This window comes from Streptomyces sp. NPDC096132 (assembly GCF_044763345.1).
Classification (GTDB): Bacteria; Actinomycetota; Actinomycetes; order Streptomycetales; family Streptomycetaceae; genus Streptomyces.
Map to the genome: position 1 here is coordinate 83531 of NZ_JBIWGA010000010.1, position 113962 is coordinate 197492.

The 113962-nt window shown below is 70.3% G+C and carries 103 protein-coding genes and 2 pseudogenes (2 of these 105 cut by a window edge); 40 read left to right on the forward strand and 65 right to left on the reverse strand.

Annotated features, from left to right (window positions below):
- The 3 genes in view from ACIRF9_RS23975 to ACIRF9_RS23985 are tightly spaced (each overlapping or abutting the next) and all read right to left on the reverse strand, a layout consistent with a single transcriptional unit that may run on beyond the window.
- Nucleotides 1-723, reverse strand: partial view of a DUF2637 domain-containing protein gene (locus ACIRF9_RS23975; protein WP_403825708.1) — the 5' portion only. The gene continues 156 nt to the left of window position 1, outside the view; 723 of the gene's 879 nt are visible here — the first part of the coding sequence; its start codon is at nt 721-723; the stop codon falls past the left edge of the window.
- Complete coding sequence (locus tag ACIRF9_RS23980; protein ID WP_403825711.1) at nt 720-1049, reverse strand: hypothetical protein; 330 nt, start codon at nt 1047-1049, stop codon at nt 720-722. Before ACIRF9_RS23980 ends, ACIRF9_RS23975 begins: the two co-directional genes overlap by 4 nt.
- On the reverse strand, nt 1046-1309 hold the full coding sequence (locus ACIRF9_RS23985) for a DUF6284 family protein (protein WP_403825714.1): 264 nt from the start codon (nt 1307-1309) through the stop codon (nt 1046-1048). The genes ACIRF9_RS23980 and ACIRF9_RS23985 overlap by 4 nt, the downstream gene beginning before the upstream one ends.
- A gap of 742 nt (nt 1310-2051) precedes the next feature.
- Here ACIRF9_RS23985 and ACIRF9_RS23990 point away from each other — a divergent pair.
- Both ACIRF9_RS23990 and ACIRF9_RS23995 read left to right on the forward strand, forming a co-directional pair.
- The gene (locus tag ACIRF9_RS23990; protein WP_403825717.1) at nt 2052-2855 is read left to right on the forward strand and encodes a GntR family transcriptional regulator; all 804 of its coding nucleotides are present in this window, start codon (nt 2052-2054) and stop codon (nt 2853-2855) included.
- The gene (locus ACIRF9_RS23995) at nt 2852-3508 is read left to right on the forward strand and encodes a YdcF family protein (RefSeq protein ID WP_403825720.1); all 657 of its coding nucleotides are present in this window, start codon (nt 2852-2854) and stop codon (nt 3506-3508) included. Before ACIRF9_RS23990 ends, ACIRF9_RS23995 begins: the two co-directional genes overlap by 4 nt.
- Before the next feature lie 1209 nt (nt 3509-4717).
- Here ACIRF9_RS23995 and ACIRF9_RS24000 read toward each other — a convergent pair.
- Complete coding sequence (locus tag ACIRF9_RS24000) at nt 4718-5539, reverse strand: adenylate/guanylate cyclase domain-containing protein (RefSeq protein WP_403825723.1); 822 nt, start codon at nt 5537-5539, stop codon at nt 4718-4720.
- A gap of 1272 nt (nt 5540-6811) precedes the next feature.
- On the opposite strand from ACIRF9_RS24000, the gene ACIRF9_RS24005 reads away from it, so the two are divergent.
- Complete coding sequence (locus tag ACIRF9_RS24005; RefSeq protein WP_403825726.1) at nt 6812-8998, forward strand: hypothetical protein; 2187 nt, start codon at nt 6812-6814, stop codon at nt 8996-8998.
- A 10-nt stretch (nt 8999-9008) separates the two neighbouring features.
- A complete protein-coding gene (locus tag ACIRF9_RS24010; protein WP_403825729.1) occupies nt 9009-9140 on the forward strand; it encodes a hypothetical protein in 132 nt (43 codons plus the stop codon).
- 478 nt (nt 9141-9618) lie between these two features.
- Here the strand turns inward: ACIRF9_RS24010 and ACIRF9_RS24015 are convergent, their stop codons facing one another.
- Nucleotides 9619-11124, reverse strand: coding sequence for a DNA sulfur modification protein DndB (locus ACIRF9_RS24015; RefSeq protein ID WP_403825732.1), 1506 nt, complete (start codon nt 11122-11124; stop codon nt 9619-9621).
- Nucleotides 11121-11576: a hypothetical protein gene (locus ACIRF9_RS24020; RefSeq protein ID WP_403825735.1), complete on the reverse strand. Its 456-nt coding sequence runs from the start codon at nt 11574-11576 to the stop codon at nt 11121-11123. Before ACIRF9_RS24020 ends, ACIRF9_RS24015 begins: the two co-directional genes overlap by 4 nt.
- A gap of 814 nt (nt 11577-12390) precedes the next feature.
- On the opposite strand from ACIRF9_RS24020, the gene ACIRF9_RS24025 reads away from it, so the two are divergent.
- Both ACIRF9_RS24025 and ACIRF9_RS24030 read left to right on the forward strand, forming a co-directional pair.
- Nucleotides 12391-12981, forward strand: coding sequence for a GNAT family N-acetyltransferase (locus ACIRF9_RS24025; protein WP_403825738.1), 591 nt, complete (start codon nt 12391-12393; stop codon nt 12979-12981).
- A gap of 603 nt (nt 12982-13584) precedes the next feature.
- Entirely contained in the window at nt 13585-13749 is a 165-nt protein-coding gene (locus ACIRF9_RS24030; protein ID WP_403825741.1) for a hypothetical protein, read from the forward strand.
- A gap of 10 nt (nt 13750-13759) precedes the next feature.
- Here the strand turns inward: ACIRF9_RS24030 and ACIRF9_RS24035 are convergent.
- Nucleotides 13760-13858 (reverse strand): annotated as a pseudogene (locus tag ACIRF9_RS24035) (transcriptional regulator); the annotation flags it as partial.
- On the opposite strand from ACIRF9_RS24035, the pseudogene ACIRF9_RS24040 reads away from it, so the two are divergent.
- Nucleotides 13857-14672: pseudogene (locus ACIRF9_RS24040) on the forward strand (NADP-dependent oxidoreductase); the annotation flags it as partial. The pseudogenes ACIRF9_RS24035 and ACIRF9_RS24040 overlap by 2 nt on opposite strands.
- A 98-nt stretch (nt 14673-14770) precedes the next feature.
- Here ACIRF9_RS24040 and ACIRF9_RS24045 read toward each other — a convergent pair.
- Complete coding sequence (locus ACIRF9_RS24045; RefSeq protein WP_403825744.1) at nt 14771-17350, reverse strand: hypothetical protein; 2580 nt, start codon at nt 17348-17350, stop codon at nt 14771-14773.
- 310 nt (nt 17351-17660) lie between these two features.
- Entirely contained in the window at nt 17661-17996 is a 336-nt protein-coding gene (locus ACIRF9_RS24050; protein ID WP_403825747.1) for a hypothetical protein, read from the reverse strand.
- Between the two features lie 394 nt (nt 17997-18390).
- Between ACIRF9_RS24050 and ACIRF9_RS24055 the strand changes: the two genes are divergently transcribed.
- From ACIRF9_RS24055 to ACIRF9_RS24070, 4 genes are all read left to right on the forward strand, one after another.
- Nucleotides 18391-20115, forward strand: a complete 1725-nt coding sequence (locus tag ACIRF9_RS24055; RefSeq protein ID WP_403825750.1) for a protein kinase — start codon at nt 18391-18393, stop codon at nt 20113-20115.
- 142 nt (nt 20116-20257) lie between these two features.
- Entirely contained in the window at nt 20258-21382 is a 1125-nt protein-coding gene (locus ACIRF9_RS24060) for a sugar ABC transporter substrate-binding protein (RefSeq protein ID WP_403825753.1), read from the forward strand.
- Between the two features lie 112 nt (nt 21383-21494).
- Complete coding sequence (locus ACIRF9_RS24065; protein WP_403825756.1) at nt 21495-22274, forward strand: ATP-binding cassette domain-containing protein; 780 nt, start codon at nt 21495-21497, stop codon at nt 22272-22274.
- Nucleotides 22265-23662 (forward strand): sugar ABC transporter permease, encoded by a 1398-nt coding sequence (locus tag ACIRF9_RS24070; RefSeq protein ID WP_403825759.1) that lies wholly within the window; start codon nt 22265-22267, stop codon nt 23660-23662. The genes ACIRF9_RS24065 and ACIRF9_RS24070 overlap by 10 nt, the downstream gene beginning before the upstream one ends.
- A gap of 374 nt (nt 23663-24036) precedes the next feature.
- On the opposite strand, the gene ACIRF9_RS24075 is transcribed toward ACIRF9_RS24070, so the two are convergent.
- A complete protein-coding gene (locus ACIRF9_RS24075; RefSeq protein WP_403825762.1) occupies nt 24037-24426 on the reverse strand; it encodes a luciferase family protein in 390 nt (129 codons plus the stop codon).
- Between the two features lie 172 nt (nt 24427-24598).
- Here ACIRF9_RS24075 and ACIRF9_RS24080 point away from each other — a divergent pair, with 172 nt between their 5' ends.
- The 3 genes from ACIRF9_RS24080 to ACIRF9_RS24090 all read left to right on the forward strand — a co-directional run bounded on the left by ACIRF9_RS24080 (nt 24599) and on the right by ACIRF9_RS24090 (nt 26022).
- The gene (locus ACIRF9_RS24080; protein WP_403825765.1) at nt 24599-25051 is read left to right on the forward strand and encodes a hypothetical protein; all 453 of its coding nucleotides are present in this window, start codon (nt 24599-24601) and stop codon (nt 25049-25051) included.
- Nucleotides 25052-25186: 135 nt separating this feature from the next.
- Nucleotides 25187-25684 carry a DUF6232 family protein gene (locus ACIRF9_RS24085; protein ID WP_403825768.1) on the forward strand — a complete coding sequence of 166 codons (498 nt, stop codon included), beginning with the start codon at nt 25187-25189 and terminating at the stop codon, nt 25682-25684.
- Nucleotides 25681-26022 carry a hypothetical protein gene (locus ACIRF9_RS24090; RefSeq protein WP_403825771.1) on the forward strand — a complete coding sequence of 114 codons (342 nt, stop codon included), beginning with the start codon at nt 25681-25683 and terminating at the stop codon, nt 26020-26022. The genes ACIRF9_RS24085 and ACIRF9_RS24090 overlap by 4 nt, the downstream gene beginning before the upstream one ends.
- Before the next feature lie 8 nt (nt 26023-26030).
- On the opposite strand, the gene ACIRF9_RS24095 is transcribed toward ACIRF9_RS24090, so the two are convergent.
- Together ACIRF9_RS24095 and ACIRF9_RS24100 are read right to left on the reverse strand one after the other, a co-directional pair.
- Nucleotides 26031-26804: a TIGR03943 family putative permease subunit gene (locus tag ACIRF9_RS24095; protein ID WP_403825774.1), complete on the reverse strand. Its 774-nt coding sequence runs from the start codon at nt 26802-26804 to the stop codon at nt 26031-26033.
- Nucleotides 26801-27823, reverse strand: a complete 1023-nt coding sequence (locus tag ACIRF9_RS24100; RefSeq protein WP_403825777.1) for a permease — start codon at nt 27821-27823, stop codon at nt 26801-26803. Before ACIRF9_RS24100 ends, ACIRF9_RS24095 begins: the two co-directional genes overlap by 4 nt.
- Before the next feature lie 188 nt (nt 27824-28011).
- Here ACIRF9_RS24100 and ACIRF9_RS24105 point away from each other — a divergent pair, with 188 nt between their 5' ends.
- Nucleotides 28012-29910, forward strand: a complete 1899-nt coding sequence (locus ACIRF9_RS24105) for an NAD-binding protein (protein ID WP_403826419.1) — start codon at nt 28012-28014, stop codon at nt 29908-29910.
- A gap of 289 nt (nt 29911-30199) precedes the next feature.
- On the opposite strand, the gene ACIRF9_RS24110 is transcribed toward ACIRF9_RS24105, so the two are convergent.
- A complete protein-coding gene (locus tag ACIRF9_RS24110) occupies nt 30200-32014 on the reverse strand; it encodes a prolyl oligopeptidase family serine peptidase (protein ID WP_403825780.1) in 1815 nt (604 codons plus the stop codon).
- A gap of 195 nt (nt 32015-32209) precedes the next feature.
- Between ACIRF9_RS24110 and ACIRF9_RS24115 the strand changes: the two genes are divergently transcribed.
- Nucleotides 32210-33028, forward strand: coding sequence for an SURF1 family protein (locus ACIRF9_RS24115; protein ID WP_403825783.1), 819 nt, complete (start codon nt 32210-32212; stop codon nt 33026-33028).
- Here ACIRF9_RS24115 and ACIRF9_RS24120 read toward each other — a convergent pair.
- The 4 genes from ACIRF9_RS24120 to ACIRF9_RS24135 form a co-directional block, all read right to left on the reverse strand.
- Nucleotides 32998-34026, reverse strand: a complete 1029-nt coding sequence (locus ACIRF9_RS24120; RefSeq protein WP_403825786.1) for a hypothetical protein — start codon at nt 34024-34026, stop codon at nt 32998-33000. The two genes, ACIRF9_RS24115 and ACIRF9_RS24120, sit on opposite strands and share 31 nt — an antisense overlap.
- A gap of 113 nt (nt 34027-34139) precedes the next feature.
- The gene (locus ACIRF9_RS24125; RefSeq protein ID WP_403825789.1) at nt 34140-34754 is read right to left on the reverse strand and encodes a SigE family RNA polymerase sigma factor; all 615 of its coding nucleotides are present in this window, start codon (nt 34752-34754) and stop codon (nt 34140-34142) included.
- Between the two features lie 452 nt (nt 34755-35206).
- Nucleotides 35207-36277 carry an aspartate-semialdehyde dehydrogenase gene (locus ACIRF9_RS24130; protein ID WP_403825792.1) on the reverse strand — a complete coding sequence of 357 codons (1071 nt, stop codon included), beginning with the start codon at nt 36275-36277 and terminating at the stop codon, nt 35207-35209.
- Nucleotides 36277-37548, reverse strand: a complete 1272-nt coding sequence (locus tag ACIRF9_RS24135; protein WP_403825795.1) for an aspartate kinase — start codon at nt 37546-37548, stop codon at nt 36277-36279. Before ACIRF9_RS24135 ends, ACIRF9_RS24130 begins: the two co-directional genes overlap by 1 nt.
- Nucleotides 37549-37744: 196 nt before the next feature.
- Between ACIRF9_RS24135 and ACIRF9_RS24140 the strand changes: the two genes are divergently transcribed.
- Both ACIRF9_RS24140 and ACIRF9_RS24145 read left to right on the forward strand, forming a co-directional pair.
- Nucleotides 37745-38434: a response regulator transcription factor gene (locus tag ACIRF9_RS24140; protein WP_403825798.1), complete on the forward strand. Its 690-nt coding sequence runs from the start codon at nt 37745-37747 to the stop codon at nt 38432-38434.
- Nucleotides 38431-39783 (forward strand): sensor histidine kinase, encoded by a 1353-nt coding sequence (locus ACIRF9_RS24145; protein WP_403825801.1) that lies wholly within the window; start codon nt 38431-38433, stop codon nt 39781-39783. The genes ACIRF9_RS24140 and ACIRF9_RS24145 overlap by 4 nt, the downstream gene beginning before the upstream one ends.
- Here the strand turns inward: ACIRF9_RS24145 and ACIRF9_RS24150 are convergent, their stop codons facing one another.
- Nucleotides 39784-40281: an SgcJ/EcaC family oxidoreductase gene (locus ACIRF9_RS24150; protein ID WP_403825804.1), complete on the reverse strand. Its 498-nt coding sequence runs from the start codon at nt 40279-40281 to the stop codon at nt 39784-39786.
- 122 nt (nt 40282-40403) lie between these two features.
- A complete protein-coding gene (locus tag ACIRF9_RS24155) occupies nt 40404-40586 on the reverse strand; it encodes a hypothetical protein (protein WP_403825807.1) in 183 nt (60 codons plus the stop codon).
- A gap of 120 nt (nt 40587-40706) precedes the next feature.
- Here ACIRF9_RS24155 and ACIRF9_RS24160 point away from each other — a divergent pair, with 120 nt between their 5' ends.
- Nucleotides 40707-41420, forward strand: a complete 714-nt coding sequence (locus ACIRF9_RS24160; RefSeq protein WP_403825810.1) for a TSUP family transporter — start codon at nt 40707-40709, stop codon at nt 41418-41420.
- Here ACIRF9_RS24160 and ACIRF9_RS24165 read toward each other — a convergent pair whose 3' ends face one another.
- The 6 genes from ACIRF9_RS24165 to ACIRF9_RS24190 form a co-directional block, all read right to left on the reverse strand.
- On the reverse strand, nt 41421-41999 hold the full coding sequence (locus tag ACIRF9_RS24165; RefSeq protein WP_403825813.1) for a Uma2 family endonuclease: 579 nt from the start codon (nt 41997-41999) through the stop codon (nt 41421-41423).
- A gap of 50 nt (nt 42000-42049) precedes the next feature.
- Nucleotides 42050-43012 carry a hypothetical protein gene (locus ACIRF9_RS24170; protein ID WP_403825816.1) on the reverse strand — a complete coding sequence of 321 codons (963 nt, stop codon included), beginning with the start codon at nt 43010-43012 and terminating at the stop codon, nt 42050-42052.
- A gap of 670 nt (nt 43013-43682) precedes the next feature.
- Complete coding sequence (locus ACIRF9_RS24175) at nt 43683-45950, reverse strand: tetratricopeptide repeat protein (RefSeq protein WP_403825819.1); 2268 nt, start codon at nt 45948-45950, stop codon at nt 43683-43685.
- Nucleotides 45951-46039: 89 nt separating this feature from the next.
- A complete protein-coding gene (locus ACIRF9_RS24180) occupies nt 46040-46699 on the reverse strand; it encodes a DUF5063 domain-containing protein (RefSeq protein WP_403825822.1) in 660 nt (219 codons plus the stop codon).
- Nucleotides 46692-47291, reverse strand: coding sequence for a recombination mediator RecR (gene recR, locus ACIRF9_RS24185; RefSeq protein ID WP_390659285.1), 600 nt, complete (start codon nt 47289-47291; stop codon nt 46692-46694). The genes ACIRF9_RS24180 and recR overlap by 8 nt, the downstream gene beginning before the upstream one ends.
- Before the next feature lie 60 nt (nt 47292-47351).
- Nucleotides 47352-47696: a YbaB/EbfC family nucleoid-associated protein gene (locus ACIRF9_RS24190; RefSeq protein ID WP_403826422.1), complete on the reverse strand. Its 345-nt coding sequence runs from the start codon at nt 47694-47696 to the stop codon at nt 47352-47354.
- Between the two features lie 232 nt (nt 47697-47928).
- On the opposite strand from ACIRF9_RS24190, the gene ACIRF9_RS24195 reads away from it, so the two are divergent.
- Nucleotides 47929-48678: an SLATT domain-containing protein gene (locus ACIRF9_RS24195; RefSeq protein WP_403825825.1), complete on the forward strand. Its 750-nt coding sequence runs from the start codon at nt 47929-47931 to the stop codon at nt 48676-48678.
- Nucleotides 48679-48877: 199 nt separating this feature from the next.
- Here ACIRF9_RS24195 and ACIRF9_RS24200 read toward each other — a convergent pair whose 3' ends face one another.
- The 4 genes from ACIRF9_RS24200 to ACIRF9_RS24215 all read right to left on the reverse strand — a co-directional run bounded on the left by ACIRF9_RS24200 (nt 48878) and on the right by ACIRF9_RS24215 (nt 53537).
- Nucleotides 48878-50413, reverse strand: a complete 1536-nt coding sequence (locus ACIRF9_RS24200) for a substrate-binding domain-containing protein (protein WP_403825828.1) — start codon at nt 50411-50413, stop codon at nt 48878-48880.
- Nucleotides 50414-50511: 98 nt separating this feature from the next.
- Nucleotides 50512-52374 (reverse strand): protein kinase, encoded by a 1863-nt coding sequence (locus ACIRF9_RS24205; protein WP_403825831.1) that lies wholly within the window; start codon nt 52372-52374, stop codon nt 50512-50514.
- Between the two features lie 78 nt (nt 52375-52452).
- A complete protein-coding gene (locus ACIRF9_RS24210) occupies nt 52453-52929 on the reverse strand; it encodes a MarR family winged helix-turn-helix transcriptional regulator (protein WP_403825834.1) in 477 nt (158 codons plus the stop codon).
- On the reverse strand, nt 52926-53537 hold the full coding sequence (locus ACIRF9_RS24215) for a type 1 glutamine amidotransferase family protein (protein ID WP_403825837.1): 612 nt from the start codon (nt 53535-53537) through the stop codon (nt 52926-52928). Before ACIRF9_RS24215 ends, ACIRF9_RS24210 begins: the two co-directional genes overlap by 4 nt.
- Before the next feature lie 181 nt (nt 53538-53718).
- Here ACIRF9_RS24215 and ACIRF9_RS24220 point away from each other — a divergent pair, with 181 nt between their 5' ends.
- The 4 genes from ACIRF9_RS24220 (at nt 53719) to ACIRF9_RS24235 (ending at nt 58976) form a co-directional block, all read left to right on the forward strand.
- On the forward strand, nt 53719-55074 hold the full coding sequence (locus tag ACIRF9_RS24220; protein WP_403825840.1) for an aspartate aminotransferase family protein: 1356 nt from the start codon (nt 53719-53721) through the stop codon (nt 55072-55074).
- Between the two features lie 135 nt (nt 55075-55209).
- Nucleotides 55210-55914 (forward strand): GntR family transcriptional regulator, encoded by a 705-nt coding sequence (locus ACIRF9_RS24225; protein WP_403825843.1) that lies wholly within the window; start codon nt 55210-55212, stop codon nt 55912-55914.
- The gene (locus tag ACIRF9_RS24230; RefSeq protein WP_403825846.1) at nt 55911-58307 is read left to right on the forward strand and encodes a dolichyl-phosphate beta-glucosyltransferase; all 2397 of its coding nucleotides are present in this window, start codon (nt 55911-55913) and stop codon (nt 58305-58307) included. The genes ACIRF9_RS24225 and ACIRF9_RS24230 overlap by 4 nt, the downstream gene beginning before the upstream one ends.
- Nucleotides 58308-58325: 18 nt before the next feature.
- Nucleotides 58326-58976, forward strand: coding sequence for a hypothetical protein (locus tag ACIRF9_RS24235; RefSeq protein ID WP_403825849.1), 651 nt, complete (start codon nt 58326-58328; stop codon nt 58974-58976).
- A gap of 10 nt (nt 58977-58986) precedes the next feature.
- On the opposite strand, the gene ACIRF9_RS24240 is transcribed toward ACIRF9_RS24235, so the two are convergent.
- The 4 genes from ACIRF9_RS24240 to ACIRF9_RS24255 all read right to left on the reverse strand — a co-directional run bounded on the left by ACIRF9_RS24240 (nt 58987) and on the right by ACIRF9_RS24255 (nt 62190).
- On the reverse strand, nt 58987-59280 hold the full coding sequence (locus tag ACIRF9_RS24240) for a hypothetical protein (RefSeq protein ID WP_403825852.1): 294 nt from the start codon (nt 59278-59280) through the stop codon (nt 58987-58989).
- 101 nt (nt 59281-59381) lie between these two features.
- Nucleotides 59382-59795: a hypothetical protein gene (locus tag ACIRF9_RS24245; RefSeq protein ID WP_403825855.1), complete on the reverse strand. Its 414-nt coding sequence runs from the start codon at nt 59793-59795 to the stop codon at nt 59382-59384.
- The gene (locus ACIRF9_RS24250) at nt 59792-60376 is read right to left on the reverse strand and encodes a hypothetical protein (protein ID WP_403825858.1); all 585 of its coding nucleotides are present in this window, start codon (nt 60374-60376) and stop codon (nt 59792-59794) included. Before ACIRF9_RS24250 ends, ACIRF9_RS24245 begins: the two co-directional genes overlap by 4 nt.
- Nucleotides 60377-60477: 101 nt before the next feature.
- Entirely contained in the window at nt 60478-62190 is a 1713-nt protein-coding gene (locus ACIRF9_RS24255) for an SGNH/GDSL hydrolase family protein (RefSeq protein WP_403825861.1), read from the reverse strand.
- 238 nt (nt 62191-62428) lie between these two features.
- Here ACIRF9_RS24255 and ACIRF9_RS24260 point away from each other — a divergent pair, with 238 nt between their 5' ends.
- On the forward strand, nt 62429-62728 hold the full coding sequence (locus ACIRF9_RS24260; protein ID WP_403825864.1) for an SCO4225 family membrane protein: 300 nt from the start codon (nt 62429-62431) through the stop codon (nt 62726-62728).
- Here ACIRF9_RS24260 and ACIRF9_RS24265 read toward each other — a convergent pair.
- Nucleotides 62725-64536 (reverse strand): bifunctional metallophosphatase/5'-nucleotidase, encoded by a 1812-nt coding sequence (locus ACIRF9_RS24265; RefSeq protein WP_403825866.1) that lies wholly within the window; start codon nt 64534-64536, stop codon nt 62725-62727. The genes ACIRF9_RS24260 and ACIRF9_RS24265 overlap by 4 nt on opposite strands.
- 146 nt (nt 64537-64682) lie before the next feature.
- On the reverse strand, nt 64683-65966 hold the full coding sequence (locus tag ACIRF9_RS24270) for an adenylosuccinate synthase (protein ID WP_403825869.1): 1284 nt from the start codon (nt 65964-65966) through the stop codon (nt 64683-64685).
- Nucleotides 65967-66211: 245 nt separating this feature from the next.
- On the opposite strand from ACIRF9_RS24270, the gene ACIRF9_RS24275 reads away from it, so the two are divergent.
- Nucleotides 66212-67054, forward strand: coding sequence for a diacylglycerol kinase family protein (locus ACIRF9_RS24275; RefSeq protein WP_403825872.1), 843 nt, complete (start codon nt 66212-66214; stop codon nt 67052-67054).
- Nucleotides 67055-67138: 84 nt separating this feature from the next.
- On the opposite strand, the gene eutC is transcribed toward ACIRF9_RS24275, so the two are convergent.
- Complete coding sequence (eutC, locus tag ACIRF9_RS24280) at nt 67139-67996, reverse strand: ethanolamine ammonia-lyase subunit EutC (protein WP_403825875.1); 858 nt, start codon at nt 67994-67996, stop codon at nt 67139-67141.
- Entirely contained in the window at nt 67993-69387 is a 1395-nt protein-coding gene (locus ACIRF9_RS24285; protein ID WP_403825878.1) for an ethanolamine ammonia-lyase subunit EutB, read from the reverse strand. Before ACIRF9_RS24285 ends, eutC begins: the two co-directional genes overlap by 4 nt.
- Nucleotides 69388-69537: 150 nt before the next feature.
- Between ACIRF9_RS24285 and ACIRF9_RS24290 the strand changes: the two genes are divergently transcribed.
- Nucleotides 69538-71046 (forward strand): APC family permease, encoded by a 1509-nt coding sequence (locus ACIRF9_RS24290; protein WP_403825881.1) that lies wholly within the window; start codon nt 69538-69540, stop codon nt 71044-71046.
- A gap of 13 nt (nt 71047-71059) precedes the next feature.
- On the opposite strand, the gene ACIRF9_RS24295 is transcribed toward ACIRF9_RS24290, so the two are convergent.
- Nucleotides 71060-71557: a GbsR/MarR family transcriptional regulator gene (locus tag ACIRF9_RS24295; RefSeq protein WP_403825884.1), complete on the reverse strand. Its 498-nt coding sequence runs from the start codon at nt 71555-71557 to the stop codon at nt 71060-71062.
- A gap of 73 nt (nt 71558-71630) precedes the next feature.
- Between ACIRF9_RS24295 and ACIRF9_RS24300 the strand changes: the two genes are divergently transcribed.
- From ACIRF9_RS24300 to ACIRF9_RS24310, 3 genes are all read left to right on the forward strand, one after another.
- Nucleotides 71631-72572: an ATP-binding cassette domain-containing protein gene (locus tag ACIRF9_RS24300; RefSeq protein WP_403825887.1), complete on the forward strand. Its 942-nt coding sequence runs from the start codon at nt 71631-71633 to the stop codon at nt 72570-72572.
- Complete coding sequence (locus ACIRF9_RS24305; protein WP_403825890.1) at nt 72569-74137, forward strand: ABC transporter permease; 1569 nt, start codon at nt 72569-72571, stop codon at nt 74135-74137. Before ACIRF9_RS24300 ends, ACIRF9_RS24305 begins: the two co-directional genes overlap by 4 nt.
- Nucleotides 74138-74400: 263 nt before the next feature.
- On the forward strand, nt 74401-74625 hold the full coding sequence (locus ACIRF9_RS24310) for a hypothetical protein (protein ID WP_403825893.1): 225 nt from the start codon (nt 74401-74403) through the stop codon (nt 74623-74625).
- Here ACIRF9_RS24310 and ACIRF9_RS24315 read toward each other — a convergent pair.
- The 21 genes from ACIRF9_RS24315 to ACIRF9_RS24415 form a co-directional block, all read right to left on the reverse strand.
- The gene (locus ACIRF9_RS24315) at nt 74609-75826 is read right to left on the reverse strand and encodes a cytochrome P450 (protein WP_403825896.1); all 1218 of its coding nucleotides are present in this window, start codon (nt 75824-75826) and stop codon (nt 74609-74611) included. The genes ACIRF9_RS24310 and ACIRF9_RS24315 overlap by 17 nt on opposite strands.
- 82 nt (nt 75827-75908) lie before the next feature.
- Entirely contained in the window at nt 75909-76631 is a 723-nt protein-coding gene (locus tag ACIRF9_RS24320; protein WP_403825899.1) for a leucine-rich repeat domain-containing protein, read from the reverse strand.
- A 57-nt stretch (nt 76632-76688) separates the two neighbouring features.
- On the reverse strand, nt 76689-77354 hold the full coding sequence (locus ACIRF9_RS24325) for a response regulator (protein ID WP_403825902.1): 666 nt from the start codon (nt 77352-77354) through the stop codon (nt 76689-76691).
- Nucleotides 77351-78706, reverse strand: coding sequence for a histidine kinase (locus tag ACIRF9_RS24330; protein WP_403825904.1), 1356 nt, complete (start codon nt 78704-78706; stop codon nt 77351-77353). The genes ACIRF9_RS24325 and ACIRF9_RS24330 overlap by 4 nt, the downstream gene beginning before the upstream one ends.
- A 102-nt stretch (nt 78707-78808) precedes the next feature.
- Nucleotides 78809-79486, reverse strand: coding sequence for a response regulator (locus tag ACIRF9_RS24335; protein WP_403825907.1), 678 nt, complete (start codon nt 79484-79486; stop codon nt 78809-78811).
- Nucleotides 79483-80943: a sensor histidine kinase gene (locus ACIRF9_RS24340; RefSeq protein WP_403826425.1), complete on the reverse strand. Its 1461-nt coding sequence runs from the start codon at nt 80941-80943 to the stop codon at nt 79483-79485. The genes ACIRF9_RS24335 and ACIRF9_RS24340 overlap by 4 nt, the downstream gene beginning before the upstream one ends.
- A 1-nt stretch (nt 80944) precedes the next feature.
- A complete protein-coding gene (locus tag ACIRF9_RS24345; RefSeq protein ID WP_403825910.1) occupies nt 80945-82189 on the reverse strand; it encodes an acyltransferase in 1245 nt (414 codons plus the stop codon).
- Nucleotides 82182-83216 (reverse strand): alpha/beta hydrolase, encoded by a 1035-nt coding sequence (locus ACIRF9_RS24350; protein ID WP_403825913.1) that lies wholly within the window; start codon nt 83214-83216, stop codon nt 82182-82184. The genes ACIRF9_RS24345 and ACIRF9_RS24350 overlap by 8 nt, the downstream gene beginning before the upstream one ends.
- Nucleotides 83217-83377: 161 nt before the next feature.
- On the reverse strand, nt 83378-84262 hold the full coding sequence (locus ACIRF9_RS24355; protein ID WP_403825915.1) for an alpha/beta hydrolase: 885 nt from the start codon (nt 84260-84262) through the stop codon (nt 83378-83380).
- 244 nt (nt 84263-84506) lie between these two features.
- Nucleotides 84507-85742, reverse strand: a complete 1236-nt coding sequence (gene kynU / locus ACIRF9_RS24360) for a kynureninase (protein WP_403825918.1) — start codon at nt 85740-85742, stop codon at nt 84507-84509.
- On the reverse strand, nt 85735-86574 hold the full coding sequence (locus ACIRF9_RS24365) for a tryptophan 2,3-dioxygenase family protein (RefSeq protein WP_403825921.1): 840 nt from the start codon (nt 86572-86574) through the stop codon (nt 85735-85737). The genes kynU and ACIRF9_RS24365 overlap by 8 nt, the downstream gene beginning before the upstream one ends.
- A 148-nt stretch (nt 86575-86722) precedes the next feature.
- Complete coding sequence (locus tag ACIRF9_RS24370) at nt 86723-87136, reverse strand: DUF3151 domain-containing protein (RefSeq protein ID WP_403825923.1); 414 nt, start codon at nt 87134-87136, stop codon at nt 86723-86725.
- A 327-nt stretch (nt 87137-87463) separates the two neighbouring features.
- The gene (locus ACIRF9_RS24375) at nt 87464-88933 is read right to left on the reverse strand and encodes an MFS transporter (RefSeq protein WP_403825925.1); all 1470 of its coding nucleotides are present in this window, start codon (nt 88931-88933) and stop codon (nt 87464-87466) included.
- Nucleotides 88934-88992: 59 nt separating this feature from the next.
- Nucleotides 88993-90015 carry a class II fructose-bisphosphate aldolase gene (gene fbaA / locus ACIRF9_RS24380; protein WP_403825927.1) on the reverse strand — a complete coding sequence of 341 codons (1023 nt, stop codon included), beginning with the start codon at nt 90013-90015 and terminating at the stop codon, nt 88993-88995.
- 185 nt (nt 90016-90200) lie between these two features.
- Nucleotides 90201-90749, reverse strand: a complete 549-nt coding sequence (gene pyrE / locus ACIRF9_RS24385; RefSeq protein WP_403825929.1) for an orotate phosphoribosyltransferase — start codon at nt 90747-90749, stop codon at nt 90201-90203.
- Nucleotides 90750-90759: 10 nt separating this feature from the next.
- Nucleotides 90760-91557, reverse strand: a complete 798-nt coding sequence (locus tag ACIRF9_RS24390) for an aldose 1-epimerase (RefSeq protein ID WP_403825932.1) — start codon at nt 91555-91557, stop codon at nt 90760-90762.
- Nucleotides 91558-92028: 471 nt separating this feature from the next.
- Nucleotides 92029-92874 carry an SRPBCC domain-containing protein gene (locus tag ACIRF9_RS24395; RefSeq protein WP_403825934.1) on the reverse strand — a complete coding sequence of 282 codons (846 nt, stop codon included), beginning with the start codon at nt 92872-92874 and terminating at the stop codon, nt 92029-92031.
- Between the two features lie 107 nt (nt 92875-92981).
- Nucleotides 92982-94586, reverse strand: coding sequence for a polyamine aminopropyltransferase (locus tag ACIRF9_RS24400; protein ID WP_403825937.1), 1605 nt, complete (start codon nt 94584-94586; stop codon nt 92982-92984).
- Between the two features lie 92 nt (nt 94587-94678).
- Nucleotides 94679-95209 (reverse strand): DUF2617 family protein, encoded by a 531-nt coding sequence (locus tag ACIRF9_RS24405; RefSeq protein WP_403825940.1) that lies wholly within the window; start codon nt 95207-95209, stop codon nt 94679-94681.
- Nucleotides 95210-95629: 420 nt separating this feature from the next.
- Nucleotides 95630-96073: a hypothetical protein gene (locus tag ACIRF9_RS24410; protein ID WP_403825943.1), complete on the reverse strand. Its 444-nt coding sequence runs from the start codon at nt 96071-96073 to the stop codon at nt 95630-95632.
- A 681-nt stretch (nt 96074-96754) separates the two neighbouring features.
- Entirely contained in the window at nt 96755-97156 is a 402-nt protein-coding gene (locus ACIRF9_RS24415) for a hypothetical protein (RefSeq protein WP_403825946.1), read from the reverse strand.
- A 379-nt stretch (nt 97157-97535) separates the two neighbouring features.
- On the opposite strand from ACIRF9_RS24415, the gene ACIRF9_RS24420 reads away from it, so the two are divergent.
- A complete protein-coding gene (locus ACIRF9_RS24420; RefSeq protein WP_403825948.1) occupies nt 97536-98732 on the forward strand; it encodes a pyridoxal phosphate-dependent aminotransferase in 1197 nt (398 codons plus the stop codon).
- Between the two features lie 71 nt (nt 98733-98803).
- On the opposite strand, the gene ACIRF9_RS24425 is transcribed toward ACIRF9_RS24420, so the two are convergent.
- Together ACIRF9_RS24425 and clpB are read right to left on the reverse strand one after the other, a co-directional pair.
- The gene (locus ACIRF9_RS24425) at nt 98804-99340 is read right to left on the reverse strand and encodes a YbjN domain-containing protein (protein WP_403825950.1); all 537 of its coding nucleotides are present in this window, start codon (nt 99338-99340) and stop codon (nt 98804-98806) included.
- Between the two features lie 125 nt (nt 99341-99465).
- Complete coding sequence (gene clpB / locus ACIRF9_RS24430; RefSeq protein WP_403825953.1) at nt 99466-102117, reverse strand: ATP-dependent chaperone ClpB; 2652 nt, start codon at nt 102115-102117, stop codon at nt 99466-99468.
- A gap of 129 nt (nt 102118-102246) precedes the next feature.
- On the opposite strand from clpB, the gene ACIRF9_RS24435 reads away from it, so the two are divergent.
- Entirely contained in the window at nt 102247-102651 is a 405-nt protein-coding gene (locus ACIRF9_RS24435) for a pyridoxamine 5'-phosphate oxidase family protein (RefSeq protein ID WP_403825956.1), read from the forward strand.
- 167 nt (nt 102652-102818) lie between these two features.
- Here ACIRF9_RS24435 and ACIRF9_RS24440 read toward each other — a convergent pair whose 3' ends face one another.
- Both ACIRF9_RS24440 and ACIRF9_RS24445 read right to left on the reverse strand, forming a co-directional pair.
- Nucleotides 102819-103157: a hypothetical protein gene (locus ACIRF9_RS24440; protein ID WP_403825958.1), complete on the reverse strand. Its 339-nt coding sequence runs from the start codon at nt 103155-103157 to the stop codon at nt 102819-102821.
- Between the two features lie 6 nt (nt 103158-103163).
- Nucleotides 103164-103349, reverse strand: coding sequence for a hypothetical protein (locus tag ACIRF9_RS24445; RefSeq protein ID WP_403825961.1), 186 nt, complete (start codon nt 103347-103349; stop codon nt 103164-103166).
- Nucleotides 103350-103453: 104 nt separating this feature from the next.
- Here ACIRF9_RS24445 and ACIRF9_RS24450 point away from each other — a divergent pair, with 104 nt between their 5' ends.
- Genes ACIRF9_RS24450 through ACIRF9_RS24460 form a run of 3 tightly spaced genes read left to right on the forward strand, consistent with a single transcriptional unit; the run spans nt 103454 to nt 106551 of the window.
- Nucleotides 103454-104470 (forward strand): helix-turn-helix transcriptional regulator, encoded by a 1017-nt coding sequence (locus ACIRF9_RS24450; protein ID WP_403825963.1) that lies wholly within the window; start codon nt 103454-103456, stop codon nt 104468-104470.
- A gap of 27 nt (nt 104471-104497) precedes the next feature.
- The gene (locus ACIRF9_RS24455) at nt 104498-105493 is read left to right on the forward strand and encodes a helix-turn-helix transcriptional regulator (protein ID WP_403825966.1); all 996 of its coding nucleotides are present in this window, start codon (nt 104498-104500) and stop codon (nt 105491-105493) included.
- Entirely contained in the window at nt 105490-106551 is a 1062-nt protein-coding gene (locus tag ACIRF9_RS24460; RefSeq protein WP_403825969.1) for a LuxR C-terminal-related transcriptional regulator, read from the forward strand. Before ACIRF9_RS24455 ends, ACIRF9_RS24460 begins: the two co-directional genes overlap by 4 nt.
- On the opposite strand, the gene ACIRF9_RS24465 is transcribed toward ACIRF9_RS24460, so the two are convergent.
- A complete protein-coding gene (locus ACIRF9_RS24465) occupies nt 106442-107545 on the reverse strand; it encodes a LuxR C-terminal-related transcriptional regulator (protein ID WP_403825972.1) in 1104 nt (367 codons plus the stop codon). The two genes, ACIRF9_RS24460 and ACIRF9_RS24465, sit on opposite strands and share 110 nt — an antisense overlap.
- A gap of 353 nt (nt 107546-107898) precedes the next feature.
- Between ACIRF9_RS24465 and ACIRF9_RS24470 the strand changes: the two genes are divergently transcribed.
- Genes ACIRF9_RS24470 through ACIRF9_RS24485 form a run of 4 tightly spaced genes read left to right on the forward strand, consistent with a single transcriptional unit; the run spans nt 107899 to nt 111824 of the window.
- Nucleotides 107899-109446, forward strand: a complete 1548-nt coding sequence (locus tag ACIRF9_RS24470) for a circularly permuted type 2 ATP-grasp protein (protein ID WP_403825975.1) — start codon at nt 107899-107901, stop codon at nt 109444-109446.
- A complete protein-coding gene (locus ACIRF9_RS24475) occupies nt 109443-110375 on the forward strand; it encodes an alpha-E domain-containing protein (protein WP_403825978.1) in 933 nt (310 codons plus the stop codon). The genes ACIRF9_RS24470 and ACIRF9_RS24475 overlap by 4 nt, the downstream gene beginning before the upstream one ends.
- A 5-nt stretch (nt 110376-110380) precedes the next feature.
- Complete coding sequence (locus ACIRF9_RS24480) at nt 110381-111223, forward strand: transglutaminase N-terminal domain-containing protein (protein WP_403825980.1); 843 nt, start codon at nt 110381-110383, stop codon at nt 111221-111223.
- Between the two features lie 43 nt (nt 111224-111266).
- The gene (locus tag ACIRF9_RS24485) at nt 111267-111824 is read left to right on the forward strand and encodes a hypothetical protein (RefSeq protein WP_403825982.1); all 558 of its coding nucleotides are present in this window, start codon (nt 111267-111269) and stop codon (nt 111822-111824) included.
- Nucleotides 111825-111826: 2 nt separating this feature from the next.
- Here the strand turns inward: ACIRF9_RS24485 and ACIRF9_RS24490 are convergent, their stop codons facing one another.
- On the reverse strand, nt 111827-112936 hold the full coding sequence (locus ACIRF9_RS24490) for a sugar ABC transporter substrate-binding protein (protein WP_403825985.1): 1110 nt from the start codon (nt 112934-112936) through the stop codon (nt 111827-111829).
- A gap of 319 nt (nt 112937-113255) precedes the next feature.
- Between ACIRF9_RS24490 and ACIRF9_RS24495 the strand changes: the two genes are divergently transcribed.
- Nucleotides 113256-113962, forward strand: partial view of a PA14 domain-containing protein gene (locus ACIRF9_RS24495; protein ID WP_403825987.1) — the start only. It continues 997 nt past the right edge of the window; the window shows 707 of its 1704 coding nt (coding positions 1-707); it begins with the start codon at nt 113256-113258; the stop codon falls past the right edge of the window.

The following is a 113962-nucleotide window of genomic DNA, read 5'->3' on the forward strand; positions in this document are numbered from 1 at the left end:
CGTACGGCGGGCGTCCTGCCGCACACGCTCCAACTCCGCATCCTCGAACTGAGCCTGCCGTGCGGCTTCCTCCTCCGCACTCAGCTCCACCGTGCGGGCGGTGTGCGGGGCGTGCGGATCGTCGGCCCGCACGGCATCCGCACGCTTCCCTACCTGCGCTGATACGGCCGAAGCAGCATCCGGACGGGTGTCGGCGGGGGCGTTGCCGGGGAGAGCGTGCGGGGTGTCTGCGGGAGTGTGCGGAAGGTGTGCGGGCTCATCCGCACGCTCCCCGTCCGGGGCACGCACGACGTCGATGGGCTGGTGGTGCAGCACCTTGGCCACCAGGTCGGAACCGAAGTAGATCGACCCGACGGGGAGGGAGGTGGCCAGCAGCACCAGGGCCCAGTTCGCGGGGTCCCAGTCGGCCAGCCTCCCCCAGTCGACCGCGCGGCCGTGCAGCTCGGGCACAAGTCCGTGGACGTAGTTGAGGACCAGTGAGGCCAGGGTGTAGACGGCCAGCACCCGCAGCGCGAAGTCACGTGCCTTGCCGGTCAGGACCAGTGCGGCGACCAGGGCGAGCGCCATCAGACCGTCGACCACGAACGGGTACAGCGTCGCGGCCGTGTCATCCGCGCCGATCACGCGAGCCACGTCCCGCAGAGCGTTCCACGACACCCGAAACGCCATGAGGACCACCGCGACCAGGGCCAGCACCAGCAGCTTCTTGCCGGTCCGGTTCATGCCACACCCCCGACCAGTTCGGGGGCCCGCACGTCGCCGTAGCCGGTCAGCTCCACCGTGGCACCCGCGTAGTCGACGGTCGCCTTCAACACCCGCGTCCGGCCGTCGCTCTGCTCGCAGTACGCCACGGCGTCCGGGGCGATGCCCAACGCTTCTCGCCACGTCTCGAAGTCCGGCAGGCCGCGGTGGAACGACAGCTCCAGCCGCTCCGAGAAGATCGGGGACACGTGGACCTCCGGCGCCGGCAGGTGCCCGAAGTCCACGGCCAGCAGACGCAGCACCCGCAGCGGGACGGCCAGGTCGTCCAGGGTCAGGGACTCGCTCACGCGGCCACGTCCGTTCCGGCCACAGCCTTGTTGGTCAGGTCACGGCGGACGGCGAGCACCTTGCGCCGGGCCCGCCGCAGACGGCGACCGTCCAGCACTGTGACCGGCTGGTCCAGCAGGCTGATCTGCACGTCCAGCAATTCCACTTCCGCCTCGATCAGCGGGAGCTCCCGCTCGATCGCGTCCAGCTCAGCGGCCGTCGGCCCGCCGTCGTACTCGTCGCGGGTAACGGCCGCCTGAACAGCACCGATGTGCTTCATGGGTCGTGGTTCCTCTCAGGGTGATACGGCCCGAACAGTGGCCCCGGTGTTCGAGCACCGGGGCCACGCGCCGCTTGAAGTCGGACGTTCCGGCTCCCCGCACTCCCGTCCGTACGACCAGCACGTCAAGCGCGGTCGGACGGGCGGGAGAGGCAGCCGGCCAGGGCGCCCGAAGCGCCGTGAACCAGAGCGGACCGAACTACCGCGTGGCGCCGTCGGCCGGTCCGTACCGGCGGCGCTGGATATGTCGTCGGTGCACACCGACCTCCCGCAGATCGCAGGGACACGGCTTTCGCCGGTCCGCCGTTGCCACGGCGGACCGGCCCCGAGCCGAATCGGGCGCGTCATCGTCACTGCTCTGACGCCAGCAGGGCGGCGCGTACCAGGTGGCGCACCCAGGGCTGACCTCCCGTGAGGAAGGGATGATCCCGAGGAACGTTCTCCAGGGCTGACACGCGGGGAAAGTGGCCGCCGACGAACGTCACCCGGTCGCCACGGGGACGGGGACTCACACCCCGTCGATCTAGACACCCTGTTGAGTTCTCAACGAACAACCAGCTCAGGGCCCCACCTGCACGAGCGATCCCGAACCGACAAGCCATGGAGGCAACCCAAAGAGGACCCCTCCAACTCGCTGTCCTAGGACTACGAGCGACCTAAGATGAGAATGCACCGCAGTCCTAGGACTGTCAACAGTCCTAGGACTGTGTGCTTCACTGGGACATGTCGAGAGGAGTTCTGCGTGGCACCCAAGGCACCGAAGTGGCGGGAACTGGCGGACCGGTACGCCGAGCAGATCAGGAGCGGCAAACTCAAGCCTGACCAGCAACTTCCGCAGATCCGGGAACTCGTGGAGGCGGGTGAAGGCTCGAAGGAGACCGTCCACCGGGCGTACAAGGCGCTCGAAGCCGAGGGCTTGGTGAGCATGGCCCGTGGCCACGGCACCACCGTGCGTCCGAAGGCTCCGCTCAAGCGTCTCGGTATCGCCCGGTACGACAAGGCAAAGTGGCGGGACGGCGACGAAGTCGCGTTCATCGCGGACCGCGTGGCGTCGGGTCGCACCTACAGCCGGAACGAGCAGACCCAGAGCGTCAGCCGAGTGAAGGCGCCGGCGGCCGTAGCTGTAGCCCACGGACTCCCCGAGGGCGCGGATGTCTACGCGCGCGCACGGCTCGTGAAGGAAGGCACCCAACCCACCCACACCCTGACCAGCTACTACCGCCCCGAGCACGTGGAAGGTACGCGCATCGTCGACCCGACCCCTGGCCCGGCCGGTCGCGGCGGCGGCTTCCGTGTCCTCTATGACGCCGGGTACGAGATCGACCACATGCGCGAGGAACTGTTCGCGCGCGTGCCCACCGCTGAAGAGGCCCAGCTACTCCAGCTCTCGCCAGGTGAGTGGGTGGTAGAACTGCACCGCACCACGTACACAGCGGACGGGACGGTCGTAGAGTTCGCCGTCGGAGTCCACGCGGCAACGCGCTTCGCGTGGTCGTACGACTTCAAGGTCCCCGACTCGGCAGCAAGGGAGGGCGAGAGCGAGTGATCTCGGCTCAGGCATGGGCGGACGCTCAGCGGCTCTGGGACTTCCAGCAAATGGGCCATGAGCCACGCCCATGCTCGGTGGCCATCGGACTCGGCAGCCATGACCTCGGGGTGGCCGACGCCACCGCAGATCTCTTCCACCGGGGCATGGCGCCGGTCGTTCTCTTTACCGGAGCGACCAGCCGGACCACCCGTGAACGGATGCCGCGTGGTGAAGCCGAGCACTACCGTGACCGCGCGGTCGAACTGGGGGTCCCCGCGAGCGTCATCCTCGTCGAGCCGAACGCCCGGAACACGGGCGAGAACATCCGCTTCTCTCGAACGCTTCTCGAAGAGCGACGGGTTCCAGTTTCCACGGCGCTGCTGGTTAGCAAGCCGTATGAGGAGCGTCGAGCGTACGCAACAGCGCGGAAGCACTGGCCCGAAATCGAGTGGGTCAGTGCTTCCGCGCCCATGTCACTTGCCGGGTATGTCGATTCGATTCAGGACACGCGACTTGTTATCGATATGCTGGTCGGTGCTCAGCAGCGACTCATGGTCTATCCCCGTCAAGGGTTCATGATTGAGCAAGACGTCCCTGACGATGTTGCGAGAGCGTTTGAGCGTCTTTGTAAGCACGGCTACACAAGTCGACTCGTGCGGGAAGTACTCTGAGCTACCCTCGCGCTCATGGACACGGGGGTAGAATCATTGCTATTTAAACCAAGTCAATGAGCCAACCCAGAGCAGGAAAAATCCAGTAGCGGTTGCGGACCAGTTGAGTGCTGACGTGAAGTTGCGATGCTTCTCCATGGCTATAGTGGCGAGTGTTTTTGCTTGCACCCATGCCTCGCGACGTGACGTGGAGGGTGGCAACTGCACGAGCCCCTCTATTGATGCGCTTTCCAACCAAGGCCATGAGTAGCGCGTCGCCTCACTCCCTGGTTGAGTTCTAGGGATGAGCACGCTCTTCATGTTGTATGCAGATTTCACCAAGGAAATTAGAGTGACTGCGAGGAGTCCGGCTTTGATCGCGTCACCGGGAAATTCTGACCAGTTTGCTACATGGGCTCTGTCAAATTTAGCTGTGATAGCTGCGACAAGCACCGCTAGGGCTGCACCGAGCAGACCAGTCTTTGCGTCTGCTGCACGAATCCACTCACCTGTTTGTTCGAGAGTGAATCTTACGTCTTCGCCGGGATCATGGTCCGCGACCTCAGGAACCGGTGGATTCTGAGTCGATGGCGTCCTTCTCCGATTAAGCAGCATTCCGCCCATAACCCTCTGTTGGCCACACGCCGCTCACTCGCCATTCGGTATAAGCGGCGAGCCAGTGTGCTGCCCACGCTGTTGCCGTGGCAGTGGTATGAACCTCGGAATTCCAATCGTCCGCCGCCGCGACGCAAAGAGCTCCCGAGTCGTAGAGGTGAGGCGACCTGCGCCAACGCCTGCCCTCTTGACGGCCCAGCTTGAACTTGCTGACCAAACGTATGGTTGGTAGCGACCTGTTCGTTTGGGGCAGGACTGCGATCAAGAACTTCCCGCGCCCTGTATCGATCGTGCCCCCGTACCAGAAATCATCGTCTTCCTCGAACAGGATGAACCCGGGGAAGGCTTTGCTCATTGCCTCGATGTCGCGCTGACGGGCTGAGGCGTCGACTTTCCACCAGGCGTTGTCGTGTTTCCCGCGCGCCGGGGCGGGATCTGGCCCTGCATGGAATCTATGCGGCTCTACCCGAGTCGCGGCCCTTACTGCCGCTCCTGCGGCCGGACTTGATGGGGTGTCGAATATCACCCTTCCGTTAACAGTGATGTATCGAGGCACGTCGATGCCTACGTGCCTCAGCAGAGAATGAATGGACATTTTGATGAATCCTGCTTTCTTTAGAGAATGATTGAACCTACCGGATCTCCGGATAGATCCTCACGCACCCTGTTCAGGTGCGCGAGATAGCCCGACCACTTAACCTGGTGATAGTGGTAACGGCGTGTTTTGTAGTCCTGCTGGTAGATCTTGGGCGATCCTTCATGCTCTTCGTAATGGCCGTCCGGAAGCAGATCGGCCAGCCCTTCCCCGATGACGACTTCCCATGACTTAGCAAACTTCTCGCACTTGGCGGCGAAGTTCGCGGAGAATCCGACTACATTTACTTCGCTGGCTTCGTGGCTACCGATTCTTACGAAATCGAGTCGTCCATAGTCGGCGCCGGCGCGGATCTGAACTGGTCGCATTCCAGATTGCTCCAGCAGTTGGTTCAGAGCGTTCCTGACGGCATCCAAGGCGAATGAGCATGCGAGCATTGAAAAGGCGGCTGGGATCTTAGGGTTCTGAACGTTGTTGTCCCCGAAGCAAGCGAATACCCCATCGCCCCTGAGCCCCAGGATGTAACCGCCACAGCTTTGTACGACCTCGGCCACCTGTGACATTACGGCCGTGTTCAGTCGGAGGACTGATTCTGGGCTTTCCCAGAAAGTTCTGGATGTGAAAGCGACAAGATCAATGAAGACAGTCACCCCATAGCAATGACCGCTCTCGCCGAGCCCTAGGTGAGCAAAGTGGGGGTGGCCGGTCGATGGCATCGCGGCGGCGTGGGCAAATTCTTCTGACCGAGCTGATTTCTCCAGCAGGCCCGAGGCTGAAGAGAGCCGTCGGTATCGGCTCAGGACGTCGCGAGCAAACTGGTCCTGGTTGAGCTTGTTCGACACTTCACCCTCCATGCGGCGTGCGGCATGGCGGGTGCCGTCACTTCTTCACAGTGTACGGGGAGCCACTGACAATCAGGGTTCGCGTCGCTCTGACGATAATGTGTTATCGGCGGCACTGTGTGACGCTCTCAGGGCATTGCGTGTCATCGGTTAGGTAAGGCTTGCAAATCAAAGTAGCCCGTCGCGCCGACGGCAGCGGCCAGTGGCCCCTCTGTGAGGGGGACGATGAATCGATCTTGCTTTCGGATTCATATAGAGCCTCGACGGCCGGGCGCCTGTGGGTGCCGTCCAGTGGCTGACCCTAGGGTTTGGCAAGCGTGTTTTATGGCAGAGCCTGACGGCAATGCCGGCGTTCGCAGCTGTTGCGGGCGGATGGGAGAGCGCTACATCCTGGCCTGCGCCCCGATGGGAAGCTCTAAGCGAGGTACGGCTCACGTATAGCCGGGGAGGGCACCTGGGGAAGGGTGCGGCCCGCAGGCCACGGACCGTACGCCCGCGCCGCCTCGCGTTTGCAGCCTGAGATGCTCCCCGAGACCTCTGCGGCCATCCTCTGGCCAACACGGTCGTCTCGGTAGGGCGCAAGGCCTTGTATGCGCAGGTCAAGGCCCAGTTGGCCGCGCGGAATCCGATGGTCTTGAAAACCGCTGCGACCACAACGCTGCCAGCGCTGTGGTCGCAACATCTAGGAGTAAGTACGGCGCAGGCCCCCCGCTAGCGGGGCGGGCGTGTGCAACGCAAGCCGCTGGCACTGGTCGCTACAGGGTGTCTCCAGCGAAAGCACGGTGGCACTGCCAAGCGATGCAGAGCAGGCCGTGGAACGGCCAGTGCTACAACTTGCCTCAAGCGGCAGTCGCTGCCGTCACTGCTTGCACGACCGCAGCTATCAAGGCCAACGTGGTCGCGAACGCGGCTCCCGCCGTGATGAGTGCCGTCGGGTACGAGGCTTCGCCCCGACGTGCCAGATAGCACGCTGTCGCCCCCACCAGTGCCGCGATCAACACCGCGATAACGCAGCCCATCACGACCAGAACAGCCTTGTCCGACACGGCCTACCATCCTTTCAACCAGCGCAGCGGAAGTCGCTGCCGAACCGAAAGTGGCGGACGCGGTGTTCGCCGATGTTCACCGTGAACGACGACGAACAAAGATGAACGACAGCACCGGAAAACGGAGCCGGACCTCATGGACGACCAACGCCACCCCGAGGCGCAGTCAGCGATCACGGCTGAGGGGGCACTCGCAGAGTTGCGCCGCCTCCTCAAAGTGGGTCGTTTGAAGAAGCACCTGACCATGGACCAAGTGAGGGCTCGTAGCGGTCTTGGGCGCACCGTAGTAAGCCAGGCCTTCAGCTCCTCCGCACCTCCGCCGAGCGGCGCAACCATCAGTGCACTTGCCAGTGCCTTGGCTCTCGACACCGACCAACTGCTGCATCTACTCGATGTAGCAACTCAGGCTCGCAGCACACCCCCCACGCCTGCGGCCGGCGTGGGGGAAGATGACGTAACCGGAGTGGATGAACTGGGGCGGCCGATTACGGATTGGGATCCGCACGACCTGGAGGTCCATCCCGCTGCTGATGCCCCTGCCCCCGGCAGTGGAGGCGGGCGCCGCTGGTCGGCGAGACTGCCTGCATACGTGCGTCGTCCTCACGACGATGAGCTAGCTGCTTTAGTCTCCGAAGTCGGCATGGGACACAGTCGGATGGCTGTGCTAGTTGGTTCCTCATCGACAGGCAAGACACGGGCCTGTTGGGAAGCCGTTCAGCCACTGGCTACGCAAAGGTGGCGGTTGTGGCACCCTTTCGATCCCACACGTGCTGAGGCGGCGCTCGCTGACATCGAGCGTGCCGGGCGTCGCACGGTGGTGTGGCTCAATGAAGCTCAGCACTACTTCGGTGCCAGCGGCGGTCTGGGGGAACGTATCGCCTCGGCGATCCACAGTCTCTTGACCGACCCGAAGCGCGGACCTGTCCTTGTTCTGGGTACCTTGTGGCCGGAGTACGCCAACACTTATACCGCCCTCCCGGAACCCGGGCGGACCGATCCGTATACGCATGCCCGTGCGCTGCTCTCCGGACGGCTGGTCGTACTCCCCGACAGCTTCGATAGCACTGCGATCAAGGATGCGCAGGCCGTCGCGGCGGCCGGTGATCACCAACTTTCCCATGCGCTACAACATGTACGCGACGGAAAGATGACGCAATTCTTGGCCGGAGCTCCCGACCTACTACGCCGCTACCAGTCAGCCTTGCCACCGGCCCGGGCGCTACTGCGCGCGGCCATGGATGCTCGCCGCCTCGGTGTCGGCCCCCAAATACCGGTCTGCTTCTTGGAGCAGGCTGCAGAGGGTTACCTCAGCGACGATGAGTACGATTGCCTTAGCGATAACTGGCTCGAGCAAGCCCTCGTGGACAACACGCAACCCGTACACGGCAATCTAGCTCCCTTGCGGCGCAATCGTCATCGCTACCGAGGGACTGTCACGCCTCAAATCCATACGAACCCTTCCTCACCGACTTACCGTCTCGCCGACTACCTCGAACAGCACGGGCGCTATGAGCGCCGGCATCTATGCCCCCCTGAATCGTTCTGGCAGGCAGCCCACGACCACCTCGGACCCGAGGATTTGGTCAACGCAGCTAACGGTGCCCATCATCGCTATCGCACCCGCTGGGCTTATCAATTACTCCAACGAGCCGTCGAATCAAACTACGTTCCTGCTATCACGGAACTCGCCTGGCTCCTGGAGGTACGTGAACCGGAGTGCTCCGCCCGCTTGTACGAGCAAGCCATAGAGGCGGGCGACACGCGTGCCATGTGCTTCGTGGCCCACGCTCGCGACATGGATATGGACATTGAGGGCGCCGACGAGATGTATTGGCGAGCCGCTGACGCGGGCGACGGGGAAGCCATTGCTGTTTTGTCTGAGCGTTTGGACGCATACGGGGCTGCGGAGGGGATCGCGCGAGTCTATCAAAAGAGCGTCGACCTGGGCGACACGCGATGCATGAAACACCTGATCGAATGGAAAAAGGAAGCCGAGCGCCTAGCCGACGTCGACTGGTCATCTCCCCAGTATCAGGATGGGGGACGCAGTGAGGTGCTTGTGTTGCTGGCGCGGTGGCGGGCAGAGGTTGGCGACAGTAAGGAAGCAGAGCGGCTCAATCAAGAAGTTGCCGATGCGCGCAGCAGCACCAAGAAGGTAGCTCCACGCGTCGAACAAGATATTTTTTCGGCCATTAGTGAAGGTCAGCCCGAGCTTCGGAAATGGCTGAACGAGTTGCGCGAACGGGGCGTACACCATGCCGGTGCCGAGCAAATAATGCTGAATGTGGTTGATTCGGGCAATGTTGAGGCGCTGCATTGGCTGCACGACGATATAGGTGATCGATGGCCGCATTTCATAGATCTCTGGCCCCATGGCCTGGAGCCGGATGGCAGCCCATCCTCACCGTGGTAACCGTCAATCCGTGCTTGGGATCTCTCCCGCCGAACCGGTCGACCAGATCACATCCCAACTCCTCGCGATGATCCCGACCGAGCAATACCGGGCCATCGTCGTCGAACTTGTCCAGCTTCCGCAGTTGTTCATCGCCGTCTAGAAGCACGACAGGCCGGGGCCCGCCCGAACCAGGCCCCGGCCACCTCCCCAGTCTCACCCCAGCCCCTGATCTGACTAGCACTGATAAGGCAGAGGAGCCAGACGTGGCGACCTCACCGAACCGGTCACGGACTGTTATGGACAGTGCCGAAGCCGAACGAGCGGGTCGGATGTCCTGAACCAAGGTCACCAGGGTCGGAATCGCATTGGGGCAAAGAGGTCACCAGGTCGAGCTGGTGTCATCACGCGAGGGTGTTGACGCCCGACAGCAGATGGGCCCTCTGTTGCGAAAAGTCTGCAACTGAGGGCCCATCTCTGCCGGATTGCGGGGTTCTCCGCGGCCCCAGAGGCGTGAGGCTTCCTGGCGGGTTCCACCAGGCGACCCAAAGCGGGATCCGCGGCGGCGGCCCTCAGGTACAGCAAGGCTGCGGGTTAAGGGCCGACGGCCAATAGGTCAGCGCTGACCGGGGCGTGGGTGTCTAGTTGGTGGGCTCGGATTCGCCACTAGTGAGGTCGGTCCACTTATCGGACAGAATTTTGTTCTCGACCTGGCTGATGTGCGCCGGGGTGTTCGAGGCTGCCGCTGCGACGACGGTCTCCCCAGTTCCCTTGAGCTTCACCGTCTTCTTGGTGCCGTTTTTCTCCTGCAGGCAACCTGTAATCCGAATCCAGTGCCGGCGGTCACGCCGCCAGTCGATGGCTGCCAGACGCTGCTTGAACTCGTCAAAGGACACCACCGGAGTAGGAACCGACTGTTCCGCGATGATCTCGGTGAACCTTTTCACCAACTGCTCAGTCGTGTCGTCTCCGGTTGCAGTCTCCTTCTGCATCGCGTCCATGATCGGCCCGAGTTTGTCGCGCCGCACCTGGTTGTAGGCCAATGCGAGGGCCTTGAGAGCGAATGCCCATCCATGGACGTACAGCCGTCGGTAGGTGTCGGCCTGCTTGGTGTCGCTCCAGGCGCTGCCGAATTGACCTTCCAACGTTTGCAGGAACTCGCGGCAGTACGGCAGCACCGCCTCGATGTGGTGGTGCTTGATGTGCTCGCGCTTGCGGTTGCCGTGGGAGATCACGTTGAGCAGCATCTGCTCGAGCGTCGATGCGTCGACGATATTTTGTACCGCTGTGAGCGTGGCTCCCGTACTGCGGCCATCGGCGACGCGGTTTTCGAAGATGGTGCCCTTGACTGCCTGGTTGCGCAGCTTGGCCAGGGCGGACGAGGTGTCGAAGGTCGCCACCAGGTTGGTGTTCTTCTTCGTACCGCGTCCATTGCGATCTGCGAAGCTCTGGGCCGCCGCGTCGACGTCAACCTTTAGTTCGACCTCAAGGGTCACGAAGAAGGTGTCAAGTGCACCGTTCTGGAGAGCGAGACGATTCTGCGCTGCCTCGAAGAGGGCGGCGGTCTGGGTCTGTCCGTCGGCCTGCATGATGGGCCGTTTGGGCAGGTAGATCTCGCCGTAGAGGGCCGCCGGGTTCGCTTCATCGAATGCGACGAAAATGGGCTGAGGGTCCTCCTCGAACTCCTCGACCGACTGCCATCCGGTGACGGTAGGCAGGTATGCGACCCGCTCACCGCGGACTGCCTCCAAGATGTATCGACTGAAGTCACCACGGTTGGCGGCCTTCGCGCCCTTGAAGTCGCTCTGTGTCTTGAGGTGGGCGGCCTTCATGCCGTTGGCCTCGTAGTCGACAGCGCGTGGCGGATCGGAAGGGTTATACCTTACGAGGTCCGTAAACTGCCGCAGGCTGGGATGCACTGTGACGCAGATGCGGTACCCGTCCTCCGCACCTTTTAGGCACAAAGTGCCGCGGATAGCGTGCCGCTTCTCACTCTCATGCTGGAAGCGGTAGCGATGCTGCTCGAAGTTGGCTCGTGCCTCCTCGTCTGAGCTCACACGCAGGATGCGCAGGCCCCCGTACCTCTCGTCCTCGGGGATGTCGTCGGTGTTGATCAGCTTCTGCTGACTGATGAACGGTGTACTCATGGCGTCTCCTGCTGGTAGGGCTCGGCTCCCGTCGAGGCGAGCAGCCCGGACTGGCGGGGAATCTCGGGAAGCGATGTGGGTTCTGCACAGGTCGGGATGCCGCCTGCGTGGGCGAGGAGGGGCGGCAGAGTGACTAGCTCGATCGAAAGGTTCAACCTTTCAACGGTGTAGCGGATCTCGGGTTGAAAATTGAACGCTGCGATGACGCCACGGATTAAACAGTCGCTGCCGGCGGCTTCCTCAGCCCGGCGTGCCATGGCCACGTAGACCAGGATCTGCCCAAGCGCCTCGTAACTCGCACTGATCTTGAACTCCCACAGGCGAGTGACGTTGCTCCGATCGATCGTGCGCATATCCGCGCGGACAGCCGTGCCGTCGTAACTGTTCTCCCTGGCGATAAGCAGCTCGCCTGGACGGTGCTGGGCCAGTTCCGAGGCGTAGTAGTCCCGCACTCTGCACTCGCGCTCATGCAGCACTACTCGATCTCGCGTCATTGCATCCAACTCTCGCCGTCATCAACCCTCGCCTCAGAGACATTAGTTGATGTCTCGTCAGACTTCAAATGCATCTCGGAGATTCAGGCGCGCACCGTCGAGACGACTGCATGCGCGCGGCTCGACACATGCCGGCAGCCTGCGTGATGTGCTGCGCCCGGCTCCGCCTTCCGCAGAGCCCGCGGGCCTCAGTTCTGTCCCGTGGCGACAGGACTCATCAGAGCCTGGAGGGTGTCGGTACCTATCGCGTCTGAGGAGATGCGACGGCCTCACGCCGGTGAAAGGCTGGGGCTGTGTGCAGTCGACGTCCCGCCACCCTGGCTGACTGTCGTCAACTGAGGTTCTGGCAGGGCATGTCGAAGGTCCCGGCCCTCAGTTGAGTGGGCTCAAGTTGGGTGGGGAGCTCCCAGAACGGGTCACGACAAGGGGAGTTGGACTGCTTCACGGAGGGCGCCTACCGCTTCCATGGAGAAATCCTGGAGATGATCTTGAGGTTGGGGCCCCGGAGCGCCAACGGAGACCGATGCATCCCGACGCTCTGACCTGCCACTTTGACCTGGATCTCTGGTCGGCGATCTTCCAGGGCCTAATTCGGGACGAAGAGGTCGTGGGTTCAAATCCCGCCACCCCGACATCGGTCAGAGGCCCATTCACGTGATCGTGAATGGGCCTCTGTCGTGCGTACAGCAGCGGAGTACAGTAACCGCCATGGCTCTTGCCGGCCGTCCTTGTTCGACAGCACGCAACCTTGCGAGGAGAGGGCCCTGTGAGGATGCGGCATCCAGAGCGTCACACCGAACGTCTATGGCTTCGTCAGTGGCGAGAGGAAGACCTGGACGCTCTTGCGGAGATGGACGCGGATCCGGAAGTCATGCGGTACATCGGTGACGGCTCGCCCAGTACCCGTGAGCGCACCACCGCAGCGCTGGCCCGTGCTCGCGCAGCCTGGGACGAGCGCGGCTACGGCCTGTTCGCCGCCGAAGAACCCGCGACCGGCGAGCTGATCGGCTGGGTGGGTCTGGCCGTTCCGACCTTCCTCCCCGAGATCATGCCGACGGTGGAAATCGGATGGCGGCTGCGACGCCGCTCCTGGGGTCGAGGCTATGCCACCGAAGCGGCCCGAGAGGTCTTGGCGTTCGCATTCGACGAGGTGGCGCTGGATCACGTCGTCAGCATCTGCCATGTCGACAACCACGCCTCGACGCGCGTCATGGCCAAACTCGGTATGACGTTCGACCGCACCACTCGCGTCCCCGCTCATGGGCAGCCGGTTCAGGTCATGTCGCTGACGCGAGAAGCATTCCGCGCCTCGGCCGATGGCGTTCTTCCGCGCCCGCCCGCCCGCAGGCCGGCACGGTCGTAAGGACAGCGACCGCCGGCCTACCCGGACTACGCGGCCCTCCTGACACCCAGGTCTGGCATCACCAACGCGTCGCGCCGAGTGTCCTGAGCGCTGCTCGACCCATCGCTGCAGGCGGGCGCAGGCCACCAGTGTGCTGCCGTCTCCGCTGAGGTAGATCAGGAAGGTCCATTTCTGATCGGCGGAATCGATCAGCCCTCCGCGCACCGGCCGGGCATGCTCGCGGAGGAGCTGCACCATTCGTTCCAGCCCAAGAGGTTCCACTCCACGCAGCCGCATGCGCCGAAGTCGGAATGCAAAGACCCCGGCATGCCGCTCCTGCGGGATGCGTCGTGTCCCACACACTGTAGGTGGCGCCGCTGCGGAGGGCGGCCAGAGCAGCCGCGGACACCTCGTCGTCACCGGTGGTCAACAGCTTCTCCAGTGGTAGCGCCCCTCCGGGGCCTGGTAGCGGCTGGAATGGCCGTCGCCGGCCGATCCGGCCAGAGCTACGGCTCAGGGGACTTCTGACATCCACCGAGCCTGAGCCCCCTCATTCCAGCTGCCGAACCGAGCTTCATACAGAGGCGCTAGGGTGTCGCCCTCGCCGCTTCTCCTAGGGGGCTCGTGAAGCTCATCTGGCTGCTGCTTGGCCTGCTCCTCGCCAGTCTCGCAATCGGGGGTGTCGTCAGCGCCACCCACGAGGCTGACACCGTCTCCGTCGTCGGAGACCTGTTCATCAGCACACTTCTCGGCTGGGCGGCGATCGCTGCCTGGAAACGCGCCCGCTGAGGCGGAGGCCTCAGTCGCCAGGGGCGACCGGCTTGGGGTCGGCGTCGAGGGCATCGAGTACTGCTTCGCCGTTCGCCCTCGCCCACTCGGTCAGCATGTGGATCGGATCGCGCCTGCGTGCCGGCGAGTTCCCGCTGATCGGTCGGCCGCCGTTCGTCCTCGGCCGGGACATCAGCGGCGTGGTCGAGGGGGCGCCGCAGACGTGGCGGTTCAGGCCCGGCGACGTGGTGTTCGGGATGCCGCTGTTCCCGCGGGCGGCGAGCGCGTACGCCGCGGTCGTGTCGGCGCCCGCGATGCACCTGGCACGCAAGTCGGCGTCGCTCTCGCACGTCGAGGCGGCGGCGCTGCCGATCGTCGGGCTGACGGCGTGGCAGGGGCTCGTCGACGTCGGCGGCGTGACCGAGGGCGACCGCGTCCTGGTCCACGGTGGTGGTGGCGGGGGCGGCCACGTCGCGATCCAGATCGCGAAAGCGCTCGGCGCGCACGTGATCGCGACCGCCGGAGGGAGCAAGCGGAAGTTCGTCGAGGGGTTGGGCGCCGACGAGGTGATCGACTACACGGCGGTCGACTACACGGCGGTCGACTACACCGAGGCGGTCCGCGACATCGACGTCGTGCTCGACACGATCGGTGGCGACACCGTCGAGCCGTCGCTCGACGTGCTCCGCCCAGGCGGTCACCTGGTGACGGCGGTCGCCGAGGAGGATTCGGAGCTCATCGCCCCGTACGAGGCGGCCGGCATGCGCTTCAGCGGCATCGCGGTCGACCAGGATCCGGCCGCCCTGCGAGATCTCGTCGAACTCGTCGAGCAGGGCAGGCTCCGGGTCCAGGTGCAGGAGACGTTCCCGTTCGAGCGCGTCGCCGACGCGCACCGGCTGCTCGGCGGCGGTCACCTCCAGGGCAAGCTCGTCCTCACCGTCTGATTCCGTCGTGGGGCCTCACGTGAGCGAGGCCCCACTGAAAGCAGTGAAGTCCGGCGACTCCATGGCGCAGGACACGTTGACGAGCCCTGGTCCGCAGGTCAGTTGGTGAAGTAGAGGTACTTCCAGGAGCTGTAGGTGGTGGAGTTGACGTTGTCTCCGGAGGAGTCGTTGATGTAGGCCGACCGGACGCGGACGCGGAGGCCCGCCTCGTCGGAGGCACCGAGGTCGATGACGCTCTTGCCGTCGGCGCCCAGTTCGAAGAACTCCTCGTAACCGCGGTGCCACGCGCCCTGGTAGTAGACGTCGATGTCCAGCCGGTGGCTGCGGCCCGGGTAGTAGCTCATCGTGGTGGTGAACAGGGGGCCGGTGCTCTTGCGGTACCAGTAGTACGTCGGAGAGGTGGTGCTGATCTTGCCGGTCTTGTAGTACTTCGTCAGCGAGGTGGAGACGCTCACCTTGGCGTACGCGGTGACCTTGACCGACTTCGGGGCGGTGCGGGCGTCACCGGCGAAGACCGCGGTGACGGTGGTGTCCCGCTTCATGTCCACCACGGCGGAGACGTTTCCGCTGGAGTTGACCGTCGCCTTCTTCACCAGGACGTTGGGCTTGTCCGAGCCATAGGGGTTGGCCCAGATCTCCACCGTGCGGCTCTTGTAGGTGGTGCCCAGGTGCGCGGTGAAGGTGACGTCCTGACCATAGGAGTACACCTTGCCGCTGTTGTTCAGGCTCAGCGTGGTGGCGGTCCGGGAGACGGCCACCGTGTCCGAGCCGGAGGCCGGGGCACGGGTCGCGTCGCCCGCGTAGGAGACGGTGTACTTCACGTCGCCGCCGGCAGGCGGGGTGTCGGTGAAGGAGAAGGTGCCGTCCGCCTTGGTCTTCACCGAGGCCAGCGCCTTGCCGGAGGGCGACTCCAGGTCGGTGCGCTTGACGCCCAGTACCGTGCCGGCCGGCAGCGCGCTGGCGTTGGCGGTCTTGCCGGTGACGGTCAGCGACTTGGCGCGGGTGGCCGTGGCGGGCGCGCTCACCGTCACGGTGGTGACACTGCGGGAGACGGCCACGGTCCGTGAGGCGGACGCCGGAGCGTGGGCGGTGTCGCCCGCGTAGGAGACGGTGTACTTCACATCGCCTTCGACCGACGGGGTGTCGGTGAAGGAGAACGATCCGTCCTCACCGGTCGTCACCGGGGCCAGTTCCGTGCCCGACGGCGACTGCGCGTCGGTACGGGTGACCGTCAGCTGCGTCCCGGCCGGCAGCGCATCGCCACCGCTGACCTGCCCAGTGACCGTCAACGGCTTACCGGGAACGGCCGAGGCGGGCGCGCTCACCGTCACGGTGGTGACACTGCGGGAGACGGCCACGGTCCGTGAGGCGGACGCCGGAGCGTGGGCGGTGTCGCCCGCGTAGGAGACGGTGTACTTCACGTCGCCTTCGACCGACGGGGTGTCGGTGAAGGAGAACGATCCGTCCTCGCCGGTCGTCACCGGGGCGAGCTCCGTGCCCGACGGCGACTCCGCGTCGGTACGGGTGACCGTCAGCGGCGTCCCGGCCGGCAGCGCATCGCCACCGCTGACCTGCCCAGTGACCGTCAACGGCTTACCGGGAACGGCCGAGGCGGGCGCGCTCACCGTCAGCGTGGTGGCGGCCTTGGTCGGCGCGTTCAGCGTGTTGAGGCGGTACGTGCTGCCGCTGCTGGTGACCGCGAAGAGGTGGTTGCCGTCCGGCTCCCAGGCCAGGCCGTCCGGAACCAGGGTGCCGGTGCCGGTGTCGGCGAATTCGTACTGCCGGACCGGCTGGGTGGCACCGGGCTTGAAGATGTAGACGTCCGGCTCGTACGGGCCGTCGATGCCCGCGGCGACGGTGCCGTCCGCGGCGATGTCGACGGCGTTCGGGTAGGCGTCGGTCGGGTAGTTGCCGACTTCCTTCAGGTCGGTGGTGGACAGCACCTGGTGCTTGTAGGGCCAGCCGCTGGCCGTGACGACCTGGCTGCCGTCGGGGGTCACCGCGAGATCGCGCAGGTTGCTGCCGGCCTGGCCCTGGGCGATGAGCTTGGGCGCGTCGGCGCCGGAGACGTCATAGGTCGCCACGGCGGAGGGGCTGAGGCCCGGCACGGCGGCGGCCAGCACACCGGGCGCGGCCGGGTTGGACGCCAGCCGGGGTGCGTAGTACCAGCGGCTGCTGCTGTCCTGGGCAACGGCGAGGACGGGGTCCGGTCCCGAGAGGTCGAGGGAGCCGATGTTCCCGGACGTCGCCGTGCCGTAGCCGAACCACAGCTTCCCGCCGGCGCGGGCGAGGGTCGTCGGGGCGTCGGCGGTGCCGGTCGAGTAGCGCGCGGACTCGGTGAGGTCGGCTGTGTCGATCGCCGCGATCTCGTCGCTGCCCGCGACGGCCACGTACAGCGTCTGCGAGTCGGCCGAGAGTTCCAGGCCGCCTGCCTTCGGCAACGAGCCGAGCGTTCCTACGACGTTGCCGCTGTAGTCGGTGGCGACAACCTTGCCGTCGGCCCCGTCGCTGACGAAGACGCGCTGGTGCACGCTGTCCACGACGATGTCGGCGGCGGAGGCGACGGGCAGGACGGCGTTGCCGTCGGCGTGGGCGGCCGTGGACCCGAGGCCCGTCAGCGCCACGGAACTGAAGAGGACGGCGAGTGCCGTCGCGGTGGAGATTCTGCGGTTGCGCAAGGTGGTTCAAACCCCATGAGCCGTGGGAGGCCGCGCGTCACCGGAGGTTGGGAAGCACCGGGCGCGGCATGTTCCGGATGCCTATGACACGGGTGTGACAACGGAGCCGTCGGAATGGTTGTGCGCGGGAAGAAGCGAATCCGGTGCCTCTCCCACGGCGACGACGCGCCCGCCGGCCGCGAGCTTCAGTGCAAGTCCTCGGGTCCTGCGATGTGCAGGGCCGCATGTTCCACGACCTCCGGCCACACCTTCAGGCCCTCCCGCTCGAACGCCGCTGTCAGAGCCTCCCCGACCTGTGCCGCAGGGCGCCTCAGCCGGCGTCGTTCTCGGTCTGCACCCAGGCGAGTTGTTCATCAGTCAGCGGGGGGACGAACCCTTCGGGGAGCGCCAGCATGAGGGGCTGCGGCCACATGCTCTCCGGCCCGTGCAGTTCGCAGTGCAGGGCTACGACATGTGCCCCTTCCCCGCATGCCTCGTGCCGGTAGAAGCGATCATGGGACCGACAGAAGTACCCGAACGTCGAGCAGTCGTCATCCTCGGTCGGCTCGTAAAAGCCCGGATCGCGGACGATCAGGGTTACCCGCTCCTGACGGTTGAACCGAGGGATCGGCCGAGGGTCACACCACATCAGTCGGGAGGGGAGCACGTGCCCATCCTGTCGTATCGCCTGCGTGTGCGTACGGCCGCTGAGCCTTGGGGTGGGTGGAAGGGGTTGGGGGGCCGGAGTTCAGGCGGGCAGGTGAGCGCCCGGCCCTGTGTCGAAGGCCCGTAGTTCGTCTACGTAGTTTTACTGATGTCCTGTATCTGGTCGGGCCGTAGCGTTCGGCGGGCCGGGCGGGTGGCTCGCTGTTGCGTGGCGTACCGGGAGGCGCTTCGGGGCCCTGCCGGGCACGGTGGTGGTCCTCCCGCGGGCAGATCCGGGTGTCTCGGTCGTACGGGCCGGCGCGAGGAATACCGAGGTTGCCGCAGGTCGGATGCGGACCAGTGCCAACCGTCACCCCGCCTGGGCACCAACCGGTCAATCGCGAGGGACGGAACCGTTGAACGGCGCAGGACGGATCATCGACGGGCGGTTCGAGCTGCTGGAACAGCTCGGTACGGGAGGCATGGGCACGGTGTGGCGGGCGCGGGACACCGCCCTGCACCGTGACGTCGCCTTGAAGGAGGTCCGCCCCGCCGATCCGAGGACCGGCGCGGGGGACCCCGGTGCCCTGCGGGTGCAGCACGAGCGGGTGCTGCGCGAGGCGCGTGCGTTGGCCAGGCTGCGGCACCCCAACGTGGTGACGATCCACCACATCGTCGACCAGGACCCGTACCCCTGGCTCGTCATGGAGTTCGTGCCGGGGCTGTCCCTCCAGGACCGGCTGGAGACGGGGCCGTTGGACCCCCGCGAGGCGGCCCGCGTCGGCCGTGACGTACTGGCCGCGCTGCGCGCCGCCCACGCCGCCGGGGTCCACCACCGCGACGTCAAACCGGCCAACATCCTGCTGCGCGAGGGCCCAGAGGGTGCCCCGACCGCGGTGCTGACCGACTTCGGCATCGCCGGGCTCCCCGGAGTGAGCCGGCTGACCCATACCGGGGAGATGGTCGGCTCGCCCGAGTACATGGCCCCGGAGCGCATCCGTGGCGCCGACGACGCCCCGGCATCCGATCTCTGGTCGCTCGGCATGACCCTCTATGTCTCGGTGGAGGGGAGGAGCCCGATGCGGCGTGGCACCAGCCTTGCCACGCTCGCCGCCGTGCTGGGCGAGCCGGTGCCGCCGCCGGTGCACGCGGGCGACCTGGCCCCGGTCCTCTCGCAGCTGCTCGCACCGGATCCGCAGGCCCGGCCGGACGCCGCTCAGCTGGACGTGCTGCTCGCCGCCGTGGTCGACGGCACTGCGCCGTTGTCCGCGCCGGCCACCCATACACCGAATCCCCCCAAGCCGCAGACCCCTGGGTCCGAGACGCTGGTGCAGGTCGAGCCCCCCTTCGGCGGCCGCGGGAGCGCCGGGACGACATCCCGTCGTCGTACCCCCCGGCGCACAGCGCTCGCCGCAGCCGTCGGTGTGGTCGCCACGGCGCTGATCGCCGCGGCTTCGTACCGCGCCGTGTCGTCATCCGCAGACGTCGACGCGCACGCGGCGGCGAAGGCCGGAGCCGCCACCGCGACGGTCACCGCGAGTGCTGTGGCGCCGTCGCCGAGCGGAAGCGGGGCGAAGAGTCCCGGCCCGAGCGGCGACTCCAAGAGCACGGCCGGGCGGACGGCTGAGGCGGCTTCCGGGCGGGCGGCCGAGGCGGGCTCCGGGGGCGCGGCCGAGACCTCCGGGGCGGAGGAGGCAGCGGCGTCGCCGGACGGCGACGACTCGTCGGCCTCGACCCCCGGTGCGACGGCGACGGCGACGTCGGACGACGACGGGACGGTCGTGTCGTCCGGCGCGCTGCGGGGCCGGCAGTCCGGCAGGTGCCTGACGGCGAACCTGTACACCGCCGCGATCAAGACGTGCACGGGCGCGGTAGGGCAGTCGTGGGCGCTCGGGTCGAACGGCACCCTGAAGGGCGCGCATGGCTACCTGACGGCGACGGCCGGGAGTTACGCGCTCAAGACGGTTGCCGAGTACACCGGTGGCGGGTTGCAGCGCTGGCAGCTGACCTCCAGCGGCGAGATCGTCAACGAGGAGACGGGCAACTGCGTCGACGTCAACGGGCAGGAGATCGCCGACGGCAGCAAGGTGACCCTGTACATCTGCACCGCCAAGACCAATCAGGCCTGGGTCTGGCAGTGACCACGGCGACCACGGCGACTACGGCCCGCACTACGGCCCGCCGATCCTCGTAGGGGCCGAGCCGGGCGGCGGCGGCTTGGTTGCGGATGATACTAAGCTGGCAATGTGGGGCAATATCGGACATAGCTCTGAGGAATCGACGATGGGTCTCGGTGCCGGGCTTCCGGCCGTCAAGCGCGCATCGCGCACCTCCCTCGCCCGTGTGTCCATGGCCGTCGCGATCGCCGCCGCGCTGACCCTGGCCACGGCCTGCACCGAGGACGACAGCGGGGGCCAGGACGGCACTCCCACCGTCGGATTGCTACTGCCGGGGGGCGGGGCCTCCCGGTTCGGGCAGTTCGACAAGCCTCTGATCGAGAAGAAGCTGAAGGAGCTGTGCCCGCAGTGCCCCGCCGCGATCGTCGCCGCCACCCCCGACCCGGCGGTCCAGCGGCAGCAGCTCGACTCGATGATCACCAGGGGGGTCGACGTCCTGATCGTCGCCGCCGTCGACCCCAAGCTGCTGCGGCCGTCGGTCCAGGCCGCGGAACGGGTCGGCATCCCGGTCGTCGCCTACGACCGGCTCGCCCAGGGGCCGATCTCCGGTTACGTCACCTTCGACGGGGCGAAGGTCGGCAAACTCCAGGCGGAGGCGCTGCTGGAGGCCATGGGCGCCGAGGCGGACGGCGGCCGGATCGTCATGATGAACGGCGCCACGACCGACCCCAATGCCGGGTGGTTCAAGCAGGGCGCGCTCGCCGTCCTCGACGACAGCCAGGTGAAGATCGGCAAGTCGTACGACACCGTCGGCTGGCGGCCGGAGAACGCCTTCGTCAACATGCGGGGCGCGATCGCCGCCCTGGGCGCGGACAACATCGACGGCGTCCTGGCCGCCAACGACAGCCTCGCCGGCGCCGTGATCTCCGCCCTCAACGCCACCGCGGTCAGACCGCTGCCCCCGGTCACCGGCCAGGACGCCGACCTCGCGGCCGTGCGGCGGATCGTCAAGGGCGACCAGTACATGACCGTGTACAAGCCCTACAAGTCCGCCGCCGACGCCGCCGCCGAGATGGCCGTCGCCCTGGGGCGCGGCGAGCCGGTCGAGCCCATCGCCACGGCCACGGTCGACAACGGCACCGCGAAGGACATACCGGCCGTCCTGCTCCCGTCCGTCTCGGTGACTGTCGGCAACATCAAGGACACTCTGGTAAAGGATGGTTTGTACACCATCGATCAGATATGCCCCCCGAACCTCCGGTCCGCCTGTGACCAGGCCGGACTCACCTGACCACGCACCCGTCCGACCACGCACCCGTCGAGCAGCCGATGAGCACCTGAAGAGGACCCGATGAGCTTTCCTCGGAGGCGGAAGGAGCCCGGAGGCGGAAGGAGGTGGCCCCGTGCCGGTTCAGCCCCTGCTGGCGTTGCGTGGCGTCTCCAAACGGTTCGCCGCCGTCCAGGCGCTCGTGGACGTCGAGCTGGAGATCGGGGTCGGGGAGGTGGTCGCCCTGATGGGTGACAACGCCGCCGGGAAGTCCACCCTGGTCAAGGTGATCTCGGGGGCCGGTCCGGCCGACAGGGGCGTCATCGAGTGGCAGGGCAGTGCCATACAGATCAAGCGACCCCAGGACGCGCAGGTCCTGGGCATCGCGACCGTCTACCAGGACCTCGCGATGTGCGACAACCTCGATGTCGTCGGCAATCTCTTCCTCGGCCGGGAGATCCACCGGCTCGGCATCCTCGACGAGGTGGAGATGGAGCGCCGCACCCGCGAGCTGCTGCACACCCTGTCCATCCGCATCCCCGACGTACGGGTGCCCGTCGCCGCGCTGTCCGGCGGGCAGCGGCAGGTCGTCGCGATCACCCGTTCGCTGCTCGGGGCGCCCCGGCTGCTCCTGCTCGACGAGCCCACCGCCTCCCTGGGCGTCGAGCAGACCGGTCAGCTCCTCGACCTCATCGAGGAGCTGCGCGAGCGCGGCCTCGGGGTCCTGCTCATCAGCCACAACCTGGGCGACATCAAGGCCGTCGCCGACCGGGTCGCCGTCCTGCGGCTCGGACGCAACAACGGCGTCTTCGACGTGAACACCACCTCGCAGGAGCAGATCATCTCCTCCATCACCGGTGCGGCGGACAACGCCCCCACCCACCGTCCCTCCCGGCACGAGGAGGCATGGCCGTGAGGGGGATGAAGGGGAGGAGGGCCCGGGCGCGCGCCGACACCGGGGCTGCCGCCGATCGACGCCGGGACGGGGACGGCGGCGAACGCCGCGCCGGACACGGTGAGGAACGCCGCGCCGGACACGGCGACAGACTCGGTGACGGACACGGCGACGAGGGCCGACACGGGCGGCCCTGGTACGCCGGGCGGCGTCTCACCGCGTACGCCGACACCCTGCGCCGCCGCCTGCGCGAACGTGACCTCGGCCCGGCCCCCGTCCTCCTCACCCTCGCCGTGACCTGGCTGGTCTTCCAGCTCCTCAACCACAACTTCCTCTCACCGCGCAACCTGTCCATCCTCAGCGTGGACATCGTCGGGACCGGCATGGTCGCCGTCGGAATCGTCTTCGTCCTGCTGATCGGCGAGATCGACCTGTCCGTGGGCTCGCTCGCGGGACTGGCGGGCGCGGCGTTCGCGGCGCTGAACGTGAACCTCGGGATGCCGGAATGGCTCGCCGTGATCATCGCGCTGTGCTGCGGCGCGGCAGCCGGGGCCGTCCAGGGGTTCTCCTTCGCCAGGATCGGCGTACCCGCGTTCGTCGTCACCCTCGCGGGCCTGCTGGCCTGGAACGGCCTGATGCTCTACCTGCTGGGGACGGAGACCTCCATCAGCTTCAGCGAGGAGGGGTTCGTCGCCGAGCTGACCAGCCGCTACTTCAGTGCCGCCGTCGCCAACTACGGCCTGGCGGTGCTCGCCACGGCCGCGTACCTCCTCGTCGCCTACCATGACCGGCGCCGCCGCGGCGCCGCCGGGATGCCGTACCGGCCGGTGAGCGAGATCTGGGCGCGTACGGCGCTGCTCGCGGTGGCCGCGTTCGCCACCGTCTATGTGCTGGACCAGTTCGAAGGCCTGCCGCTGGCGCTCCTGATCTTCCTCGCGGTCGTCGTCGCCTCGGACCTCTTCCTGCGCCGCACTCCCTACGGCCGGCAGATCCTCGCACTCGGTGGCGGGGTGGAGGCGGCCCGGCGGGCCGGTGTCGATGTGACGCGGGTGCGGATCGCGGTGTTCGTGGTGTCAGGGACCATGGCGGCGGTCGGCGGCCTGTTCGTCGCCTCGCGGCTCACCTCGGCGAGCCAGGTGCCCGGCTCCGGCATGCTGCTGATCAACGCCGTCGCCGCCGCGGTCATCGGCGGCACCAGCCTGTTCGGCGGGCGCGGCTCGGCCTGGTCCGCGCTGCTGGGGGTGCTCATCATCCAGTCGATCGCCTCGGGCATGGCGCTGCTGGGGGTGGGGTCGCCGGTCCAGTTCATGATCACCGGTGGGGTGCTGTACATCGCGGTGGTGTTCGACTCCCTGGCCCGACGCGCGGCGGACTCGCCGGGGCGGAGCGGGTGGGGAGGGCGGGCCTGAGGGACGTCAGATCGGGGGCGGTCCCTCGACGATCGACCCGGGTCCGGCGTGTGGATACGACGGTGTCGAGGCGGGTTGGCCCCGGGGGACCGGTGCGGAAGCCGCCCGGGGGTGGGTCGCGCAGCCCGGCGCTCACAGGGTGCCGCTGCGCCCACCCTCCCCCACTCTCGGCTTCGCTCGAGCGGGGGGACCCCCATCGCCCCAGCGGCACGATTGCCCGCAGCTACGCGGGAAACGGTGCCGGCAACCCCCTAGGGGCGCGGGGAACTGCGCGACCAGCCCCTACCTGCCCGCGCCCGGCGACGGCGCCGCAGGCCAGGTGAGCCGGCCGCACCCGACGGCGGCGCCGTATGGACGACAGGGGCACGCCCGCCTTACAGGTACTCGCGCTGGGCGAGCGCCGCCTCCAGGCGGTCGTTGCAGCGTAGGGCCGGGGTCCCGGGGGTGTCCGGCCGGTCCTGGTGGGCGCGGAGGGCCGCGCTCATCAAGGTCATCAGCAGGCTGACGTCCGACTCGCACTCCAGGCGGACAGTCACCCAGTGCGAGCCCGGCACCAGCCGGATCGCGGTCGAACGCCGCAGATCGCGCTCGTACCGGCGGATCGCGCCGGCCGTGAGGTGCAGGTCGACACTCCGGTCGGAGTGGAAGTGCGCGATCTCGGCTCCGGCCGAGCGCAGTGCCCGGCCGGTGCCGCAACTGGACCGGACCTCCGTGAGGTCCGGCCAACTCACCAGCTGTGCCAGGGCATGCCAGGCCGTCGTCATACGCCCATCATGGGGCGCTCACCACATGGCCACCAGGGTTTGAGGGCGATGTAACCGGGACGTAGCGTCGGCCGACCGTGGCCCGCCCGCCTCCACCGCCGTCGGCTGAACGCCCGGAGCACGCCCCCCGTACTCCTGAGGGACCGATCCCCCACCCGCGTACGGAGTCCCGATGTACCGTCCCGTCCGTCGTCTGCTCGGTGTTCCGGTGTGCGCGGTCGCCGCGGCGCTGCTGCTCGCCGGATGCGGCGGGGGCGGTGGAGGCGGGGACGAGGAGCGGGCCGCCGCGTCGAAGAGCGCGGTGCCGAGCGCGCGCCCGATGACCCTGGAGGCGCTGGGGAAGGCCGTCGGCTGCGAGACGGCGCCGAAGGAGGGCGGCAAGACCCTCGATTTCCGGCAGGGTGTGTGCAAGTCGGCGGACGGCGACTACGTGCTGCTGACCTTCGACACCGCCGAGGGCCAGCGCGGCTGGCTCGACACCGCGCAGATGTACGGCGGTGTCTATCTGGTCGGCAACCGCTGGGTGCTCTCGGCCGACCCGCGCTCGGCGATGGAGAAGGCCCGCGCCGAACTCGGCGGCACCATCGAGGAGTCCCCGTACGGGGCTTCCCCCTCGGCCTCCTGAATTCTTGTCATCCGTGTCCCACGGTTTGTCCGAATGAATCAGTTTGAGTGAATAACTGGCAAATGCCGAAGGGCACTTGCCGCCGCCCCTACTGTCCATGCAGTCGCCGCCATCACCGAACAGAGGAGGCCGACTGTGGTTCAAGTACGGGTCAATGAAGGTGTGCTGTGGGTGGAGGGAGAGGCCTATCCACTGCGCAATATCGCCCACGTCGGTCAGCGTGTGCTGGAGATCGACAGGCGCGTGGCCTGGAAGAGGTTCATCCAGCGCAGCCTCGTCTGTTTCTTCCTCGGCGGATTCTTCGCGTCCTTCGGAACCGTCGCCATGCTCATCTGGCTCACCGTGCACGGTCTGCTGATCTGGCAGCTCGTCAAGCTCCTCAACAAACCGACCCTGTACGGCCTCGTCCTCAACACCTCCGGCACCCAGCACGACGCCGTGTGGTCCACGGAGGAGAGCGAGATCATGTACCTGGTGGGCGAGATCACCAAGGCGATCGGCCACCCGGACATCGCGCAGATCACCTACAACGTGCAGCACGCCGTGCAGGGCGACATCATCAACCAGTACGGCGACAACAACACCGGCAAGAACCAGCACAGCGGTTCCGGCAACATCGTGGGCTCGCGATGAGCGGCGACCAGATCCAGCAGTACGGCTCCGGCAATTTCGGCAAAGTCGTCCACAGCGGTTCCGGCGACATCGTGGCCGGCGGCAAACACGTCAACGGTGGCGCGGAGACCCGAGCGGCCGCTCTCGACACGCTTCTCAGGGAACTCCAGGCATTACGCCGTCACCTGGACGACGGCCGCCGGGCGGAAGTCGACGCGGCCGTACGGGAAATCGGCGCGAATCCCTCCGGCGAGGGTTTCCGGAAAGTACTGGAGAGGATCGCCGGAATCGCCGCCGTCCTCGGCTCCGTGGGAACTCCGGTCGTCACGGCCGTCATGGCCCTGATGGGGAGCTCGTGAACTGACCGTCAGTTGTTGTACGACTCGTCGTAGGGGTCCCGTGGCTCGGGCGTCGGCTTCGCGGCCGTGACCTCGAGGAAGGGAATGGGACCGTTGTTGACGGGGTCGCGGGACTGGCGGGGAACGTAGGTGCCGGTGACGGTCAGCCAGGTGTCGGGCTGCAGCACCGGCGGGATGTCCCCGGTCAGGGCCACCTTGACCGGCTGGGCGTCGGCGGCACAGCAGTTGAGGGCCATGCGGACCAGGTATGGGGTGCCGTCGTGCTCCAGGGCGACGAAGCCGGTGAGCTGGACCCGGCGTCCGGTGAGGCCGCGGCCGTGGTCGTAGACCGCGCGGCCCGCGTAGTCGACGAGGCCGAGGGGCAAGGGGTCGGTGGCCGGGAGGGCCGGGTAGGCGAGGGGTTCCTGCAGGGCCGTACCGGTGCGGGTGGCGCTGTAGGAGCCCAGGGCCGGCGGGGCGACCAGGATCAGGGCGAGGAGGGGGAGGACGAGGAGCCAGGAGACACGGGGTTCCGGGTGCGTGTGCCCAGGGCTGTCTTCCTCCCCGTGCACGTCCCTGTTCCCGTGCACGTCCTTGTCCCCATGCACCTCCCCCTCCCCCTTCGCCCTCCGGCGCTCGTACCACGCCGTCGCCAGCGCGGTGACGATCAGGACCGCGCCGGACGCCAGCAGCAGGGGACGCAGGCCCGCCTTGACGTAGCGGAGGTAGAGGTCGGTGGTGCCGGCGTGGAGGAGGGCCGCGCCGAGGAGGAAGAGGACGGCGGCCTGGGACTGTCGGTTCACAGCAGGACCGCTCCTGTCAGTACGGCCGACACGATGGCCAGGGCGAAGGTCATGGGGGCGAAGCGCAGGGCGAAGGCGCGGCCGAAGGTGCCCGCCTGCATCGCGAAGAGCTTGAGGTCGATCATCGGGCCCACCACCAGGAACGCGAGCCGGGCCGTCAGGGAGAACTGGGTCAGGGACGCGGCCACGAACGCGTCCGCCTCCGAGCAGATCGACAGGACGACCGCGAGGACGGCCAGCGCCAGCACCGCCACCACCGGGTTGTCGGCCGCCGTGCGCAGCCAGCTCTCCGGGGCGATCGCCTTCAGCGTCGCCGCGGCCATCGCGCCCACCACCAGGAAGCCGCCCGCGTGCATCACGTCGTGGCGGACCGAGTCCCAGAACGCGGCGCCCTTGGTCTGCCCCTCGTGCGGGGCGTGGGTGGGCGGGCGCAGCCAGTCGGTGCGGCCCAGGCGGTGCCAGAGCCAGCCCATCGCGCACGCCACCAGCAGGCTGGCGACGAAACGGGCCACGACCATCTCCGGATCGCGCGGGAAGGCGACGGCCGTCGCGGTCAGGACGATCGGGTTGATCGCGGGAGCGGAGAGCAGGAAGGCGAGGGCCGCGGCGGGGGTCACGCCCCGGCGGACCAGCGCCCCCGCCACGGGCACGGAGGCGCACTCGCAGCCCGGCAGGACCGCGCCGGCCATTCCGGCGACCGGGACGGCGAGGGCGGGGCGGGAGGGGAGGGCGCGGGCGAAGAAGGACGGGGGGACGTAGACCGCGATCGCCGCCGACAACAGGACGCCCAGGACCAGGAACGGCAGGGCCTGGATCACGACCGCCACGAACACCGTCGTCCAGCTCTGCATCACCGGGGCGGACAGGGCACGCCGGATCGGGCTCTGCAGCAGGACGAGGAGGAGCAGGAGCATGGTCAGGGCGAGGGGGGAGGTCAGCCGCCGGGGCTCGTCGGGCGGCGCGGGGGCGGTGTCCCCGCGTGGGTCCGCGTCCTGCGGGGCCGCTTTGGTGATGGCCACGGGTCGGGCACCTCCGCGTTCCGTGCTCTGGCTGATCCCTGTTTCTCGCATTCCCTCCCCTTTTCTACGGGAGTCGGGTGCCCGGTGTTCACCCGCTCCGTGGAACCTCCCGTCCCGGTGAGGCAGTCTTCTCCCTCGTGGGGAGCGTTCCGAATCAGGGTCGGGCGTCGGGCGGCGCCGGCGCGCACATGGTGGTCTGCGGCGACGACGGGCTCGCGCACCGGCTCGCCGCCGAGCTGCGGGGTGTCTACGAGGAGCAGGTCACGCTCGTCGTACCGCCCGCCGAACGCTCGGTGCGGCCGCCGGTCGTCGGACGGGCCCGTGCGGTGTCGGCGGCGCTCCTCGACCGGGTGGTGAGCGCGGCGGTCAGCCGGGCCGCCGGCAACGGCACCGCCCCCACCGCGGGTGAACCGGCGCACGGGCAGCGGACGTTGGAGGCCGTCGAGGCCACCGAGGCCGTGCTCGCCGAGGCGGGCGTGGAGCGTGCCGCCGCGCTGGCGCTCGTGTACGACGACGACGAGACCAACATCCGCGCCGCCCTCACCGCCCGCCGGCTCAACCCGCGACTGCGGCTCGTCCTGCGGCTGTACAACCGGCGGCTGGGCCAGCACATCGAGGAACTCCTCGACCAGGCGGCCGCGTTGGCCTCCGGCGGCGCCTCGGCACCGGACGAGGACGACGCCTCGACCACCGTGCTGTCCGACGCCGACACCGCCGCGCCCGCGCTGGCCGCGTCCGCCGTCGCCGGCACCACCAAGGTCGTACAGACGGACGGGCTGATGCTGCGCGCGGTCGAGCGGCCGCCGGGCGAGGAGGGTGACGCCCCGGGCGGGCTGAGCGGCCGGCCCACGCTCGCGCTGCTGTCCGCGACCGGCAACGATCCGGCCTTCGCGGACGGTTCCGAGAGCAGCGGGGAGCAGGGGCCGCTGCTGCTGCCCGATGCGGCGGCGGTGCGGGAGGCGGCCGGGCGGCGCGGGTCGGTGGTCCTGGAGCAGGTGGCGTACTCGGCCGGGCCGGCGCTGCCGGCGGGGCGGGGTGCGGGGGTCATGGGGGTCGTGGCGCCGTTCGCCTCCCTGTTCTCGCGGCGGCTGCGGTGGTCGCTGGCCGGTCTGGTGGGGTGTGTGTTCGCGCTGGCGGTGGCGTTGTGGGTGGTGACCGGGATCCATCCGCTGGGGGCGCTGTATCTGACGCTGCTGGACCTGTTCTCGATCAACGACCCGGCGGTCGGGGCGAGTACGGCCCGTCAGGTGCTGCAACTGCTGTCCGGGCTGGTGGGGTTGCTGTTGCTGCCGGTGCTGCTGGCGGCGGTGCTGGAGGCGCTCGGGACGTTCCGGGGGGCGGGGTCGTTGCGGCGGCCGCCCCGGGGGCTGGGCGGGCATGTCGTGCTGCTGGGGCTGGGGAAGATCGGCACCCGGGTGCTGACCCGGCTGCGGGAGCTGAACATTCCGGTGGTGTGCGTGGAGGCGGGGCCCGAGGCACGGGGGCTCGCGGTGGCGCGGCGGTTGCGGGTGCCGGTGGTGCTGGGGGATGTCACGCAGGAGGGGGTGCTGGAGGCCGCGAAGATCCATCGGGCGCATGCGCTGCTGGCGGTGACCAGTTCCGACACGACGAATCTGGAGGCCGCGTTGTACGCGCGGTCGTTGCGGAGCGATCTGCGGGTGGTGCTGCGGCTGTACGACGACGACTTCGCGACCGCCGTGTACCGGACGCTGCGGGCCGCGCATCCGCAGGCGTTGACCCGGAGCCGGAGTGTGTCGCATCTGTCGGCGCCGTCGTTCGCGGGGGCGATGATGGGGCGGCAGATCCTGGGGGCGATTCCGGTGGAGCGGCGGGTGTTGCTTTTTGCCGCGCTGGAGGTCGGGGGGTGTGCGCAGTTGGCCGGGAGGACGGTCGGGGAGGCCTTTCGGGCGGGGTTGTGGCGGGTGTTGGCGCTGGACGCCGGTGCGGAGGGGGAGGGTGGGGCCGGGTTGGTGTGGGATCTGCCCGACACGTATGTCCTGCGGGACTCGGACCGGGTGGTGCTGGCTGCCACTCGACGGGGCTTGGCGGAGCTGCTGGGGCGGCGGGGGCGGGTTACGGGGGTGTAGGCGCCCGGGGTTGCGGGGCGGGCGCGGGCTGGGGCTGGGCGGGGGTGGGATTCACTCACCCGCGCTCGCGGGGTGCCGCTGCGCCCACCCTCCCCCATCGCCCCAGCGGCACGACTGCCCGCAGTTACGACAACTTGGCAGCGTCGGCTGCTGCGCAAGCTGAACGGGCGCGGGCCCAGCTGCGCGGCAGACGTGACTGCAACCCCCAGGGGCGCGGGGAACTGCGCGACCAGCCACCACGCGCCCGCAGATTCCTCCGCCCCCAGCCCCCACCCACCCCCCGGCCCAGCTACCGCAGGTGCCTCTCCGCGAACTCCAGTTCCAGCCGAACCTGCTTGATGCGCTCGTCGACGACCAGGGAGCCGTGGCCCGCGTCATAGCGGTACACCTCGTGCACCGCCCCCCTGGCCTCCAGCCGCTTGACGTAGTTGTCGATCTGGCGGATGGGGCAGCGGGGGTCGTTGACGCCGGCCGAGATGTAGACGGGGGCCTTGACGTCGTCGACGTACGTCAGGGGCGACGAGGCCTCGAAGCGGTCGGGGACCTCCTCGGGGGTGCCGCCGAGCAGCGTGCGGTCCATCGCCTTCAGGGCCTCCATCTCGTCGTGGTACGCCGTGACGTAGTCGGCGACCGGGACCGCCGCGATGCCCAGCGTCCAGGCGTCCGGCTGGACGCCCAGGCCGAGGAGGGTCAGGTAGCCGCCCCAGGAGCCGCCGGTGAGGATCAGCCGGTCGGGGTCCGAGAGGCCCGAGGACACCGCCCATTCCCGCACCGCCGCGATGTCCTCCAGCTCGATCAGGCCGACCCGGATCTTGAGCGCGTCCGTCCAGGCGCGGCCGTAGCCCGTGGAGCCGCGGTAGTTGACGCGGATCACCGCGTACCCGTGGTCCACCCAGGCCGCCGGGGCCGCCGCGAAGGCGTCGCTGTCGTGCCAGGTCGGGCCGCCGTGGATGTCGAAGACGGTGGGCAGGGGGCCGGTGGCGCCGGCCGGCTTCTGGATCAGGGCGTGGATACGGCCGCCGGGGCCCTCCACCCACATGTCCTCGACGGCGACCGAGCCCGGGGACTTCATGCCGGGCGGGTCGAGGACGACCCGGCCGGTCGTCGAGCGGACCACCGGCGGCTCGGCGGCCGAGGACCACAGGTACTCCACGCTGCCGTCCGGCCGGGCCGTGGCCCCGGAGACCGTGCCCTGCGGGGTGGGCACCTTCACCAGCCCGCCACCGGCGAGGTCGTAGCGGAACAGCTCACTGCGCGCCTCGAAGCTGTGCGCGATCAGCAGCCCCGAGCCGTCCGGGTACCACTCGGCGCTGACATCGCCCGGCAGGTCCAGCGCCAGGTCGGTCTCCGTGCCCGTGGCCACGTCCCACACCAGCGGCTCCCAGCGGCCGCGCCGCTGGTGCCCGATCAGCAGCCGGGTGTCGCCGTCCACCGGCGCGAAGCCCAGGACCTCCAGGCCCAGCTCCTCCTGACCGCCCTTCGTGTCGTCCAGCTCGGCGACGGTCGTGCCGTCCGGCCGGACCACCCGCAGCGCGGAGTGCATCGCGTCCCCGTGCTCGGTGTGCTCGATCGCGATCAGCGAGCCGTCGTGGGAGAGGTCGCCCACGCCCGCCGACTCCCGGTGGCGGTACAGCTCGAAGGGGGGTTCGCCGATCCGCGCCACATGGATCGTGGTGCCCTCCTCGTCAGTGGAGCGGCCCACCACCGCCGTACGGCCGTCGCGGCTGAGCGCGAGGCCCGCCGGATACGACGGGTCCAGCCCCGGCGTCGCCAGCTCGTCCTCGCCGCCCTCGAACGGCTGCCGGCGCCAGACGCCGAACTCGTCGCCGTCCTTGTCGTCGAACCACCAGATCCACGCGCCGTCCGGGGAGAGCACGCCGTCCGTCGTGCCGTTCGCCCGTTTCGTCACCTGCCGTTGCTCGCCCGTGGCACGGTCCCAGGCGTACAGCTCATACGTACCCGTCGCATTGGAGACGAACAGGGAACGATCAGGCGCGTCCTCCGCCCAGTCCGGCAGTGACACCCGGGGCGCCCTGAAGCGCTTCTCCCAGTCCGGCATGTCCTCGTACCGCCCCGGCGCGGCGGACCCGTAGCTCTCAGTCATGGACCCATACTGCCCGCCCGCGGCGACAAACGACCCGCCCAGGCCCCCGGCCTGTGGATAACCTTTACGTCTACGCAGGTCAGCGCAGCCTGAACCGCTTTCCCGTGAGGGCGCGGCGAAGGCCCGGCATTTCCTTCCTCACCGGTACCGACCCCCCGCCCGGGCGCCGGGGGCGCGCCACGTACCGTGGAGGGCGTGTACCGGTTTCTGCTGACGCCCCGATGGTGGGGGATCAACGTCTTCGTGCTGCTGGCCATCCCCTTCTGCGTGTTCATGGGGTCCTGGCAGCTGAGCCGGTTCGAGGCGCGCGTCGACGACCATCGGGACGCGAAGGCGCGGGCCGAGTCGAACCGCGAGGAGGCTGCGCGGCCGCTGACCGAGATGCTGCCCGTGGACAAGGCGACCTCCGGCAAGCAGGTCACCGCGCGCGGGCGGTACGGCGAGCAGCTGCTGGTGCCCGACCGGGAACTGGACGGCAGGAGCGGCTACTACGTGCTGACCCTGCTGCGCACGGACGGCGGCAAGGCGCTGCCCGTCGTGCGGGGCTGGCTGCCCGGCACGGCCAAGGCCGCCGAGGCCCCCGCCCCGCCCTCCGGCGAGGTCACCGTCACCGGCGCGCTGCAGGCCTCCGAGCAGCCGGGGGACAACGGGGTGAGCGCCCAGGGCGGCCTGCCGGACGGGCAGACCGCGGCGATCAGCTCGGCGTCCCTGATCAACCTCGTGCCGTACGACCTCTACGACGCCTGGGTCACCCTCGACACCGCCGACGCCGGGATGACGACGGTGCCGGTGAGCGCGACGCCGAACACGGGACTGGACCTGAAGGCGTTCCAGAACCTGGGCTACACCGGCGAGTGGTTCGTCTTCGCCGGCTTCGTGGTGTTCATGTGGTTCCGGCTGCTGCGCCGCGAGGTGGAGTTCGCGCGGGACGCGGCCCTCGGGATCGTCCCGGAGGAGGCCGCCGTCCCGGCGAGTGCCCCGGCTCAGGACGAGGCCAGCACGCCCGTCCGGTAGATCACGCCCGCGCACGCGTTCGACACCGTCGTGGAGACCGTCGTGGAACCGTCGTCGGCGGTGTAGGCCACGACCACGCTGCCGTCGGCGGTGCCGTCCTCGGTGAGCAGCTGGGTGGTGGTGCCCGTGCCGGTGTCGCCGCTGCTGCTGTTCTGCTCGGTCGGCGTCGGGGAGGGAGAGGACTCGCCTCCGGTCGTGCCGCCGCTGCTGCTCGAGGTGGGGCAGGTCTCGGACGGCACCCAGGCGAACTTCACCTCGTACGCGGAGCCCGGGGCGAGGACGTGCTGGGTGACGTAGAGGGAGGGGTCGGGCAGACCGGCCGCCGCGTCGCCGGAGGCGTGCTGCAGGACGCTGATCTTCGTGGGGTCGGCGGCGCCCTGGGCGGCCGGGGTGAGGGTGACGGCCCCGGGGACGGTACAGGCGCTGGAGGAGACGTTGGCCACGCGGAACGTGCCGTAGACGGTGCCGGCCGAGTCGGGGCCGTCGACACTGCCGGACGTCGAGCCGAGCTGGGACGACGTGCAGGCGGGCGCGGACGCGGCGGAGGTGGAGGAGGACTCGGAGCCGCTGGAGGCGCCGGTGCTGCCGGTGCCCTTGCTGTGGCCCGACTCGGTGGCGCTGTCCTTGCCCGTCTCGTCGGACTTGCCGGAGGAGTCGCCGACCTTGCCGGTGGAGCCGCCGTCGGGGCCCTTGCCCTGGCTCGAGCCTCCCTCGGACTGGGAGGCCTGCCCGGCGATGGCGGGGTTGGCGTCCGAGCCGCCCGCGTTGGACACATGGAGTACGGCGGGGACCGCGGTGCCGATGAAGAGCGCCGCGGCCGCCATGCCGACGGCGGCCTGCCGCTTGCGGGCCCGGCGGGCGGGGACGGCCCGGCGCAGGTGGTCCAGCGTTCCGTCGCGCGGTTCCATCTCCTGGACCGCCTGGTGCAGCATCCGGCGCAGCGCCAGCTCGTCCGAGTCGAGCCCGTCGGGGCCCTGGTCGTCGAGGTGGTGGTTCACGGTTGAGTTCCCAGCGTGCGATTGCTTCGGCTCTTGTGTGCGGGGGGTCATCGGCTCGTGCCACGCGTACGGTTCGTGGCGCTCGTGCGAGTCCCGGCCCTCGGCTTCGTCGTTCACGCCGGTGCCTCCATCGCCTTGCGCAGGGCGGCGATACCGCGGGAGCCGTACGCCTTGACCGAGCCGAGGGAGATGCCGAGGGTCTCGGCGACCTGGGCCTCGGTCATGTCCGAGAAGTAGCGCAGCACGAGGACCTCGCGCTGGCGGCGCTGCAGACCCTTCATCGCCTTGATGAGGGAGTCGCGCTCCAGCTGGTCGTAGGCGCCCTCCTCCGCGCTGGCCATGTCCGGCATCGGCTTGGACAGCAGCTTCAGGCCGAGGATGCGGCGGCGCAGGGCGGAGCGGGAGAGGTTGACGACCGTCTGACGCAGATACGCGAGGGTCTTCTCCGGGTCGCGGACGCGTTTGCGCGCGGAGTGGACGCGGATGAACGCCTCCTGGACGACGTCCTCGCAGGAGGCGGTGTCGTCGAGGAGGAGGGCGGCGAGACCGAGGAGCGAGCGGTAGTGGGCCCGGTAGGTCTCGGTGAGGTGGTCGACGGTGGTACCGGCCGCCACCGCGTTCTCGGCGGAGCCGACCGGCTCGGAGCCGTCACGCTGGCTGGGGATGCGGGTGGGCCGCGCTGCGGGCATGGGCGCGATCACCGGCATGCCGCCGGATGCTCCGGCCACGCGGGGTCGGAGGACGGCACGAGCCATTGGGAGTTCGAGTACCTCAGCCACGCCAGTTGGACACACGTCCCCCCGCGGAGGTTGTACGTGCCGGGCGTCACTTTTACGTCGGACGAGGCCACGCCTACCCGTCTCATGTGTCCCGCTCTTCCCTTGTATCCCATATGAACGGGCGTCCCCACGCCCGGATCACGGCGTCCCCACGCCGGGACCGCAAAGACGCTCCCCGCCCTGCGCGCGGTTGCGCAGAACGGGGAGGAAAGTCTTCGGACAATCTTCAAACGCAAAGGTGTCCGATACAAGTGGTCCGGACCTTCGACCGGCTCACACTTTGTTCCGAAGATCTTACAAACGGACCCGCCCCTGGCCAGGGCATTTCCGCGTGGGAGCGCTCACTTCTTCAAGCGCTACGGAGACCGCAGACGTCACACCCACCCCAGGAGGAGCTGACGTCACGCCAGTTCCGCCGCCACCAGCTCGGCGATCTGCGCGGTGTTGAGGGCGGCTCCCTTGCGCAAATTGTCCCCACACACGAAGAGCTCCAGGGCGGTCGGGTCGTCCAGGGCCCGTCGGACCCGGCCCACCCAGGTCGGGTCGGTGCCGACGACATCGGCCGGCGTGGGGAACTCCCCCGCCTCCGGGTTGTCGAACAGGACGACCCCGGGCGCGGTGGCGATGATCTCGCGGGCGCCGTCCACGGTGACCGTGTCCTGGAACCGGGCGTGGACGGTGAGGGAGTGCGTGGTGACGACCGGCACCCGTACACAGGTCACGGCGACCGGCAGCCTGGGCAGGCCGAGGATCTTGCGGGACTCGTCCCGCACCTTCATCTCCTCCGAGGACCAGCCGTCCTCGCGCAGCGACCCGGCCCACGGGACGACGTTCAGCGCGACCGGCTCCGGGAACGGCCCGGTGTTCTCGCCGACGGCCCGCCGCACATCACCGGGGCAGGTCCCCAGCTCGGTCCCGGCCACCAGCGCGATCTGCTGCCGCAGGGTCTCCACCCCGGCCCGCCCGGCCCCGCTGACCGCCTGGTACGACGACACCACCAGCTCGCGCAGCCCGTACGCGGCGTGCAGCGCGCCCAGCGCGACGATCATCGACAGGGTCGTGCAGTTGGGGTTGGCGACGATCCCGCGCGGCCGGATGTGCACGGCGTGCGGATTGACCTCGGGGACGACCAGCGGCACGTCCGGGTCCATCCGGAAGGCGCCGGAGTTGTCCACGACGACCACGCCCTTGGCGGCGGCGATCGGCGCCCACTGTGCGGCGACCTCGTCCGGTACGTCGAACATGGCGATGTCGACCCCGTCGAAGGCCTCCTCCGACAGGGCCACCACCTCGACCTCCTCGCCGCGCACGGCCAGCTTGCGGCCGGCCGAGCGCGGCGAGGCGACAAGACGGATCTCACCCCAGATGTCCGCCCGGTGGGACAGGATCTGGAGCATGACCGTGCCGACGGCACCGGTCGCTCCCACGACCGCGAGCGTCGGCCGGCGGGCCCCCCTGATCGGCGGGGTCATCAGCGCCCGGTGCCTCCGTAGACGACGGCCTCGTCGCTGTCGGAGTCGAGCCCGAACGCGGTGTGCACGGCGCGCACGGCCTCGTTGACGTCGTCGGCGCGGGTGACGACCGAGATACGGATCTCGGAGGTCGAGATCAGCTCGATGTTCACGCCCGCGTCGGACAGGGCGGTGAAGAAGTCGGCCGTGACGCCGGGGTTGGTCTTCATGCCCGCGCCCACCAGCGAGATCTTCCCGATCTGGTCGTCGTAGCGCAGCGAGTCGAAGCCGATGCCGGCCTTGTTCTTCTCCAGGGCGTCGATGGCCTTGCGGCCCTCGGCCTTGGGGAGCGTGAAGGAGATGTCGGTCAGGCCGGTCGACGCGGCCGACACGTTCTGCACGATCATGTCGATGTTGATCTCGGCGTCGGAGATCGTCCGGAAGATCGCGGCGGCCTCGCCCGGCTTGTCCGGCACACCGACGACCGTGATCTTGGCCTCGGAGGTGTCGTGCGCGACACCGGAGATGATGGCCTGCTCCACCTTCTGGTCCCCAATCGGCTCACTGCTGACCCATGTGCCCTGCAGCCCGCTGAAGCTGGACCGGACGTGGATCGGGATGTTGTATCGGCGGGCGTACTCCACACAGCGGTGGAGCAGCACCTTGGAGCCGGAGGCCGCGAGCTCCAGCATGTCCTCGAAGGCGATCCAGTCGATCTTCTTCGCCTTCTTCACCACACGCGGGTCGGCGGTGAACACACCGTCGACGTCGGTGTAGATCTCACAGACCTCGGCGTCGAGCGCGGCGGCGAGAGCGACGGCGGTGGTGTCCGAACCACCGCGGCCCAGGGTCGTGATGTCCTTCTTGTCCTGGCTGACACCCTGGAAGCCGGCGACGATGGCGATGTTGCCCTTGTCGAGGGACTCCCGGATGCGGCCCGGCGTGACATCGATGATCCGGGCTTTGTTGTGGACCGAGTCGGTGATGACGCCTGCCTGGCTGCCGGTGAACGACTGGGCCTCGTGCCCCAGGTTTTTGATCGCCATGGCCAGCAGTGCCATGGAGATCCGCTCTCCGGCGGTCAGCAGCATGTCGAACTCACGCCCGGCCGGCATCGGGGATACCTGCTCGGCGAGATCGATCAGCTCGTCCGTCGTGTCGCCCATCGCGGAAACGACGACGACCACCTGGTGGCCGTTCTTCTTCGCTTCCACGATCCGCTTGGCGACGCGCTTGATGCCCTCGGCATCGGCTACGGAGGAGCCTCCGTACTTCTGCACGACAAGGCCCACGTGCGCTCCTCGCTCAGTTTGTCTCTTTCCGCACATACGCCCTTGTACTGCGGGTCGGCTCAGTCTAACGAGCGCCCGTATCTCACCCCCCGAGTACCGCATCGTGAGATGTGCCGGACGCCCGCTCGCAAACTTCCCTTCCCCCTGAAGCGGAAGTGATAGCTGTGAATTAAGTTTCAAGCACTATCGTGCGGTTGTGCACGTACTCCTGGTGGAAGACGACGAGCCGGTCGCCGAGTCACTGCGGCGCGGACTGAGGCGCTACGGCTTCGAGGTCGACTGGGTCACCACGGGCGCCGCCGCCCTGGCCCACTCCGACCCCTACGACGTCGTCCTGCTCGACCTGGGGCTGCCCGACACCGACGGCCTGGACGTCTGCAAGGCGCTGCGCGAGCGCGGTGACGTGCCGATCATCGTGATCAGCGCGCGCAGCGACGAGACGGACCGGGTGGTCGGCCTGGAGCTGGGCGCCGACGACTACGTGTCCAAGCCCTTCGGGGTGCGGGAGGTCATCGCCCGAATACGCGCGGTGATGCGGCGCGTGCAGCCCCGTACGCCGGAGGAGAACGCCGCCGGGGCGGACCGGTACGGATCCCGGCTGACGATCGACCGCAAGGCGGTCCGGGTGCACGTGGACGGCGAGGAGGTCGCCCTCGCGCCGAAGGAGTACGACCTGCTGGCCTTCCTCACCGAGGAGCCGGGCGCGCTGATGTCCCGCGAGCAGATCATGGAAGCGGTCTGGGACGCGAACTGGTTCGGCCCGACGAAGACGCTGGACGTGCATGTGGCGGCGCTGCGCCGGAAGTTCGCCGGGGTCCTCGCCATCGAGGCGGTGCGCGGGGTCGGCTTCCGGCTGGAGATCGTCAAGGACGCCGAGGCCTCGTGAACCGGCAACTCATCCGCAGCTACATCCTGCTCGTCGCGGTCGCCATCCTGCTGTTCACGGTGCCGGTGGCCTTCACCCTCACCAAGCAGCTGCGGGACGACACCGAGCTGTCCGTGCTGCGCGAGGCCAACACCATGGCACTGCTGCTGGGCAACGGCGACCGCATCTCGTGCGAGGCCCTGACCCAGGTGGCCGAGGCGTACGGCGGCAAGACCCCCGGCGAGGTCCAGGCGACCCCCACCGGCAGCTGTGCCCCGGACCTGCCGAAGCCCGCCGCGGACGCCGCGCTGACCCGGGCCGTCGAGGAGAACGATCCGACGACCGACTGGGGCTCCGACTTCATCTGGGGCAAGCAGCTGACGGTCACCGTCCCCGCACACGGGGACGCGGCCGTACGGATCGTCTACTCGACCTCGGACATGACCCGGCGACTGTGGTCGATCTGGGGCTTCCGGGCCGGGCTCGCCGTGTTCGTCCTGGCGGCGGCGGCCGCGATCGGCGCGTTCGCCGCCCGCCGGATCACCGCGCCGCTGCGCGAACTCAACTCCATGGCGAGCAAGTTCAGCGACGGCGACCTGACCGCGCGCTCCCCGGTGACGGGCCCTGCGGAGACCCAGACCCTCGCCCGCACCCTGAACCAGGGCGCGGAACGCCTGGACACACTGGTCGCCTCGCAGCGCATCTTCGTGGCCGACGCCTCGCACCAGCTCCGTACGCCGCTCACGGCGCTGCGTCTGTCGCTGGACAACATCGCGGACGGCGTGGACGACGAGTTCGTGCGGGAGGACGTGGAGCAGGCGACGGCGGAGGTGGTCCGCATGAGCCGTCTGGTGAACGGCCTGCTGGTGCTGGCGCGGGCCGAGGCGAAGGTGACGGCCGCGGAGCCGCTGCCCCTTCGGACCATCGTGGACGAACGGCTGACGGTGTGGAGGCCGGCCGCCGACGAGCGCGGGGTCACCATCGCGCTCAGGGGGAGTGGTGTCGACGACCGGCCGTCTGTGCTGGCCAGCCCCGGTCATCTGGACCAGGTGCTGGACAACGTGCTCTCGAACGCCCTGGAGGTCTCACCCGACGGCGGGACGATCACCGTCCGGATGGAGTCCGGGGCCCAGGAGGTGGTCCTGTCCGTGGCGGACGAGGGACCGGGCATGTCGGACGCGGAGAAGTCCCGCGCCTTCGACCGCTTCTGGCGCGGCCAGGGCCTGACCGGACGCTCCGGTTCCGGGCTCGGCCTCGCCGTCGTCAAACAGCTGGTGACGGACGACGGCGGGACGGTGACCCTGACGGACGCGGCCGGGGGCGGGCTGTGCGTACGGATCACGCTCCGGTCGGCACAGCGTGGGGGCTGATCAGCCCTCGGGCATCGCGGAAGAGTGGTGGTTCACGATGAGCCACTGGCCGCCGCGCTTCTCGTACTCGTAGGTGTAGCGGGCCTCCACAGCGCGCTTCTTGCCGGTGGCGGGGTCGGTGAGCGTGAACTCATAGACACCGGAGTCGAGGGCGGAGTTGCCGTCGAGGACGTTGATGTGTGTCTCGATCTTCTTGCCGACCGGCTTGTTCTCGAGGAAGTGCTCCATGTAGTCGACGATGCCGGCGCGGTCCGTGCGGACCTTGTTGGAGAGGGTGGGCAGCAGGACCGCGTCCTTGGCGTAGCGGTCCGCGACCTTCTCCGGGTCACCGGTCTGCAGCGCGGCGTTCCAGCCGTCGAAGAGAGCGGCGATCTGCTTCTTGCTGGGCTTCTTCGGCGCCTCGGCACCGGCCGCACTGACTCCCGCCGTCACCGTGGCGGCGGTGACGAGGGCGGTGGCGGTGACGAGGGCGGCGCGTATGCGGGTCTTGCGGGTCATCGCAACTCCTGTGCGGATGGTGCCTGTTGGGATGACTCAAGACTCGCGTCCGGCCGGTTAGGGCCCGTGCAGCCGTCGTACAGGGGACGTTTAAGAGGGTGCCAATTCTCAGGACCCCTTTCTCAGGCGGCGGCCCGCTTACCGCGCAGGAGGCTGACACCGGCCCCCAGCGACACGACCCCCATCCCCACCGCGGTCATCACACCCTGCGATCCGTCCACCACGAAGGGTGCGGCCACGGCGACGACGAGGTTGAACAGGAAGAGGAACCACAGGACGGGACGGGAGGCGAGAAGCGACTTCATGACGGGAGTCCTTGGAGATTCGGTGACCGGTGACTTCTGCTTGCGAGAACAACGATCCCGTCTTTGACCTGCGCAAAGGAGGGAGCGCACTCCCGAACCGATGGTGTAGTCAGGTACACCATGGAATTACTGTTGCCGGCGATCGTGCTGCTGGGTTCGTGCGTGCAGTGGCTGACGGGGATGGGTTTCGCGCTGGTGGCCGTCCCCGCGCTGATCCTGCTCCTCGGCCCGTCCGAGGGGGTCGTCCTGGCGAACTGCGCGGCCGGCGCGATCAGCGTGGTGGGCCTGACGACCGGCTGGCGCCGGGTACGCCCGTCGGCGATGCTCCCGCTCTGCGCCGCGGCGGCCTGCACGGTCCCGGCGGGCGCCTGGCTGACCCGCCAACTCCCGGAATCCGCCCTGCTGTTGACAATGGGAGGCCTGGTGACGGCCGCGACCCTGCTGATTCTGCGCGGCGTCCGCGTCCCCGCCCTGCGCGGCACCCGGGGCGCGATCGCGGCGGGCGCGGCGGGCGGTTTCATGAACGCGGCAGCGGGCGTCGGCGGCCCACCGGTCTCCCTCTACGCCGTCAACGCGGGCTGGACGGTACGGGAGTTCGTCCCCAACGCCATGTTCTACGGCGTCTTCGTCAACGCCTTCTCGGTGGCGGCGAACGGCCTGCCGTCCCTGACCGGCGGCCAGTGGGCGTCGGTCACCGTCGCGATGGCGGCGGGCGCGGCGCTCGGCAGATCCCTCGCGGGCCGCCTCCCGGAACCCCGGGCCCGCCTGCTGGTCCTGGGGCTGGCGCTGGCGGGCGGGGTGACGGCGGTGGTGAAGGGGGTGTGGGGGCTTTGATCAGTCCGCGAGCTTCTTCAGCGGCTCGGTGTCGAGGGTGAAGCCGACGGGGTCGGGAAGCTTGATAGAAGCCCCAAACGGCAGCTTCTCTTCATGCCGGTATCTGCCGTTCTCCGGTTGGTTGTAGACGACGACAGAGCAGTCGTCCCGGTCGATCAGAAGGTAGACGGGGATTCCGGCGGCTGCGTATCCGTCGGGCTTCTCCACCCGGTCGCGCTGGCGGGTGTCGCTGTCGTGGGACGTCACCTCCACGGCCATGAGCACATCAGCCGCATCGGACCAGTCCCCATGGCCCTCCAGGAAGCCGAACGGCGCGAGGACACCGTCGGGGCGTGCGCGTCCGTTGCGATACTGCTCGACCTTCATGCCGCGGTCGCCGTAGAGCCAGAGCTCGGGGCGATGCTGCATGCACAGCCGCTGCAACCAGGCGATGATCTGGTCGTGGTTGCCATCGGTCACGGGTTTGACCTGGACCTTCCCCTGGACGAACTCCAGCCGCACGGTCTCCGGGGCATGGCGTTCCAGCTCCTCGAACTCCTCGACGGACATCTGCGGCTGCTGCTCGGTCCTGGGGGTCATGGCGTCGCCTCCTCGACTCCATGGTGCCCTGACCGGCACGTCCTGCACGCTCATACGAGCCCGGCCGCGCGCCGCAGGGCCTCGACGCGTTCGGTGACGTCGATGACCTCCTCGGCGCCGACCAGGTCGCCGCCGCTGTCACGCGGGCCTGGCAGGAAGGTGTCCGGGACAGCGCCGTACACCGGCCCCTCGGCCTCGATCAGCGCGATGCACTCGCTGCACAGGCCCCCGCGGATTTCCACGGTCCGCTCGTCCGCGTCGCACAGCCCACAGGCCATGATCACGCGCGAGACCCTGGCACGACGAGCGGCCTTCTGCCGGATCTTCGCCTTCTTCGGGGGCAGCTTGGGAGGCATCTTGTTCTCCAATCGGTTGCGGGCGAGGCCGCCCGGGTTGGTGACGGCCGACGGGAGCCCGTCGGTCAGGGCCTTGGTGATGTCGTGAGGCCTCGCGCCACGGGCCAGCCACTCGTTGGCGAGGGATTCGAGGGAACGGCAGTCACTGTCGGACAGCGGCAGCCGGGCGTCGGCCTCGCGAAGCCCGGCGAGGGTTTCGTAGGCGGTGCCGGGCTGCTCGGTGGACTCCTCCGCGGGCTCGGCCGCCTCCGCGGACTGTTCCTGTTCGACCCGTGCCAGTCCGGCCAGATAGTCCTCGGTCACGTCCTTGCCGTGCAGCCTCCGCACGAAATCCGCCCACCACTCCTCCGACCTGCGGGTACGCGACCAGTACGTCCGCGTCACCCAGCGCATCGAGTTGTCCTCGACGGTGATGTGCTCCTTGACCCAGCGCAGATGGCCGGCGAGGGTGATGCGCCCCATGGAGGTGCGGACGGCCTGCTGGCCGTAGCGGGGGTGGTGGGCGGCGATGGCCTTGTAGCCCATCGCGTGGCCCACGTGGAGGTGGTCCACGAAGACGGCGATCTCGCGGTCACGGGGGCTCAGATGTGCGAAGTCCGCGTCGGCGTGCGGGTCTTCGTCAGCGGCGACACGTTTTCCGTAACCCGTTTTGGCCATCGGGTGCGACGGGGACGGCAGGACAGGACTAGGCTCGGCGTAAGCCACGATCGAAAGCTCGATTCGATTCGTAGGGCAGGCCCCGGAGCCGGTGTTGGCGCACCGACCGGGGCCGATCTATGTGCCGCGAACCTAGATCCCCTTCACGTTCCGGCGCAAGCCGATCACGGATCGTCACTCTTTCGAGGTAGACGGCTTCAACTCACCAGCCGGCTTGGTTGGTTGGGTTGTTTCAAACCAGCCCAAAACCCAACGGAAGAGCTCGGGGCCCGGGGCTCAAGCCCCGGGCCCACCTCAGTTTCCGGTGGACGCCGAACCGATGTCACCGCCCGCCGCGATGGAACCCGGGCCGGACGCTGTCACGTTCCCGGTGCTCCGTGGACCCGAGGTGGGCGGGGTGGGAGGGGGCGGAGACGACGGTGCCGCTGTGCCGCCCGTGGACGCGTATCCGATATTGCCGCCCGCCGCGACCGCTCTCTCGCCGGAGGCATGGACGTCCGGCGTGGGAACTGGCGGGGCCGGGGCAGCGGACGAACCGCCGAACTGAGCAATAGCAGCGAGCACAAGCCGCAGAGACCGAGCCCTGCCCACGCCCATGGCTTGAGTGTCATGTGGGCATTGTGGCCGAATGCCCTACTGCGGAGGGGGCTTTGCCTTCCGTCCGATGGAGTTACCGCTTGGGGGGGAGCTCGTCGACAACAGTGCGCAGCGCCTCGAACATGCGCAACATCGGCGTGATGACGGATTCGTTCTCGCTCAGCAGCGAGAACACCTCCCACAGGAGGCTCACCGTCGCATCGGCGTAGCGCTCATCCTGTGCGGCCCCATACACCTGGAGCAGCACCAGCCGAGCGCTGACGGTCACAGGATGGTCGTCACCGAGGACTCGTCGGCATGTCTCGAGGTCCCGCTCGGCCGCGCTCACCTCGTCCTTCGTGGCGGGGGTGAACTGCTGGGCACCCAGGACTCCGGCTTTCTCGACCATGTGGCGTACCACGGTGACCAGGTTCTTTTCGTCTCCCTCCGCGACGGCAACCACTCCGCTCATGAGCTGGATCAGGCTCGCCGGCAGGGCACGCATGCTGGCCAGCATGGTGACCCGGCCCCTCACAACGAGGGTCACAGGATGTTCCTTGCCCAGGGCCCTGAGGCAGTCGGCGAGCAGTTCCTCGCACAGACCCCGGGCCCGTGCCAGATCACCGGTCGCCGTCAGCGCCATCACCACGTCGTGCCGGGCCTCGAAGATACGGCGGTCGTCCTTCCCCAACAGTCGGACACGAGCCGCTAGGCAGTCCTCGGCCAGCCGCAGGGCTCGTTCCGTCTCTCCCTGCAACGACGCGACCCTGTGCAGGTTCGTCATGGCCAGCAAGGTCGCTTCGTGGTCCGGGCCCAGGACCCGGCCGCAGTCGGCCAGAACCTCCTCGGCGAACGGGGCGGCTTCCTCGACCGACCTCAGCATGCGCGTTGCCTGGGCCGACAGCACCCGCGTGACGAGCGTGTCCTCCGCCTCCAGGCCATGGTGTCGTACGCATGCGGTCTCCGCCCGCCGCAGCAGGTCGAACGCCCCGCGCGCGACCTTCACCCCGGCGCCGAGCATGTAGTCCCCTGTCCTCGCCAGCAGCCGCGCCATCGCCGCCGTGTCGTCCTCCGACGGGACATGCTGGGCCAGCGCCTCGGCATGCGGGATCAGGGACCGCATGACCGGCCACGCTGACGGGTCGTCGATGTCTTCGGGCACGGCCCGCGCCAACGCGTCCATCGCCGCCGTACGCGCGTCCGCGATCGCCTCGGGGTTCCGGTGCCGGTCGCCGTCCGAGTGCGTACGGGACACGGCCTGGACGAGCCGGTGCACGGAAACCGTGTCACCGGCTGAGAACGTGATCAGGCTGTGGGCCGCCAGCCGGCCGAGTGCTCGATGTACGGCCAGCGACGTGCCCAGGGAAGTGAACAGGCTGCGCGGGATGGCATCGGGGGCATACCAGGCCAGCGTCAGCAGGATCCGAACGGCGAGCGGGTCGGCAGCGAGACGGTCCAACGTGACATGCCAGACACGGGCCACGGTGCGTTCGTGGTCACCGCCCTCCTGTGTCTCCGCGTACATCTCGGCAGGCCATTCCGCAAGGTGGTCCAGATACGTGCGGACGGCGCAGTCCCTCTCCTTGCAGTACGCCGCTGCCTGGGTGACCGCCAGCGGCAGGTTGCCCAGCTCCTCGCAGAGCTCGGCGGCATCCGGATCCTCACCGCGGATCTCTGTGAAGAGGCGCACCGCGTCCTGCCCTGAAAGCACGCTCAGCGGCACTTCCTCAGCGATGCCCTGCCATCCCGTGGCTCGCTGGCTCGTGAGCAGAAAACGTCCCGCCGTCGCTCTGGACAGCAGCGGCGTCACGTGGTCCGGGTTGGTGACGTTGTCGAGGACGACGAGCCAGCCGGTGTGGGTCGCTAGCCAGCCCCGGCCCCATTCACTCAGCTGCTCCTGGGGCAGCAGGGGGACGAGGGACGGCTTGAGAGCGGACGCGAGGCCGGCGAGTCCCGAGTCGATCGCGGCGTGACTGTCTGCCGTGATCCACCACACCGGCGCCCCGGTCAGACTGTGCGCGGAAGCCAAGCGGGCTGCGAGCGTGGACTTGCCGATGCCGCCGAGCCCGTGCAGCACATGGACGAGCGGCCGGCCGGGCGTGGCCGACGCGCCCCGCAGCAGGCCGAGTTCCTTGTCCCGCCCGACGAAGAGCTCTGCGCGGAAAGGGAGATTGGTGAGGTTGGGCGGGCACTCGACCGACTCGGCCGGCGGGCACGCATCCGGCAGCAACATCCCGACATGATCGATGTGCAGGCCCACGGCGCCCGGTCCTGTGAACGCCTGCCCGATGTTCCCACCGGCGGCAATGGCACCCGCGCCGGAGGCGTCCGCGGCTGCCCTACGGTCGAACAACGCACTCATACGTCACATCATGACCGCCGGGGACGCCCATCGTCAGGGCTACCAGGGGAGTTCGGGTGCGTCGGCTCGCTTCGACCTCCCGAACCGGTCTACTTCGCCGAACGCAGGCCCAGTTGGTCGGCGATTTCCTCCTCCATCACCTTGCCCGCCTCGAACTCCAGGGTGTCGTCGCCCATGCCCTGGTCGGTGTCCAGGCCGTCGAGTTCTTCGAGGGGCTGGTTGAGGCGGACGTGGGCGAGGACCGAGTGGAGGGCTCGGAGGGTGGCGGAGGCGGTGGAGCCCCAGTTGGAGAAGTAGGAGAACTGCCACCACCACAGGGCTTCGCTGGTGCGGCCGGCGCGGTAGTGGGCCATGCCGTGGCGCAGGTCGGTGATGACGTCGGCGAGGTCGTCGGAGATCCGGGCCGGGACGGGGGCCGTGCGGGGCTCGTAGGGGTCGAAGACCTCGGAGTAGACGTCGACCGGCTCCAGGAGACGGGCGAGGTTCTCGCGGAGTTCGTCGACGTCCGCGTCGGGGCCCGTGTCGGGCTCGTAGCGCTCGTCGGGGACGATGTCCTCGTGCGCCCCGAGGCGGCCGCCGGCCAGCAGGAGCTGGGAGACCTCCAGGAGGAGGAAGGGGACCGCGGAGTCGGGCTCGTCCCCCTTCGCCACCTCCGTGACGGCCACCAGGAAGCTCTCCACCTGGTCCGCGATCTGGACCGCGAAGTCGTCCGGGTTCTGCTCGGTCGCGTGCAGCGTGGCGTCAGACATCTAGGAGTCGTCTCCCCTCGAAGGCGCGGCCGAGGGTGACCTCGTCCGCGTATTCCAGGTCGCCACCCACCGGGAGGCCGCTGGCCAGGCGGGTGACCTTCAGGCCCATGGGCTTGATCATGCGGGCGAGGTACGTCGCGGTCGCCTCGCCCTCCAGGTTGGGGTCCGTGGCGAGGATCAGTTCCGTGACCGTGCCGTCCGCCAGGCGCGCCAGCAGCTCTCTGATGCGCAGGTCGTCGGGACCGACACCCTCGATGGGGCTGATCGCTCCGCCCAGGACGTGGTAGCGGCCGCGGAACTCGCGGGTCCGCTCGATCGCGACCACGTCCTTCGGCTCCTCCACGACACAGATGACCGACAGATCGCGGCGGGCGTCGCGGCAGATGCCGCACAGCTCTTCCTGCGCCACGTTTCCGCAGGTCGCGCAGAAGCGGACCTTCGCCTTGACCTCCATGAGGGCCTGCGCGAGACGCCGTACGTCCGTCGGTTCCGCCTGGAGGATGTGGAAGGCGATCCGCTGCGCGCTCTTGGGACCGACGCCGGGCAGCCGCCCCAGCTCGTCGATGAGGTCCTGGACCACGCCTTCGTACAACGGACTGCCGTCCTTCCTGGGGTTCCTTGCAGTACGTACGGTAGTTGGCCGGGGCCCGTCTTAGAAAGGCAGGCCGGGAATGCCGCTGCCGCCGCCCAGGCCCTGGGCCAGCGGGCCGAGCTTCTGCTGCTGGAGCGTCTGCGCGTTCTGGTTGGCCGCCTGGACGGCCGCGACGATCAGGTCGGCGAGGGTCTCGGTGTCCTCGGGGTCCACCGCCTTGGGGTCGATCGCCAGCGCGCGCAGCTCACCGGCGCCGGTTACCGTGGCCCTCACCAGGCCGCCGCCCGCCTGCCCGTCGACCTCCGTGTTCGCCAGTTCCTCCTGGGCACGGGCCAGGTCCTGCTGCATCTTCTGGGCCTGCTGGAGCAGCTGCTGCATGTTGGGCTGGCCACCACCGGGAATCACGATCAACTCCTGTCTGCCTTTTCCGTCTGCCACTGAGCCTACGTGCTCCATGAGTGCATCGCCCCGCCACTCTTTCGAGTGAGTTTGCTCAGCGGCGTATACCTGATCAAGGCCCACTTCCGGGCGGAAAAGCGACCAAAGCGTCCCCTTCGCCACCCATTGGGAGGTAGGAAGGGTCCGGCACATCAGCATCAGTCGTTACGCGGAGTCACTGAGTCATTAAGGGAGTGCCGTGGGTCAGCCGGAGATGCAGCCCGAGGGTCCGCCTCAGGACGGGCGGGGCGAGGGCGCGGCCGGGCTGCGGCCGGGCGACCTGACCGGGCGGACGTTTCCGCTCGGCGACTGGGGCGAGCCGGCGGAGCGGCTGGACGAGCTGTACCGGTGGGTGGAGCGGGGGGCGCTGCAGACGGCGGCCTGGTATCTCGCGGACCGGGTGTGGAAGCGGCGGGGTGCGCGGGTGCTGCGGGGTGGGGCGGCGACGGGGGCGGTGGCCGGGGCCGGGCTTCCGCTGCTGGATGTCACCGGGGTGACGGGGGGTGTGGCGCCCTGGGGTTATCTGGCGCTGCTGCTCGCGGTGGCGTGTGTGGTGGTGGACCGGTTCTTCGGGGTGACGTCCGGGTGGATAAGGGATGTGGCGACGGCGCAGGCCGTGCAGCGGCGGCTGCAGGTGCTGCAGTTCGACTGGGCGTCGGAGAGTGTGCGGGAGGTGTTGGGGCCTGCGGAGGGGACGGCGAGTGAGGCTGCGGAGCGGTGTCTGGGGGTGCTGCGGCGGTTCTCGGAGGATGTGATGGAGCTGGTGCGGACGGAGACCGCGGACTGGATGGTGGAGTTCCGTACCGGGTCGGCGCCGTTGGGGATTCAGGGGGCGGTGGCCTCCGGCGGGCGGCAGGACGGGGGTGCGGGGGTCGGGCGGTTTCCGTTGCCGCCGGGGGCGAACTCGCGGCCGAACATGCCGCGGCAGCGGCCGCCTGAGCCGCGGTGAGGTGGCGGCGGGTGCGGTGGGCCTGGGGTGGGTCCGCTTGCCCGCGCGTGCGGGGTGCCTCCCCCACTCTCGGCTTCGCTCGAGCGGGGGGACCCCCATCGCCCACCCGTGCCGCCCCAGCGGCACGACTGCCCGCAGCTACGTAGGTAGGGCGGCCGCTGCAGGGTGGGCGCCGGCCCGGCCGAACTGCTGCCCGCAGCTAGGAAGATCCCGCACACAGCCGTAGGCCTTCAGGGGACCAGCACGGTAGGTGGCCGTGGGTGCGGATGACGTCCTGGCCGTTTCCTCGGGTGAGGTAGGTGAGGAAGCTGGAGGCGAGGGAGTCGGCTGGGGGGCGGCCGTAGGTGTAGGCGTACTCGATCTCGCGGTACGGGTAGTCGCTGGTGCCGTGTTCGATGGCGTCGACGGAGGGCGGGTCGCCGTCGAGGTCCAGGGGGTGCAGCCCCTTCGCGCGGTCGGCGAGGTTGAGCTCGCTGTAGCCGATGGCGCCCGGCGTCGTGGCCACCGTGCTCAGCACCTGCTGGGTGGAGTCGAGTTCGCAGCGCACGACCGGGGCCGTCGGATCGTCCTTGTGGACACAGTCGACGGAGGAGTTCGCGATCTCGCCCCGGCCCAGCACCCGCCGCTGGAACACCTGCCGGGTCCCGGAGTTGGCGTCCCGGCTGACCAGGATCACCGGTAGGTCGGGGCCGTCGAGCTGCCGCCAGTTGGTGATCTCGCCCCGGTACAGGCGCCGTACGTCCGCCGTGGTGAGGTTGCGCAGGCGTACGTCGTCCTGGACGACCAGCGCGAAGACGGACACCGCCACCCGGTTCTCGCGCAGCTCGGCCAGGCCGGTCGGCTTCGGGCCGTCGGAGAGGGCGACGACCGGTGGTGAGCCCTTCTCGGCCGCCGCGCCCGCCGCCGTCAGTTCGCGGATGCCGGCCGTGGAGCCGTGCGCGTCGACCGTGATGTGCGCGCCCTCGCAGTCCTCCTGATAGGCGCGGGCCACCTCGCGGGCCACGGGGGCGAACGCCGTCGACCCGGTCACGGTGAGCGTGCCGCGCTCGCAGCCGATCGGGGGCGGGGTGTCGTCGCGGACGACGACGATCGTCGCGAGGGTCACCACGCAGAGGGTGAGCAGGATGGAGATCAGCCGGGCGGCGCGGCTGAAGAGGGGTGGCGTGTCGTCCGGGGTCGCGCTGCGGTTGGGGTGCACCTCGCCGTCGCGCAGTCCGCCGTACAGCCGGATGCCGTGGCCGACGTCACCGCCGGAGAGCAGTACGAGCAGCTTGAAGTGGTCGCCGCGGTTGAGCGGGACGCGGGGGATGCGCAGGGTGTTGCCGTCGTAGCCGAAACCCCGGTCCGCGGTGAAGTGGTCCATGAGGTGGTCGGTGTCGGTCGGCTGGGTGACCGAGACGCCGCGGATGGTGCGGCCGGTGAACACGGCGGTGAGGCCGTGGCGTTCGGGGCCGGTGTAGTCGTCGCGGGCGATGCCCTGCGAGCCGTCGTTCTCGATGCGGAGCAGGACGAGCGTGGCGTCGATCATGCCGGGGGCCTCGTCGAAGAGGCCGAGGCGGCGGTTGGCGCGGCCGGATCTGGCGTCGTCGCCGATCGGGTTGTCCATCTGGACGCGGTAGCCGATGCGCTTGCGGCGCGGCACCCTGCGCTCGTACCAGACCATCACCCCGGACGCGACGATGCCGACCACGGCCGTCCCGATGGCGACGACGTTCTCCGCGTTCAGCCAGTCCACCGTGGGTGCCCCCGCAACTCCCGACAGCCGGTCGTGAGTTCACCGTACGGCTGTCCGAAGGCGGATTCCGGTCCGGTCGGCGGACGTTCGCCGGACGTTCACCGGCGGCTGTACGTCAGTTTCTCCCCGGTGTCGGCGTTGACCCGTTGCAGCCTGCCGTCGGACAGGAGGGTCACCTCGGTGGCGGCGCCCGGGGTGCAGGAGGAACGGGGCCGGCCGGAGGTGACGGTGGACGGGCCGATCTCCAACGGACCGTCGTCGTCGGGGCGGCCGGCCAGCTCGGCGGTGAACTCGCAGTGGTACGCGTCCCCGTCGGCGACGAGGGAGAGCACCGCGTCACCGACCTCGCCCTGCTTGATGGTGAGCCGGCGGGTGTTCTCGCCGGTCTCGTTGTCGATGGTGGTCGTCCAGGTGCCGAGGTAGGCGGCGGGGATCGCGCCGTCGGTCGCGGAGGCGGAGGGCGAGGGGGACGAGGAGGACGACTCCCCGGACTCCGTGGGGTCGGCGGCCTGGGTGCCGGCCGTCCGGCTGGGCGTCGGGCCCGCCTTCGCGTCCGAGGAGCCGTCGCCGTTCATGAACGCGTACACCGAGCCGCCGGCCGCGAGCGCGACGACCAGCGCGATCACCGCGAGCAGCACGGTCGTACGACCACTGCGACGACTCGGCTCCGGCTCGTCGCCGTAGGAGTCGTAGGCGTTGTGGGAGTCGTAGGCGTTGTGGGAGGGGTCGTGAGGGCCGTACGGCGGGGTCGGCGGGGTCGGCGGATGACCGCCGTACGGCGAGGTGCCGTACGCCGCGGTGCCCCCGGCGTCGCCCGCGTACGGGTTGTGGGGCGCCGGCGCGCCCAGTGGCTGCTGCTGCGGATACCCGTAGGCGGCCTGCGGGTGCTGCTGGGTGTGGCCGTACGCCGAGTGCGGTACGGCGGCGGGTGCGGGCGGCTGCTGCGCGGGGACGCCCCCGCGGCCCGCGGCCCGCGTCGGCGGCAGGGCCCCCGGCGGTCCGTCGCCGTCGCCCTGCCGGCCGCTGTGCTCCGGGGCGCCCTCCGGGTCCTCCGTCTCCAGCAGCCGTACCGCGTGCCGCCCCAGCTGGGCCACCAGCGTGCCCGGCAGCCACGGCTCCCGGGAGTGGCCCTCGGTGAGGGTCGCCCCGGCGCCGGTCCGCTCCAGGATCCAGGCCAGCGACGGCCGGGCGGCGGGGTCCTTGCGCAGGCAGGCACGGACCAGGTCGGCGATGCCCTCGGGCACGCCCGCCAGGTCGGGTTCCTCCTCGGCGATGCGGAACATCAGGGCGTGCACCCCGCCCTCGGTGCCGCCGAAGGGAAGGGCGCCGGTGGCCGCGTAGGCGAGGACGGAGCCGAGGCAGAAGACATCGCTGGCGGGGGTGATCTGCTCACCGCGCACCTGCTCGGGCGCCATGAAACCGGGCGAGCCGATCACCGCGCCGGTCCGGGTGAGGTCGCTGTCGGGCAGCGACTCCAGCGCTCGCGCCACCCCGAAGTCGATCACGCGGGGGCCCTCGATGGTGACCATCACGTTGGACGGTTTGAGGTCGCGGTGGACGATCCCGGCGGCGTGGATGTTGGTGAGGGCGTGCGCGAGCCCGGCGGCGAGGATGCGCACCGAACGCTCGGGCAGCGGACCGTGGTCGTGGCCCACCACCTGCTGGAGGCTCGGCCCGGCGACATAGCCGGTGGCCACCCAGGGCACGGCGGCCTCGGTGTCGGCGTCGAGGACGGGCGCGGTCCAGAACCCGCCGACCCGCTGCGCGTTGCGCACCTCCTGCCGGAACCGGGCCCGGAACTCCTCGCGCGCGGCCAGCTCCGGCCTGACCAGCTTCACGGCGACGGTCCGCCCCCGGTCCGAGCGGGCGAGGTAGACCTGTCCCATGCCGCCGGCACCCAGCCGCGCGAGCAGCCGGTAGCCGCCGATGCGCTGCGGGTCCTCCGGCCCCAGTTTCTCCATGGCAGCGCCGCCTTTCGCCCACATGTGTGATCGAGCCGAGAATAAACCGGCCGTTCGTGGAGGCGCGTGGCGCGATGTCTACGGTTCCGTAACGGGGGGCCCGGCCGGGGCCGGCGGCTCCAGGTCCTCCAGCACCTTGGACAGCCGTTCCAGCAGCTGGACGGCCTCGGCGAGCTCCGCCTCCCCGTAGGCCGCCGCCAGCCGGTCGGCGAAGGCCGCGTGCCCGGGGCCGATGCGGGCGATCGCCGCGAGCCCCTCCGGGGTGGGGGCGAGCAGCTTGGCCCGGCGGTGGGCCGGGTTGGGCCGGTACTCGGCCAGGCCCTTGCCGACGAGCAGATCGGCGATGCGCTGCACGCTCTGCCGCGTGATGCCCATCGCCCGGGCGATGCCCGACACCGGCAGCGGCTCGCCCAGCACCGCGCCCAGCACCTGCCACCAGGCGGCGGAGATCCCGGCGGGCCGGGACAGCTCCTCGGCGACGGCGAGGAACTGGGCGTTCAGCCGGAAGACACCGAGCGCGCCGCGGCTGAGCAGCTCCTGACGCTCGTGGCTCACCGGGCGGCCGTCGCCTTCTCCAGCACCGCGTACGCCTCCGCGTCGGAGTCGTGGAACAGCCGGTACCAGGCGTCCAGCACCTCTCCCTCGTACACCCCGAGGAGCCGGAGGGCCTCCCGGGCGAAGGCGACGGGCTCGGTCGGTCCGGCGGTGATCAGACCGCCGTCGGTCACCGCGTCCGCCTCGACGTACCGCTCCCCGCCGCCGTACCCCGTCGCGGCCAGGTAGAAGGAGACCGCGCTGGTGTGGTCCCGGTCGTCGAGCAGACCCTCGCGGGCGAGTCCGGCGGTGGCGCCGCAGATCGCGGCGACGGGCGTGCCGGCGGCCAGGAACGCGCGGGCCTTGCGGGCGAAGGGCGCGAGGTCGTCCGACGTGTCCCAGAGATCGGCGCCCGGGAGGATCAGCAGGCTGCTGTCCTCGGGGCGTACGGCGTCCAGCGCCAGGTCGGGGACGACCCGCAGCCCGCCGATGCTGGTCACGGGCTCGGCGGCGGACGCTCCGACCGTCCGCACCTCGTACCCGCCGCGCGCGAGGTACGCCGTGGCGAACCCCGTCTCCCAGTCGGCGAACGTGTCGTACACGGCGAGATGCACGGGCTTGCGGCTCATGGCTCCTCCTCGGGCCGAGGATCACTGACGACAACAGATGACAACAGGCTGTCATTTCGACAGCACGCTGTCAACCATGGATTCCAGCTTCCCGACTCCCGACAACCTGTCGCGGAATCCCCCCATCCACGGCACAGGTCGCCGATATCCCCCCGGTGTCACCGACTCCTACGCTCCCCGCATGACCCCTCAGACCGACCCCCAGGCCGGCGCCGCCGTGAAGGCCGCGGACCGTGCGCACGTCTTCCACTCCTGGTCAGCGCAGGACCTCATCGACCCGCTCGCCGTGGCCGGCGCGGAGGGGTCGTACTTCTGGGACTACGACGGCAAGCGGTACCTCGACCTCACCAGCGGGCTCGTCTACGCCAACATCGGCTACCAGCACCCGAAGGTCGTCGCCGCGATCCAGGAGCAGGCCGCACGGCTGACCACCTTCGCGCCCGCCTTCGCGATCGAGGCCCGTTCGGAGGCGGCCCGGCTGATCGCCGAGCGCACCCCCGGCGACCTGGACAAGATCTTCTTCACCAACGGCGGCGCGGACGCGGTCGAGCACGCCGTGCGCATGGCGCGGCTGCACACCGGCCGGGCGAAGGTCCTCTCCGCCTACCGCTCCTACCACGGTGGCACCCAGCAGGCGATCAACATCACCGGCGACCCCCGCCGCTGGGCCTCCGACGGCGCCTCCGCCGGGGTCGTGCACTTCTGGGCGCCCTTCCTGTACCGCTCCCGCTTCTACGCCGAGACGGAGGAGCAGGAGTGCGCGCGGGCCCTGGAGCACCTGGAGACGACGATCGCCTTCGAGGGGCCCGGGACGATCGCCGCGATCATCCTGGAGACCGTCCCCGGCACGGCCGGGATCATGGTCCCGCCGCCGGGCTACCTCGCCGGGGTCCGCGAGATCTGCGACAAGTACGGGATCGTCTTCGTCCTGGACGAGGTGATGGCCGGGTTCGGGCGCACCGGTGAGTGGTTCGCGGCCGACCTCTTCGGTGTCGTACCGGACCTGATGACCTTCGCCAAGGGCGTGAACAGCGGCTATGTGCCGCTCGGCGGGGTCGCCCTGTCCGGCGCGATCGCGGAGACCTTCGCCAAGCGGCCCTACCCCGGCGGTCTGACGTACTCCGGGCACCCGCTGGCCTGTGCCGCCGCCGTCGCGACGATCAACGTCATGGCGGAGGAGGGCATCGTCGAGAACGCGCGGGACCTGGGCACGAGTGTCGTGGGCCCCGGGCTGCGGGAGCTGGCCGAGCGGCACCCCAGCGTCGGCGAGGTGCGCGGCGTCGGCATGTTCTGGGCCGTCGAGCTGGTGAAGAACCGCGAGACCCGCGAACCGCTCGTCCCCTACAACGCGGCCGGCGAGGCCAACGCGGCGATGACCGCCTTCGGCGCGGCCGCGAAGAAGGCCGGTGTCTGGCCGTTCGTGAACATGAACCGCACCCATTTCGTGCCCCCGCTCAACGCCACGGAGTCCGAGCTGAAGGAGGGTCTCGCGGCCCTTGACACGGCACTTTCGGTGGCCGACGAGTACACAAAGTAGGCACAGGGGCGGGACAGGACGCGCACGCTACGCGTGTAGGGCCTTGAAATCCTCGAACGCGTAAGGTGGCGTGCTCGTACATAACGACGAGCACGCCTTCTTCCGTCCGTACGCCCCGAGGGAGACGCCCCGAACATGCCCCGCAGCAGCGGCAACGGCGCCGTCACGCGCAGCACCCTTCGGCAGCAGATCGCCGACGCGCTCCGCGACGAGGTGCTGGCGGGGCGGCTGCAGCCCGGGCAGGAGTTCACGGTCAAGGAGATCGCCGAGCAGTACGGGGTCTCCGCGACCCCGGTCCGCGAGGCGCTCGTGGATCTGTCGGCGCAGGGGCTGCTCGAGGCGGACCAGCACCGGGGCTTCCGGGTCCACGAGTACTCCGTGGAGGACTACCGGGGCATGATCGAGGCGCGTTCGCTGATCATCGAGGGCATGTTCCTGCGTCTGGAGGAGGGCCGGGAGTCCGTCCGTGACTCGGGCTCCCCGGAGCGGGTCGCCGCCGCCATCAACGGGGTGCGACGGCGCGGCGAGGAGGCCCAGCGGGCCGCGGCCGCCGGTGACCTCACCGTCCTCATCGGCTACGACCTGCGCTTCTGGCGTGAGCTCAGCGACTTCTTCGGCAACCCCTACCTCGCCGACTTCCTGCACCGGCTCCGCGTGCAGACCTGGGTGTGCACCGTGCAGCACCTGCGCCGGCTGACCGATCTGCGCGGCCATCTGTGGTCCGGCCACAGCGATCTGGTGGACGCCCTGTACCGCCGCGACACCGCCACGGCCCGCTCGATGCTCGCCGCGTACAACGCCCACTCCATCGCGCTGATCGAGCGGCTGGCGGCGGAATGACGGCGACGGCTACCGACCGGGAGACCGTCGAGCTGTCCGTGGTCGTCCCGGCACGCGACGAGGAGTTGCGGCTGGGTCCCACCCTCGACACCCTGGTGAGCCATCTCGAACAGACCGGGGCCGGCTGGGAGATCGTCGTCGCCGACGACGGCTCCACGGACGCCACCGGCGCCCTCGTGACCGCCCGCCACGACCCGCGCGTCCGGCTCGCCCCCGCCGGGGGCCGGGGCAAGGGCCACGCCCTGCGCACCGGCGTCGCCGCCACCCGGGGCCGGCTGATCCTCGTCACGGACGCCGATCTCGCCACCCCCGTCGAGGAGTTGGCGCACCTGGAGAAGGCCCTGGCCGAGGGACACGCGGCGGCCGTCGGCTCCCGGGCCGTCCCCGGCGCGACCCTGGGCGACCGCCAGCACCGCGCCCGCGAACTCCTCGGCAAGGCCGGCAACCTCCTCATACGCGCCACCGCCGTCCGTGGCATCCGCGACACCCAGTGCGGTTTCAAGCTCTTCGACGGCGACAAGGCCCGGGCCGCCTTCGCCGCCTCCCGTCTGGACGGCTGGGCCATCGACGTGGAGGTGCTGCGCCACTTCCGCCACTCCGGCTGGCCGGTGGCCGAGGTGCCGGTGCACTGGTCGCACCGGCCCGGCTCGAAGGTCCGCCCCCTGGACTACGCCCGTTTCCTGCGCGACCTGGCCCGTCTGCGCCGCGCGGACCTCCTCGCCGCCCTCCTCTTCCTCGTCCTGTCCGTCGCCCTGTACTCCGGCCGCTTCCTCGACCCGGCGCACCGCTACCTCACCGACTCCCTCCAGGACCAGAACCAGTGGGAGTGGTTCTTCGCGGTCACCGCCGACAACATCTCCCACCTGCGCAATCCCCTCTTCAGCGACCTCCAGGGCTTCCCCGACGGGGTGAACCTGATGGCCAACACGGCCATGCTGGGCCTCTCCGTCCCCCTGACCCCGCTGACACTGCTGTTCGGCCCGGCGGTCACGCTCAGCCTGGTGATGACGCTGGGCCTGGCCGCGACCGCCGCCGCCTGGTACCGGCTGATCGTGAAACGCCTGGTCCCCCACCGGGGCGCGGCTTTCGCGGGGGCCGCGCTGGCCGCCTTCGCGCCGCCGTTCGTCAGCCACGCCAACGCGCACCCGAACTTCGTGGTCCTCTTCATGATCCCGCTGATCATCGACCGGGCCCTGCGGCTGTGCGCGGGCACGCGGGTCGGCCGGGACGCGGTGGTCCTGGGCCTCATGGCCGCCTACCAGTTCTTCCTCGGCGAGGAACCCCTCCTCCTGGCCGCCCTGGGCATGCTGCTGTTCGCCGCCGCCTACGCGGCCGTACGCCCCGACGTGGCGCGGGCGGCCGTACGCCCCCTGCTGCGCGGTCTGGCGATCGCCGCCGCCGTCTGTCTCCCGCTCGTCGTCTACCCGCTGGCCTGGCAGTTCTCCGGCCCGCAGAGCTACGACGGCATCGACCACGGCACGGCCCCCGGCACCGCCAACTCGCTCCGCGCGCTGCTGACGTTCGCCGAGCGCTCACTGATCGCGGGCGACGCGGACTCGGCGAAGGCGCTCTCCCTCAACCCCACCGAGCAGAACGCCTTCTACGGCTGGCCCCTGGCCCTGCTGGCCCTCGCGATCACCGCGCTGCTGTGGCGGCGGCGACCGGTGGTACGGGCGCCGGCGGCGACGGCGATCGCGGCGGCCCTGCTCTCCATGGGCCCCCGCATCGGTGCCGTCCCCGGCCCCTGGGCCCTCCTCGACGGACTCCCCCTCTTCGAGTCCGTGATCGAGAGCCGGGTGGCGATGGTCTGCGCCCCGGCGCTGGGCATGCTGCTGGCGCTCGCGCTCGCAAACCTGGCGGCGGCCCCACGCCGCACCGTGAGATACACGGGTCTGGCCGCCGTGTCCCTCGCCCTGCTGCCCCTGGTCCCCGCACCGCTGAAGTCCGAGCCGCGCGCCGAGACGCCCGCCTTCTTCACGGACGGGACCTGGAAGTCGTACGTCCGCGACGGCGAGACGCTCGTCCCCGTGCCGCTCGCCGAGCCCGACGCCGCCGAGGCGCTGCACTGGCAGACGGCCGCCGGCCTGGGCTTCCGGATGCCCGGCGGCTACTTCAACGGGCCGTACGGCGACGGCGACCGCACCGGCGTCTACGGCGTCCCGCTGCGCTTCACGGCGAGCCTGCTGCGGGACACCCGCTACACGGGCGTGGCGCCGGTGATCGACACGGCCGCGCGCGAGGCGACCGCCGAGGACCTGGCGTACTGGCGGGCGGGCGCCCTGGTTCTGGCCCCGCAGCCCCATGCCGACGTGCTGCGTGAGACTGTGGACAAACTGGTGGGCCGACCCGGTAGGCGGGTGGACGGTGTGTGGGTATGGGACCTGCACGAGTAACGACTGGAGGAGCCCTCTTTGGCCTGTGACCTGTGGCTGGTACCGCTCGTCGACGTGTTGTGCCACACCCCCGACAACCCGTTCGCCGAGGAACTCGCGCAGTACAACAAGGTGCTGGCGGAGGCGGGGCTGCCGCCGGTGCCGGTGTACCAGTACATGCCGGGCCTGTCCGGCGAGGTCGCCCCGGTGGCCGGTTTCGACTACGACGCGCTGCATTTCCTGCGCCGCGCCTATCTCCTGCAGGTGTGCGGGCTGCCGGTGACCCCGGTCGACGAACTGGGCGGCGACTACGAGCAACTCCTGGAGATGTTCGAGTCCACCGCCCAGCAGTCGCACCTGGTCTGGCACTACGACCACGCGGGTGCGTACGTCCCGGTCGACTTCCCGCATCCCTTGTCGAACGACGATCTCCTGGCAGGGGGCGGCCCCTTGGGCTCCTCGCAGTCCCTGCTCCGGGAGCTGGAGTTCGTCGCCCCGTCGATCGGCATCGATCCGGCGAACCCACCGGCTCCGCCCCGGGCCCCCACGGCTCCCACGGAGTTGGAGGAGCCGGCCGTCCCCGCGCCGTACGATCCCAGCCCCTTCGCCCGAGAGCGGCATGTGTGGCTGGGACTGCACGCGGCGGCGACACGGAGTCTGGCGCAGGGGTCGATGATCGTGTTCAGCTGACGCCCGAGGGTCAGCGGCCGAGCCGGGACAGCCCCTTCTGGACGTCCTCCCTGTTCATCACGGGTGTGTAGCTGACGTCGGCACACAGTTCGAGGAAGAAGGGCTCGCTGATCACCGGCATGTCGGAGGGGTCCGCCATGTCGAAGAACACGAACACGGTGCGTCGGCCGCCCTCGGCGGTGAAGTACGCCGCTTCGGGCTTGAGCTGCGCCATGGACTCCTCGATCAGCTTCCCGAGAGTCCCGTTCCGTATGAGTTCGTTGGCCTTCTCCGTGTCCATGGACGCCTTCAGCATCATGCGCATCACGGTCACCTTCTTCTGGGTCTTGGGTGGACGCGCGCAGGTGGCGATTTCATGATATGCCCGGGCGAAGGGGGCGCCCCCGGTCGAGGACGCCCCTCGGTTCACCTCTGGTGCGGCAGCCGGATCGTCCGCACGAGGGGCATGTCCGCGTAGGCCTCGGGGTCGACGGTCACGACATGCCGTCCGTCAGGCCAGTCGACCGTGGGGCGGGACAGATGGATCGCGTGACCCAGCCGCCACTCGACGCCGTCTCGCAGCAGCGCACCCACGGTGGAGGCGCCGGCGAAGTCCAACTCGACGATCTCGACGGCGCGTAGCGCGCCGACGTGTTCCGCGAGCCCCTTACGCATGCCGTCGGCGGCAGCCAGACAGAGCGCGGGAACGTAGACGTGCCGGGTGGGCCCGTGCTCGGTGTTCGCCACGAACTGCGAGGCCAGCGAGTTCCCCGAGCCGAGCGCCAGCAGGGCCGACTCGTCGAAGACGACACCGGTCGACCCGGCCCTCGCCCCGCTCACAGGCTGTCCACCGGCCGACCGGCCTCCAGGTCCTGCCAGACCTTCTCGGCCCGGTCGTGGTCCTCGTCCGTGAGCGTCACGCCGAAGTGCGTCTCGCAGTACGCCTTGGTCTCCTCGTACCGCTTGCGCAGCTCCTCCTGCGTGGGCGTGGCCTCGGCAAGCTCCGCGATCAGGTCGCGCATGGTCATCCCACGCTCGCGGGCGAGCACCATGAGGCGGTCACGGACAGCGGGGTCGACCTTGACGGTGGTGTCAGCCATGACGCAAGTATACCGCCGGTATACCGTCGCCTCCGGGGGCTCGCGGAGCGCGATCTCGACGGTCGTCGCGGGAGTCGACGTCGGTGGAGCCGGGCGCTTGCGGCGGAGGCGGTCCTCGACGAGGGCCCGCGTGGAGTGGATCGGGGAGGGCAGGCCGTCGGTCAACGCGGCCCGCACCTGCGCGGTGTTCGCCCCCGCGTCCCACCACGCCTCGACGAGCGGCGCGAGCCGCAGCGCCTCGGCGGCACCGAGGGTGCGCCCTGGGTGCGTCCGGCCGAGGGAGCCGAGGGGGCGAGCGGCGGCCGCTGTGCGCTTTGACACCGCCCCCGCCCTCACCCACATCCGTGACTCCAAACCCTCGGCGGCCCAGTCCTCCGCGTCTCCGCCGAGTCCTGGGCCGCCTTCGTGGACGAGTACCGCGCTCAGTAGGTGAGGTAGCAGCTCTTCACGACGCCGTAGAGCGGGTCGACGCCGAACGACGCCGCCTTGCAGGTGGTGCCGCCGGAGAGGGTCTTGTAGACGTACCGGCCCTTCGCGCCGTAGGCGACCGTCCGCTTGCCGGTGAAGGCGCACGTGCCGCCCTGGGTGGCGCAGGCGGTCGCCTTGTAGCCGGCCGGGGTGGCGGGGGCGGTGTAGCAGGTCTTGGTCTGGTTGCTGATCGGGTCGCCGCCGAAGGAGGCGCTCGTGCAGGCGGTGTTGCCGGTGGCGACCGCGGTGTTGAAGGCGCCGTACGCGCCGTACATCACGGGCTGGCCGGCGACGGCCGCGCAGGTGCCGCCCTCGGCCGCGCACTTGGTCCAGCCGGCCGGGGCGCCGCTCGGCGCGATGTAGCAGGACTTGACGACGTTCGCCGCCGGGTCGCCGCCGAACTTGGCGCTGGTGCAGGCGACGCTGCCGCTGGTGACCAGGTGCTTGAAGTTGCCGTTGGTGCCGAAGACGACGTCACGGTTGTAGCCGGGGACCTTGCAGGTGCCGCCCTCGGCCGCGCACTTGGTGTACCCGTAGGGGCCGCCCGCGATGGCGACGTAGCAGGTCTTGATGATGTCGGCCGCCGGGTCGCCGCCGAAGGAGGCGCTGGTGCAGGGGGTGCTGCCGGTCGCGGTCTTGTACGCGTACGTGCCGGAGCCGAAGGCCACCGCGCGGGTGCCGCTGAAGGTGCAGGTGCCGCCCTCGCTCGCGCACCGGGTCCAGCCGACGGGCAGCGGGCCGCTGGTGCCCATCATGTACTTCACCAGGGACGCGACGGCCTTCATGCCGGCCTCGTTGGGGTGGTACGTGGCCCGCCCGGATGCGGGCTTGTACTTCTCCACCCACGGCGTGGACGCGCACGCGTCGTGGCCCTTGCTCGCGGCGGCGACGTTGACCAGGGTCGCCCCGGTGACGGTCGCCGCTGCGGCGGTCGCGTCGGCCAGGCGGGAGGCGACGGTGCGCTCGTACGCCAGCTGGCTCGCGGTGAGCGGCACACCGGTGCAGGCGGCGCCGTCGGGCAGGACGGACATGTAGTTGACGAGGAACACCCGCGCCTGCGGGGAGATCTTGTGCACGGCCTTCACGACGTTCTGGATCCGCCCGCTCACCGCGCCGAGGGCCGAGTCGATCGCGGACGTGCTCACGCTCCCGCAGTTGGCCTCGCCGCTGTTCTGGCAGGAGTACGAGACGACACTGCCCAGGTAGTTGACGTCGTTGCCACCGATGGTGATCGTGACCAGCCGGGTCGTGCTCTTCACCGCGTTGATCTGCGCCGACTGCCCGCCCTGGCTCGCGGTGAGGATGTTCGCCGTCGTGGCGCCGCTGCAGGTGACGTCCGTCAGCTTCGCCCCCGTGTCACGGGCCACGATGCTGGCGTAGTTGTTGTTCGACCGGCTGCACGCCGCGGCCACGCTGCCTTCCTTCACCGGCGGAATGCTCGGACCGGCGGCGAACGAACTGCCCATCGCGACGTACTCGACGCCGGCGGCCGAGGCGGCGGTGACGGAGGAGGACGCGGCGGAGAGGGACTCCTTGGCCCCCGTGGCCTTCGCGTCCACGGGCTCGGGGCTCCCGCCGAGGTTCGCGCAGCCGGTCGCGAACCCCAGGGACAGGACCAGCCCGAGCATGCCCGTCCGCCGGCGGTGCCGCCGTTTCGTGTTCGCCATGCGAGGTTCCTCCGTGGTGCAGTGTCGACACTTGATCCCATCGGCACGAGGGGATGCTCTATAAAACGGAGGAGTTGGCTGATCGGTTGCAGCGATGATCGACAATCTGTCGACAACAATGGGACAACGCGTGGGTACACGAACACCCGGAGATAAGTAGCTCTACTCAGGCGGTCGTTGACCGGTGAACGGCATCGTGGAGATCACACAGAGGAACCCGGTCTCCAGGAGGCACACCATGAGCGTCTGGCGCTCTCTCGTCTCGGCTCTGCGCACCCCCGCCGCCCTCGGCTACCTGGCCCTGGTCGCCGCCCTCGGCGTCTGGGTCGCGGTGGACACGCTGGTCCTGTCGAACGGGGACACCAGCTTCGCCGGGGTGTGGCTGTTCTTCGCCACCGCCCCGACGTCGCTGCTGTTCATCGCGGTGCCCAGCCAGCTCGGTCTGATCGGCATCCCGATCGGAGCGGTGGTCCAGGCGGCCCTGCTCGGTGCCGCGTACCGGGGACTGACCCCGACCCGCCGTCTGAGCGCCGGCTAGAACACGGGGGTGCCGTCCTGGGTGAGCCGCCAGTTCGTGGCGGCGAAGTCCGCCGGGTCCAGCGTCCCCTTGGCCGTCACGTAGTCGATCATCAGCTGGCGGATCTCGTTGGTCGAGCTGTAGGCGATGCCGGCGGAGGCGATGTGCGGATAGCCCGAGCCGCCGTTGGCGCGGTAGTTGTTGACGGCGACGACGAAGACCTGGTCGTCGGCGACGGCGGTGCCGTCGTGGGTGAGGTTCTTGATCCTCGATCCCTCCGGCTGCGCGATGTCGATGTCGTAGTCGACGCCCGCCGCCGTGTCGTACATGTAGTCCCAGAAGCTGTTGGCGTTGGTGAGGGTGGCGGTGTCGACCGCCGTGCCGGCCGGGACCTGGTGGTAGTACTTCGCCGCGTACTCCAGGTAGTCCTTGAGCTGGGCGCCGGTGAGCTTCTTGCCGTAGAGGGTGTTGTCGTAGATGTAGAGGCCGGCGATGTCCTTGATGGTGACGTCGCCCGCCGGGATGTCCGCCGTGCGGCTGAAGGGCGCGGCGACCGAGATCAGCGGCAGTGCCGCGTCGGAGGCCGACAGGCCCGCCTTGACCGTCTGTGTCTGGACCTCGTGGATGAAGTCCATGATCGGAACGTCCTTCCAGCAGGACTCCGCCGCCGAGAGGTCCGCCGTGCAGGTGCCGACGGCCGTGTTGACGTACTTCACGACCAGGTCGTGATCGGCCTGGAGGAGCTTCCTTGTCTCGGGGTCCTCGTCGACCGTGTTGGGGTTGAGGGTCTGGGCGGTCTTGCCGACGACCTTCCAGCGGCCGTGCTCCAGCTCCACCTCGAAGTCGAAGACGCTGAGGCGGTAACCCCAGCAGTACGGCTCGGAGAGCAGGACGTCCTCGCCGGTCTCCGCGTTCTTCACGGTGTACGAGGGCACTTCCACGTGCGTGTGGCCGACGAGGATCGCGTCGATGCCGGGGACCTGCTCGGCGACGAGGTTGGAGGCGTTCTCGACGTAGGGGAGTTCGTCGCCGTACGACGAGGAGCCGTCGAGGCCGGAGTGGTCGGTCAGGAAGACGACGTCACAGCCGAGCGCCCGCAGTCTGGGCACGTACTTCTTCGCCTGCTCGACCAGCCCGGGGAAGACCATCTTCCCGCTGACGTTGTCCTTGTCCCAGATCGCGATGCCGGGGTTGGTGAGGCCGAGGATGCCGACCTTGATGTCCGGGGCGCCGGGAACGCGGATCTTCTTCACGGTGTACGGCGGGAACGCCGGCCGCAGGGTCTTGGCGTCCAGCGCGTTCGCGCCGAGCAGCGGGAAACGGCACTGCTTCTCGAACTTCCGCAGCACCTCGATGCCGTAGTTGAACTCGTGGTTGCCGAGGGCGGCGGCGTCGTAGCGCATGTGGTTCATGGCGACGGCCATGGGGTGCCTGGCACCGTCGGTGATCGGGTCGACGCGTGCGAAGTAGTACGCCAGTGACGTGCCCTGGATGATGTCGCCGGCGTCGACGAGGAGGACGTGGTCCTCGCCTTTGGCCGCGCGCTGCTGCTTGATGAGCGTGGCGACGCGGGCGACGCCGACGGAGTTGCCCTTGGCGTCGGAGTAGGCCGCGTCCTTGTAGTAGTCCCAGTCGAAGACGTGGCTGTGCAGGTCGGTGGTGCCGAGGATGGAGAAGGTCCAGGTGCGGGGGGTCTTCGGCGGCTTCGGGTGCTTGTGCTCGGCGGCCTCGGCGGTACCGGAACCGACAGCTCCGGCGACGGCCACCGCCGCTCCGGTCACGGCCGACTTCTGCACGAACTCACGGCGGTTCATGGGGTTGACGGGCATGCGAGGCTCCTGGAACTGGTGAGGAGGGAGAGACAACTACCCGCGTAGATGCTTGCCTTCCGCCAGTTACGGGCGTAACCGCGAACAGCCCATGGGCCGGTCAAGGATGTCCAAGACCGGCCCAAGTCACCGTGAGACGGGACGACTTACAGGAACGAGTTGATCTCGATCGTCTCGTCGCGGCCCGGCCCCACGCCGATCGCGGAGATCGGGGCGCCGGACATCTCCTCCAGGGCCTTGACGTAGTTCTGGGCGTTCTTCGGGAGGTCGGAGAACGACTTGGCCTTGGTGATGTCCTCGGACCAGCCCGGGAGGGTCTCGTAGATCGGCTTCGCGTGGTGGAAGTCACTCTGCGAGTACGGGAGCTCCTCGACGCGCTTGCCGTCGATCTCGTACGCCACGCAGACCGGGATCTGCTCCCAGCCGGTCAGGACGTCGAGCTTGGTGAGGAAGAAGTCCGTCAGGCCGTTGACCCTCGTCGCGTAGCGGGCGATCACCGCGTCGAACCAGCCGCAGCGGCGGTCGCGGCCGGTCGTCACGCCCCGCTCGCCACCGATGCGGCGCAGGGCGTCGCCGTCCTCGTCGAAGAGCTCGGTCGGGAACGGGCCCGAGCCGACGCGGGTCGTGTAGGCCTTCAGGATGCCGATGACCCGGCTGATCTTCGTCGGGCCCACGCCGGCGCCGGTGCAGGCGCCGCCCGCGGTCGGGTTGGAGGAGGTGACGAAGGGGTACGTGCCGTGGTCGATGTCGAGGAGCGTGCCCTGGCCGCCCTCGAACAGGACGACCTTGTTCTCCTCCAGGGCCTGGTTCAGGACCAGGACCGTGTCGGTGACGTACGGAGCGAGCTTCTCCGCGTAACCGAGCAGTTCCTCGACGACCTGATCCACGGCGATCGCGCGGCGGTTGTACAGCTTGGTGAGGAGCTGGTTCTTGGCGTCGAGCGCCGCCTCGACCTTCTGCGTGAGGATCGACTCGTCGTAGAGGTCCTGGACGCGGATGCCCACGCGGTTGATCTTGTCCGCATATGTCGGACCGATGCCGCGGCCGGTGGTGCCGATCTTGCGCTTTCCGAGGAAGCGTTCCGTCACCTTGTCGACAGTGACGTTGTAGGGCGTGATGATGTGCGCGTTGCCGCTGATGAGCAGCTTCGACGTGTCGACGCCGCGCTCGTTCAGACCGCTCAGCTCGGAGAGCAGGACCGACGGGTCGACAACGACACCGTTACCGATGACCGGCGTACAGCCGGGGGACAGGATTCCGGAAGGGAGGAGGTGGAGTGCGTACTTCTGGTCACCCACGACGACCGTGTGGCCGGCGTTGTTGCCGCCCTGGTAGCGCACTACGTAGTCCACCGAACCACCGAGCAGGTCGGTGGCCTTTCCCTTGCCTTCGTCACCCCACTGAGCACCGAGCAGCACAAGTGCGGGCACGCGCGTACACCCCTTCCGGGTGGGGCATGTCCAAGGTCAGGGGCGTACGCGGAGGCGCTTTCCACCACCGCGTGCACCGCGACCGTCGTTGGCCGCAGTACCGCGACCGTCATTGGCCGCCACGCGACCGTCGTCGGTCGCACACCGTCGGACCCGGATGCCCCGGAATAGACGAAGCCCCTGGCGCAATAGCGCAAGGGGCTCTTGCACAAAGATGCTACCCGAGGAAGCGAGGCAGGACCGAGGTGGCGACTTTCGCGACGCCGGACCAGCTGCTGGTGATCATCGATCCGGTCGCCCGGAGGACGGACGGGGAGTCCGTACGGATCGCGAAAGACGTGCTCAGCGCGGGTGCGGCGAGTACGAAGGTCTGTCTTCCGGAGAGCCCGGAGGAATTCGCCCGGGTGCTGGCGCGGCGGGGTTCGCGGCGGCCGGTGGTGGTCGGTGACGACCGTGCGCTGATGCGGACGGTCTCCCTGCTGCACCGGCAGCGGGAGCTGGCCGGATGTGTGCTGTCGGTGGTGCCGGTGGGGACCGTGCTGGGCGTGGCGCACGCCCTGGGGATCCCCACGGGGGCCGTCGCGGCGGCGCGGGCCGTCCTCGACGGCTCCGAGCGGCGGCTGGACATGCTGGTGGACGACAGCGACGGGGTGGTACTGGGGGCGTTGCGGATTCCGCCGTTGCAGCAGCTCGCTCCCCAGGAGGAGGTCTCGGGGACCGGCCGCCCCTGGCTGCAGTCCCTCGTCCGCACCCTCGTCCCGCCGCGCCCGCCCCGCCCCGTCTCCACCCCTCCCCCGCCCGGCCCGGCCCGGCTGCGGGTCGAGGTGGACGGCGTGACACTGGTCGACCTGGACCAGCCGGTGGAGGCGGTGTCGGTGACACCGGGGGCCTCGGGGTCCGCGGAGGTGGTCGTACGCCCCCTGTCGGTCGGCGCGGAAGCCGCCCCGCTGGAGGCCCGCGGCCGCACGGTGACGGTCTCCGGCACCGACTTCCGCTACCGGGCCGATGCGGGCGTGGCGGGGCCGGTACGGAGGCGCACATGGACGGTCCGGGAGGGGGCACTGGGGTTGGTGCTGCCGGGGCGGTGAGGGGAAATCCCGGGGCGCGTCGGGGGCGGGCGAGGTGCGTCCCCCGGGTAGCCCTCGGGTAGCCCCCGGCTTCTGTCCCGGCTTCTATACCGCCAGCTCTCCCGTCGGGGTCGGCTCGTCCTTCAGCCCCACCCCCGTGACGCCCAGTTCCCGGGCCCTCGTCATCAGTGCCGCCAGTTTCGCTGCCGCTGTCTCGTAGTCCAGGCCCAGTGGGGGACGGATGTTGGAGAGGCAGTTGCGGTCGGCGTCCGTGGTGATGGCCGGGCGCGGCCGGTAGGTCAGGTAGGCGCCCAGGGAGTCCGCCGCGGACATGCCAGGGCGTTCGCCGACGAGGACGACCACCGTGGTCGCGCCCATCGCCGCCGCCACGTCGTCGCCGAGGGCCACCCGGGCCTGTTCGGCGAGGACGACGGGGGCCACGCTCCAGCCGGGGAGGCGTTCCGCCGTCGCTCGCACCATCGCCGCCGCATGCTCGTGCACCGCCCGGCTGGACAGCCCGTCGGCGACCACGAAGACCACGTCCCACTCGCCGACCGGGAGATGCGCACGGTCCGTGGCGTCCAGCCGACGGCCCAGGTCGGGGCGCTGGAGGTAGGTGAGCCGGTCGGGGGCGGCGCTGCGGACCCGTACCGTCGGCATACCGGGCAGCGCGGCGGCCACCGTGTCCGGGGCGAACGGCGAGTGCACCGCGTCCCGGGCGGCGGCGTGCGCGGCCTGGAGTTCGAGACGATGGCGGGTGGGCAGCGCGGCACCGGCCCGGCCGAGGCCGATACGGGCCTGGGTACGGCGGCGCAACGCCGACCACAGGTCACCGTTCGGGGCGGGGAGGTCGGGCACGCCGCCGTTCGGCACGGACACGTCCGTCACGCCACCGTCCAGCACGGACACCTCCGTCACGCCCACGTCCGTCACGCCACCGTCCAGCACAGGTACCTCCGTCATGCCGCGAGCTCCCGTCCGATCGCTGTCAGGGGATGGGCCGTGCCGGCGAGTTCGCGGATGGTGCCCCGCTCGTCCAGCAGTCCGATCGAGTCCAGCCATGCCTCGAACTCCGGTGCCGGGCGGAGCCCCAGCACCTCCCGCAGATAGAGCGCGTCGTGGTACGAGGCCGACTGGTAGTTGAGCATGATGTCGTCGCCGCCCGGGGTGCAGATCACGAAGGACGCCCCGGCGACGCCGAGCATCGTCAGCATGGTGGCGATGTCGTCGTCGTCCGCGTCGGCGTGGTTCGTGTAGCAGATGTCGAGGCCCATCGGCAGGCCGAGCAGCTTGCCGCAGAAGTGGTCCTCCATGGCCGCGCGGAGGATCTGCCGGCCGTCGTAGAGGTACTCGGGGCCGATGAAGCCGACGACCGTGTTGACCAGGAGCGGGTCGTACCGGCGCGCCACCGCGTACGCCCGCGCCTCCACCGTCTGCTGGTCCACCCCGTGGTGCGCGTCCGCCGACAGCGCGCTGCCCTGCCCGGTCTCGAAGTACATGACGTTGCGGCCGACCGTCCCCCGGTCCAGGGCCAGCGCCGCCTCGTACGCCTCGTCGAGCAGGCCCAGGGTGACGCCGAAGGAGGCGTTCGCGGCCTGGGTGCCCGCGATGGACTGGAAGACGAGGTCGACGGGCGCCCCGCGGTCCATCAGGTCGACGGTCGTCGTGACGTGGCTCAGCACACAGGACTGGGTGGGGATGGAGTAGCGGTCGATCACGCCGTCCAGCAGCTCCAGCAGGTCCCGTACGGCCTTCGGGCTGTCCGTCGCCGGGTTGATGCCGATCACCGCGTCGCCGGAACCCAGCAGCAGACCGTCGAGCAGGGCGGCCGCCACGCCCGCCGGGTCGTCGGTGGGGTGGTTGGGCTGGAGGCGGGTCGCCAGGCGCCCCGGCAGACCGATCGTCGAGCGGAAGGCCGTCACCACCCGCACCTTGCGCGCCACCGCCACCAGGTCCGCGTTCCCCATCAGCTTCGACACCGCCGCGGCCATCTCCGGGGTCAGCCCGGGCGCCAGCGCGGCCAGCGCCGCCGCGTCCGCCGCGTCGGACAGCAGCCATTCCCGCAGCTCCCCGACGGTCATCGAGGCGACCGGCGCGAAGGCGGTGGCGTCGTGCGTGTCGAGGACGAGCCGGGTGACGTCGTCGTCCTCGTACGGGATCAGGGGCTCGGTGAGGAAGTCGGTCAGCGGGACCTCCGCGAGCGCCCAGCGCGCCGCGACCCGCTCCCGGGCCGTGCGGGCCGCGAGGCCGGCGAGGCGGTCGCCGGAGCGTTCGGGGCTCGCGGCGGCGAGGAGGCGGGCGAGGGAGCCGAAGCGGTGCCGCTCGCCGCCGAGGGTGGAGGTGTAGACGCTCATGGCGGCGACCGTACGAGCCCGGTGTTTCCCTCACATTTCTAAAGGTCTGGTTGACAAGCATTTAACGTCCCGAGACCCTTACTCGACTCATTCGGGCAGAAGAGTTCCGGTCCAGCACGTAAGTGGACGGGCAAGGAGAGGGGCCACCCGATGGCAGTGGACGAGGGCGTCGCCCCGGCGGCGAGCACAACGGAACAGGGAGTCGTTCATCGGCTCAAGCCCAACGCCGTGGGCCTGCTGGGCGTGGTCTTCATGGCCGTCGCGACGGCCGCGCCGATCACCGCGATGACGGGCAACGTGCCCTTCATGGTGTCCGCGGGCAACGGCGTCGGCGCACCGGCGAGCTATCTCGTCGCAATGGTCGTCCTGGCAATCTTTTCCGTCGGCTTCACGTCGATGGCGAAGCACATCACGTCCACGGGCGCCTTCTACGGCTTCATCTCGTACGGCCTCGGCCGCTCGGTCGGTCTCGCCTCCGGCCTCCTCGCCACCTTCGCGTACGTCGTGTTCGAGCCGGCGCTGATCGGCATCTTCTCGACCTTCGCCACGACGACCCTCGAGGACCAGACGGGACTGCACGTCCCGTGGTGGGCGTTCGCGGTCCTGATGCTCGCCATCAACGCGACCGGCACCTGGTTCGGCGTCTCCGTCGCCGAGAAGCTGCTCGTCGTGCTCCTCGCCACCGAGGTGACGATCCTCGCCGCGATGGCGATCTCGGTCGCCTTCCACGGCGGCGGACCGGACGGCTTCAGCATCGACCCGGTCAACCCGGTCAACGCCTTCAAGGGCACGTCCGCCGGCCTCGGGCTGTTCTTCGCCTTCTGGTCGTGGGTCGGCTTCGAGTCGACGGCGATGTACGGCGAGGAGTCCCGCAACCCGAAGAAGATCATCCCCAAGGCGACGATGATCTCCGTGCTCGGCGTCGGCGTCTTCTACGTCTTCGTCTCCTGGATGGCCATCACCGGCACGGGCGAGTCGGACGCCGTGAAGGTCGCCACCGAGGACCCGCTGGGCCTGTTCTTCAACCCCACCGAGCAGTACGTCGGCCACTGGGCGGTCGTCGTCATGCAGTGGCTGATGATCACCGGCTCGCTGGCCTGCGGCATGGCCTTCCACAACTGCGCCGCCCGCTACATGTACGCCCTGGGCCGGGAAGGCGTCCTGCCGTCCCTCCAGCGCACCGTCGGGCGCACCCACGCCCGGCACGGCTCCCCGCACATCGCGGGCCTCGTCCAGACGATCGTCTCGGCCGTGCTGATCGGCGCGTTCTGGGCCGCGGGCAAGGACCCGTACACCGGTACGTACGTCCTGCTCGCGATCCTCGGCACCATGGCGATCCTCGTCGTCCAGGCGGTGTGCTCGTTCGCGGTGCTGGTGTACTTCCGCTCGCACCACCCCGAGAGCCGGCACTGGTTCAAGACCTTCGCCGCGCCGCTCGTCGGCGGTGTCGCGATGCTCGCGGTGGTGGCGCTGCTGGTGTCCAACATGGGCGTCGCGGCCGGCCCGGAGTCGGGCTCGCTGGTGCTGAAGGCCACCCCGTGGATCGTCGCCCTGATCGCGGTGGCCGGCGTCGGCTACGCGCAGTACCTGAAGAAGAGCGCGCCCGAGCGGTACCAACTGCTGGGGCGGACGGTGCTGGAGGAGACCAAGGAGCGTTAACCGCCCCGAAGAGTCAACGGTCCCCGAACAACTGCTCGCGGTGGATCCGCCACCGCTCCATCATGGCCGAGACCTCGCCCTCGACGAACTCGAAGAAGGCGAGCGTCTCGGCCATGCGGCGTCCGGCCGGGGTGTCGGCGCCGAGACTGGCGACGCCCTCGCGCAGGGCGCCCTCCCAGCGCTTGATGAGGGCCTCACGGTTGGTCAGGGCCTCGTACCACTGGTTGCTGTGGACCCGGTAGCGCTCGCGCCGCGAACCCGGCTCGCGCTCCCGGGACACCAGGTGCACCTGCGCGAGATAGCGCACCGCGCCGGAGACGGCCGCCGGGCTGATCTGCAGCCGCTCGCCGAGCTCGGCCGAGCTCAGGGCTCCGTCGTCGGAGGCGAGCAGCGCGGCGAAGACCCGGGCCGGCATGCGCGGCACGCCCGCCTCCACGAGCTGCGCCGCGAAGGACTCGACGAACCGGGAGACGGCCTCGGCGTCCCGCTCGACCTCAGCTGATTCCGTCATGGACCCATCCTATCGAGCGTTCAGTGGCTTCCTTATCTTCACAAAGTTCTGAAAGAAGCGTACGTTCGGAAGCATGACGAAGGCCATCACGGTGTCCGGACTGCACAAGTCCTTCGGCCGCACGCACGCGCTGGACGGTCTCGACCTGGAGGTCGAGACGGGCGAGGTGCACGGCTTCCTCGGCCCCAACGGCTCCGGAAAGTCGACGACCATCCGCGTCCTGCTCGGCCTGCTGCGCGCCGACTCCGGTGCCGCGCAGGTCCTCGGCCGCGATCCGTGGGCCGGCGCGGTCGAGGTGCACCGCCGCATCGCCTACGTCCCCGGGGACGTGACCCTGTGGCGCAACCTGTCCGGCGGCGAGGTCATCGACCTGTACGGCCGGCTGCGCGGAGGCCTCGACGCCGGGCGCCGCGCCGACCTCATCGACCGCTTCGAGCTGGACCCCACAAACAAGGGCCGCACCTACTCGAAGGGCAACCGGCAGAAGGTCGCCCTGGTCGCCGCCTTCGCCTCGGACGTCGACCTGCTGATCCTGGACGAGCCGACCTCCGGCCTGGACCCGCTGATGGAGGAGGTCTTCCGGCGCTGCGTGGAGGAGGAACGGGACCGGGGGCGCACGGTCCTGCTGTCCTCCCACATCCTGAGCGAGGTCGAGGAGCTCTGCGACCGGGTCAGCATCATCCGCAAGGGCCGGACGGTGGAGAGCGGCTCACTCGCCGACCTGCGCCATCTGGCCCGGACGAGCGTCACCGCCGAACTCGCCGGCCCGCCCAACGGATTGGCCCGTCTGCCCGGCGTCCACGACCTCGACGTCCAGGTGGGGGTCCCCCCGGACGGAGTCTGGGGGAGGGTCAGGTTGCAGGTCGACACGGACAAACTCGACGCCGTCCTGCGGTCGTTGACCGAGTCGGGCGTACGGTCGCTGACCTCGACGCCCCCGACGCTGGAGGAGCTGTTCCTGCGCCACTACCAGGAAGACGGGGCCGACCCGGCCGACGAGGTGGCGGCGCGATGACCGCCCTCGTGGGCACCGGCACCCTGCTGCGCTTCGCGCTGCGCCGCGACCGGCTGCTGATCCCCGTCTGGGTGGCCGTGAACACCCTGATGGTCCTCTCCATGCCGAACACCCTGGAGAACCTGTACGGCACCCCCGCCGACCGGGCCGACCTGCTCCGCCAGATGGACACCAACGCCTCCCTGCGCGCCCTGATCGGCCCCGTCTTCGACGACTCCCTCGGCGCGCTCACGGCGTGGCGGGTCGGCGTGTACGCGGGTGCGCTCGCGGCGGTGACCAGCCTGCTGATCGTCGTACGGCACACCCGTGACGAGGAGGAGAGCGGCCGCCAGGAGCTGATCGCGTCCGGTGCGGTGGGTCGGCGCGCCTCGCTGACGGCGGCGCTGCTGGCCGCAGGGGTCGCGAACGGCGTACTGGCCCTGCTGGTGACGGCGGGCCTGGCGGGCCGGGGCACGGCGGGCGCCCTGAGCCTCGGCCTCGGACTGGCCGGGGTGGGGACGCTGTTCGCCACGACGGCGGCGATCGTCGCGCAGCTCACGGAGAGCGCACGGCTGGCGCGGGGGCTCACGGCGGCGGTGCTGGGCGCCGCGTTCGTGCTGCGGGCGGCGGGCGACTCGGCGAAGGACGACGGCTCCTCCGTGTGGACCTGGCTGTCCCCGCTGGGCTGGCTGGAGAACCTGCGGCCGTTCGCGGACGAACGCTGGTGGGTGCTGGGACTGTTCGCCGGAGCGGTCGCGGTGCAGACGGCGGTGGCCTATGTCCTCGCCGGGCGCCGGGACGTGGGCATGAGCTTCCTGCCCACCCGGCCGGGACCGGCGGCCGGTCGCCTGGCCTCGGCGGGCGCGCTGGCCTGGCGGCTGCAGCGGGGCGGCGTGCTGGGCTGGAGCATCGGCTTCTTCCTCGCCGGGGTGGTCTACGGCGGGCTGGCGGAGGGCGCGGCCGACCTCGTCGCCGACAACGACAAGGCCCGCGAGATCTTCGAGCGGATGGGCGGCCAGTCGGGTCTGACGGACGCGTTCCTGGCGGCCATGGTCGGCATGCTGGGCCTGATCGCGTCCCTGTACGTGGTCGGCTCGGTGCTGCGGCTGCACGGCGAGGAGACGTCGGGCCGGGCGGAACCGGTCCTGGCGAACGCGGTGGGCCGGCTGCGCTGGGCCGCCGGCCATCTGCTGATCGCCTTCGGCGGCTCGGCCCTGATCATGCTGCTGGCGGGCCTCGGTTTCGTGGCCGGCCACGGCAAGGAGGCGGGCGCCATCCTGGCCGCCTGCCTGGTGCAGCTCCCGGCGGTGTGGGTGGTCGGCGGCCTCGCGGTCCTGCTGTACGGCTGGGCCCCCCGGCTGGCGCCCGCCGCGTGGGCCGTGGCGGGCGCGGTCCTGCTCATCGGCTGGATCGGACCGGCGCTGGACGTCCCGCGGACGGTGCTGGACCTGTCCCCCTTCGGCCACCTCCCGAAGCTGCCGGGCGGGGAGCTGAGCTGGGAGCCGGTGGGGGTGCTGGTGGTCCTGTCGGGGCTGCTGGTGACCGCCGGTCTGGCGGGACTGCGTCGCCGTGACCTGACCGCCTGAGGCCGGCGGGGAACCCCGGCGGACCACAGGAGACCGACGAGGAACCCCGGCGGACCACAGGACGCCGGCGGGGAACCCCAGCGGACCACAGGACACCGGCGGGGAACCCCAGCGGACCACAGGACACCGACGAGGAACCCCAGCGGACCACAGGACACCGGCGGGGAACCCCGGCGGACCGCAGGAGACCGACGAGGAACCCGGACGGACGGAGGATGTCGGCGGCGGAACCCCGCGGCGGCCCGTGCGCGTCCCTCCCGGGCATGGGACAACGTACGCAGGCCGCCGCCGGGTGTCTGACCGTGGCCCTCGGGGCGGGCGCGGGGCTCGCGGTGTGGTCGATCGACGTCCGCTCCCGCCTCTGGCGCTTCGAGCAGGCCCCCGACCTGAGCGTCCTCTACGCGGAGCTGCCGCTGGCGCTGCTCGGCGGAGCGGCGGCGGGCCTGGTCCTGTGGGCGGTGGTCAGCCGCGTCACAGGGAGACGGTGAGCCCCTCCAGTCCCCGGATCACGAAGTTGGGCTTCCTCCTCGGCTCCGCCGCCAGGGTCAGCGTCGGGGCCTTCTGAAGGAGTGCCGTCATCGACGCGGCCAGCTCGATGCGGGCCAGCGGCGCGCCGATGCAGTAGTGGATGCCCGCGGAGAACGAGATGTGCGGGTTCTCCGCGCGGGTGAGGTCCAGGTTCCCGGGGTTCCGGAACACCTCGGGGTCATGGTTGGCGGAGCCGAAGAGCATGGCGATCTCGGCGCCCCGGGGGACGGTCGTCCCGTCGATCTCGATCTCGTCCAGCACCCACCGCTCGAAGAGCTGCAGCGGGGTGTCGTACCGCATCAGCTCCTCTACGGCGGAGGGGACGAGCGAGTGATCGGCACGGAGGGCGGCGAGCTGGTCGGGGTTCCGGAAGAGCGCCCACCAGCCGTTGACGGTGGCGTTGACGGTCGCCTCGTGCCCGGCGTTGAGCAGCAGCACGGCCGTCGAGATCATCTCCTGCTCGGTGAGCCGGTCGCCTTCGTCGTGCGCGGCGATGAGTCCCGAGATGAGGTCCTCCCCGGGCTCCTTGCGACGGGCGGCGATGAGCTCCCGCAGATACTCGGAGAACTCGACGGAGGCCCGCACGGCCTTGGCCGCCGTCTCCTCCGAGGGATTCAGCTCGTACATCCCGCAGATGTCCCCGGACCAGGGCCGCAGCGGCGCACGGTCGGCCTCCGGAATCCCGAGCATCTCGGCGATCACGGCGACGGGCAGCGGCTCGGCGACATCACTGAGCAGGTCACCGCCGCCGGCCTGCACCAGCCCGTCCACCAGCTCCCCCGCGAGCTGCCGCACATACGGCTTCAGCTGCTCCACCGTGCGCGGTGTGAACGCCTTCGACACCAGCCGCCGGATCCGCGTGTGGTCCGGGGGTTCCAGATCGAGCATCCCGTGGTCGTTGAGCGTGTGGAACGGCTCGTGCTCGGCCGGCGGCGCACCGCGCCCGAAGTCCTCGTGCGTGAACCGGTGCTGATACGTCCGCCCCAGCCGTCGGTCGCGCAGCAGCGCCGACACATCCGCGTGATGCGGGACCAGCCACTGGTTCGTGGGCTCGTAGTGGATGACCCGGCCCCGCTGCCGAAGCTCGTCGTAGGCGGGGTAGGGGTCGGCGAGGAACGCCGGGTCCCAGGGGTCGAAGCGGAGGTCGTCAGCTGCTGCCATGCACGGACGCTAACCGCTCGCCGGGCTGCTGACCAGGGGGTCTTGACGAGTCCTGAGAACGGTGGCGGACATGCCCTGAGGCTCAGCGGGCGGGCGGCTGGACCACGCTCGGCCCGCCGCGATGGGCGGTGGGGACATGGTGCGCGGCCGGCTGGGGCAGCGCGTCGACGCAGTCCTGCGAACAGGCGTTGACCAGCAGGGGCAGTACGTCGGTCGCGACGGGCAGCGACACCCAGACCTGCTCCGGCCCCGACGCCGGCAGGGCCCCGGCGCAGACACTGCACGCACCGGCCGTCTCGGCCTGCGGCACCGGCGGCCGCAGCGAGGGGAACGGGACCCGGGTCTTGAAGTTGCCGTAGAGCGCGCGCGTACTGACCGTGCTGCGCCGCAGGTTCGCGCACCGGGTCACCTCGTACGGGAACCAGTGCAGCCGGTAGGAGGTGTAGGGCGTGAACTCCTCCAGGCTCTCCATCTCGCCGATCTCCGGCGGGATCCGGACGAGATTGCTGCCGTACAGCATCAGATGCCGTACCGCCTTGAGCTTGGCGATGGTCGGCGGGAGCGTGACGACCTGCCGGCGCTCCTCCGCCGTCAGCTCCGCCAGCGGCCTGAACTCCTCCCGCCCGTCGGCGGCCGCCTCCTCGACCAACGCGAGAAGGCGCTGCCATCCCGGCGCCGACGTGTCCTGGCGTTCGGTGTGCAAGCGCATGTCGGCCGCGGTCGGCACCTCGCTGGACGGCGCGAGACACCCGCACCAGTCCCGCCCCGGCGATCCGGACGCCTGCGGTTCCCCACCCTTGGTCATGCCGCACAACCTAGGGGAATCCACAACGCGTTGGACAGGCCGAGCGATGAGAACACCTCAGCCCGGCGTCACCAGCCTCGCCTCGTACGCGAACACCGCCGCCTGGGTCCTGTCCCTCAGGCCCAGCTTGACCAGGATCCGGCTCACATGGGTCTTGATCGTCGACTCCGCGACCACCAGGCGACCGGCGATCTCCACGTTCGACAGGCCCTGGGCGATCAGCACCAGCACCTCCGTCTCGCGTTCGGTCAACTCGCCGTAGGACGCCTGGGCGGTGTGGGTCAGACGGGGGGCGTCCGTGAGTTTCGAGAACTCGGTGATCAGCCGCCTGGTGACGGAAGGGGCGAGCAGCGCCTCGCCCGCCGCCACCACCCGCACACCGTCCGCCAGCTGGCGCGCCGAGGCGTCCTTCAGCAGGAAGCCGGAGGCTCCGGCGCGCAGGGCCTGGTACACGTACTCGTCGAGGTCGAAGGTGGTCAGGACCAGGACCTTCGCCGCGCCGTCCGCCGCCACGATCTCCCGTGTCGCCTCTATGCCGTTCAGCTCCGGCATGCGGATGTCCATCAGGACCACGTCGGGGGACAGTTCACGGACACGGTCCACCGCCTCGCGGCCGTTGACCGCCTCGCCGACGACCTCGATGTCCGGCATCGCGTTCAGCAGGACCGAGAAGCCCTCGCGCACCATCATCTGGTCGTCCGCTATCAGTACACGGATCGTCATGCTCCACCTTCACCAGAGGCCAACGGCACCGGCAGGAACACCGCCACCTCGTAGCCACCCTCCGCCGTCGGCTCCGCCGTCATCTCGCCGTTCAGCATCGTCACACGCTCGCGCATCCCCGTGATGCCGTGGCCCGCGCCGGGTGAGGGCTTGACGAGGGAGGGGTTCGGCGGCGGGTCGTTGACTACGCGCAGGCCGAGTCCGCCGAGGACGTACCCGATCTCCACGCGGGCGCTCGCGCCGGGGGCGTGGCGGAGCGTGTTGCTCAGGGCCTCCTGGACTATGCGGTACGCCGACAGCTCGACGCCCTGCGGGAGTTCACGGACCGCGCCGGTGAGGGTCTTCGTCACGTCCAGACCCGTCTCCCGCACATTGGCGAGGAGCCCGTCCAGCTCGGCCAGGGTCGGCTGCGGGGCGTCGGGCACCTCGTAGTCCTCGGCGCGCACCACACCCAGCACCCGGCGCAACTCGGTGAGGGCCGCGACCGCGTTCTCCCGGATCGTCGCGAAGGCCTTCTCCAGCTCCTCCGGCGGGTTCTCCACCCGGTAGGGGGCGGCCTCCGCCTGGATGGCGACCACCGACATGTGGTGGGCGACCACGTCGTGCAGCTCGCGGGCGATCGTGGTGCGCTCCTCCAGCAGCGTGCGCCGGGAGCGCTCGTGCGCGGTGACCGTCTGCTGGGCCGTCATGTCCTGCTCGGCCTGCCGGCGTATGTGCCAGACGGTGACGGCGAGCAGGACGATCGCGGAGGTGACCATCATGGGCCCGACGTTCGTCGGGTAGTAGTCCCGGCTGAAGGCCGTCTCGACGGTGAAGCCGTAGGCCGCCGTCAGCAGCCACATCCAGGCCGCCGTGCGCGGACGGGTGCGGATCGCGACGACGGCCAGCACCACCAGGTGGGAGATGAAACTGGGCGGCAGCCAGGGCCAGTTGCCGTACGTCTCGCCGAGGAGGGCGACCAGCGTCGTCGACACCAGCGACAGCCAGAACGCGGCGGCCGGACGGACCAGTGTCAGCAGCACCGGGGCCAGGACGAGCAGGCCGCTCAGAACGTCCGTCGAGCCGCCTCCGCCGGGCATCACGGCGACCAGCATCGCCAACACACCGCCCGCCGCGACCAGCGCGTGCCGCGACCAGGTCGCGTACTCCCGTTTGCGGCCCTTCAGCCGCCGGGTGAAGGGGCCGGTGGGCTCCCTCGGGGGGAGCGGGCGATAGGCCAGCACGTCGTCGAACAGGTCCTGTCGCATCCCGCGCAGGGCGTCCATGGCCGCCCGGATCTCCGGGCTCTTCGGCTGGTAGGCGCCGTGCGGGTCGTCATGGGACGGCATGTGCGTCTGCGTCGTCTCGGTCACATTCAAAACGGTAGGCGGGATGAGGGGTCGCGGTCGTCACCAGTGAGAGGGGTTCCGGCGGATCCGTCTCAAGTACTACGGGTCCCGTCGGGGAGTACCCGCTCAGTACCCCGACGGTCTCACCAGCCCCGACTCGTAGGCGAACACCGCCGCCTGGGTGCGGTCACGGAGGCCCAGTTTCACCAGGATGCGGCCCACATGCGTCTTCACGGTCTGCTCGGCGACGACGAGATGGCGGGCGATCTCCGCGTTGGACAGGCCCTGCGCGATCAGGGTGAGCACCTCCGTCTCGCGTTCCGTGAGGCCGCCGACCCGCTCCTTCAGCGGCAGTCTCGGCGTGCCGTTCAGCCGGGAGAACTCGGCGATCAGCTTGCGGGTGATACCGGGGGCGAGCAGGGCGTCGCCCGCCGCCACGACCCGCACCGCCTCGGCGAGCTGGTCCGCGGAGGCGTCCTTCAGCAGGAACCCGGACGCCCCGGCGCGCAACGCCTCGTACACGTACTCGTCGAGGTCGAAGGTGGTGAGCACCAGCACCTTGATGGCGGGGTGCGCGAGGGTGATGCGGCGGGTGGCCTCGATGCCGCCGAGCTCGGGCATGCGGATGTCCATCAGGACGACGTCCGGGGCGAGTTCGGCGACCTGCCCGACGGCGTCCAGGCCGTCCACCGCCTGCCCGATCACCTCGATGCCGGGGTGGGCGTTGAGCAGCACGGTGAAGCCCTGCCGGACCATCTGCTGGTCGTCGGCGATCAGTACGCGGATGGTGCCGCCGCTCGTCATGTTCTCTCTTCTCCTGTGGGAGGCGGGTCGTCGGGGAAGACGAGTTCCAGGCCCTCCGGGGTCCCGAGGTCCTGGTGCGGAGGCGCGACGCCGTCCCTCGGCAGGAACGCCGTGACCGAGAACCCGCCGTGCAGCGTCGGATGGGCGACGACATGGCCGCCGAGCATCGCCGCCCGCTCCCGCATGCCGAGCAGGCCGTGGCCCGCGCCCGGCGAGGGCCGTACGGGGCCGCTCGGGCGGCTGTTGGTGATGTCCAGATCCAGACCGTCGGGCCGGTGGGTGACGTGTACCCGCACCTGGGAACCCGGCGCGTGCCGCAGCGCGTTGCTCAGCGCCTCCTGGACTATCCGGTACGCCGACAGCTGCACGCCCGGCGAGTACCCGGGCGGTTCACCCTCGACGTCGGCGACGACGTCCAGCCCCGCCGCGCGGGTGTTCTCCAGGAGGGCGTCGAGGCGGTCGAGGGTGGGCTGCGGGGTGTCCGGGGCGGTGCCGTCGCCGGCCGCGCCGAGGCCGTAGGGGTCGTCGGGGTTCTCCGAGCGCAGCACACCGAGCACCCGGCGCAGTTCGGTGAGCGCCTCCAGGGCGTTCTGCCGGATGCCGGCGAGGTTCTCCTTCAGTTCCTCGGGCGGGTTCTCCACGAGATGCGGGGCCACCTGGGCCTGGATGGAGATCACCGACATGTGGTGGGCGACCACGTCGTGCAGCTCGCGCGCGATGCGGTTGCGCTCCTCCAGAAGCGTGCGGCGGGCACGCTCCTCGGCGGTGATGCCGGCCTGCTCCACGAGCTGATGGCGGGCCACGCGGCGGCCGCGCAGAGCGGTGCCGAGGAGGACGACGACGGCGAACAGGGTCATCGCCAGAACACCGGTCGGCGTGTAGCTCGCGCCGCCGAGCACGCCCTGGACCAGGTAGGTGGCGAGTGCCGTCACGGCCAGCGCCTCCACGGCGACGCGGGTGGGCACCCTGAGCGCGAGCAGCAACAGCACCATGCAGTGCGCGACCAGACCGGGCGGGCCCCACGGCCAGCCGGGGTAGTCCGGGGCCGTTTCCGGACGGGGCACACCCAACGGCCACTGGCGGGCGTCGAAGTTGAGGTCGGCGAGCATCTGGCCCCGGGCGCCCAGCGCGGCCACCACCGTGACGACCAGGGACAGCCACCACGCCGGCACCGGCCGCCACAGTGCCAGCACCACCGCCACACCCTGCAGCAGCGCGCACACCGTGCCGTACTGCACGCCGAGCTCGTAGCGGTCGACCATCTGGTCGAAGTTGGCGACCGTCGTGCCGAACGCGACCAGGCAGACCAGGCCGTGCGGCAGCCAGCGCAGCCAGACGAAGGGCGGAAGGGGGTCCGCCCGGGCCGTCCACAGGTCGTCGCGCAGCACCCGCAGGCCGCGGATCACCCAGCTCTGCACCCCGGTCAGCACCCCCTCCACCCCGTTCGTCCGCACCACCCTAGACACGGCGGGCCTCCGGCAGCCTCGACGGTTCCGGCCGCCCGGCGACCCGCACCACCCGTGACCGCTCCGCGGACCCGCGGACACGCCGTGCCCCGCGGCTCTCGAAGCCGTGGAACGCCGACCAGCACACCCCGAGGACGAGGGCGAACACCGGCAGCCACAGCAGTCGGGACGCGACCCAGTCCAGGCCGTCCGGGACCGTGTGCAGGCCGGGCAGCCGGCCCGCGAGGAGGCCGGTGGCCGTGGTCGCCATCATGGCCGTCTGGTGCCAGAGGAACACCGTCATCGCGGAGAGGTTCACCAGGGCCACGGCCGCCCAGGCCGACGGACGGGTCATGGCGCGGCGCAGCCGGTCGCGCAGCAGCAGGGCCAGCCCGCACTGGGCGAGGCCGAAGGTGACGGCGGCCAGGGTCGGCGGGTTGAGGTTGGAGACCGCCGCGCCGGGCACGCCCACCATCGACGCCGGATAGCCCGCCCAGCCGACCAGCACGGCCGTCGCCACCGTGCCGCCGACGAACAGCGTCCAGCCCGCGCGGGGGCGCTCCAGCTCGCCCCGGCTCCAGGCCGCGCCCAGGGTGTAGGGCACCAGCCAGCCGGCCGCGAGGTTCACCCAGCCGAGCCAGGACGGGCCGCCCAGGCCGAAGCGCACCAGGTCCACATGGAGGACGACCGCCAGCGGCCACAGCGGGTTGAGCCGGGCCAGCAGCGGGGTCGCGGCCGTCAGCGCGGCGAACACCAGCAGGAACCACAACGGGGACAGCGCCAGCTTGACCACGGTGTGCACGGTCACGAACGACGCGCCGCCCAGCAGCAGGCCCACCGCGGCCACCGTCCACACCGCCGGCACGGCCGCCACCGGCCGGAACAGCCGGGCCAGACGCGCCCGCAGCCATGTGCCGTAGACACCGTGGCGGCCGTCCCGCTGTGCCCCTCGCGCGCGGGCGGAGGCGAGGCTGCGGGTCGCCACATGGCCGCCCACCATGAAGAACACGGCGAGGGTCTGGAACACCCAGGACACGGGAGCCAGCCAGGGCATCGGGCCGAGGGGGCTCGCGGCGCGCAGGCTGTCGCCGTCGGCGACCAGGGCGGTCACCAGCCAGTGGCCGAGGACCACACCGAGGATGGCGAGCGCACGCAGGGCGTCCACGGCGCGGTCGCGCTGCGGGGGCGTGGCCGCGTCGATACGGGCCGCGGCCTGCCGTATGCCGGACAGCCGGCGCACATCGCGGGTCTCAGGCACGGGTCACCTCCGTCGTCTCGCCGAGCACGATCCGGGCGAGGTTGGCCAGGGAGACCGAGCCCGGGGAGAAGTAGTCGCTGTGGCCGCCCTCGCCGGCGGCGAAGACACGGGCGCCGAAGGCCGGGGAGACCGGGTCGGTGCCGAAGCCGACCGTCGTGCCGAACAGGTCGGCGCTGACGTGCGGCACGTCCGCCACCCAGTCGTCGGCGCCCCGGGCCGCCCAGACCCGAGCGCGGGTGTGCAGGCCGGCCGCCTCGTCCACGCCCGTGCCGGGGCTGCCGAGCAGGGCGATGTCGTCCACGTCGAGGCCGGGAGCGGCGCGGCCGCACACGACCGAGCCGTACGAGTGACACAGGAGCGAGATGCGGGTGCCCGAACCGGTGACGGCGCGCAGTTCGCCTACGAGGTCGCGCAGTTCGGGGGCCGCCTCGTCGGCGCGGGTCGGGGTGAGCACGGTCGTGCTGACCGTGCCCGGTGTGGTGTAGCCGAGCCAGGCCACCACCGCCGTACGGCTGCCCGCGCCGGTCCGGCGGGTGAGCCGCTCGTGCAGGGCCGCGGCGCCCGCGCGGAAGCGGCCGTAGGTGTCCAGTGAGGTGTCGGAGCCCGGTATCAGGACGGCGACGCGGTCGGCGTGGGCGAGATCCCCGAACACCTCCGTGGCCCGGCCGTCACCACGGCCGTCGAAGGCGAGCAGCTTGTGGGTCGGGGCCGCCAACTCCCGGTCGGCTGCCGCGCGGTGGTGGTCGCCGTGGGCCGCGGCCATCCGGGACGCCTCGGCGGCGTTGGCCCGGTTGGCGGCGTACGCCTCGTCGAGGGTCGCCGCCGTCGGCGCGGCGAGGCGGGCCGGAGCGGGGGCGGGGATGTCCGGCCGGGCCGCCGCCGTGAGGGGGACGACGACGGCTGCGGTGATCAGGACCGCGAGAAGGGCGCGGATCCAGCGCCGGCCGCGAGGCGTTCCCTCCCCACGGCGCCGCCCGCCCCGCCCGCCCCGCAAGCGAACCCCACGCACCCCGTCGTACCCGGCCATCCCGCCCCTCCCCCGCCAGTTCGCCCGTCATCGGGCCGTCCAGGCTTGGAAGTTACGGATCGGCGCTCGTCGTTCGCGTCCCGCTGAGGAACTCTCCTCCGACGTAGCTCTCAGGTATTACGGGTACGACAACCAGGGGCTGCCGACAGAACCAGAGGCCGTCACCACGCCAGTTGGGCGATCTCCTCCGCCACCACCGCGCACGCGTCCGCCGCCGGATCGATCAGCGGGAAGTGGCCCACATCCTCCAGCAGGGTCACCCCCACCACCTCCCCCGCCTTCGCCGCCGCGTCCGCGTACGCGTCGGCGACGGCCTGCGGGACGACCAGGTCGGCCCGCCCCTGGACCAGGGTCGTGGCGATACCGGTCGGCAGCAGCAGGGCGGGGTCGGCGTACGGCTGCCGCTCGGCGAACAGCTCGTCGCCGCCGAGGAGTTGACCGGCGGCGCCCCCGCACACATCGAGCTTCTCCGCGACCGCGAAGTCCGCGATCGGGGCGAGGGCGACCACGCCCCGCAGCAGGGCGGGCCCGGCCGTGCGCCAGGCGGCGTCGGCGGGCAGGACGTGCCGGGCCGCCGCCCACAGCGCGAGGTGGCCGCCCGCCGAATGGCCGGTGAGCACCGTGCGGCGGGCGTCGGCCTGCGGCAGCGCCTGCGCCACGAGCGCGGGAAGCGCGTCGAGGGCCGCGGCAACGTCGTCGAAGGTGTCGGGCCAGCGCCCCGCGACCGGTGACCCGCCGGTCCCGGCCACCCCTTCCGCTCCCCGCCGGTACTCCACGTTGGCCACGGCGAAGCCGCGTCGCGCCAGGTAGTCGGCGAACGGCGTGATGTGCAGCCGGTCGTACGGCGCTCGCCAGGCACCACCGTGCAGTACCACGACGAGGGGCGCGGAGTCGCCGGGAGCGGCGTCTTCCCTGGGGGCGTAGAAGTCGATCACCTGGTCGGGGTGGTCGCCGTACGCGGCGGTGGTGTCGGGGTCGACGGGCGGGTGCGAGAAGGCCGACTTCTCCTCGGCAACGGCCCGGGCGGCGACGACGTCGTCCGACATGCTCCAACCTCTCAGCGACGAAACGGTTTTGTACGGTGCGGGGTGGCGGACCAGGTGAGAATTCGGCCGTTGGCGGGGACGGTATCAGGCCGGTGACGTGCGCGGACACGCGGATGTCACGCTCGGTGAGGGTAAACGGTTCTGTAGGTCTGGTGTCGACACCTCACCCCTATACGCAGCCGACCACCGGCATCGCTCAGGACACCGGTGGTCGGTATGCGCTCGACGGAGACGGAAGCCTCCGTCAGCCCAGGATCTCCCCCAGCACCCGGGCCGCCCGCTCGACGTCCGCGAACCCGACGTACAGCGGGGTGAAGCCGAAGCGCAGCACGTCAGGGTGCCGGAAGTCCCCGACGACCCCACGCTCGATCAGCCGCTTCATCACGTCACCGGCGATGGGGGCACCTCCCGCTCGAGCGAATTCGAGAGTGGGGGAGCAGCGCAGCGCCACCTGGCTGCCGCGCTCCTCGTGACGTACCGGAGTCAGCGACTCGACGCGCCCCTCGGGAACGTGGGCGGCGACGCACTCCAGGAAGAAGTCCGTCAGGGCGAGGGACTTGGCGCGGACGGCCTCGATCGAGACGCCCTCCCAGACCTCGAGTGCCGCTTCCAGGGCGAGCATGGACAGGATGTCGGGCGTGCCGACACGGCCGCGCGCCGCGCCTGTCGCCGGCTCGTAGGCGGACCGCATCCCGAACGGCTCGGCGTGCGAGTTCCAGCCGGGCAGCGGGGAGTCGAAACGGTCCTGCAGCCCCCTGCGCACATACAGGTACGCCGGTGAACCCGGGCCGCCGTTCAGGTACTTGTAGGTGCAGCCGACCGCGAGGTCCACGCCGTGCTCGTCGAGGCCGACGGGCAGCGCGCCCGCGCTGTGGCACAGGTCCCAGACGGCGACGGCGCCCGCAGCGTGCACGGCGGCGGTCAACCCCGGCAGGTCGTGCAGTCGGCCGGTGCGGTAGTCGACGTGGTTCAGCAGCACCGCGGCCGTACGCTCCGACAGCGCGCCCGGCACCTCCGCCGGGGTCACCGGCCGCAGCGTACGGCCGGTCATCCGGGCGGCCGACTCGGCGATGTAGCCGTCGGTCGGGAAGGTCGTCGCGTCGACGAGGATCTCGTCGCGGACCGTGGAGGAACCGTCCGTCTCCGCGATCCGTACCGCGCCCACCAGCGCCTTGAAGACGTTGACGCTGGTCGAGTCGCCCACCACGATCTGCCCGGCCCCGGCGCCCACCAGCGGGGCGATCCGGTCGCCGATCCGCTCGGGGGCGGTCCACCAGCCGCTCTCGTCCCAGGACCGGATGCGCAGCCGGCCCCACTGACGCCGTACGACGTCCTCGACGCGGCCGGGGACGGACGCGGGCAGCGCGCCCAGCGAGTTGCCGTCGAGGTAGACCGCGTCGTCGAGGACGAACTCGGCGCGCTTGTCGGCGAGTTGGTCACCGGAGTCCAGCTCCCGTGCCTTGAAGGCGAGGTCAGACATGGGACCTCGCCGTCCACAGCTCGGGGAACACGTTCTTCTGCGCGCGCTTCTCCAGCCAGGCCACGCCGGCCGAGCCGCCCGTGCCGGCCTTGGCGCCCATCGCGCGCCGGGTGGCGACGAGGTGGTCGTTGCGCCAGCGCCACACCAGCTCGGCGACGTCGGTCAGTGCCTCGCCGAGGCGGGCGAGTTCGTCGTGCTCGTCACCGGCGTACAGCGCGGTCCACACGGCCTCGACCTCCGCCGAGGGCTCGTAGCGGAGCGCGACGTCACGCGTCAGCACGGCGTCCGGGACCGCGTGCCCGCGCCGCGCCAGCAGCCGCAGCACCTCGTCGTACAGGCTCGGCTCGTGCAGGGCCTTCTCCAGCTCGGCGTGGACGCGGGGCGCGCCCCGGTGCGGGACGAGCATCGACGCGGACTTCTCGCCGAGCAGGAACTCCATCCGCCGGTACATCGCCGACTGGAAGCCGGAGCCCTCACCGAGGGCGCCGCGGTAGGAGTTGAACTGGGCCGGGGTGAGCTGCGAGAGCGGCCGCCAGGAGGCGTTCAGCGCCTCCAGTTCCCGTACGGAACGCTTCAGCGCGTCGGTCGCGACCTGCACGTCGTCCGCGCGCAGAGCGCGTGCCGCGGTCTCCCACTCGTGGACGATGACGGTGAACCACAGCTCCATGACCTGGGTCGTCACCAGGAAGACCATCTCTCCGGGGTCGTCGGAGAGGGTGTGCTGGAGGTGGGTGAGGACGTCGGCCTTGACGTAGTCCTCGTACGGCGTGGTGCCGGCGAAGTCGAGATGCGGGGTCTCGGGCTCGTGGGTTTCGTGAGCCTCTTGGGACATCGCTGTCTCCTGTAGTACTCCGGGTAGCGGTCCGCCCCTGCCGATGCCGACACGGGGGCCCCGGTCCCCACCGGCATCTTCCGCATCAGGGCCGGATCCCGCAAGGCCCGCCCGGATCACGGACGGGCCCGTAGGGGACGTGGGACGACTAGCCCAGGGTCTGGGCCGCCGTCGGCGAGGAATCCTTCAGGAACTGCGTGCAGCGCTCGTACTCCTCCTGCTCGCCGATCGCCTGCGCGGCGCGGGCGAGGGCGTGCAGGGCGCGCAGGAAGCCGCGGTTCGGCTCGTGCTCCCACGGGACCGGGCCGTGGCCCTTCCAGCCGCCTCGGCGCAGGGCGTCCAGGCCGCGGTGGTACCCCGTACGGGCATACGCGTACGACTCCACCACACTGCCCCGCTCGAACGCGTCGTCGGCGAGCTGAGCCCAGGCCAGCGAGGACGTCGGGTACTTCGCGGCGACGTCGGCCGGCGCGGTGCCGTTCGCGAGCAGGTCGCGCGGCTCCGGGTCGTCGGGCAGGTGGGTCGGGGGCGGGCCCCCGAGGAGGTTTTCGTGAATCGACATGAGTCCAGTGTGGGGGATACGACGGGGTCGAGGCGGGTTGGCCGCAAGGCACCGGCGCGGAAGCCGCCCGGGGGCGGGTCGCGCACCCCGGCGCTCACGGGGTGCCGCCGCGCCCACCCGTGCCGCCCCAGCGGCACGACTGCCCGCAGCTACGGAGCTCCCCGAGCGGCACGCTTGCCGCAGCTGCGGCGAGCAATCGGGCGGCGTGACTGCAACCCCCTAGGGGCGCGGGGAACTGCGCGACCAGCCCCCACCGGCCCGCACCCGACGACGGCGCCGCAGGCCAGGTAGGCCGACCGCGTCCGGCGACAGCCACGGCGTCGCAGGCTAGGTCAGCCGTTTCCCCGCTCGGCGGCCCTCCAGGGGTGGGGCCGTCACGCTGCCGTGGGTGCGGCATTCCGGGCGGGTGCAGTCCGGGGCCGGGCGCCGGACCGTCGTGAAGGCGACCGCGGCGCCCAGCACCAGCGCCCCGGCGCACCACACCATCGCCTGCCGGAACGCGTCGTCGAAGGCGTCCGGCGAGCGGTACGCCTCGGGGCCCATCCCGGTCAGCAGGGGCAGCGCGGCCACGGCGACGAGTCCCGCCGCGCGGGCCGCCGCGTTGTTGATCCCGCTGGCCAGCCCGGCCCGCGCCACGTCCACCGAGGCCAGGACGGTCGCGGTCAGCGGGGCGACCAGGGTGACCAGGCCGACGCCGAGCACCAGGACGGCGGGCAGGACGTCGGCGACGTACGAGGCGTCCTCCCCGACCCGCAGCATCAGCAGCATGCCGGCGGCGCACAGCAGGGGGCCGACCGTGAGGGGGATGCGCGGGCCGATGTGGTTGGCCAGTTCGCCGGACCTCGCCGAGAACAGCAGCATCAGCACGGTCGTCGGCAGCAGTGCCGTACCGGCGGCGAGCGCGGAGTACCCGGCGACGACCTGGAGCTGGACCACGGAGAGGAAGAAGAAACCGCCGAGCGCCGCGTACACACACAGGGTGACCAGGTTGACGGCGGTGAACTGGCGGGACGCGAAGATGCCGAGCGGCATCATCGGATCGGGCCGGCTTCGCTCGACGTACACGAACGCCACCCCGGAGGCCACCCCGGCCACGGCCGTGAAGGCCACGGCCACGGACCCCTCGCCCGCCTCGATGAGCGCGTACGTCACCAGTCCGAGGGCCAGCGCGCCCAGGACGGCCCCCAGGACGTCGAAGCGGCCCTGCGCCCGCTCTCCCGCGCTGGACTCCGGTACGTGCCGCAGCGCCACCGGCACGCACACCACCGCCAGCGGCACGTTCAGCAGGAACACCCACCGCCAGCCCGGCCCGTCCACCAGCCAGCCGCCCAGGAAGGGGCCGACCGCCGCTCCGATGCCGCCGAAGCCCGACCACAGGCCCACGGCCCGCCCCCGGTCGTCGGGGTGGAAGGAGGCCTGGATCAGCGCCAGGGAGCCCGGGGTGAGGAGCGCGCCCCCCACACCCTGCAACGCCCGCGCGGCCACCAGCACGCCCGCGTTCGGCGCGAGCCCGCACAGCAGCGAGGCGGTGGCGAACCACACCACCCCGACGACGAACACCTTCCGGCGGCCGTAGCGGTCCCCCAGGGAGCCGCCCAGCAGGATCAGGCCGGCCAGCGTCAGCATGTAGGAGTTGACCGTCCACTGGAGGGCGGCCATGTCGGCGTCCAGGTCCTGGCCCATACGGGGCAGAGCCACGTTGACGACGGTGGAGTCCAGCAGGGCCATGCTGGAGCCGAGGACCGTGGTGAACAGGATCCACTTGCCCTGGGGGGAGGCCATCCGGACATCGGGCATGCCCCCAGGTATACAGCGAGCCCGGCGCCGAAGCACCGGGCTCGCTGCCACCACACGGGTTACTTGATCTTCTGGCCCGCCGACCGCAGGTTCTGCGTGGCCTCGACGACACGCGCGGCCATGCTGGCCTCTGCGAGCTTGCCCCAGGTCCGCGGGTCGTACGTCGACTTGGAGCCGACCTCGCCGTCGACCTTCAGGACGCCGTCGTAGTTCTTGAACATGTGGGCGGCGACGGGACGCGTGAAGGCGTACTGGGTGTCCGTGTCGATGTTCATCTTGACGACGCCGTTCTCCAGCGCGGTCGCGATCTCCTCCTCCGTGGAGCCGGAGCCGCCGTGGAAGACGAAGTCGAACGGGGACTGCTTGCCGTACTTGGCGGCGACGCCCTCGTTCAGCTCCTTGAGCAGTTCGGGACGCAGGACGACGTTGCCCGGCTTGTAGACGCCGTGGACGTTGCCGAAGGACGCGGCCAGCAGGTAGCGGCCCTTCTCGCCCAGGCCCAGCGCCTCGACCGTACGGATCGCGTCCTCGACCGTGGTGTAGAGGGAGTCGTTGATCTCGTGGGAGACGCCGTCCTCCTCGCCACCGGTCGGGGTGATCTCCACCTCGAGGATGATCTTCGCGGCGGCGGCGCGGGCCAGCAGCTCCTGCGCGATCGTGAGGTTGTCGGAGAGGGTCTCGGCGGAGCCGTCCCACATGTGCGACTGGAACAGCGGGTTGCGGCCGGCCTTCACGCGCTCCTCGGACACCGCGAGCAGCGGACGTACGTACCCGTCGAGCTTGTCCTTCGGGCAGTGGTCGGTGTGCAGGGCGACGGTGACCGGGTACTTCTCGGCGACGATGTGCGCGAACTCGGCGAGGGCCACGGCGCCCGTCACCATCTCCTTGCTGTACTGGCCGCCCAGGAACTCGGCACCACCCGTGGAGATCTGGACGATGCCGTCGCTCTCGGCCTCCGCGAAGCCGCGCAGCGCCGCGTGCAGGGTCTGGGTCGAGGTGACGTTGATGGCCGGGTAGGCGAACTTGCCTGCCTTCGCCCGGTCGAGCATCTCGTTGTAGACCTCGGGGGTTGCGATGGGCATCTGTCCGCTCCTTGGTATGTGCGGGTTGGCGATGTGCGTACACGCGTACGCGTAGTACTACGGCCCTGACCTAGACCTTGGGTGCGACGTCATCGTCGTCCCCATCTTTCCAGACATGCGCGAATGGTCCAGGCCGAGTCCACGGCCGACGCGCGCACGGGTCAAGTCCAGGTCAAAGGAGCTGGTCAGTCCAGACCCAGTTCATCCTTCGAGAAGGCGAACAGGTACGGCACCCCCGCACCCTCACGGATCTTCTCGTCGGCCCCGGTCGCGCGGTCCACGATCGTCGCGACGGCGACGACCTCGGCACCCGCCTCGCGCACGGCCTCCACGGCGGCCAGCGGGGAACCGCCGGTGGTGGAGGTGTCCTCCACGACCAGGACCCGGCGGCCCTTGATCTCCGGGCCCTCGACGCGCCGCTGGAGCCCGTGCGCCTTGGCCGCCTTGCGCACGACGAAGGCGTCCAGCCGGCGGCCCCGCGCGGCGGCCGCGTGCAGCATGCTCGCGGCGACCGGGTCGGCGCCCATGGTGAGGCCGCCGACGGCGTCGAACTCCAGCTCGGCGGTGAGGTCGAGCAGCACCTGCCCGACCAGCGGGGCGGCCTCGCCGTCGAGGGTGATGCGGCGGAGGTCGACGTAGTAGTCCGCCTCCAGACCCGACGACAGGGTCACCTTGCCGTGCACCACGGCCTTGTCCTTGATCTGCTGCAGCAGCTCGCCACGTACGTCCGTCATGCCGCCCAGCTTAGAGGCGGCTCCACCGCCAGGTGGTCGTGGCCTCCAGCGGCTCCAGCGGTGTGACCTGGCGCGGGAGGGTGTTGAGGCCGTTGGGCGGGCCGGTCTGCGGCTCCACGCAGACGGCCGCCTCCTGCTCGTCGTAGACGACGACCCACTCCTGCGGGCTGGTCACGTCGACCCGCAACTGCCCCGGCCAGGTCAGCGCCACGGACACCCCGCCCGGCATGCCGAAGCAGTCGTCCCAGGGGCCCGGCTTCGGCTCGATCCGGTTCCCGGTCGGCAGGTGGTCCTCCCCGCGCTCCTCCTGCCAGGCCGGGTCGAAGGCGACCTGGACGTCCTGCCCGGACGGTCCTCCGAGGTTGCGGTTGAACCAGGGGTGCCAGCCGATCTGCGCCGGGAAGGACGAGCCGTGCGTCTCCACGCCCATGGTGAGCGTGAGGGCGTCCTCGGTCAGCGTGACCACCTGGGTGATCCGGCCGGGGTGGGGCCACGGCTCCACCAGGTCGTACGTCAGCACGGCCTCGTCCGCCGTCACGCGCGCGACCTTCCAGGCGCCGTCGCGGGCGGTGCCGTGGATGGCGTGGGGCGCGGCGTTCAGCGGCATCTGGTGGACGGTCGCACCGTCCCGGAACCGGCCGTCACGGATCCGCCCGCACCAGGGGACCATCGGGAAACAACCGAACCGCTCGCCCTGCCGCAGCAGCTCCAGCCCGCCGACGCGCAGCCCACCGACCCGCCCGCCGTTCCCCGGCTGCACGGTCGCCTCCGCGTCGCCCGCGGTCAGCGTGATGTCTTCGTTACTCACGCGACGACCCTACTGGCCCGATCAAGGAGCCGCCCCCTCCCCCACGACCGCCTCCGGCGAGCGGCCCGCCCCACGCCGCCTTCGGCGGGACCCGAGCCCGGCACGGTCACCGTCGGCGGGCGGCGAATTCGGCCCAGCCGCCGCAGGCGGGGGACGGCCGCGACACCACGGCCGCGCGCGACCCGCCCGACACGACCGCCCTCGACAGGGGCGACCACGCCCGGCGAGCGGGCCCGCCCAGCACAGCCGCCCTCGGCAGGACGACGCGACACAACCACGGCCGCGCACGGCACGACCGCCCACATCAGGCGGCGAGTCCGACACGACCGCCCTCGGCAGAGGCGGCCACACCAGAGCCGGCGAGCGAGCCCGCCCAGCACAGCCGCCCTCGGCAGGACGACGCACGGCACAGCCGCCCTCAGCGGGACGGCACGACGCGCCCACGGCCGATCGGCGGCGCGCCCGGCGTGGCTATCGTCGGCGGCGCAGGGCTCGGCCCACCACGATCGCCGATGCCACGACCAGTGCCGCGGCGGGTGCCGCCCAGCGGAGTGTGCTGTTCGGTACGACGGTCTGCGGCGCCGGCACCGGGGCGTACCGGCCGCGCGGCGGGGCGTGGTCCACCTCCTCCGCGCTGCGCCCGATCATCGTGCGGCGCGCGTGCGCGGCCTCGGCGGGCGGCTCACCGGATTCGGCGGATTCGGCGGATTCGGCGGGCTCGGCGGGCTCGACCGGCTCCGCGAAGTCGTCCAGGCCCTCGTCGAGCCCCTGGTCGGGCCGTTCCGCGATGTTCTCGGCCTCCTCGCCGAACTCCTCGTCCAGCCCGGAGGGCGGGACCTCGGTCTCGAAGACGGTCACCGTGGGCTCTTCGGCGGGCTCGGACTCCTCGTCCGGGACCGCACCCGCCCCCAGGCTCTCCGCGAAGCGGTTCAGCAGGCGCGTGGCCGCCGCGCCCACCTGCTCCTCGGGCAGCTCGGCGACCCGGCCGTCCGCCGACGCCGTGCCCTCGAAGCGGAGTGTCGTGCCGGCGTCGGTGTCCCGCAGTCGCACCAGAAGAGCGAGCTTCACGGAACCGCTGCCGCGGGCCTCGGTGGCGTCGCCCTCCACGGCGTACGTACCGTCCTCGCGCGCGGAGACCCGTACGGACCCCCGGTAGGTGATGGTGTGGCCGCCGATACGGACCTTCAGCCGCCCGGCGACGGGTTCGGTACCGGCGTCCTGCTGGAGGCCGGGCACCGCACGGGCCACCTGCGCGGGGTCGGCGAGGACCGCCCTCAGCCGCTCGGCCGGAACCGGAACGAACACCTCATGCTCCATGGTCGCCGAGCCTACCCAGCCCTCCACCGAAAGCACCCGGCAAAACCGGGATTCGGCGCCCCGGAACCCGGCGCGGTGGTACCCCTCGATGCCCGTCGGTACGCCCGTCAGTACCGCGGATGCACCAGGGTCGACGCCCGTACCCCCGTCACCCGGGTCCGCTGGACCGCCCGTGCGCCGGCGGTGAGGGTCTCCTGGGTGAGGGTGCGCAGGGGGTGTCCGGCGGGGGCGAGGCGCAGTGGGGGGCGGGTGTCGGCGGCGGCCAGGACGATGCCCCAGTCGTGGGGGGCGCCGGGGAAGCCGAGGTCGCGGCCGTCGACGCGGTAGGGGGCGGTGTGCAGGCCGGCCGCCCGCAGGGTCGCCTCCACGGTCCAGAAGTCCCGCGGCCGGCCGGTCACCGGCCCGGCGTGCACGGCGAGCCGCCCGCCGGGTGCCAGGACGCGCCGGGCGAGGCCGTAGAACTCCTGGGAGTAGAGCTTGGTGCTCGCGGTGATGCCGGGGTCGGGCAGGTCCGCGATCACCACGTCGTACGCCGCCGCGGTCGCCCCGCGCAGCCAGTGGAAGGCGTCGGCGGTGGTGACGTGGACGCGGGGGTCGTCGTAGGCGCGGGCGTTGAGGCGGGACAGGGCGGGGTCGGTGCGGGCGAGGCGGACCAGGTCGGCGTCGAGTTCGACGACGTCCACGCGGCGTACACCGGGGAGGGTGAGGGCCTCGCGGGCGGCGAGGCCGTCGCCGCCGCCGAGGACGAGCACGCGCGCGTGGGGGCCGTTCATCGCGGGGTGGACGAGGGCCTCGTGGTAGCGGCGTTCGTCGCCGCCGACGCGGAGCCGGCCGTCGAGGTAGAGGTCGAGGGGGCGGCCGTGGGTGCCGCCGGTGAGGACGACCTCCTGGACGCCGGTCCGCAGGGCGACGCGCACCTCGTCGCCGTAGACCGCCTGGCGGGCGGCCCGCTCGAAGTCGTCGACGAGCACGGCGGCGGAGGCGAGGACGCCGATGACGGTCACGCCGGCGACCAGCAGGAGCCAGCGGGCGCGGCGGGTGAGGTCGCGGCGGAACAGGCCGAGGACCAGGGCGCCCCCGGCGACGACGTTGACCGCCCCGGTCAGCAGGGAGCTGGTCAGCTGGCCGAAGAACGGCAGGAGGAGGAAGGGGAAGGCCAGGCCGCCGACGAGCGCGCCGACGTAGTCCGCGGCGAACAGGTCGGCGACCGCGCCGCCCGCGTCCTGGCGGCGGACGCGCTGGATGAGTTCCATCAGGAGGGGGACCTCGGCGCCGATGAGCAGGCCGATGGCGAGGGAGAACGCGACGAGGAGGACGCGCGGACCGTCGGCCCACAGGCCGCCCCAGCCGCCCGTCCAGGCGAACACCGCGTACAGCGCCATCGCGCTGCAGCCGCCGACCAGGGCCAGGACCGCCTCCAGGGCGCCGAAGCCGGCCGCGGCGAAGCGGCGCAGCCGTTTGGCCGCGAGGGAGCCGATGCCCATCGCGAAGACCATGACGGACAGCACGACGGAGGCCTGGGTGACGGAGTCGCCCATCAGGTAGGAGGCGAGGGCGACCAGTTCGAGCTCGTAGACGAGTCCGCAGGCCGCGCAGACGAACACGCACATGAGGACCAGGAACCGCCCGACGTCCGGCCGGACGGGCAGCCGCGCGGGGCCGCGCCACGGCGGTGGGGCACCGGGCGGGGCCGGCGCGTGCGGTTCGATCACAACGGCGACGTTACGTCACTGCACGCGCACGCCTCGTCACCCACACGTGTGGAAGGTGACTCTCAAACATCCATGCGCCCCGGACGGACATCTCACGCCGGGCCGGATGCGTCCGGGCGCGCCCGGACGCCCACGCGCGTCCGCGTCGCCACCAGCTGCCCGTCCTGCGGGTACGCGTGCCAGGTCCGCCAGTGCACATGGCCCTCGTGGCGCTGGGCGAGCAGTGCGGTGAAGGCGTGCGGGCTGCCGGGGAAGACCCCGGCGAGGCCGTGCGGGTGGTCGGCGACGAGGGCGAGCAGCTCCTGGGCACGGCCCGCGAACTGGCCCGGCGTCAGCTCCTCGACGCACGCCGCGAACTCGTACTCCCAGTCACCCACCCGCTTGGCGACACCCAGCGGCAGCGGCGTGCTGCTGCCGGGGAGGCACGCCACCGTCTCCGAACAACAGCCCTTCTCCTCCTCCAGCAACACTTGGTGCGAGGCTCCCAGCAGTCGCAACTGGAGCTTGGCGCCGGACAGTTCGAGATCGAGGGTGGCTAGGGCGGGCAGCGGCTCACGCCCCAGGGCCCAGGCGAGGTCGGCCGCGCGCGTGTCGGTGTAGGACGTGTTCAGGGTCGTGAGCATGGATCGGCTCCGCGAAGACGCAAGGAGGGAGGGAAGGTGGCGCACCCCGGTGGACCCGGTAGACACCGGGAGATCGGCCCCGGCCGGCCCGGTCCGGGAAGGACGTCCGCACGGGACGTCCGTGGGGGTCCGAGGGGCTGCGTTGGTGATTTAGAGGGAATCATGAACTGTGGCGACGCCACAGCGTTTTTACCCAACTTCGTGGGGTTTCCATCCCTCGGGGGGCTCCACAGCTCAACTGTTCAACCAGTCGCGCGCCGGGCGGCCCGGCCGTGCCCCCGTGCGCCCCACATGAAAAAGGCGGCAGCGGGTACACGCCACCGCCCGCCGTTGTGTGGTGCGACCGCGGGGGCGCCCTGGTCAGGGGCGGGCCCCGCGGTCCGGATGCGGCTCCCCCTGGGGGAGCTCAGCTGCCCCGTGTCAGCTGCCTCCGCCGCATCCGCCGCCTCCGCCCCCACAGGACGAGCCGCCGCCGCAGGACGACGAGCTGCCGCAGGAGGACGAGGAGCTGCCGCAGGAGGACGAGGAACCGCTCCCGCACGAGTGACCACCCGAATGGCCGCCGGAGTCACCCGAGTGGTGGCCCGAGTGCCCGGAGTGTCCGGAGTGCCCGGAGGACGCCCCGCCGTCCCCGCCGAGGACCCACCAGCTCGCCGCGGCCGCGTCGGCCGAGCTGCTCGAACCGCTCGAGCTGCTGGAGTGGGGGCGGCTGTACACGTGGCCGCCACCGCTGCCGGCCCGGCCGCCGCCGTACGACCGCACCGAAGGGCCGTACACGTGCCGCCGGCTCCTCCGGCGGGCCCGGGCGACGAGAGCCGCCACGAACAGCACTCCGACCACCGTCAGGACGATGCCGAGAACCATGGCGTCACCCTCCTTCCGAATCCCCCGAAGCGACCCCCCGTGGGCGCCTCGCGCAACACCCGAGCGTTGCGTGAACGGGGGATGCCCGCCCGTCTCAGCAGCCAAAGCACACTTGAGGAAGTTCAGAGGGTTCTCGCAGTGCAATGTCCCCTGACCTGCGCAGAAGGGCAGTTCAGGGGCCATCCGTGGGTCACTGGGCCGTCTGTGGGCCGTGATCTTCCTGGGAGACGCGCTGAAACACCGTGCCGATGGCGCGACGGGCACGCTCGCGGCTGTCGGGCATCAGGTGGGGCGTACACCCGCAGCGTGAGCCTCGGGTCGGCGGGTCCCATGTACTCGCTGACGGCCTTGATGTTCTCGCCCGCGTCCAGCAACGCGGAGGCGTAGAAGTGCCTCAGGGCGTACATGCCGTGCTCGCGCGCTGACTCGTACTTGCCGTCCTCGTCCGCTTCCGGGATCAGGCCTGCGACCGCGAGAGCGGGCTTCCACTGGAAGTCTTGCCGCGGGGGCTTCCGGCGGTGCCTCCCCGCCTCCCGCCGCGCAGGATCGCGCGCGGGCCGGTCGGCTCTTCGGTGGCCATGGCGGCTGTAGCACCCGCAGTGTTGCAGCTCCTCGCCGCGTCGTCGGCAAGCGTTGAGGAGACCACCCTCGCCCGCGCGGGGGTGGTCCGGGCCCCCTGCACTAGTTGCAATAGGCGATGTCGACGCTTCCGTCGTGGTTGTCGTCGTAGCCGATATCAGCGATGTTGTCGCGTGATGTCCAGCCATAGGTTGAGGTTCCGGCGACCCGGACGTACACCCACTCGTGCTTGGTGGACGGGTTGTACTGGATGCACCGGTAATAGAGGAGCGTCCCCTTTGAGACCGAGGCGACGTTGTCGCACACCGAGTAGTAGTTGTTCTTGAGGTTGAGGTCGAATATCGCTGTTCCAGCCCCCTCGCCGTTTGAACTGGGGATCCAGTAGGCACACGCAGCTGAGGCCGACGACGTGGTGGCCATGGAGACACCGAAAATCATCAGCCCGGTGGTCAGGACTGACACGAGCAGCCGCGTCAGGCGGTGATGTGAAACATTGCTCAACACGCAGGTCCCCTCTCATTCACAAAGGTGGCAGGAGGGTATGTGCGGCGGCTCGGCTGTCGCGTCCCGCAACGGGTGGAACTCCGTGCAACTTCCGTGGTAGTGGTTGCTACAACTTCCGTGGTACACGTCGGCACGTCGGGAGCTCCGGGTGGTGGCGCGCGCACGCTCAGCGGAAACGAAGAGACCACCCCCGCGCGGGGGCAGGGTGGTCTCTTGGATTTCCCGATTCAGAAGGTCAGCGTCCACAGCCTCCCCACACCAAGAGCCGCATTGACCTGTTGCCGACCACTCTGCCCCTGCTCAGAGGCGGTACACCTGCCCGCGCCCGAGGTGCCAAACCCCGGACGTAAGTTGAGGAAGTCCAGAGCTTCGGCGCAGGATGACCGGCATGACCTCCAGCGCACGCCCGTTCCTCAACCGCCGGCTCGCCGAGTTCGGGACGACGATCTTCGCCGAGATGTCCGCCCTGGCGGTGCGGACCGGATCCATCAATCTCGGGCAGGGCTTCCCGGACACGGACGGGCCGGAGGAGGTCCGTGAGGCGGCCGTGCGCGCGCTGCGGGACGGCCGCGGCAACCAGTACCCGCCGGGGCCCGGCGTCCCCGAGCTGCGCACGGCGATCACCGCGCACCAGGCCCGCCGCTACGGCCTCGCCTTCGACCCCGACACCGAGGTCCTGGTGACCGCCGGCGCCACGGAGGCCATCGCGGCCACCCTGCTGGCCCTGCTGGAGCCCGGCGACGAGGTGGTGGCCCTGGAGCCGTACTACGACTCCTACGCGGCCTGCGTCGCCATGGCGGGCGCCACGCGCGTGCCGGTCACCCTGCGCCCCGACCCCGAGCACGCCCGCTTCCGCCTCGATCTGGACGAGCTGCGCGACGCCGTCACGGACCGCACCCGGCTGCTGCTGATCAACACCCCGCACAACCCGACCGGGACCGTCCTCACCCGCGAGGAGCTGACCGCGATCGCCGAGCTGGCGGTGGAGCGGGACCTGCTGGTCGTGACGGACGAGGTGTACGAGCACCTGGTCTTCGACGAGGCCGAGCACGTGCCGCTGGCGACCCTGCCGGGGATGCGGGAGCGGACGGTGACGATCGGCTCGGCCGGCAAGACATTCTCGTTCACCGGCTGGAAGGTCGGCTGGATCACCGCGCCGCCCGGCCTGGTCGCGGCGGTGCGCTCGGCGAAGCAGTTCCTGACGTACGTGTCGTCGGGCCCGTTCCAGTACGCGGTCGCGGAGGCCCTCGCGCTCCCCGACAGCTACTTCGACGCCTTCCGCGCGGACATGCTGGCCAAGCGGGACCTGCTGGCGGCGGGCCTCGCGGAGGCGGGCTTCTCCGTCTTCCGTCCCGCCGGCACCTACTTCATCACCACCGACATCCGCCCCCTCGGCGAGAGCGACGGCTTCGCCTTCTGCCGGTCCCTGCCCGAGCGCGCGGGCGTGGTGGCCATCCCCAACGCGGTCTTCTACGACCACCGGGAGGCCGGCGCCCCGTTCGTACGGTTCGCGTTCTGCAAGCAGGCGAGCGTGCTGGAGGAGGCGGCGACCCGTCTGAAGGCGCTGGCGGGCTGAGCGCGACGAGTGAGGCGCCCGTCCACAGGCTGTGGACGGGCGCCTCTTTGACGAAAGGCCGGTCGTACGACCTACTCGTCGCCCTCTTCGGGCTTGTCCTCCGCGTCGTTGACCTCGGATTCGAGGCCCAGCTGCTCCACCAGCCACTTGTCGAACTCGATGGCCGCACGCACCCAGCTCACCGTCGAGGAGACGAACAGCTCGATGTTCACCCCGGCGCCGATCAGCAGCTGCGCCTCGCCGATGAGGCGGACGGTGCCGTCGTCGTGGGTGTGCGTGTAGACCTTGGGCCACAGGGTGCGCCGGTTCCAGTCGTCGATCGCCTCAAGCAGCTGCTGCTTGTCGTCGATCTTGTGGGGCCGGTCGTAGAACGTCCGCACCGAGTAGACCGCCTGGTCACCCTCGCCACGGAACATGAAGTACGTACGGAATTCCTCCCACGGCGCCGCGAGGTCACCCTCGTCGTCGACGACGTACTTCAGCTCCATCTGGTCGAGGAGCTGCTTCACCAGGTCCTGATCCGGGACGACGGGGCCCGCCGGTCCACCCTGGGGCTGCGGCTCGGGCTGGCCCCCGAAGTTCGGAATCGAGGACGGGTCGATGCTCACCGTGATTTTCCCTTCGTACGGATCCCGCCATCCTCCCCCATGCGGGGAGGGGGGTGGCAAGCCCCGCCCCCCAGGGTTCACCTCCGCTTGGCGTAATTCCGCTGAGAGCGTTCGGCAGGTCCGCGCTACAGCGTCTTGCCGGTCGCCGGGCCCACGATCAGCCCGCCCGCCCGTCGCCCGCCACCACCCTCGACGGAGTCGCTGCGCGACGCCCCCTCTGATCCGAAGGCGTCCACGCGGACCGTGTCGCCGTCCTTGACCTCGCCGGCCAGGATCTCCTTGGCGAGGCGGTCGCCGATGGCCGTCTGGACGAGGCGGCGCAGCGGGCGGGCGCCGTACGCCGGGTCGTTGCCCTCGTCGGCGAGCCAGGCCAGGGCCGCGTCGGTGACCTCCAGGGTGAGGCGCCGCTCCGCCAGGCGCTTGGCGAGGCGGTCGATCTGGAGGCGGGCGATCCGGCCGAGCTCGTCCTTGTTCAGGGCCGAGAAGACGACCAGGTCGTCGAGCCGGTTGAGGAACTCCGGCTTGAAGGACGCCCGGACCACCTCCAGGACCTGCTCCTTCTTCTCCGCCTCGGTGGCGACGGGGTCGACCAGGAACTGGCTGCCCAGGTTCGACGTCAGCACCAGGATGGCGTTGCGGAAGTCGACCGTGCGGCCCTGGCCGTCGGTGAGCCGCCCGTCGTCCAGGACCTGGAGGAGGACGTCGAAGACCTCGGGGTGGGCCTTCTCCACCTCGTCCAGGAGGACCACGCTGTACGGGCGCCTGCGCACGGCCTCGGTGAGCTGCCCGCCCTCCTCGTAGCCGACGTAACCGGGGGGCGCGCCGACCAGGCGGGCGACGCTGTGCTTCTCGCCGTACTCCGACATGTCGATGCGGATCATGGCCCGCTCGTCGTCGAAGAGGAAGTCGGCGAGGGCCTTGGCCAGCTCGGTCTTGCCGACGCCGGTCGGGCCGAGGAAGAGGAACGAGCCGGTCGGGCGGTCGGGGTCGGCGATGCCGGCCCGGGCGCGCCGTACGGCGTCGGAGACGGCCTGGACCGCCTCCGTCTGGCCGATGAGGCGGCGGCCCAGCTCCTGCTCCATCCGGAGCAGTTTCTGCGTCTCGCCCTCCAGCAGGCGGCCGGCCGGGATGCCGGTCCAGGAGGCGACGACGTCGGCGATGTCGTCCGAGCCGACCTCCTCCTTGACCATGGTGCCCTTGGAGGCCTCCTCCTCGGCCTCGGAGGCGGCCTCCAGGTCGCGCTCCAGGGCCGGGATCTCGCCGTACAGCAGCTTGCTGGCGGTGTCGAAGTCGCCGTCGCGCTGGGCGCGCTCGGCCTGGCCGCGCAGGTCGTCGAGCTTCTCCTTCAGCTCGCCGACGCGGTTGAGGGACTGCTTCTCCTTCTCCCAGCGGGCGGTGAGGCCGCGCAGCTCCTCCTCCTTGTCGGCGAGGTCGCGGCGCAGCTTCTCCAGCCGCTCGCGCGAGGCGGCGTCGGTCTCCTTGCTGAGGGCCAGCTCCTCCATCTTCAGCCGGTCCACGGACCGCTGGAGCTCGTCGATCTCGACGGGCGAGGAGTCGATCTCCATGCGGAGGCGGGAGGCGGCCTCGTCGACGAGGTCGATGGCCTTGTCGGGCAGGAAGCGGGAGGTGATGTACCGGTCGGAGAGGGTCGCGGCGGCCACCAGGGCGCTGTCGGCGATCTGCACCTTGTGGTGGGCCTCGTAGCGGCCCTTCAGACCGCGCAGGATCGCGATGGTGTCCTCGACCGTCGGCTCCGCGACCAGCACCTGCTGGAAGCGGCGCTCCAGCGCGGGGTCCTTCTCGATCCGCTCCCGGTACTCGTCGAGCGTGGTGGCGCCGACCATGCGCAGCTCACCGCGGGCCAGCATGGGCTTGAGCATGTTGCCGGCGTCCATCGCCGAGTCGCCGCCGGCTCCCGCGCCGACGACCGTGTGCAGTTCGTCGATGAAGGTGATGATCTGCCCGTCGGAGTCCTTGATCTCGGCGAGGACGGTCTTCAGCCGCTCCTCGAACTCACCCCGGTACTTGGCCCCGGCGACCATCGCGCCCAGGTCGAGCGCGACGAGCCGCTTGTCCTTGAGGGACTCCGGTACGTCGCCCTTCACGATGCGCTGGGCGAGCCCCTCGACGACGGCGGTCTTGCCGACGCCGGGCTCACCGATGAGGACGGGGTTGTTCTTCGTGCGGCGGCTGAGCACCTGGACGACCCGGCGGATCTCCTGGTCCCGTCCGATGACGGGGTCGAGCTTGCCGTCGCGCGCGGCGGCGGTGAAGTCGGTGCCGAACTTCTCCAGGGCCTTGTACTGCCCCTCGGGGTCGGCGGTGGTCACCCGGCGTCCGCCGCGGGCCTTCTGGAAGGCGTCCTGCAGCTTCTTCGCGGTGGCCCCCTGCCGGTCCAGCACCTCGCCGGCCGCCCCGCCCTTGGCGGCGATGCCGATCAGCAGGTGCTCGGTGGAGAGGAACTCGTCGCCGAGGTCACGGGCGCGCTCCTGCGCGTCGGTGATGACGGTGAGCAGCTCGCGGTTGGGCTGCGGGGGCGCGACGGTGGAGCCGGTCACGCTGGGCAGACCGGCGAGCACCTTCTCGGCGCCCGCGCGCACGGCGGCCTGGTCGGCGTCCACGGCTGCGAGAAGGTCGACGATGTTCTCGTTGTCCTGCCCCTGGAGCAGCGCGAGCAGCAGGTGGGCGGGGGTGAGGTCGGGGTGTCCTCCGGACACGGCCCGGTTACTGGCCGCGTTGATCGCGTCCCGACTCCGGTTGGTCAGCTCGGCGTCCACGTTCGCTGTCTCCTCCTTGCATCAGCCGTCTCCCGTGCCTGACTCAGTCAGCGTACACAAAGTTGAGTCTATTCCGCTCAAGGTCGACGCAAAGAGCTTCAGCTTCGTCAGGCGCTAGATTCCGGGTTCATGACCACCGATCTCCAGGGACTCGACGCCGGGTACCTCGCCTTCTGGCGCGAACGGCATCTGTGCACGCTGACCACCCCCCGCCCGGACGGCAGCCCGCATGTGGTGCCCGTCGGGGTGACGTACGACCCGGAGCGCCGGCTCGCCCGGGTCGTCGCGGACAAGGCGAGCACGAAGGTGCGCAACATCCTGGCGGCGGGTCCGGAGGGTGCCCGGGTCGCGGTCTGCCAGGTGGACGGCCGCCGCTGGGCCACGCTGGAGGGCCGGGCACACGTCCGTACGGAACCGGACCGGATCGCGGAGGCGGAACGGCGTTACGCGGAGCGGTACGGCAGGACACCGCGGGTGAACCCGACCCGGGTGGTCGTCGAGATCGAGGTGACACGTGCGATGGGCCACGGCTGACCCAAACCCCTCCCCTGATCCGCTCCGGCGTTTTCCAGCCACCACGCAAGCGGTCCGATACCCGGAAATGTCCCCAGAAACTGCAGCGGCGTCACCGTGTTCAGGTCACGGTGACGCCGCTGCGGGGGGAAGCACCTGAGGCGATCTGTTACGACGGGGGAATCGCGTCAGGCACTGCGGGGGGTGGCTGAGATGGTTCGCGGGGCGGCCTGGGGTGCCTGCTCCGCCAACTGATGGTCACGCTGGTCCAGATTCACGAAGATCATTCCGTACCGGATCGCGCACCGGACGGGCTGCGGCGCCCCCCGGGGCCGCCGCAGACACCGATAGGCCCGTACGTCGTCCTCCTCGTCCCGCGTGACGACCACCGGTTCTCCGAACACGGTCACCATCAACGAGTCACCGCTGTGGGGGATGGCGGTGACCAGGTCGATGAAGTGCCAGCCGGAGCGGTAGGCGGTGGCCATCTCGCGGCGGAAGGAGCGGTCGTCGGGTGGCGTGGTCATCGCGAATCAGTCCCAGACCGTGTCGTCCAGCCGGACAGGCAGTTCCACGCCGACCGCGGCAACCTGTGTACTCCGAGCGCCGCCCTGCTGCGTGCTGTCGCTCTTCGCACCGGAGAGGCCGGCCAACGTACCGAAGGCCACAACGGCGGAGAAGGCGGCGACAAGCACCGAGCGAAGCAATCTGTTACGCATAGTCGGCTTCGTCCTCACTTGAAGGTCCCCTCTTCCCCCGTCGACTAAGACGATGGCTCATTCGGGCACGTCATGGCCACACGATCGGTGCATCATGTTCCTGCATGTTCAGGACCCTGGGGGGTGGAGATTTGACGACAAATGGGACTAATGCGACACATCCCCATGCGTTGGCTGATCTGTGTGAGGAAGGAAGCCGACTCTATGCTGCCTCCCTTCGCGCGGGCCGCATCGCGCGGGCAGAGGTGGACAGCGCCCCCTGCCTGAGGGAGTTCGGCCTGCTCCAGCCCGACCCGGACGACCCGAACTGGCTGCGCCCTGTCCCCCCTTCCGTGGCCCTCGGACGGCGTCTGCACCCCCTGGAACGCGAGATCAGCGAGCGCAGGCGGACCTCCGTCGCGCTGGCCGACCTCTTCGAGCCGTTCATGGCCCTCAGCGCCCAGGAGACCGCCCCCACCAACTCCATCACCGTGCTGGAAGGCCTCGACCGGATCAACGCGGCGCTCGACCTGGCCACCGCACAGTGCCAGAACGAGACGCTCACCGTGCAGCCGAGCAGCCGGGCGGCCCGCCCCGAACAGCGCCTCATAGAAGGCCTCGAACGGGACAAGCCACTGATCGAGCGCGGGGTGCGGATCCGCACCCTGTACCAGCACACGGCCCGCTACAGCCCGGACCGGCTGGCCTACGTGGACCAGTTCGCCAATGCCAAGGTGGAGTACCGCACCATCGACGAACTCGTGGAGCGGCTCATCATCTGCGACGAGACGGTGGCGTTCATCCCGGTCCGCGACGACCGCCAGGTCGCCCTGGAGATCCGCCACCCCGGAATGGTCCGCTACCTCATCAAGGTGTTCGAGTTCATGTGGAACAGGGCGGTGCCGCTGAACGCCGGAGCGCCGTACGAGACCGCCCCGGACGGCCTCACCGACATCCAGCACTCCATCGCCAAACTCCTCGTCGAGGGCCACGTCGACGAGGCCATCGCCCGCCGCCTGGGGATGAACGTACGCACCTGCCGCGCCCACATCGCCAAGCTGGCCACGGCCCTGGGCAGCGGCAGCCGGGCCCAGCTCGGCTACCTCATAGCGCAGTCGGGAATGCTGGACCGGGGCGAGTGAGGTGACGAGCCGACGAAGAGGGCACGGGTGACGAGCGAGGTGCACCACCACGCCGAGGAGCTGTGCGAGCCGGGTCTGCGTCTCTACGCCCGCGCCCTGCGCGACAGCCGGGTGACGCGGTCCGAGGCCGAGGAGACGCCCTGTCTGCTCGACGGTGGACTGCTGCGGCCGGACACCGACGACCCGGCCCTGCTGGAACCCGTACCGCCCGTCGTCGCCCTGCACCGCAGACTGCGGTCCTTCGGGGACCGCGTCGCGGAGGAACGGCGGTACACGGCACGGCTGGTGGAGACGTTCGAGCCGCTCCTGCGCATCCCCCACGCCCGCGCGGCCGAACCGGAGTCGCCCGCCATCCGGGTCCTGAGCGGGCCGGCCCCCATCAACGACGCCATCACCTCGGCGATGGCCGAGGCACGCCACGAGATGCTGTGCATCCAGCCCCACACCGCTCACACCAACCGACCGCCGACCGTGCACCACCTGCCCATGGAACGCGACCAGGCGTTCCTGGACCGCGGCGGCCGGATCCGCACGCTCTACCAGCACACCCTGCGGCACGCGCCGACCGTCACGGCACGCTACGAGCAGATCCGCGGCGACGTCGAGGCCCGCACCCTCGACGAGGTCACCGAACGGCTCATCCTGCTCGACCGCACCGTCGCCTTCGTCCCCGCCAACAAGGACCGCACCCTCGCCCTCGAAGTACGCCACCCCGCGCTCACCCGGTACTTCGCCACCACCTTCGACCGCCTCTGGCACCTCGCCACCCCCATGCACCCCGAGGCCGTCCGCCCGCCCACCCTGAACGGCGTCACCCCCCGCCAACGGGCCATCGCCACCCTCCTCGTCGAGGGGTACACCGACGCCGTCGTCGCCGACCGCCTCGGCATGAACATCCGCACCGCCCGCGTCCACATCGCCAAACTCGCCGCCACCCTCGGCAGCGAGAGCCGCGCCCAGCTCGGCTACCTCATCGCACGCTCAGGAATCCTCGAACAGGAACAGGAAAGGGACCCGACGTGAAAGCGCCGCCGCACCCCCACCACGGCGTGGCAGAACTCTGCACCGAGGGGTCGCTGCTCTACGAACGCGCCCTGCGCGAGGGCCGACTCGCGGCCGGCGACGCCGGCTCCGCCCCCTGTCTGCTCGAACTGGGCCTCCTCCACCCGGCCGTCGACGACCTCGACCATCTGGAGCCCGTCGCCCCCGCGGTCGCCCTGCACCGCCAGCTGCACGCCACCGCGGCCCGGATCGCCGACGAACGGCGCCGCGAGGAACGGCTGACCGCGCTGTTCGAACCCCTCATGCGCCTCACCGGCAGCCGCACCGCCCCCACGGAGTCCGCCGCCCTGCGCGTCCTCAGCGGCAACGAGCGCATCAACCAGGCCATCACCGAGGCCATGGACGAGGCGCGCCAGGAACTCCTCTGCGTCCAGCCCAGAAGCGGATTCGACAGCGACCGGGCCGTCGCCTCCCTGACGATCGCCCTCCAGCGCGACCAGGCCCTGCTCGACCGGGGCTGCCGTATCCGCACCCTCTACCAGCACACGACCCGGCACATCCAGGGCATCATCGGCTACCACGAGATGCTGAACGGCGACGCCGAGGCGCGCGGCCTCGACGAGGTCACCGACCGCCTCATCGTCGTCGACCGCGCCGTCGCCTTCCTCCCCGCCAACGAGGACGGCACCCTCGCCCTCGAGGTCCGCCAGCCCGCCCTGATCGCCTATCTGGCCACGGCCTTCGACCGCTTCTGGCGCCTGGCCACCCCCATGTACCCCCAGGCCGTCCAACGCCCCTCGCTCAACGGCGTCACCCCCCGCCAACGGGCCATCGCCACCCTCCTCGTGGAGGGGCACACCGACGCCGTCATCGCCGCGCGCCTCGGCATGAACATCCGCACCGCCCGCGTCCACATCGCCAAACTCGCCGCCACCCTCGGCAGCGAGAGCCGCGCCCAGCTCGGCTACCTCATCGGCCGGTCGGGGATCCTTGACCAGGAAGAGCACCCGGAACCGCCGCACCGGGAACAGCGGCACCGGGACCAGGGCCCGCCACCGCGTCCGGCACCGGAACGCTGAGCTCGCTCGCGTCCACCGGCCCGTCCAGCCCCACCTGCGCGATCCGCACCCCCAGCTGGGTGCGGCTCGCCGCGCCCAGGGTCTCCGAGAGGCGGGCGATGTGGGCGCGGCAGGTGCGCACGCTGATGCCGAGGCGTTCGGCGATGACCGCGTCCTGGTGGCCCTCCGCCAGCAGCGCGGCGATGGACTGCTCGCGGTGGGAGATGCCCTCGATGCGGGTGTCGGGCAGCGGGGCGGTGAGCGGGATGGCGAGCCGCCACAGGCGCTCGAAGACCGTGACCAGATAGGCGATCAGGGCGGGGTGGCGCAGCTCCAGGGCCATCGTGCGGTCGGCGTTCGCCGGGATGAAGGCCACCTTGCGGTCGAACAGGATCAGCCGGTCGATGACCTCGTCCAGGGTGCGGGCCTCCACCGCGTCGCCCATCAGCTCCAGGTAGTTCAGCAGGCCCTGGCCGTGCCGGGCCACATGGTTGTACAGGTCGCGCATCCGCACGCCCCGGCCGCGCAGCTCCAGTGCCCGGTGCAGGCCCTCCGACAGTTCGTGCTCGCGCCGGATGCCGCCCGGCTGCACCGTCAGCACCTCGGTCGTGCACGCCTCGGTCGCCTGGTCCAGGGCCGCCTGGATCCGGGAGGCGCCGTCCAGGACCCGGATCGCCGCGCCCTCGCCGGCCGGCCCGCCCGGTGCCGGGCCGCCCAGACCGGCGTACCACTCGAAGGCGGCGACGGCCGAGCCCATCCGCCGCTCGCTCGCCCTGACCTCGTCGTGGAGGCCGCGCAGCAGCCGGGTCATGACCTCCTGCGGGGAGGTCGGCACCAGCCAGTCCATGTCGTCGGGGTCGGGGTGGAGCAGGGCCAGCTCCAGCAGACACGGAACCGGCTCGGCGTCGCCGCGCGGCACCCGCCCCCGCCGTACGGCCCGGGAATACACGCGATCCCCGGCCCCGCACAGTCGGTCAGCACCGTGAGGATGCTCCTCCGCCCCGTGCCCGGCCATCGCCCATCCCACCCCCGCTTGACGCCTCTCCGCTCGGCTCTTCCGCAGCGCAACTATGCGCGGACGGGACCGGCTCCGCAACACGCCTCCCCCGGCCACGGCAGCGGAAAACCACTCATATAACCGAGTTTCTCCCGGCCTCCGCCCCTCGCACTGCAACAAGCTGATGGTGGTGCGCGCGCGTAGACAGGGGCATCGTTGATTCCACTTCCCCCCGGGTGCTTGCCACCCGGGACGGTCCGGCCGGGCAACGGGGGAGTTCGGCCGGACCCGGGAACACCTTCCGGACGCGTGTGCGCTCCCGGAAACCGCCGAGTGATCGTCGTGTTACGTCCCGCACTTAACGTCAGGCCATGGCGGACATATTTGACGCATACGCGTTGGCCGATGCGTGGGACGAGATGTTCGAGCGGCCGGGTGAGGTCAGGACCGCCTATGAGCCGGTACTGGCGGCGCTCCAGCCGATCGAACCAGGTGAACTGCGGTTCCGGGCCGACCAGATGGCCCGTGCCTTCACCGACCGTGGCGTGACCTACGCCTTCGCGGGCGAGGAGCGGCCCTGGCCGCTGGACCTCGTGCCCAGGATCCTCGACGCCGTCGAGTGGGATTTCATACAACGCGGCGTCGGTCAGCGGGTCAGGGCCCTGGAGGCCTACCTCGCCGACGCCTACGGGCCCTGCCGCGCCTTCGAGGACGGTGTCGTCCCCTGGCGGCTGCTGCTGAGCTCCGCGCACTTCCACCGCGCGGCGCACGGGGTGGAGCCGCCGAACGGGGTGCGCATCCACGTCGCCGGCATCGACCTGGTGCGGGACGAGGCCGGGGACTTCCGGGTCCTGGAGGACAACGTACGGGTGCCCAGCGGCGTCTCGTACGTCATCGAGAACCGGCGGGCCATGACCCGGGTGTTCCCGTCCCTCTTCGACGGGCAGCACGTCGTCCCCGTCGACGGCTACGCCGCCCGCCTGCTGGCCTCGCTGCGGGCCGCCGCACCCGAGCGGACCGCCGATCCCCGGGTCGTCGTCCTCACCCCGGGCCCCAGCAACGCCGCGTACTTCGAACACGCGCTGCTGGCCCGGCTGATGGGCGTGCAACTGGTGGAGGGGCACGACCTGGTCTGCCGCAACAACCGGGTGTGGATGCGCACCACCCGCGGCGAGGTCCCCGTCCACGTCGTCTACCGGCGGCTCGACGACGACTTCCTCGACCCCCTCCACTTCCGCCCCGACTCGGTCATCGGCTGCCCGGGCATCATGAGCGCGGCCGTGGCCGGAAACGTCACCCTCGCCAACGCCGTCGGCAACGGCATCGCCGACGACAAGCTGCTCTACACCTACGTCCCGGACCTGATCCGGTACTACCTCGGTGAGGAACCGATTCTCCCCAACGTGGAGTCGTACCGCCCCGACGAGCCGGGCCAGCTCGAGGCCGTCCTCGACCAGATCGACCGGCTCGTCATCAAGCCGGTCGACGGCGCGGGCGGACAGGGCATCGTCATCGGCCCGAAGGCCGACGCGAAGACCTTGGAGAAGACCCGCAAGGCCGTCGCCGCCGACCCGCGCGGCTTCATCGCGCAGCGGCCCGTCGCCCTGTCCACCTCCCCCACCCTCGCGGGCGAACGCATGGCGCCCCGCCACATCGACCTGCGCCCGTTCGCCGTCAACGACGGCAACGACATCTGGGTGCTGCCCGGCGGCCTGACCCGCGTGGCCCTCCAGGAGGGCAACCTCATCGTCAACTCCAGCCAGGGCGGCGGCTCCAAGGACACCTGGGTGCTCGCCGAGGGCCCGGTCGAGGGCCCCTCCCGCATCTTTGACGACGGCACGCTCCCGTCCGTCGTCCCCCGCCAGCTCGGCCCCGACGGGACCCCCACCGGCGTACAGGAAGGGGCGCAGCAGCAGTGAACGACGTGATCCTCTCCCGCATAGCGGAGGCGCTGACCTGGACCGGCCGCTATGTCGAACGGGCCGACGCCACCGCGCGCATCCTCGATGCCTACCTCCACCGCATGCTGGAGGACCCCTGGCGCGACGAGGACGCGGCCTGCCGGTCGCTGTACGCGATCCTCGGCATGGACGCGGGCCGCGAACCGGTCGACATGCAGCAGGTCCTCGACCAGCTGGCGTTCGACGCCCGCTCGACGGGCTCGATCGAGGGGGCGCTGGGCGCCGCCCGGCTCAACGCCCGCAGCGCCCGTGAGGCCGTCTCCTCGGCCATGTGGGAATGCCTGAACGCCACCTGGCACGCCCTCGCCGACCAGCGCCGCGCGGCCCGCCGCACGGGCCCCTACGCCTATCTGGAGCTGGTCCGCAGCCGCGCCGCGCTCTTCTTCGGCCTCGCCGACTCCACGATGAGCCGGGACGACTCCTGGCGGTTCGTCGTCCTGGGCCGCAGCCTGGAGCGGGTGGACATGACCGTACGGCTGCTGTCGGTGCGCGTCCTGGACGCCGCCCACGCGCCGGACTGGCCGACGCTGCTGAGCGCGTCCGGCGCCGACGAGGCGTTCGCGCGGGTCTACGGCGGCTTCGGGGACACCCCGCGCGTGGCCGAGTTCCTGCTCCTGGACCGGGACTTCCCGCGCTCGGCGCTGCACGCGCTGACCACGGCGGAGGAGTGCCTGTCCGCCCTGGGCCGCCCCCGCCAGGACCCGGCCCGCCGCCCCATCGGCCGGCTGCGCACCCGTCTGGAGTACCTCGACACCCATGCCCTCGAGGACCAGCTCCCGCTGCTCCTGAGGGACCTGCAGACCGCCTGCATGGCCTCGGCGGAGGCGGTCGCCGAGCGGTTCTTCCCGTACCAGGGGCCCGTCGTGTGGGCCCAGGAAGGAGCGTGAGCGCGATGACCCGCAGGCTCCGCATCCGTCACACGACCCGTGTCTCCTACGCACAGGCGGCGGTCTCCTCGCACAACGAGGTCCGCATGACTCCCCTCACCCTGCCGGGCCAGACGACCCTGGACTCCCGGGTGACCATCCGCCCGGCGGCCACCACCTGGTCGTACTGGGACTACTGGGGCACCCAGGTCACCGCCTTCGAGCTGATGGACCCGCACGCCGACCTCACCATCACGGCCTCCAGCCTGGTCGAGACGGCCCCGCCGGACGAGCCGGTGCCGGCCCTCGCCTGGCCGGAGATCGCCGAGCGCGTCGCCACCTCACGTCTGCTGGAGTTCGCGGGCCCCACGGTCCGTACGACGGTCCCGCCGAAGCTGGTGAAGAAGGCCCGCAAGGCCGTGGCCGGGCTCGACCCGCACGAGACGGCGGTCGCCGTGTCCTCGCTGGTCGCCGACCGGGTCGCCTACCTCCCCGGCGCCACCGGCGTGAACACCTCGGCCGCCGAGGCCTGGGAGCAGGGCGCCGGCGTCTGCCAGGACATCGCGCACCTCACGATCGCGCTGCTGCGGGGCCTGGGCCTGCCCACCCGCTATGTCTCCGGCTATCTCCACCCGGAGCGGGAGGCGGAGCTGCACCGCCCGGTGGCCGGGCAGAGCCATGCCTGGATCGAGTACTGGGCGGGCGACTGGCACGGCTACGACCCCACCAACCGGACCCGCGCCGACGAGTCCCACGTCGTGGTCGGCCGTGGGCGCGACTACGACGACGTCACCCCGCACAAGGGCATCTACCGGGGCGTGGCCGGCGGCCCGCCGGAGGTGACGGTGGAGTTCACGCGGGTGGCGTGACGGGGTCTCCCCATTGCGGGGCGGCGGCCGGACAATCCCGGGTATGGGGAAGACGCGTGGGCTCACGACAGCCGTACTGGCCGCCGTACTGCTGGGCGCGGCGGGCTGCGGAGGCGGCGAGGGAAAGGATTCCGCCCCTTCGGCCTCCGCCACCGCCACGCAGGCCCCCTCCCGCCCCCACAAGGACGGCCATCTCACCTTCACGCTGCTCTCGCTGCGCTGCGGCCTGAACGCGGTCTCCGGCTCGCACAGCGAGGCGCAGCCGGAGGGGCGGTTCTGCTGGGCGCGGCTGCGGGTCGACAACAAGGACCCGGAGTTCCACACGTACGTCGCGAAGCGGCAGCGGCTCGCGGGCGTGTCCGGCCGCCCGGGGCAGCCGGACAGCTTCGCCATGGCCGTACGCCGCCAGCACGACACCGTGGAGATCGGCGGGCACGACCTGATCGAGGTCGAGCTCTGGTACGACGTCCCGCGGGACGCGAAGGTCACGGGCCTGCGCGTGTCGGGCGACCGGGACCGGGCGGGCTACATGAACACCAGCCCGGTGCCGTACGCACCGGACGGGGTGCTCATCACGATGAAGCCGCTCGTCGGCTGGTAGCCCTACTTCAGGCCGATGGCGTTGCAGGCCTGCTTGTACTTGGCGGTGCAGATGTCGGACACCTTGTAGATGCCGTCCGCGATGACGGTCTTCTCGATGTTGGACTTGGTCAGCGCGACCACGGTCACCAGCTTGGCCGGGATGTCCTTCTTCGTGGGGCTGTCGATCTTGTCGCGGGTGAGCGCCTCGAACTGCAGCTCACGGCCCTGGACCTTGGCGACCGCGGCCTCGGCGGCGGCCTCGGCCTCACCCGGGTACGGCTTGTAGACGGTCATGTACTGCTCGCCGCTGACGATCCGCTGCACGGCCGACAGCTCGGCGTCCTGGCCGGTGATCGGCGGCAGGTTGCTGCTGCTGACGCCCGCGGCCTCCAGGGCCTTGATGATGCCGCCGGCCATGGCGTCGTTCGCGGAGTAGACGGCCGCGATGTTGTCCTTGCCGATCTTCTCGATCGCCTTGGCCATGTGCTGCTGGGCGATGGTCGGCTTCCAGCCGTCGGTGTCGTAGGTCGCGGCGATGGTCACACGGCCGTTGAGCTCGTTCATCGCCCCTGCCTTGAACTGGGCGGCGTTCGGGTCGGTGGGCGAGCCGTTGATCATGACGATCTGGTCGGAGGTGTCGGCCGCGCCGAGCGCCTCGGTGATGGCACGGCCCTGCACCTCGCCGACGAGCTCGTTGTCGAAGGAGACGTACGCGTCGATCGGGCCCTCGGCGAGACGGTCGTAGGCGATGACCGGGATGCCCGCCTCCTTGGCCTTCTCGACCATGGGCGCGATCTTGTGGGAGTCGACGGCGTCGAGCAGGATGCAGTCGACCTTCTCGTCGATCATCTTCTGCATCTGGGTGTTCTGCTTCTTGACGCTCGACGCGGCGTTGGCGTACTCCGTCTTGCCCTTGTTGTTCGTCAGGGACGCGATCTTTTCCTTGATGATCGGGTAGTCGAACTCCGCGTACCGGGTGTTGGTGGTCTCCGGCATCAGCACACCGATGGTGATGTCGTTGGTCCGGGTCGGTGTCGTGTCGCTGCTGTCCTCCGAAGCCCCGAGCACACCGCATCCGGCGAGCGAGAGGGACATCGTGGAGGCAACCACAGCTATGGCGATACGACGCATTCGGGGGCTCACTTCAGGTGCGTTCGGTGCAATCCGGACATGGGGGCGGCATGCTGACCCAGGTGTCTGAAAAGCCAACGCGGCCGCGGCCACCGGAGTCAAGCCGGTCCACTTAACGAAGTAACAACATCACACTCCGCTCAGCGAGTGAAGACGCATGGAGACGAAGCGAAGAGGGTACGGAACACCCTTTACGGACTCTCCTCAAAGAGGGCTTCCCCTACGGGCAAAGACCCGTACAACCAACACGAGTTCTCGCGAGTCGTGATCACGACAGGCTGCCCCCGCACACGCCTGCCCTTCCCGACCAGAGGATCGAATGAAGCCAGCCAGACTCGCGACGGCCGTGGTGCTCGCCACGACCGGCGGTCTTCTCACCGCCGCCACCGCCGCACCCGCCTCGGCCGCGACCAGTTGCACCTCTCCGGTGTACAAGCGTCAATTCTTCGCGAACACCGCCTTTTCGGGCACCCCGAAGAAGACCGACTGCGACGCGACGATCAGCGAGAACTGGGGCACCAGGGCCCCGGCCTCCGGTCTGCCCACCAACGACTTCGGCGTCCGCTGGACGGTGACCCGCGACTTCGGCTCGGGCGGCCCCTTCGCCCTCTCGGTCTCCGCCCAGGACGGCGTACGCGTCTACGTCGACGGCGTCCGCAAGATCAGCGTCTGGAAGAACGTCTCCTCGACGGTCACCAAGACCCTGAACCTGGCGATCCCCCAGGGCAGACACACGGTCCGCGTGGACTACGTGAACTGGACCGGCGGTGCCAACGTCAAGTTCACCTACGCGCCCCGTACCGCGGCGACGGTCGACACGGTGAAGCCGCTCACCCCGACGGGCCTCGCGGTCGCCTACGACACCGCGACCGGCCTGGCGAAGCTCAGCTGGGCGAAGAACAAGGAGATGGACCTCGCCGGCTACCGGGTCTACCGGCGCCCCGCCGACGGCACCTCCTGGACGCGGCTGGTCTCCACCGCCTCCACCACGTACACCGACAACACCCTCCCGGTGACCGGCTCGGC

Bases quoted from the DNA above. Each gene is read 5' to 3' on its own strand.
- pyrE (WP_403825929.1), bottom strand. From the start codon at position 90,749: ATGACGGACGTACGTGGCGAGCTGCTGCAGCAGATCAAGGACAAGGCC.
- kynU (WP_403825918.1), bottom strand. From the start codon at position 85,742: ATGTCTGACCTCGCCTTCAAGGCACGGGAGCTGGACTCCGGTGACCAA.
- ACIRF9_RS24265 (WP_403825866.1), bottom strand. From the start codon at position 64,536: ATGCCCGTCAACCCCATGAACCGCCGTGAGTTCGTGCAGAAGTCGGCC.
- ACIRF9_RS24170 (WP_403825816.1), bottom strand. From the start codon at position 43,012: ATGGCCAAAACGGGTTACGGAAAACGTGTCGCCGCTGACGAAGACCCG.
- ACIRF9_RS24305 (WP_403825890.1), top strand. From the start codon at position 72,569: ATGACCGCCCTCGTGGGCACCGGCACCCTGCTGCGCTTCGCGCTGCGC.
- ACIRF9_RS24175 (WP_403825819.1), bottom strand. From the start codon at position 45,950: ATGAGTGCGTTGTTCGACCGTAGGGCAGCCGCGGACGCCTCCGGCGCG.
- ACIRF9_RS24395 (WP_403825934.1), bottom strand. From the start codon at position 92,874: ATGGAGCATGAGGTGTTCGTTCCGGTTCCGGCCGAGCGGCTGAGGGCG.
- ACIRF9_RS24450 (WP_403825963.1), top strand. From the start codon at position 103,454: ATGTTCAGGACCCTGGGGGGTGGAGATTTGACGACAAATGGGACTAAT.
- ACIRF9_RS24295 (WP_403825884.1), bottom strand. From the start codon at position 71,557: ATGACGGAATCAGCTGAGGTCGAGCGGGACGCCGAGGCCGTCTCCCGG.
- ACIRF9_RS24160 (WP_403825810.1), top strand. From the start codon at position 40,707: ATGGAATTACTGTTGCCGGCGATCGTGCTGCTGGGTTCGTGCGTGCAG.
- ACIRF9_RS24310 (WP_403825893.1), top strand. From the start codon at position 74,401: ATGGGACAACGTACGCAGGCCGCCGCCGGGTGTCTGACCGTGGCCCTC.
- ACIRF9_RS24435 (WP_403825956.1), top strand. From the start codon at position 102,247: ATGACCACCGATCTCCAGGGACTCGACGCCGGGTACCTCGCCTTCTGG.
- ACIRF9_RS24075 (WP_403825762.1), bottom strand. From the start codon at position 24,426: ATGACGACGGCCTGGCATGCCCTGGCACAGCTGGTGAGTTGGCCGGAC.
- ACIRF9_RS24180 (WP_403825822.1), bottom strand. From the start codon at position 46,699: ATGTCTGACGCCACGCTGCACGCGACCGAGCAGAACCCGGACGACTTC.
- ACIRF9_RS24410 (WP_403825943.1), bottom strand. From the start codon at position 96,073: ATGGTTCTCGGCATCGTCCTGACGGTGGTCGGAGTGCTGTTCGTGGCG.
- ACIRF9_RS24365 (WP_403825921.1), bottom strand. From the start codon at position 86,574: ATGTCCCAAGAGGCTCACGAAACCCACGAGCCCGAGACCCCGCATCTC.
- ACIRF9_RS23985 (WP_403825714.1), bottom strand. From the start codon at position 1,309: ATGAAGCACATCGGTGCTGTTCAGGCGGCCGTTACCCGCGACGAGTAC.
- ACIRF9_RS24355 (WP_403825915.1), bottom strand. From the start codon at position 84,262: ATGTCGGACGACGTCGTCGCCGCCCGGGCCGTTGCCGAGGAGAAGTCG.
- ACIRF9_RS24480 (WP_403825980.1), top strand. From the start codon at position 110,381: ATGACCCGCAGGCTCCGCATCCGTCACACGACCCGTGTCTCCTACGCA.
- ACIRF9_RS24015 (WP_403825732.1), bottom strand. From the start codon at position 11,124: ATGAGTACACCGTTCATCAGTCAGCAGAAGCTGATCAACACCGACGAC.
- ACIRF9_RS24300 (WP_403825887.1), top strand. From the start codon at position 71,631: ATGACGAAGGCCATCACGGTGTCCGGACTGCACAAGTCCTTCGGCCGC.
- ACIRF9_RS24150 (WP_403825804.1), bottom strand. From the start codon at position 40,281: ATGACCCGCAAGACCCGCATACGCGCCGCCCTCGTCACCGCCACCGCC.
- ACIRF9_RS24470 (WP_403825975.1), top strand. From the start codon at position 107,899: ATGGCGGACATATTTGACGCATACGCGTTGGCCGATGCGTGGGACGAG.
- ACIRF9_RS24025 (WP_403825738.1), top strand. From the start codon at position 12,391: ATGCGGCATCCAGAGCGTCACACCGAACGTCTATGGCTTCGTCAGTGG.
- fbaA (WP_403825927.1), bottom strand. From the start codon at position 90,015: ATGCCCATCGCAACCCCCGAGGTCTACAACGAGATGCTCGACCGGGCG.
- ACIRF9_RS24325 (WP_403825902.1), bottom strand. From the start codon at position 77,354: ATGACGATCCGTGTACTGATAGCGGACGACCAGATGATGGTGCGCGAG.
- ACIRF9_RS24090 (WP_403825771.1), top strand. From the start codon at position 25,681: ATGAGCGGCGACCAGATCCAGCAGTACGGCTCCGGCAATTTCGGCAAA.
- ACIRF9_RS24205 (WP_403825831.1), bottom strand. From the start codon at position 52,374: ATGGAGAAACTGGGGCCGGAGGACCCGCAGCGCATCGGCGGCTACCGG.
- ACIRF9_RS24215 (WP_403825837.1), bottom strand. From the start codon at position 53,537: ATGAGCCGCAAGCCCGTGCATCTCGCCGTGTACGACACGTTCGCCGAC.
- ACIRF9_RS24165 (WP_403825813.1), bottom strand. From the start codon at position 41,999: ATGACCCCCAGGACCGAGCAGCAGCCGCAGATGTCCGTCGAGGAGTTC.
- ACIRF9_RS24070 (WP_403825759.1), top strand. From the start codon at position 22,265: ATGGCCGTGAGGGGGATGAAGGGGAGGAGGGCCCGGGCGCGCGCCGAC.
- eutC (WP_403825875.1), bottom strand. From the start codon at position 67,996: ATGACGGAGGTACCTGTGCTGGACGGTGGCGTGACGGACGTGGGCGTG.
- ACIRF9_RS24445 (WP_403825961.1), bottom strand. From the start codon at position 103,349: ATGCGTAACAGATTGCTTCGCTCGGTGCTTGTCGCCGCCTTCTCCGCC.
- ACIRF9_RS24290 (WP_403825881.1), top strand. From the start codon at position 69,538: ATGGCAGTGGACGAGGGCGTCGCCCCGGCGGCGAGCACAACGGAACAG.
- ACIRF9_RS24060 (WP_403825753.1), top strand. From the start codon at position 20,258: ATGGGTCTCGGTGCCGGGCTTCCGGCCGTCAAGCGCGCATCGCGCACC.
- ACIRF9_RS24485 (WP_403825982.1), top strand. From the start codon at position 111,267: ATGGGGAAGACGCGTGGGCTCACGACAGCCGTACTGGCCGCCGTACTG.
- ACIRF9_RS24080 (WP_403825765.1), top strand. From the start codon at position 24,599: ATGTACCGTCCCGTCCGTCGTCTGCTCGGTGTTCCGGTGTGCGCGGTC.
- ACIRF9_RS24240 (WP_403825852.1), bottom strand. From the start codon at position 59,280: ATGCGCATGATGCTGAAGGCGTCCATGGACACGGAGAAGGCCAACGAA.
- ACIRF9_RS24255 (WP_403825861.1), bottom strand. From the start codon at position 62,190: ATGGCGAACACGAAACGGCGGCACCGCCGGCGGACGGGCATGCTCGGG.
- ACIRF9_RS24440 (WP_403825958.1), bottom strand. From the start codon at position 103,157: ATGACCACGCCACCCGACGACCGCTCCTTCCGCCGCGAGATGGCCACC.
- ACIRF9_RS24110 (WP_403825780.1), bottom strand. From the start codon at position 32,014: ATGACTGAGAGCTACGGGTCCGCCGCGCCGGGGCGGTACGAGGACATG.
- ACIRF9_RS24490 (WP_403825985.1), bottom strand. From the start codon at position 112,936: ATGCGTCGTATCGCCATAGCTGTGGTTGCCTCCACGATGTCCCTCTCG.
- ACIRF9_RS24155 (WP_403825807.1), bottom strand. From the start codon at position 40,586: ATGAAGTCGCTTCTCGCCTCCCGTCCCGTCCTGTGGTTCCTCTTCCTG.
- ACIRF9_RS24335 (WP_403825907.1), bottom strand. From the start codon at position 79,486: ATGACGAGCGGCGGCACCATCCGCGTACTGATCGCCGACGACCAGCAG.
- ACIRF9_RS24230 (WP_403825846.1), top strand. From the start codon at position 55,911: ATGACGGCGACGGCTACCGACCGGGAGACCGTCGAGCTGTCCGTGGTC.
- ACIRF9_RS24350 (WP_403825913.1), bottom strand. From the start codon at position 83,216: ATGGCCGGGTACGACGGGGTGCGTGGGGTTCGCTTGCGGGGCGGGCGG.
- ACIRF9_RS24320 (WP_403825899.1), bottom strand. From the start codon at position 76,631: ATGACCAAGGGTGGGGAACCGCAGGCGTCCGGATCGCCGGGGCGGGAC.
- ACIRF9_RS24260 (WP_403825864.1), top strand. From the start codon at position 62,429: ATGAGCGTCTGGCGCTCTCTCGTCTCGGCTCTGCGCACCCCCGCCGCC.
- ACIRF9_RS24105 (WP_403826419.1), top strand. From the start codon at position 28,012: ATGGTGGTCTGCGGCGACGACGGGCTCGCGCACCGGCTCGCCGCCGAG.
- ACIRF9_RS24420 (WP_403825948.1), top strand. From the start codon at position 97,536: ATGACCGGCATGACCTCCAGCGCACGCCCGTTCCTCAACCGCCGGCTC.
- ACIRF9_RS24225 (WP_403825843.1), top strand. From the start codon at position 55,210: ATGCCCCGCAGCAGCGGCAACGGCGCCGTCACGCGCAGCACCCTTCGG.
- ACIRF9_RS24405 (WP_403825940.1), bottom strand. From the start codon at position 95,209: ATGCTCACGACCCTGAACACGTCCTACACCGACACGCGCGCGGCCGAC.
- ACIRF9_RS24370 (WP_403825923.1), bottom strand. From the start codon at position 87,136: ATGTCGATTCACGAAAACCTCCTCGGGGGCCCGCCCCCGACCCACCTG.
- ACIRF9_RS24465 (WP_403825972.1), bottom strand. From the start codon at position 107,545: ATGGCCGGGCACGGGGCGGAGGAGCATCCTCACGGTGCTGACCGACTG.
- ACIRF9_RS24220 (WP_403825840.1), top strand. From the start codon at position 53,719: ATGACCCCTCAGACCGACCCCCAGGCCGGCGCCGCCGTGAAGGCCGCG.
- ACIRF9_RS24285 (WP_403825878.1), bottom strand. From the start codon at position 69,387: ATGAGCGTCTACACCTCCACCCTCGGCGGCGAGCGGCACCGCTTCGGC.
- ACIRF9_RS24375 (WP_403825925.1), bottom strand. From the start codon at position 88,933: ATGCCCGATGTCCGGATGGCCTCCCCCCAGGGCAAGTGGATCCTGTTC.
- ACIRF9_RS24130 (WP_403825792.1), bottom strand. From the start codon at position 36,277: ATGACCCCGCCGATCAGGGGGGCCCGCCGGCCGACGCTCGCGGTCGTG.
- ACIRF9_RS24315 (WP_403825896.1), bottom strand. From the start codon at position 75,826: ATGGCAGCAGCTGACGACCTCCGCTTCGACCCCTGGGACCCGGCGTTC.